This window comes from Ensifer adhaerens (assembly GCF_001270265.1).
Taxonomy (GTDB): Bacteria; Pseudomonadota; Alphaproteobacteria; order Rhizobiales; family Rhizobiaceae; genus Ensifer; species Ensifer adhaerens_B.
On record NZ_LGAP01000019.1, the window covers coordinates 1 to 115,343 of the forward strand.

At 62.1% G+C, this 115,343-nt stretch carries 101 protein-coding genes (1 of these 101 running past the window's edge); 51 read left to right on the forward strand and 50 right to left on the reverse strand.

Annotation, left to right across the window (positions count from 1 at the left end):
- The coding region (locus AC244_RS22885; protein WP_234717008.1) for an isocitrate/isopropylmalate family dehydrogenase at positions 1–281 on the forward strand (281 nt) is incomplete at its 5' end.
- A gap of 188 nt (positions 282–469) precedes the next feature.
- On the forward strand, positions 470–1,144 hold the full coding sequence (locus AC244_RS22890) for a phosphatase PAP2 family protein (protein ID WP_053251128.1): 675 nt from the start codon (positions 470–472) through the stop codon (positions 1,142–1,144).
- A 77-nt stretch (positions 1,145–1,221) separates the two neighbouring features.
- Here AC244_RS22890 and AC244_RS22895 read toward each other — a convergent pair whose 3' ends face one another.
- The 5 genes from AC244_RS22895 to AC244_RS22915 form a co-directional block, all read right to left on the reverse strand.
- Positions 1,222–3,111 (reverse strand): MFS transporter, encoded by a 1,890-nt coding sequence (locus tag AC244_RS22895; RefSeq protein WP_053251129.1) that lies wholly within the window; start codon positions 3,109–3,111, stop codon positions 1,222–1,224.
- Between the two features lie 171 nt (positions 3,112–3,282).
- A complete protein-coding gene (locus tag AC244_RS22900; protein WP_053251130.1) occupies positions 3,283–4,545 on the reverse strand; it encodes an ABC transporter permease in 1,263 nt (420 codons plus the stop codon).
- Entirely contained in the window at positions 4,542–5,231 is a 690-nt protein-coding gene (locus AC244_RS22905) for an ABC transporter ATP-binding protein (protein WP_053251131.1), read from the reverse strand. Before AC244_RS22905 ends, AC244_RS22900 begins: the two co-directional genes overlap by 4 nt.
- A gap of 3 nt (positions 5,232–5,234) precedes the next feature.
- Positions 5,235–5,699, reverse strand: a complete 465-nt coding sequence (locus tag AC244_RS22910; protein WP_053251132.1) for a hypothetical protein — start codon at positions 5,697–5,699, stop codon at positions 5,235–5,237.
- A 110-nt stretch (positions 5,700–5,809) separates the two neighbouring features.
- Positions 5,810–7,561: an alkaline phosphatase gene (locus AC244_RS22915; protein WP_053251223.1), complete on the reverse strand. Its 1,752-nt coding sequence runs from the start codon at positions 7,559–7,561 to the stop codon at positions 5,810–5,812.
- Positions 7,562–7,950: 389 nt separating this feature from the next.
- Here AC244_RS22915 and AC244_RS22920 point away from each other — a divergent pair, with 389 nt between their 5' ends.
- Together AC244_RS22920 and AC244_RS22925 are read left to right on the forward strand one after the other, a co-directional pair.
- Positions 7,951–8,985 carry an aspartate-semialdehyde dehydrogenase gene (locus AC244_RS22920; protein ID WP_053251133.1) on the forward strand — a complete coding sequence of 345 codons (1,035 nt, stop codon included), beginning with the start codon at positions 7,951–7,953 and terminating at the stop codon, positions 8,983–8,985.
- Positions 8,986–9,193: 208 nt separating this feature from the next.
- The gene (locus tag AC244_RS22925) at positions 9,194–10,015 is read left to right on the forward strand and encodes a lytic transglycosylase domain-containing protein (RefSeq protein WP_053251224.1); all 822 of its coding nucleotides are present in this window, start codon (positions 9,194–9,196) and stop codon (positions 10,013–10,015) included.
- A 70-nt stretch (positions 10,016–10,085) separates the two neighbouring features.
- Here the strand turns inward: AC244_RS22925 and AC244_RS22930 are convergent, their stop codons facing one another.
- Both AC244_RS22930 and pdxY read right to left on the reverse strand, forming a co-directional pair.
- On the reverse strand, positions 10,086–10,733 hold the full coding sequence (locus tag AC244_RS22930) for a carbonic anhydrase (RefSeq protein ID WP_152976064.1): 648 nt from the start codon (positions 10,731–10,733) through the stop codon (positions 10,086–10,088).
- A gap of 69 nt (positions 10,734–10,802) precedes the next feature.
- Complete coding sequence (gene pdxY, locus AC244_RS22935) at positions 10,803–11,684, reverse strand: pyridoxal kinase PdxY (RefSeq protein WP_053251134.1); 882 nt, start codon at positions 11,682–11,684, stop codon at positions 10,803–10,805.
- Between the two features lie 282 nt (positions 11,685–11,966).
- Here pdxY and AC244_RS22940 point away from each other — a divergent pair, with 282 nt between their 5' ends.
- Positions 11,967–16,760 (forward strand): NAD-glutamate dehydrogenase, encoded by a 4,794-nt coding sequence (locus tag AC244_RS22940; protein WP_053251135.1) that lies wholly within the window; start codon positions 11,967–11,969, stop codon positions 16,758–16,760.
- Between the two features lie 193 nt (positions 16,761–16,953).
- Positions 16,954–18,315 (forward strand): MFS transporter, encoded by a 1,362-nt coding sequence (locus tag AC244_RS22945; RefSeq protein WP_082367072.1) that lies wholly within the window; start codon positions 16,954–16,956, stop codon positions 18,313–18,315.
- A 61-nt stretch (positions 18,316–18,376) separates the two neighbouring features.
- Here the strand turns inward: AC244_RS22945 and purH are convergent, their stop codons facing one another.
- The 4 genes from purH to htpX all read right to left on the reverse strand — a co-directional run bounded on the left by purH (position 18,377) and on the right by htpX (position 24,520).
- Entirely contained in the window at positions 18,377–19,987 is a 1,611-nt protein-coding gene (purH, locus tag AC244_RS22950; protein WP_053251137.1) for a bifunctional phosphoribosylaminoimidazolecarboxamide formyltransferase/IMP cyclohydrolase, read from the reverse strand.
- A gap of 140 nt (positions 19,988–20,127) precedes the next feature.
- Positions 20,128–21,813, reverse strand: coding sequence for a heparinase II/III domain-containing protein (locus tag AC244_RS22955; RefSeq protein WP_053251138.1), 1,686 nt, complete (start codon positions 21,811–21,813; stop codon positions 20,128–20,130).
- 332 nt (positions 21,814–22,145) lie between these two features.
- The gene (locus tag AC244_RS22960) at positions 22,146–23,558 is read right to left on the reverse strand and encodes an RsmB/NOP family class I SAM-dependent RNA methyltransferase (RefSeq protein WP_053251139.1); all 1,413 of its coding nucleotides are present in this window, start codon (positions 23,556–23,558) and stop codon (positions 22,146–22,148) included.
- The gene (htpX, locus tag AC244_RS22965; RefSeq protein ID WP_053251140.1) at positions 23,558–24,520 is read right to left on the reverse strand and encodes a zinc metalloprotease HtpX; all 963 of its coding nucleotides are present in this window, start codon (positions 24,518–24,520) and stop codon (positions 23,558–23,560) included. The genes AC244_RS22960 and htpX overlap by 1 nt, the downstream gene beginning before the upstream one ends.
- Positions 24,521–24,645: 125 nt before the next feature.
- Between htpX and AC244_RS22970 the strand changes: the two genes are divergently transcribed.
- Positions 24,646–24,846, forward strand: coding sequence for a DUF1674 domain-containing protein (locus tag AC244_RS22970; protein ID WP_053251141.1), 201 nt, complete (start codon positions 24,646–24,648; stop codon positions 24,844–24,846).
- A gap of 360 nt (positions 24,847–25,206) precedes the next feature.
- On the opposite strand, the gene acs is transcribed toward AC244_RS22970, so the two are convergent.
- A complete protein-coding gene (gene acs / locus AC244_RS22975; RefSeq protein WP_053251142.1) occupies positions 25,207–27,156 on the reverse strand; it encodes an acetate--CoA ligase in 1,950 nt (649 codons plus the stop codon).
- 226 nt (positions 27,157–27,382) lie between these two features.
- On the opposite strand from acs, the gene AC244_RS22980 reads away from it, so the two are divergent.
- Complete coding sequence (locus tag AC244_RS22980; protein WP_053251143.1) at positions 27,383–28,084, forward strand: DUF1013 domain-containing protein; 702 nt, start codon at positions 27,383–27,385, stop codon at positions 28,082–28,084.
- A gap of 65 nt (positions 28,085–28,149) precedes the next feature.
- Here AC244_RS22980 and AC244_RS22985 read toward each other — a convergent pair whose 3' ends face one another.
- Positions 28,150–28,536 carry an ectoine synthase gene (locus tag AC244_RS22985; protein WP_053251144.1) on the reverse strand — a complete coding sequence of 129 codons (387 nt, stop codon included), beginning with the start codon at positions 28,534–28,536 and terminating at the stop codon, positions 28,150–28,152.
- Between the two features lie 137 nt (positions 28,537–28,673).
- Between AC244_RS22985 and AC244_RS22990 the strand changes: the two genes are divergently transcribed.
- Entirely contained in the window at positions 28,674–29,552 is an 879-nt protein-coding gene (locus tag AC244_RS22990) for a LysR substrate-binding domain-containing protein (RefSeq protein ID WP_053251145.1), read from the forward strand.
- 9 nt (positions 29,553–29,561) lie between these two features.
- Here the strand turns inward: AC244_RS22990 and AC244_RS22995 are convergent, their stop codons facing one another.
- On the reverse strand, positions 29,562–31,469 hold the full coding sequence (locus AC244_RS22995; protein ID WP_053251146.1) for an AMP-binding protein: 1,908 nt from the start codon (positions 31,467–31,469) through the stop codon (positions 29,562–29,564).
- 134 nt (positions 31,470–31,603) lie between these two features.
- The gene (locus AC244_RS23000; RefSeq protein ID WP_053251147.1) at positions 31,604–32,263 is read right to left on the reverse strand and encodes a YggS family pyridoxal phosphate-dependent enzyme; all 660 of its coding nucleotides are present in this window, start codon (positions 32,261–32,263) and stop codon (positions 31,604–31,606) included.
- A gap of 224 nt (positions 32,264–32,487) precedes the next feature.
- Here AC244_RS23000 and leuS point away from each other — a divergent pair, with 224 nt between their 5' ends.
- The 3 genes from leuS to holA are packed head-to-tail and all read left to right on the forward strand — an operon-like array spanning position 32,488 to position 36,676.
- Entirely contained in the window at positions 32,488–35,118 is a 2,631-nt protein-coding gene (gene leuS / locus AC244_RS23005) for a leucine--tRNA ligase (protein WP_053251148.1), read from the forward strand.
- Positions 35,105–35,629, forward strand: coding sequence for an LPS assembly lipoprotein LptE (locus AC244_RS23010; RefSeq protein WP_053251149.1), 525 nt, complete (start codon positions 35,105–35,107; stop codon positions 35,627–35,629). Before leuS ends, AC244_RS23010 begins: the two co-directional genes overlap by 14 nt.
- Positions 35,630–35,641: 12 nt before the next feature.
- Positions 35,642–36,676 carry a DNA polymerase III subunit delta gene (gene holA / locus AC244_RS23015; RefSeq protein ID WP_053251150.1) on the forward strand — a complete coding sequence of 345 codons (1,035 nt, stop codon included), beginning with the start codon at positions 35,642–35,644 and terminating at the stop codon, positions 36,674–36,676.
- A 167-nt stretch (positions 36,677–36,843) separates the two neighbouring features.
- On the opposite strand, the gene AC244_RS23020 is transcribed toward holA, so the two are convergent.
- The 8 genes from AC244_RS23020 to hemE form a co-directional block, all read right to left on the reverse strand.
- Positions 36,844–37,731, reverse strand: coding sequence for a ParB/RepB/Spo0J family partition protein (locus tag AC244_RS23020; protein WP_053251151.1), 888 nt, complete (start codon positions 37,729–37,731; stop codon positions 36,844–36,846).
- Between the two features lie 35 nt (positions 37,732–37,766).
- Positions 37,767–38,561 carry a ParA family protein gene (locus tag AC244_RS23025; RefSeq protein WP_053251152.1) on the reverse strand — a complete coding sequence of 265 codons (795 nt, stop codon included), beginning with the start codon at positions 38,559–38,561 and terminating at the stop codon, positions 37,767–37,769.
- Positions 38,562–38,576: 15 nt separating this feature from the next.
- Positions 38,577–39,218, reverse strand: coding sequence for a 16S rRNA (guanine(527)-N(7))-methyltransferase RsmG (gene rsmG / locus AC244_RS23030; protein ID WP_053251153.1), 642 nt, complete (start codon positions 39,216–39,218; stop codon positions 38,577–38,579).
- Positions 39,215–41,098 (reverse strand): tRNA uridine-5-carboxymethylaminomethyl(34) synthesis enzyme MnmG, encoded by a 1,884-nt coding sequence (gene mnmG / locus AC244_RS23035; RefSeq protein WP_053251154.1) that lies wholly within the window; start codon positions 41,096–41,098, stop codon positions 39,215–39,217. Before mnmG ends, rsmG begins: the two co-directional genes overlap by 4 nt.
- A 95-nt stretch (positions 41,099–41,193) precedes the next feature.
- Positions 41,194–42,519, reverse strand: a complete 1,326-nt coding sequence (gene mnmE / locus AC244_RS23040; RefSeq protein WP_053251155.1) for a tRNA uridine-5-carboxymethylaminomethyl(34) synthesis GTPase MnmE — start codon at positions 42,517–42,519, stop codon at positions 41,194–41,196.
- Positions 42,520–42,936: 417 nt separating this feature from the next.
- Positions 42,937–44,202, reverse strand: coding sequence for a transcription termination factor Rho (rho, locus tag AC244_RS23045; protein WP_152976066.1), 1,266 nt, complete (start codon positions 44,200–44,202; stop codon positions 42,937–42,939).
- 192 nt (positions 44,203–44,394) lie between these two features.
- A complete protein-coding gene (gene hemJ, locus AC244_RS23050) occupies positions 44,395–44,937 on the reverse strand; it encodes a protoporphyrinogen oxidase HemJ (protein WP_152976067.1) in 543 nt (180 codons plus the stop codon).
- Entirely contained in the window at positions 44,934–45,965 is a 1,032-nt protein-coding gene (hemE, locus tag AC244_RS23055) for a uroporphyrinogen decarboxylase (RefSeq protein WP_053251157.1), read from the reverse strand. The genes hemJ and hemE overlap by 4 nt, the downstream gene beginning before the upstream one ends.
- Positions 45,966–46,371: 406 nt before the next feature.
- On the opposite strand from hemE, the gene AC244_RS23060 reads away from it, so the two are divergent.
- From AC244_RS23060 to dnaQ, 5 genes are read left to right on the forward strand one after another with little or no spacing between them, the layout of a single operon-like run.
- Complete coding sequence (locus AC244_RS23060) at positions 46,372–47,193, forward strand: pyruvate, water dikinase regulatory protein (RefSeq protein WP_053251158.1); 822 nt, start codon at positions 46,372–46,374, stop codon at positions 47,191–47,193.
- A 31-nt stretch (positions 47,194–47,224) separates the two neighbouring features.
- Positions 47,225–47,824, forward strand: coding sequence for a Maf-like protein (locus tag AC244_RS23065; RefSeq protein WP_053251227.1), 600 nt, complete (start codon positions 47,225–47,227; stop codon positions 47,822–47,824).
- Positions 47,817–48,677, forward strand: coding sequence for a shikimate dehydrogenase (locus tag AC244_RS23070; protein ID WP_053251159.1), 861 nt, complete (start codon positions 47,817–47,819; stop codon positions 48,675–48,677). Before AC244_RS23065 ends, AC244_RS23070 begins: the two co-directional genes overlap by 8 nt.
- Entirely contained in the window at positions 48,674–49,273 is a 600-nt protein-coding gene (gene coaE / locus AC244_RS23075; RefSeq protein ID WP_053251160.1) for a dephospho-CoA kinase, read from the forward strand. The genes AC244_RS23070 and coaE overlap by 4 nt, the downstream gene beginning before the upstream one ends.
- Positions 49,266–49,973 carry a DNA polymerase III subunit epsilon gene (gene dnaQ, locus AC244_RS23080; protein ID WP_053251228.1) on the forward strand — a complete coding sequence of 236 codons (708 nt, stop codon included), beginning with the start codon at positions 49,266–49,268 and terminating at the stop codon, positions 49,971–49,973. The genes coaE and dnaQ overlap by 8 nt, the downstream gene beginning before the upstream one ends.
- Before the next feature lie 55 nt (positions 49,974–50,028).
- Here dnaQ and secB read toward each other — a convergent pair whose 3' ends face one another.
- Both secB and AC244_RS23090 read right to left on the reverse strand, forming a co-directional pair.
- Positions 50,029–50,532 (reverse strand): protein-export chaperone SecB, encoded by a 504-nt coding sequence (gene secB, locus AC244_RS23085; RefSeq protein ID WP_053251161.1) that lies wholly within the window; start codon positions 50,530–50,532, stop codon positions 50,029–50,031.
- Positions 50,533–50,612: 80 nt separating this feature from the next.
- Positions 50,613–51,119, reverse strand: coding sequence for an FxsA family protein (locus tag AC244_RS23090; RefSeq protein WP_053251162.1), 507 nt, complete (start codon positions 51,117–51,119; stop codon positions 50,613–50,615).
- Positions 51,120–51,249: 130 nt separating this feature from the next.
- Here AC244_RS23090 and AC244_RS23095 point away from each other — a divergent pair, with 130 nt between their 5' ends.
- The 5 genes from AC244_RS23095 to gyrB all read left to right on the forward strand — a co-directional run bounded on the left by AC244_RS23095 (position 51,250) and on the right by gyrB (position 56,583).
- A complete protein-coding gene (locus tag AC244_RS23095; RefSeq protein ID WP_053251163.1) occupies positions 51,250–51,954 on the forward strand; it encodes a Tim44/TimA family putative adaptor protein in 705 nt (234 codons plus the stop codon).
- Positions 51,955–51,969: 15 nt separating this feature from the next.
- Positions 51,970–53,076, forward strand: a complete 1,107-nt coding sequence (locus tag AC244_RS23100; RefSeq protein ID WP_053251164.1) for a murein transglycosylase A — start codon at positions 51,970–51,972, stop codon at positions 53,074–53,076.
- Positions 53,069–53,638, forward strand: a complete 570-nt coding sequence (locus AC244_RS23105; RefSeq protein WP_053251165.1) for a Smr/MutS family protein — start codon at positions 53,069–53,071, stop codon at positions 53,636–53,638. Before AC244_RS23100 ends, AC244_RS23105 begins: the two co-directional genes overlap by 8 nt.
- Positions 53,635–54,012 carry a helix-turn-helix domain-containing protein gene (locus AC244_RS23110; RefSeq protein ID WP_053251166.1) on the forward strand — a complete coding sequence of 126 codons (378 nt, stop codon included), beginning with the start codon at positions 53,635–53,637 and terminating at the stop codon, positions 54,010–54,012. Before AC244_RS23105 ends, AC244_RS23110 begins: the two co-directional genes overlap by 4 nt.
- A 135-nt stretch (positions 54,013–54,147) precedes the next feature.
- Positions 54,148–56,583 carry a DNA topoisomerase (ATP-hydrolyzing) subunit B gene (gene gyrB, locus AC244_RS23115; protein ID WP_053251167.1) on the forward strand — a complete coding sequence of 812 codons (2,436 nt, stop codon included), beginning with the start codon at positions 54,148–54,150 and terminating at the stop codon, positions 56,581–56,583.
- A gap of 60 nt (positions 56,584–56,643) precedes the next feature.
- Here gyrB and AC244_RS23120 read toward each other — a convergent pair whose 3' ends face one another.
- Positions 56,644–57,240 (reverse strand): nitroreductase family protein, encoded by a 597-nt coding sequence (locus AC244_RS23120; protein ID WP_053251229.1) that lies wholly within the window; start codon positions 57,238–57,240, stop codon positions 56,644–56,646.
- A gap of 83 nt (positions 57,241–57,323) precedes the next feature.
- Between AC244_RS23120 and AC244_RS37225 the strand changes: the two genes are divergently transcribed.
- From AC244_RS37225 to hpaI, 3 genes are all read left to right on the forward strand, one after another.
- Positions 57,324–57,485, forward strand: coding sequence for a hypothetical protein (locus AC244_RS37225; protein WP_161807892.1), 162 nt, complete (start codon positions 57,324–57,326; stop codon positions 57,483–57,485).
- 33 nt (positions 57,486–57,518) lie between these two features.
- Positions 57,519–58,973, forward strand: a complete 1,455-nt coding sequence (gene gabD, locus AC244_RS23125) for an NADP-dependent succinate-semialdehyde dehydrogenase (RefSeq protein ID WP_053251168.1) — start codon at positions 57,519–57,521, stop codon at positions 58,971–58,973.
- A gap of 109 nt (positions 58,974–59,082) precedes the next feature.
- A complete protein-coding gene (hpaI, locus tag AC244_RS23130) occupies positions 59,083–59,889 on the forward strand; it encodes a 4-hydroxy-2-oxoheptanedioate aldolase (protein ID WP_053251169.1) in 807 nt (268 codons plus the stop codon).
- On the opposite strand, the gene AC244_RS23135 is transcribed toward hpaI, so the two are convergent.
- The gene (locus AC244_RS23135) at positions 59,883–60,971 is read right to left on the reverse strand and encodes a D-mannonate oxidoreductase (RefSeq protein WP_053251170.1); all 1,089 of its coding nucleotides are present in this window, start codon (positions 60,969–60,971) and stop codon (positions 59,883–59,885) included. The two genes, hpaI and AC244_RS23135, sit on opposite strands and share 7 nt — an antisense overlap.
- A 20-nt stretch (positions 60,972–60,991) precedes the next feature.
- Entirely contained in the window at positions 60,992–61,870 is an 879-nt protein-coding gene (locus tag AC244_RS23140) for a GntR family transcriptional regulator (protein ID WP_053251171.1), read from the reverse strand.
- 280 nt (positions 61,871–62,150) lie between these two features.
- Here AC244_RS23140 and AC244_RS23145 point away from each other — a divergent pair, with 280 nt between their 5' ends.
- The 9 genes from AC244_RS23145 to AC244_RS23185 all read left to right on the forward strand — a co-directional run bounded on the left by AC244_RS23145 (position 62,151) and on the right by AC244_RS23185 (position 72,797).
- Positions 62,151–63,656 (forward strand): UxaA family hydrolase, encoded by a 1,506-nt coding sequence (locus tag AC244_RS23145; protein ID WP_053251172.1) that lies wholly within the window; start codon positions 62,151–62,153, stop codon positions 63,654–63,656.
- A gap of 39 nt (positions 63,657–63,695) precedes the next feature.
- The gene (locus AC244_RS23150; RefSeq protein WP_053251173.1) at positions 63,696–64,715 is read left to right on the forward strand and encodes an aldo/keto reductase; all 1,020 of its coding nucleotides are present in this window, start codon (positions 63,696–63,698) and stop codon (positions 64,713–64,715) included.
- A 218-nt stretch (positions 64,716–64,933) separates the two neighbouring features.
- A complete protein-coding gene (locus AC244_RS23155; RefSeq protein ID WP_053251174.1) occupies positions 64,934–65,923 on the forward strand; it encodes an ABC transporter substrate-binding protein in 990 nt (329 codons plus the stop codon).
- 112 nt (positions 65,924–66,035) lie between these two features.
- Positions 66,036–67,589, forward strand: a complete 1,554-nt coding sequence (locus tag AC244_RS23160; RefSeq protein WP_053251175.1) for a sugar ABC transporter ATP-binding protein — start codon at positions 66,036–66,038, stop codon at positions 67,587–67,589.
- Positions 67,590–67,629: 40 nt separating this feature from the next.
- The gene (locus AC244_RS23165; RefSeq protein WP_053251176.1) at positions 67,630–68,607 is read left to right on the forward strand and encodes an ABC transporter permease; all 978 of its coding nucleotides are present in this window, start codon (positions 67,630–67,632) and stop codon (positions 68,605–68,607) included.
- Between the two features lie 33 nt (positions 68,608–68,640).
- Complete coding sequence (locus tag AC244_RS23170) at positions 68,641–69,663, forward strand: zinc-binding alcohol dehydrogenase family protein (RefSeq protein ID WP_053251177.1); 1,023 nt, start codon at positions 68,641–68,643, stop codon at positions 69,661–69,663.
- Positions 69,664–69,996: 333 nt separating this feature from the next.
- Positions 69,997–71,271: a polyhydroxyalkanoate depolymerase gene (gene phaZ / locus AC244_RS23175; RefSeq protein ID WP_053251178.1), complete on the forward strand. Its 1,275-nt coding sequence runs from the start codon at positions 69,997–69,999 to the stop codon at positions 71,269–71,271.
- A 148-nt stretch (positions 71,272–71,419) separates the two neighbouring features.
- The gene (locus tag AC244_RS23180; protein WP_053251179.1) at positions 71,420–71,848 is read left to right on the forward strand and encodes a DUF2852 domain-containing protein; all 429 of its coding nucleotides are present in this window, start codon (positions 71,420–71,422) and stop codon (positions 71,846–71,848) included.
- Between the two features lie 193 nt (positions 71,849–72,041).
- A complete protein-coding gene (locus tag AC244_RS23185) occupies positions 72,042–72,797 on the forward strand; it encodes a M48 family metallopeptidase (protein WP_053251180.1) in 756 nt (251 codons plus the stop codon).
- Between the two features lie 15 nt (positions 72,798–72,812).
- Here AC244_RS23185 and AC244_RS35620 read toward each other — a convergent pair whose 3' ends face one another.
- Positions 72,813–72,953, reverse strand: coding sequence for a hypothetical protein (locus AC244_RS35620; protein WP_234717009.1), 141 nt, complete (start codon positions 72,951–72,953; stop codon positions 72,813–72,815).
- 131 nt (positions 72,954–73,084) lie between these two features.
- On the opposite strand from AC244_RS35620, the gene AC244_RS23190 reads away from it, so the two are divergent.
- Genes AC244_RS23190 through AC244_RS23210 form a run of 5 tightly spaced genes read left to right on the forward strand, consistent with a single transcriptional unit; the run spans position 73,085 to position 78,160 of the window.
- Positions 73,085–73,759 carry a phosphoribosylanthranilate isomerase gene (locus AC244_RS23190; RefSeq protein WP_053251181.1) on the forward strand — a complete coding sequence of 225 codons (675 nt, stop codon included), beginning with the start codon at positions 73,085–73,087 and terminating at the stop codon, positions 73,757–73,759.
- Positions 73,756–74,976: a tryptophan synthase subunit beta gene (gene trpB / locus AC244_RS23195; RefSeq protein WP_053251182.1), complete on the forward strand. Its 1,221-nt coding sequence runs from the start codon at positions 73,756–73,758 to the stop codon at positions 74,974–74,976. Before AC244_RS23190 ends, trpB begins: the two co-directional genes overlap by 4 nt.
- 5 nt (positions 74,977–74,981) lie before the next feature.
- Positions 74,982–75,821, forward strand: coding sequence for a tryptophan synthase subunit alpha (gene trpA / locus AC244_RS23200; RefSeq protein WP_053251183.1), 840 nt, complete (start codon positions 74,982–74,984; stop codon positions 75,819–75,821).
- Between the two features lie 50 nt (positions 75,822–75,871).
- Positions 75,872–76,789: an acetyl-CoA carboxylase, carboxyltransferase subunit beta gene (accD, locus tag AC244_RS23205; protein ID WP_053251184.1), complete on the forward strand. Its 918-nt coding sequence runs from the start codon at positions 75,872–75,874 to the stop codon at positions 76,787–76,789.
- A gap of 27 nt (positions 76,790–76,816) precedes the next feature.
- Positions 76,817–78,160, forward strand: a complete 1,344-nt coding sequence (locus AC244_RS23210) for a bifunctional folylpolyglutamate synthase/dihydrofolate synthase (RefSeq protein ID WP_053251185.1) — start codon at positions 76,817–76,819, stop codon at positions 78,158–78,160.
- A 127-nt stretch (positions 78,161–78,287) separates the two neighbouring features.
- On the opposite strand, the gene trxA is transcribed toward AC244_RS23210, so the two are convergent.
- The 12 genes from trxA to chvI form a co-directional block, all read right to left on the reverse strand.
- Entirely contained in the window at positions 78,288–78,611 is a 324-nt protein-coding gene (trxA, locus tag AC244_RS23215; RefSeq protein ID WP_053251186.1) for a thioredoxin, read from the reverse strand.
- 86 nt (positions 78,612–78,697) lie between these two features.
- Positions 78,698–82,267: a double-strand break repair helicase AddA gene (gene addA / locus AC244_RS23220; protein WP_053251187.1), complete on the reverse strand. Its 3,570-nt coding sequence runs from the start codon at positions 82,265–82,267 to the stop codon at positions 78,698–78,700.
- On the reverse strand, positions 82,257–85,436 hold the full coding sequence (gene addB / locus AC244_RS23225) for a double-strand break repair protein AddB (RefSeq protein WP_082367070.1): 3,180 nt from the start codon (positions 85,434–85,436) through the stop codon (positions 82,257–82,259). Before addB ends, addA begins: the two co-directional genes overlap by 11 nt.
- A gap of 2 nt (positions 85,437–85,438) precedes the next feature.
- Entirely contained in the window at positions 85,439–86,170 is a 732-nt protein-coding gene (locus AC244_RS23230) for a nucleotidyltransferase family protein (RefSeq protein WP_053251189.1), read from the reverse strand.
- A gap of 10 nt (positions 86,171–86,180) precedes the next feature.
- A complete protein-coding gene (gene tsaE, locus AC244_RS23235) occupies positions 86,181–87,692 on the reverse strand; it encodes a tRNA (adenosine(37)-N6)-threonylcarbamoyltransferase complex ATPase subunit type 1 TsaE (protein ID WP_053251190.1) in 1,512 nt (503 codons plus the stop codon).
- Positions 87,692–90,172, reverse strand: coding sequence for a PAS domain-containing sensor histidine kinase (locus tag AC244_RS23240; RefSeq protein WP_053251191.1), 2,481 nt, complete (start codon positions 90,170–90,172; stop codon positions 87,692–87,694). Before AC244_RS23240 ends, tsaE begins: the two co-directional genes overlap by 1 nt.
- Before the next feature lie 303 nt (positions 90,173–90,475).
- Positions 90,476–91,876, reverse strand: a complete 1,401-nt coding sequence (gene ahcY, locus AC244_RS23245) for an adenosylhomocysteinase (protein WP_053251192.1) — start codon at positions 91,874–91,876, stop codon at positions 90,476–90,478.
- Between the two features lie 167 nt (positions 91,877–92,043).
- Positions 92,044–92,334 carry an HPr family phosphocarrier protein gene (locus AC244_RS23250; protein ID WP_053251193.1) on the reverse strand — a complete coding sequence of 97 codons (291 nt, stop codon included), beginning with the start codon at positions 92,332–92,334 and terminating at the stop codon, positions 92,044–92,046.
- Positions 92,334–92,735: a PTS sugar transporter subunit IIA gene (locus AC244_RS23255; protein WP_025425343.1), complete on the reverse strand. Its 402-nt coding sequence runs from the start codon at positions 92,733–92,735 to the stop codon at positions 92,334–92,336. Before AC244_RS23255 ends, AC244_RS23250 begins: the two co-directional genes overlap by 1 nt.
- Before the next feature lie 156 nt (positions 92,736–92,891).
- On the reverse strand, positions 92,892–93,350 hold the full coding sequence (locus AC244_RS23260) for an HPr kinase/phosphorylase (RefSeq protein WP_082367071.1): 459 nt from the start codon (positions 93,348–93,350) through the stop codon (positions 92,892–92,894).
- Entirely contained in the window at positions 93,347–95,134 is a 1,788-nt protein-coding gene (locus AC244_RS23265; RefSeq protein WP_053251195.1) for a sensor histidine kinase, read from the reverse strand. Before AC244_RS23265 ends, AC244_RS23260 begins: the two co-directional genes overlap by 4 nt.
- 335 nt (positions 95,135–95,469) lie before the next feature.
- Positions 95,470–96,198: a two-component system response regulator ChvI gene (chvI, locus tag AC244_RS23270; protein WP_152976070.1), complete on the reverse strand. Its 729-nt coding sequence runs from the start codon at positions 96,196–96,198 to the stop codon at positions 95,470–95,472.
- A 329-nt stretch (positions 96,199–96,527) separates the two neighbouring features.
- On the opposite strand from chvI, the gene AC244_RS23275 reads away from it, so the two are divergent.
- The 5 genes from AC244_RS23275 (at position 96,528) to AC244_RS23295 (ending at position 100,322) form a co-directional block, all read left to right on the forward strand.
- Positions 96,528–98,138 (forward strand): phosphoenolpyruvate carboxykinase, encoded by a 1,611-nt coding sequence (locus AC244_RS23275; protein WP_053251197.1) that lies wholly within the window; start codon positions 96,528–96,530, stop codon positions 98,136–98,138.
- Positions 98,139–98,252: 114 nt separating this feature from the next.
- On the forward strand, positions 98,253–98,687 hold the full coding sequence (arfB, locus tag AC244_RS23280) for an alternative ribosome rescue aminoacyl-tRNA hydrolase ArfB (protein WP_053251198.1): 435 nt from the start codon (positions 98,253–98,255) through the stop codon (positions 98,685–98,687).
- A 93-nt stretch (positions 98,688–98,780) separates the two neighbouring features.
- Positions 98,781–99,254: a peptidoglycan-binding protein LysM gene (gene lysM / locus AC244_RS23285; RefSeq protein ID WP_053251199.1), complete on the forward strand. Its 474-nt coding sequence runs from the start codon at positions 98,781–98,783 to the stop codon at positions 99,252–99,254.
- A complete protein-coding gene (locus AC244_RS23290; RefSeq protein WP_234717010.1) occupies positions 99,251–99,700 on the forward strand; it encodes a hypothetical protein in 450 nt (149 codons plus the stop codon). The genes lysM and AC244_RS23290 overlap by 4 nt, the downstream gene beginning before the upstream one ends.
- Positions 99,701–99,710: 10 nt before the next feature.
- Complete coding sequence (locus AC244_RS23295; protein ID WP_053251201.1) at positions 99,711–100,322, forward strand: alpha-ketoglutarate-dependent dioxygenase AlkB family protein; 612 nt, start codon at positions 99,711–99,713, stop codon at positions 100,320–100,322.
- 81 nt (positions 100,323–100,403) lie between these two features.
- Here AC244_RS23295 and coaA read toward each other — a convergent pair whose 3' ends face one another.
- Genes coaA through hisB form a run of 7 tightly spaced genes read right to left on the reverse strand, consistent with a single transcriptional unit; the run spans position 100,404 to position 105,040 of the window.
- Positions 100,404–101,399 carry a type I pantothenate kinase gene (gene coaA, locus AC244_RS23300; RefSeq protein ID WP_053251202.1) on the reverse strand — a complete coding sequence of 332 codons (996 nt, stop codon included), beginning with the start codon at positions 101,397–101,399 and terminating at the stop codon, positions 100,404–100,406.
- Entirely contained in the window at positions 101,396–101,719 is a 324-nt protein-coding gene (locus tag AC244_RS23305; RefSeq protein ID WP_053251203.1) for a phosphoribosyl-ATP diphosphatase, read from the reverse strand. The genes coaA and AC244_RS23305 overlap by 4 nt, the downstream gene beginning before the upstream one ends.
- Positions 101,720–101,736: 17 nt before the next feature.
- Positions 101,737–102,513, reverse strand: coding sequence for an imidazole glycerol phosphate synthase subunit HisF (hisF, locus tag AC244_RS23310; protein WP_053251204.1), 777 nt, complete (start codon positions 102,511–102,513; stop codon positions 101,737–101,739).
- A 4-nt stretch (positions 102,514–102,517) separates the two neighbouring features.
- Entirely contained in the window at positions 102,518–103,255 is a 738-nt protein-coding gene (gene hisA, locus AC244_RS23315; RefSeq protein ID WP_053251205.1) for a 1-(5-phosphoribosyl)-5-[(5-phosphoribosylamino)methylideneamino]imidazole-4-carboxamide isomerase, read from the reverse strand.
- Between the two features lie 31 nt (positions 103,256–103,286).
- Positions 103,287–103,937 (reverse strand): imidazole glycerol phosphate synthase subunit HisH, encoded by a 651-nt coding sequence (gene hisH, locus AC244_RS23320; RefSeq protein WP_053251206.1) that lies wholly within the window; start codon positions 103,935–103,937, stop codon positions 103,287–103,289.
- The gene (locus AC244_RS23325) at positions 103,937–104,407 is read right to left on the reverse strand and encodes a DUF2628 domain-containing protein (protein WP_053251230.1); all 471 of its coding nucleotides are present in this window, start codon (positions 104,405–104,407) and stop codon (positions 103,937–103,939) included. Before AC244_RS23325 ends, hisH begins: the two co-directional genes overlap by 1 nt.
- Before the next feature lie 24 nt (positions 104,408–104,431).
- A complete protein-coding gene (gene hisB / locus AC244_RS23330) occupies positions 104,432–105,040 on the reverse strand; it encodes an imidazoleglycerol-phosphate dehydratase HisB (RefSeq protein WP_053251207.1) in 609 nt (202 codons plus the stop codon).
- Positions 105,041–105,264: 224 nt separating this feature from the next.
- On the opposite strand from hisB, the gene hslV reads away from it, so the two are divergent.
- The 5 genes from hslV to AC244_RS23355 all read left to right on the forward strand — a co-directional run bounded on the left by hslV (position 105,265) and on the right by AC244_RS23355 (position 110,267).
- On the forward strand, positions 105,265–105,822 hold the full coding sequence (gene hslV, locus AC244_RS23335) for an ATP-dependent protease subunit HslV (protein WP_053251208.1): 558 nt from the start codon (positions 105,265–105,267) through the stop codon (positions 105,820–105,822).
- The gene (locus AC244_RS23340; RefSeq protein WP_053251209.1) at positions 105,812–106,333 is read left to right on the forward strand and encodes a GNAT family N-acetyltransferase; all 522 of its coding nucleotides are present in this window, start codon (positions 105,812–105,814) and stop codon (positions 106,331–106,333) included. Before hslV ends, AC244_RS23340 begins: the two co-directional genes overlap by 11 nt.
- A complete protein-coding gene (hslU, locus tag AC244_RS23345; protein ID WP_053251210.1) occupies positions 106,330–107,634 on the forward strand; it encodes an ATP-dependent protease ATPase subunit HslU in 1,305 nt (434 codons plus the stop codon). Before AC244_RS23340 ends, hslU begins: the two co-directional genes overlap by 4 nt.
- 220 nt (positions 107,635–107,854) lie before the next feature.
- The gene (locus AC244_RS23350) at positions 107,855–108,799 is read left to right on the forward strand and encodes a DUF1402 family protein (protein WP_152976068.1); all 945 of its coding nucleotides are present in this window, start codon (positions 107,855–107,857) and stop codon (positions 108,797–108,799) included.
- Positions 108,800–108,872: 73 nt separating this feature from the next.
- Positions 108,873–110,267, forward strand: a complete 1,395-nt coding sequence (locus AC244_RS23355) for a cytochrome P450 (protein ID WP_053251212.1) — start codon at positions 108,873–108,875, stop codon at positions 110,265–110,267.
- Here AC244_RS23355 and AC244_RS23360 read toward each other — a convergent pair.
- On the reverse strand, positions 110,221–110,841 hold the full coding sequence (locus AC244_RS23360; RefSeq protein WP_053251213.1) for a hypothetical protein: 621 nt from the start codon (positions 110,839–110,841) through the stop codon (positions 110,221–110,223). The genes AC244_RS23355 and AC244_RS23360 overlap by 47 nt on opposite strands.
- Before the next feature lie 143 nt (positions 110,842–110,984).
- Between AC244_RS23360 and AC244_RS23365 the strand changes: the two genes are divergently transcribed.
- Entirely contained in the window at positions 110,985–112,988 is a 2,004-nt protein-coding gene (locus AC244_RS23365; protein WP_053251214.1) for a hydantoinase/oxoprolinase N-terminal domain-containing protein, read from the forward strand.
- A 115-nt stretch (positions 112,989–113,103) separates the two neighbouring features.
- On the forward strand, positions 113,104–115,275 hold the full coding sequence (locus tag AC244_RS23370; RefSeq protein ID WP_053251215.1) for a malate synthase G: 2,172 nt from the start codon (positions 113,104–113,106) through the stop codon (positions 115,273–115,275).
- 32 nt (positions 115,276–115,307) lie between these two features.
- Here AC244_RS23370 and AC244_RS23375 read toward each other — a convergent pair whose 3' ends face one another.
- Positions 115,308–115,343, reverse strand: partial view of a methyl-accepting chemotaxis protein gene (locus AC244_RS23375; RefSeq protein ID WP_053251216.1) — the 3' portion only. Its footprint extends 1,902 nt past the window's final position; 36 of the gene's 1,938 nt are visible here — the last part of the coding sequence; its start codon lies beyond the right edge, outside the window; the stop codon is at positions 115,308–115,310.

Genomic DNA, 115,343 nt, shown 5'->3' on the forward strand with positions numbered 1-115,343 from the left:
CCGGCAAGCGCAAGGCGCTCTATGAGCCGGTGCACGGCTCGGCGCCGGACATTGCCGGCAAGGGCATCGCCAACCCGATCGCCATGATCGCCTCGTTTGCCATGTGCCTGCGCTACTCCTTCAACCTTACGAAGGAAGCCGACAATCTGGAGAAGGCGATCGCCAATGTGCTCGACCAGGGCATCCGCACCGGCGACATCATGGCCGAAGGCGCCCGGCAGGTCGGTACCGTCGAGATGGGCGAAGCCATCCTCGCCGAGTTCAAGAGCCTGTCGGCCTGACTACTGCATAATTCCCGTCATCTTTTCAAAACACCTCCGGAGCGATCCGGAGGTGTTTGCGTTCGGTGGTCTTGAATTTGGCGGCCAAACCGACACATGCAGGCAAATGCCGCGAGCAATAGGTGCGAAGAGGGGCAGCTCGGCATCTAAGCGCATTTTTTGCATGCAGATCGTTTGGAAAGGCAATCATGAACCGACCGCTCGCATCAACCGGATGGATCCTCTTGACGACGCTGATCCTCGTGCTCGCTTTCATCCCGCTCGATCCGTTTCTCTCGGAGCGGGCGCAGGCCCTGCCCGAGAGCATCATCGCCTTCAACCGCCTGATCACCGACTTCGGCACCTTCGGCTGGATGATCTATCTCTCGGGTCTGGCCCTTGCCGTCGCCTTCATCCTCAGGCGTGTGGTCCGACGCGAGCCGCTTCAACGCAAGGCCCGCACCGTGCGCAATCTTGCTGCCTATTTTTTCCTGACCATCGGCACCGCCAGCGTGCTGGTTCACGCGCTGAAGGTCCTGATCGGTCGCGCAAGGCCGGAACTTCTGGTCGATCTGGGCGCCTACAGCCTGACGCCATTTACCGGCGACACCCTGTTCGAGAGCTTTCCATCGGGCCATTCGACCGCGGCGGGCGCCTTCTTCGGGGTCTTTGCCATGCTGCTGCCGAAGCTGCGGCCGCTCTTTTTCACACTGGCACTGGTGATCGGGGCCTCGCGCGTCATCGTCGGCGCCCACTATCCGAGCGACGTTGCCGCCGGGTTGCTGCTCGGCCTCTGGACCTCGCTGATGGTGGCGTTTCTCTTTGCCAAGCGCGGCTGGCTTTTCCGCCCCGACGAGGCGGGCTGGCCGATCCCCAAGGGCTGAGACACCCGCCCATAAAAAAGCCGGCGCGGAAGACCGCGCCGGAGTCAGGAGAGCCGTGATGCCTCTCGGGGAAGTCTTTAGTCCATCGCGTGGATGTCGCGATCCTTGGTTTCCGGCAGGAACAGCATGCCGATTACCAGGGTGATGCCCGCAAACACGATCGGGTACCAGAGACCGTAGTAGATATCGCCCTGGGCCGCGCTCATCGCGAAGGCCGTTGCCGGCAGCAGGCCACCGAACCAACCGTTGCCGATATGGTAGGGCAGGGACATGCCGGTGTAGCGGATGCGGGTCGGGAACAGTTCGACCAGCAGGGCGGCGATCGGGCCGTAGACCATCGTCACATAGATGACGAGAACGGTCAGAACGGCGATGATCATCGTCCAGTTGACGTTGGCGGGATCCGCCACCATCGCGAAGCTGCCAGCCTTGGCAATCGTGTAGACGGCCATTTCGGTAGCAGCACCAACCTCGTCCTTCGTCAAGAGCTTGTCGGCGATCAGCTTGTCGGCCGGAACCATGGTCTTTTCGCCGCCGCGAACGGCAGCGGCATCAAGGACCAGTTCCGGGTTGGCGGCAACAAAACCGTCGAGCTTGGATTCCGGAACCTTTGCCGCGCCACGAACAAGCGGATAGCCGGCATCGTGCAGAGCCATGTTGACCTGCTTTTCGAAGGCACCGTTTGCAGCCTTGGCGCCATCGCCTGCGGCGACCGCGTCGTAGCTGTTGATCGTGGTTTCTCCGACCTTGACCGTTGCTGCGGTCCCGGCGGCTGCCGTCGTTACGACGTCGTAGGGGACCGAGTTCTTGGTCAGGAACGCCGTTGCGATGTCGCACGAGGTCGTGAACTTGGCCGTACCGGTCGGGTTGAACTGGAACTTGCAGTCGCCCGGTGCGGCGGTCACGGTTGCCCGTACCGTTGCCTGGGCCTGAGCGAGCGCCGGGTTACCGGCCCAGGTCAATGCCTTGAACAGCGGGAAGTAGGTGAGCATGGCAAGCAGCAGGCCGGCCATGATGATCGGCTTGCGGCCGATCTTGTCGGAGAGCCAACCGAAGAGCACGAAGAAGCCCGTACCGATCAGCAGCGAGGCGGCGACCATGATGTTGGCCGACTGACCGTCCACCTTGAGCACGCCCGTCAGGAAGAACAGCGCGTAGAACTGACCGGAGTACCAGACGACGGCCTGGCCGACGACGGCGCCGAACAGTGCCAGAAGCGCGATCTTCGCGTTCTTCCACTGGCCGAAGGCTTCCGACAGCGGTGCCTTGGAACCCTTGCCCTCTTCCTTCATCTTCTTGAAGGCCGGCGACTCGTTCATCTTCAGGCGGATCCAGACGGAAACGCCGAGAAGCGCGACCGAGACGAGGAACGGAATGCGCCAGCCCCAGGCAGCAAAGGCTTCCTTGCCGACCAGGAACTGGACGAGCAGGATCACCACCAGCGACAGGAACAGACCGAGCGTCGCCGTCGTCTGGATCCAGGATGTGAAGTAACCGCGGCGTCCGTGCGGCGCATGCTCGGCCACATAAGTGGCAGCACCGCCATATTCGCCACCGAGCGCCAGGCCCTGAAGCATACGCAGGACGATGAGCAGGATCGGCGCGGCGATGCCGATGGAGGCAGCGCCAGGCAGGATGCCGACCAGGAAGGTCGACAGACCCATGATCAGGATCGTCACCAGGAATGTGTACTTGCGGCCGACGAGGTCACCGAGACGACCGAAGACCAGAGCACCGAACGGGCGAACCAGGAAGCCCGCGGCGAACGCCAGAAGCGCGAAGATGTTTCGCGTCGTTTCCGGATAGGAGCTGAAGAAGGTCGCACCGATGTAAACGGCAAGCGAACCGTAGAGATAGAAATCGTACCATTCGAACACGGTACCAAGCGATGAGGCGAAGATGACCTTCTTCTCCTCGCCGGTCATTGGACGCGCTTTTACGTCGTCCGCTGTCGCGACATTTGCCATTTTGTTTATCCTCCACTCCAAAACAGCCCATTGGAGCGCCCATTGGCTGGCTCGGACATTCCTCCCTTGAACGTCCGAACGTGGTGCGCATGATCACAGGATGTCAGAAAAGAGGCCCCCTAGGCAGGGATGCTTTCGGCTTATGACTTTGGTCTAAGAAGCCTCAGGACCTCAGGCCCTAAGGGCTGCCGCCGGCGATTGCCGGTAGGCGAGCACGGCCGGCAGCATGGCGAGACAGGCGGCGAAGGCGAGAATGGCGGAGACAAGAAATCCGTCGCCGGCGGTGAACATGACAGGCATGGCAACGCCGCTCTCGCCGGAAAGATATCCGGCTATCAACTTGGCGGCGCCGAAGCCGAGCGCGAAACCGATGAGCACGCCGGCTGCGGTCAGCGCAAACAGTTCGCTCCAGACAATGACAAGTACCGCCGTGCGCGGCGCGCCGAATGCCCTAAGCGCCCCGATCTGCCGTCGGCGCTGGCCGACATGCAGGATCGTGACGAGCAGGATCGCGGCTGCGACCAGAACCTGGGCGCCCGTCGTTACCCCTACGAGCACCCGCTTGGCGTCGCCGAGCGTGGCATAGAGGTTCGTCAGCACTTCGCCGGGAAAGACCGCCAGCGTCATGTTACTGCGGTAGTCCTGCCGGAGCTTGTAGGCATCGGCGATCGATTTGGGTTTGACGAGGATTGCCGGCAGGCCGGGCGTCGCCTTGCTCCAATCTTCGTCGAGCACCGCGTCCGCATCGATATGCGGGTGGTCCACCTCTGCACCGGGCGCGGTCTCGTCATGCGGGTGGTCGTCGTGGCCATCGGCATCTTGGTGTTCGGCCGCCGCCATTCCATGCAGCGCCCAGACGGCCTGCATCGGCACAAGAATGGCTCGGTCCCAGGCGGTATCAGTGGGTTTGAGCCGTCCGACGATGCGATAGGCGAGTTCCGTGTGGGCGTGACCGCCGAGTTCGGCAAATCCGTGGGTGGGCTTGACCGCATAGCCGATCGGCAGATCGACGGCAGCACCTGCAACCGCCTCGCCGAGGGCGGCAAAGACACGGCCCTCGGCAAGCTGTTCGAGTTCGCCGACCAGCCCGGTGGAGGTACCGACGACGGCATAACCACCAAAACTGTCGCCGAAACCGACCGGCGCTGCGGAGGCAACGCGCGGATCGGCGAGAAGACGGGGCAGGACCGTGCCCTCCATCAGCGGCAGCGGCGAGGGCTGCAGGAAGATCGATGAAAGCACGAGCTGCGTCTCGCTGCCAGGCGCGCCGATCACGAGGTCGAACTTGTCGGCGGCGCGCGCGCTGCCGAGACGAAGGGCGCGCTCCTGCAAGGTGACGGCAACGCCGAGCGCTGTTGCCAGCGCGACCAACAACACGACCACGAGGGAACCGGCCCAGAGACGACGCAGATCCGCAAGGATGAAGCCGATCATGCTGCGCGCTCCTCGATCACGCCGTCCTCGACGATACGCCCGGCGGCAAGCCGGATGCGGCGATCCATGCGTCGCGACAGCGCCAACTCGTGCGTCGCGACGATCAGGGTGCAGCCGCTTTCGGTGGAAAGCTCAAGCAGCAGATCGCCGACGGCATCGCCGGCGTCGCTATCGAGGCTGGCGGTGGGCTCGTCGGCAATAACCACCCCCGGCTTGCGTAACAGGGCGCGGGCAATCGCCACGCGCTGCATCTCGCCGCGCGACATGGTCTCGATCATCTGCGTCGGCCGGGCGAGGCCGACGCGCAGCAGCAAATGTTCTGCACGCGCGCCGACATCACGGGTCATGGCGCCGGAGAGCCTTGCCGGCAGCAGAACGTTTTCCAGCGCGCTGAGGCCGGGGAAAAGGTGAAAATCCTGCAGGACGAGGCCGATATTGGCACCGCGCCAGCGATCGCGGCCACCTTCGGAGAGCGCGCAAATATCCACACCGCCCCAGAGGACACGGCCTTGCCCGGCGCGCTCGAGCCCGGTCAGGATGCTGATCAGGGTACTTTTTCCGGACCCGGACGCACCGGTGAGCGCCACACGGCTGCCGGCGGTGACGCTGAGGCTGTCGATCGCCAGAGCCGGCGCCGCAAGTCCGGGAAAGCTGACATCGACCCCTGCGAGCTGAAGACCAAGCATGCGCTAGACCGCGTAGAACTGGGATGAGCGCAGGCGCAGCAGGCTGACAAAACCCGTCTCCGGGTCCGTCCAGGAGCCGACCTCCAGCGTCCCGCGAACCTCGATCGTCTGGCCGGGCGGCACGAAGGTCTGCTTCTCCCCGAGATAGACGACGACGATGTTGTCCGGCCAGTCGGAATCCGACGAACAGAACGGACAAAGGGCCATCGGGATCTCTGTCAGCACGAAGAACGCCGCCTCGGCCTTGAGCGGCGGCGCCATGAAGCCGCGCATGCGGACTTCCTGGCCGGCAAGGCTCTTTACCTTTTGCGAGAATTCCAGACCGAGCACGCTCACCTTGCCGTAAAGCTCATCGAAGGTGAGGCTGTCGTCGGCCAGGGCAGGGCGCCCGTCGATCGCAACAGCCACGCCGGCGATCAGGCCGAGCACGGCTCGACGGCTCAAGGAGATGGAAGTCGGTAGGGTCATCGTCTCATCGCCAATGGTGCCCCCGGCGGCACCTGAGCACCCCGCCGGCAGGAATGAACGTCAAGTGAAGCCTCCTCCCCGGTCTGAGGGAGGAGGCAGGTTTCAAACGATCAGTTGGTCTGCTTCACGCCGAGAGCAAGCGCGTCGACGAGAACGCGATAGACGTCGCTCTGCTCCATGTAACCCCTGAAGCCTTCGCTCCCCGGGCCTTCCGACTGCAACACGACGTCATCGACCGTGTGCTGGCCGGTGCTTTCGTCCTTCGGCAGGATGCCGACGCGCAGGACCGCGCCGGGCATGTCCTTATAGGCTTCGTTGGCGACATACTCGTCCTTCTCGTTCTTCACCGCCGGCTCGAACGGGCCATCCAGCTTGGGGCTGAAGGTTTCGTAGTAGTCGGGGAAGTTGGAGACGAACATCGCCAGGCGGCGGCTCGCATCGATCTTGTCGGGGTAGCCGTCCTTGTTCTCGTCGGTGTAGTTCGGGAAGCCTGCCGAAGCGCCTGTTTTGACCTTGTCGCGGCCTTCCTTGCCCTCGACGGTGTCATCGATGATGCCGAGCAGCGAGACGCCATGGGTATGGTCGCCGGTAACGACGACCAGGGTATCCGGGTTGTTCTTTGCAAACTCGCGGGCAACGCCGACAGCCTGGTCGAACTCGATGGTCTCGACGACCGCGCGTTCCATGTCGAGCGGATGGCTCATCTTGTCGATCGAAGCGCCCTCAACCATCAGGAAGAAGCCGTCTTCATTCTTCGACAGCCGGTCGAGCGCCGTCTTCGTCATGTCGACCAGACCTGGCTGGCCCGGAAACTTTTCGGCCGTACCCTTCTTCAGGAATTCGCGATCAAGCGTCACGTCCATGTTGCCCGTGTGGAACAAGCCGAGAAGCTTGCCGTCGGCAGGCGCATTGGCGAGTTCGGTCTTGTCGGTGGCGAGCGCATAGCCGGCCTCCTGGAACAGCTTGATGTAGTCCTGGTTGTCCTTGCGCTTGGAGCCGGGCGTCTCCTTGCCAAGGAAATAGGCCGAGCCGCCGCCAAGGATGACCTCCGGCTTGACGTCGTAGATCATGCCGACGATTTCGGCCTTGTCGTTGCGGTTGCGCGTATGGGAGACGACGGCTGCCGGGGTGGCATCCTCGATTTCCGAGGTGGTGACGAGGCCGATCGACTTCTGCGTCTGGCGGCGCAGCGCCTCCGCGATGGTTTCGACGCGCGGATCGTCGAGGCTGTCGGGCGTGCGGTCGCCATAGACGCCGACGGCGTTGATCACGGTCTTGTGGCCGGTCATGTAGGCCGACATGGTGTTGGCACTGTCGGTGTCGATCGAATTGGTGGCCGACGTGCCGATGAAGGCCATGCGCTCGAGGTCGTCCATGTTGAGGCGGCCATTGGCCTTACCCTCGGTCATGCCCTTCGACATGATGCGGGCGGCGGTGCGGTGCGCGACCGAAAGGCCGTCGCCCAAAAGGAAGATCACGTTCTTGACCTTCGGCTGTTCGGCCGTGGCAAAGACGTCCCAGGTCACGGTCTTCGTCTCTCCGCCGGCCGTCACTTCGACCTTGTAGCTGCCCGGTACGCCGATGATTGCATTGCGCAGCAGCAGCGCCGAACCGAGTTCCTTGTCTTCCTTGCCCTTTTCCATCGCGACATAGGCGGCTTCGGCACCGAGCGCTGCCTTGTAGTCCTGGCCGTTGACGGTCACCTTGATGTCTTCGGCCTTGACCGCACCCTTGAGCTCGACCTTGAAATCGAACGGCGAACCGGCAAGTATCGTCGCGCGATCAATGGGATAGACGTCCGCGGCCTGGGCGGCGTGGGCCAGAACCGTCGTGGCAAAGAGGGTGGCTAGAAGCGTGCGCATGGCAATCGTCCCTTTGAGGTGTCGGATTGCGCGGTCGTAACGCCCGGCCATGACAGCGCCATGACATTTGCGATCACGTTTGCGGGCGCCAAGCATCGCACGCTTGACTCGCCGATAGAAACAATTATTAGGAGCCTCGGAAAGGAAGGCATTCCATGCTTCGCCGCGAACACAACTTCGCTGACAGCAACGTCCTGGCAGAAATCGCCGGGCAGGATATGCATTTTCCAGCTTCCTTCAAAACAACGGCCAAAACGACGACGAAAACCGTCTGACGTCTCTGGCCCTCCGCTCTCTCCCCGGTTTGGCCGGGGACAGGAACCCTCGCGGCGGATCGCGCGGTTTCCCCCTCCACCCGACGAGGAGAGACAGAAAAGAGAGCTTAGATCATGGGTTTCAAGATTGCAGTCGCAGGCGCCACCGGCAATGTCGGCCGGGAGATGCTGAACATCCTTTCGGAACGCGGCTTTCCCGCCGATGAAGTGGTCGCCCTGGCTTCCGCTCGTTCCCAGGGCACGGAAGTTTCCTTCGGCGACAAGACGCTCAAGGTCAAGAACCTCGAAAACTACGATTTCTCCGATACCGATATCTGCCTGATGTCGGCCGGCGGCGCGGTATCGCTGAAGTATTCGCCGAAGATCGGCCAGCAGGGTTGCGTCGTCATCGACAACTCCTCGGCCTGGCGCTACGACGCCGAAGTGCCGCTGATCGTGCCGGAAGTGAACCCGGACGCGATCTCGCTCTTCACCAAGAAGAACATCATCGCCAACCCGAATTGCTCGACCGCTCAGCTCGTCGTCGCGCTGAAGCCGCTGCACGACCACGCCAAGATCAAGCGCGTCGTGGTTTCGACCTACCAGTCGGTTTCCGGCGCGGGCAAGGACGGCATGGATGAACTCTTCAACCAGACCCGTGCGGTCTTTGTTGCCGACCCGATCGAATCGAAGAAGTTCACCAAGCGCATCGCCTTCAACGTCATTCCGCACATCGACGTCTTCATGGAAGACGGCTACACCAAGGAAGAGTGGAAGGTTCTGGCCGAAACCAAGAAGATGCTGGATCCGAAGATCAAGGTGACCTGCACTGCCGTGCGCGTTCCTGTTTTCATCGGCCATTCGGAATCGGTCAACATCGAGTTCGAAAACGAGATCACCGCTGACGAGGCGCGCGACATCCTGCGCGAAGCACCGGGTTGCCTGGTCGTCGACAAGCACGAGAACGGCGGCTACGTCACGCCTTACGAGTGCGCCGGCGAAGACGCGACCTACATCTCGCGCATCCGCGAAGACGCAACCGTCGAAAACGGCCTCAACATCTGGGTCGTTTCCGACAACCTGCGCAAGGGTGCTGCACTCAACGCGATTCAGATCGCCGAGTTGCTGATCAACCGCGGTCTGATCCGCGCCAAGAAGCAGGCCGCCTGAACGAACAGGCGGTAAAGCGCAAATAAGAACCCCGCCTGGCCCGTTATCGGCCTGCGGGGTTTCCTGTTTCACGGGTCCGTGTGAAAAATTGATCGGATTCACGTGAAACCATTAGGGAATTTCCGCCCATGAGGGGCGGGTGACAGAGCCGGCGACGGCTGGCATCTTTCGTAACGGCAACCAGATTCGGGCAATGACGGGGTATTTCATGCACACGGCAAAGTGCGTAGCGATTGGGCTTGCGGCCCTGATTTCAACGGCGATCCTTCCGGCGACCGCTTCGGCGGCACAGTGCGGCAACGACGGCAGCGGTTTTGCAGCCTGGATGACGCAGTTCAAGCAGGAAGCCGCCGGCAACGGCATCAGCCCTGCAGTGCTCGACAAGGCGCTCTCCGGCGTTTCGTACAACAAGGCGACGATCCGCGCCGACCGTGGCCAGAAGAGCTTCAAGCTCTCGCTCAGCCAGTTCATGCAGAAGCGCGGCGGCCAGACGATCATTTCGCGCGGCAAGAAGATGAAGGCCCAAAACGCGGCGCTCTTTAACAGCATCGAGCAGCGCTACGGCGTGCCGGCCGGCCCGCTGATCGCCATCTGGGGCATGGAAACCGGCTTCGGCGGCTTCATGGGCAAGGAGCATACGCTCTCTGCCGTTTCGACGCTCGCCTATGACTGCCGCCGCTCCGACTACTTCACCAACCAGCTCTACGCGGCACTGCAACTCGTCCAGCGCGGCGATCTCAGCCCGGCTGCACGGGGTGCTGCCCATGGTGAAATCGGACAGACCCAGTTCCTTCCGGCCAACGTGCTGAAATTCGGCGTCGACGGCGACGGCAACGGCCATATCGACATGGTTCGTTCGAAGGCGGACGCGCTTGCTTCGACCGCCAACTTCCTGCGTGGACACGGCTGGCAGCCGGGCGCTGGATATCAGCCGGGACAGGCGAATTTCGGCGCGATCCAGGGTTGGAACGCCGCCAGCGTCTACCAGCAGGCCATCGCCATCATCGGCACGGAAATCGACGGCGACTGATCGCCACGATCAGAGATTTGCAGATGACGAAGCCCGGTTCGAAAGGACCGGGCTTTTTCGTTGATGTCGATCACATGCCGGGACGGGCAAAATCGCCGGTCTTCGGATCCATCACCCAGAGCTCGCCGGTTGAGATGTCGAACCAGGCACCGTGAAGCTGGAGCTTGCCCTTCGATTCGAGAATTTGAACGCAGGGGAAGGTGCGCAGATTGGCGATCGAGTTTCGGATCGAGACCCGTTCCAGCGCCCGCTGCCGCTCGGCCTGGGTCATCACGTCGTTGCTCTGGATCTGCTCGGCGGACGGCTTCAAGAGGTTCATCCAGCGGCCGATGAAATCACCCGGCGACAAGGGCTCGGCATCCAGGTCGAGTGCAGCCTTGATGCCGCCGCAGCGGCCATGGCCCATGACGACGATGTCGCTGACGCGCAACGACTGGACCGCAAATTCCAGAGCTGCCGACGTCGAATGGTAGTGACCGTCGGGCTCGTAGGGCGGCATGAGATTGGCGACGTTGCGCACGACGAAGAGCTCGCCCGGACCGCTGTCGAAGATCGTCTCGGGCGCTGCCCGGGAGTCACAACAGGCGATGACCATGGTCTTGGGTTTCTGCCCGCTGTCCGCCAATGTCTTGTAACGCTGCTGCTGTTCACTGAAACGACCGCTCATAAAGTTGCGATAGCCGTTCAGAAGGTGGTCCGGAAAACGCTGCATATCCATCGGTTACCCCGCTGCTGTCGAGAGTTCAATCCACCAAGCCGTCCGACGGCGTGCCGTGAACAGCTTCTTCTATTTCCGGCGCATCTGGCTCGGATGCAGCAGGCGCCGCATCTGCACCATCGCCATCGGCGTCGAGAGGCTCGACGCATCCTGTTCGAGCGTCAGTTCATCGGCGCCGCGCTTGACCGTGCGCGCGATAATTTCGAAAACGCTGGCCGTGGCCATCTGGAGCGCGCGCTCCTCGGACAGTCCTTCCAGCAGACGCGCCAGGAACACCGCCGTCAGCAGGTCGCCCGTGCCGTTCGGCGGGTTCTCGATCAGCCGATGCTCGGCAAGGAGCGCGTGGTTGCCGGAGAGATAGAGGTTTCCCGTGCCGCCGTTCATCATCGGGATCGCCGAGGTGACGAGCATCCGCGAAGGACCGAGCGCCAGCGCCGCATCAAGAATTGCCGCGTTGGTCTCAAGCGTCGCGCCGGCCAGCCAGGCCAGTTCGAAGCGGTTGGGCGTGGCGAGGCTTGCAAGCGGCAACAGCCGGTCGCGGATGGCGGTCGCCGTCGCCTCGGGCACGTAGAGCCCTTCGGCGTCGCCGATCACCGGGTCGCAGGCGTAGACGAGATCCGGATTGCGGGCGCGCAGGGCGGTGACCAGCCGGGCAACGCCGTCTGCCTGCCCTGCCGAGCCAAGATAGCCGGAGAGCACCGCCCGAACCTCGCCGGCCCAGGGCGCCTGAGCCAGATCGTCGATCACCGACTGGAACTCCGCGTCGGGTATCGTGATGCGCGTCGAACGGCCATGGCCAGGATGCCAGGGCAGAATGACGGTCGGCAGAGCCCAGACGGGATGGCCAAGTGTCTCCAGGGCGAAGACAACCGCCCGATTGCCGACGGTACCGCGAACCACATGACTAGAAATGACGATGACGGCACCAGGCAAGGAGGGCATTTCGGGCATCGGCCAGTCCAATCCTTCGATTTGAACTCTGATCACCGACTGTCACCGCCATGTCAACAGGCGATGGCAGACAGGTTCCGCACAAGCCGCTGGCGTTTTCGTGCTTTTTCATCGAAATTCGAGCAATTTTCGCCAATTTGCCTTCGATTTAAATGGATTTAAGCTGTTTTCGCGTGAGATTCTCCGACTTTTGGCTCGTTTTTGCCGAAATCGTCATAAAAAGCGGTCGCCATTAGCCATGGTTCTGATAGGGTCTAGCCTATCATGAATGGGAGAAACTTCATGGGCGTGAAATACAATCCGAAGCGGGACAGACACATCGACGCAGCGAAGGCGGCCGCCACCAAACTGGGCTCCGACGCGCTGGCGCCGGAGATCCTCTTCGGCGGGGCCAGCAACGACGACCTCGATCTCTATTCGGCGGACATGCTGGCACTGACGGCGGCCCATGCGAGAAGCGAACTCGCACGCTGGGACGGCGGCAAACCTCAGGTTTCGGTTGAAACAGTGGCCGGCGTCGCGCCTGGCGGCACCGAAGTTTCGATCATTGCGGTCACCGAACACAACATGCCGTTCCTCTATGATTCGGTCATGGGCGAGGTGACGAGCACCCACCGCGACATCCATCTCGCGATCCATCCCATTCTGGTCCAGGAGCCGGGCAAGCCCATCAAGCTGTTCGATCCGGATGAACCGAGCGATCCTGCGCATCGGATCAGCCATATCCAGATCCACCTGAGCAAGTTGACGCCGGCGGAGGCGCAATCGCTGAGCAACCGCATCCGCGACGTGCTCGATCAGGTTCACCAGGCCGTGCACGACTGGCCGGCAATGACGACACTGCTCGATCAGGCGATGCAGGAGCTCGAGGACTACAACGCCTCGCGCAAGAAGAGCGACCGCGACGAAGCGCTGGCGTTCCTCCGCTGGCTCAGGGACAACAACTTCACCTTCCTCGGCATGCGCGAATACACCTATTCCGGCAAGGGCGGGAAGGCGACGGTCGAGCGCGGCAAGGGCAGGGGCCTCGGCATCCTTTCCAATCCCGATGTGCGCGTGCTGCGCCAGGGCCAGGACGCGGTTCTGACCACCCCTGAAATTCTGGCCTTCCTCGAAAGCCCGGATTTCCTGATCGTCACCAAGGCCAATGTGAAGTCGGTCGTGCACCGCCGCGCCTATATGGATTACATCGGCGTCAAGCGTTTCGATGCCGACGGCAATGTCGCCGGCGAACTGCGCATCGTCGGCCTGTTCACCTCCTCGGCCTATACCCGCCAGGCTGCGGAAATCCCGCTCTTGCGCCACAAGATCGAGAAGATCGTCGATCATTTCGGCTACGATCCGCAGAGCCACTCCGGCAAGATGCTGGACAACACGCTGGAATCCTACCCGCGTGACGACCTCTTCCAGATCGACGTCGGTCTGCTGGCCGCGTTCTGCGAACAGATCAACGAGCTGGGAGACCGTCCGCGCATCCGCGTTCTGCCGCGCATCGACCATTTCGACCGCTTCGTTTCGGTCATCGTCTTCGTGCCGCGCGAACAATATGATTCCGATGTTCGCGAGAAGATCGGGGACTATCTGAAGACCGCCTATGACGGCCGCGTTTCGGCCTATTACCCGGCCTTCCCCGAAGGCGGCCTGGCGCGCGTGCACTTCATCATCGGCCGCTCCGCTGGCAAGACCCCGCGCATTCCGCAGGCCAAGCTCGAGGAGGCCGTACGCGGCATCGTCACGCGCTGGATCGATCGCTTCGACCTGCTTGCCCGCAAGGACGGTATAGAGCTCAGCGTTGGCGGAGCCTACCAGGCGGCCTTCGCACCGGCCGAAGCCTATGCCGATCTCGCCGATATCGCCGCCTGCAAGGCGGAAGATCCGATCCGGATCTCGTTCTACCACTACAACCGTCCGGTCAACCGTCCGGACACGGCGGAGCTGAAGATCTTCCACGCCGGCGAGCCCGTATCGCTTTCGCGCCGCGTGCCGCTGCTCGAAAACCTCGGCTTCCGGGTCATAAGCGAGCAGACCTACGACCTCAACGTCGGCAAGCATGGTGAAGACCAGCGTCTCGTCGTCCTGCACGACATGGAACTGATCCATCGCGACGGCCATGCGCTCAATCTCGACAAATCGGGCGCAGCGCTCGAGGAAGCCTTCCTCGCCGCCTGGAACGGCACCATCGAGGACGACAACTTCAACAGGCTGATCCTGCTCGCCGGTCTGAACGCCCGCGAAGTGACGGTGTTGCGCGCCTATGCCCGCTACCTGCGCCAGGCCGGCATCACCTATTCGCAAGGCTATATCGCCGACACGCTGAACAAATATCCTGATATTGCCGCCGATATCTTCAAGCTGTTCGTGACCCGTATGGACCCGGCGATCGAGGAAAAGCCGCGCGCCAAGAAATGCAACGCCCTTTTCGCGTCGATCGAGACCGCACTGTCGGCGGTACCGAGCCTCGACGAGGACCGGATCCTGCGCCGCTACGTCAACGCGATCGAGGCGACGCTCCGGACCAACTACTTCCAGAAGGACGCTGACGGAAAGCCGCGCGCGGTGCTTGCCTTCAAGCTCGACCCCAAGCAGCTCGAGGGCCTGCCGGAGCCGCGTCCGTTCCGCGAGATCTTCGTCTACGGCACCGAAGTCGAAGGTGTGCACTTACGCTTCGGCAAGGTCGCCCGTGGCGGTCTTCGCTGGTCCGACCGGGCACAGGACTACCGGACTGAAGTGCTGGGCCTGGTGAAGGCGCAGCAGGTCAAGAACGCCGTCATCGTGCCCGTCGGCGCCAAGGGTGGCTTCTATCCGAAGCAGCTGCCGGTCGGCGGCAGCCGCGACGAGGTGTTCAAGGCCGGTACCGAGGCCTACAAAACCTTTATCCGCACCATGCTGTCGGTCACCGACAACATCGTCGGCCAGGATGTCGTGCCGCCGGCCGACACCCTGCGCCGCGACGGTGACGATCCCTATTTCGTCGTCGCCGCCGACAAGGGCACCGCCACCTTCTCCGACACCGCCAACGGCCTCGCCCAGGAAGCGGGATTCTGGCTGGACGACGCGTTCGCTTCGGGCGGATCGGCCGGCTACGACCACAAGAAGATGGGCATCACCGCGCGGGGCGCCTGGGAAACCGTCAAGCGGCACTTCCGCGAGATGGACATCGACATCCAGACGACGCCCTTCACCGTCGCCGGCGTCGGCGACATGTCGGGCGACGTGTTCGGCAACGGCATGCTGCTTTCCGAAAAGATCCGTCTGCTTGCGGCCTTCGACCACCGCGACATCTTCATCGATCCGGCAGCGGATACCGATGTTTCCTTCGCCGAGCGCAAGCGCATGTTCGCCCTGCCGCGCTCGAGCTGGCAGGACTATGATCGCAAGACGCTTTCCGAAGGCGGCATGATCATTTCCCGCGCCGAAAAATCGGTGACGCTGACACCGGAAGCCATGGCTGCGATCGGCATCGACAAGCAAAAGGCCACGCCGTTCGAGATCATGAACGCGATCCTGAAGAGCCAGGTGGATCTCCTCTGGTTCGGCGGTATCGGTACCTATGTGCGCGGCAGCAACGAGACGGATGCAGAAGTCGGCGACCGCGCCAATGACGCGATCCGCGTGACCGCCGAAGAGGTTCGTTCCCGTGTCATCGGCGAGGGCGCAAATCTCGGTGTCACGCAGAAGGGCCGTATCGGCTTCGGCCTGAACGGCGGCCGCTGCAACTCCGACGCCATCGACAACTCGGCGGGCGTCAACTCGTCCGACGTCGAGGTCAATATCAAGATCGCACTGGCCTCCGCGATGCGCGACGGTCGCCTGACACGCCAGAAGCGCAACACGCTGCTGGCGTCGATGACCGAGGAAGTCGGCCATCTCGTGCTGCGCAACAACTATGAGCAGTCTCTGGCGATCTCGCTCACCGAGCTGCAGGGTGCCGGCAACCGGACGACCCTCGGCCGCCTGATGACGCGGCTCGAGGCCGACGGCCATCTCAACCGCAAGGTCGAGACGCTACCGACCGACCAGGCCATGACCGAGCGCTATCAGGCGGGCAAGCCACTGACGCGCGCGGAGATTGGCGTGCTGCTCTCCTACTCGAAGCTGGTGCTGTTCGACGAGCTGATCGCCAGCGCGCTTCCCGACGACCCGTATTTCACGACGACGCTGGAACGCTACTTTCCGGGCAAGATGCGCAAGGCCTATGCCGGCGACATCCACGGCCACCGGCTGCGCCGCGAGATCATCGCGACGGTGCTGGCCAACGAAACCATCAATCGCGGCGGCCCCGCCTTCGTTTCGACCTTGACGGACGCGACCGGCTTCCTCTCGGCAGACGTCGTCAAGGCGGCGGTTCTGGCACTTGACGGCTTCGATCTGCCGCGGATCTATGACGAGATCGACGCTCTGGACAACCGCATCAGCGGCGTCCTCCAGAACGCGCTCTATCAGGAAGTTGGGCGCATCTTCGCGCTTGTCACGGAGCGGGTATTGCGCACCCACGCGGCAACGGGCTCGGTCTCCGAGGCCGTGACGCGTCTGCGCGACGGGCTGCAGAAGCTCCGCGGTACCATGCGCACCGCGATTTCGGGCGAAACCGCCGACGAGGCTCGGACAAAGACCGCCGCCTTCGTCGAGGGTGGCGTGCCGGAAAAACTGGCGGACGAGATCTCGGAACTCGCGCTGATGACTCTCGTGCCGGAAATCATGCAGATCGCCGCTGAAACCGGCGAAACGCTGAGCCGCACGGCGCAGGGCTATTTTGCCGTCACGGAAACGCTGCGGGTCAACCGCCTTCTGGCGGCGGCCGATCGTGTACCGGCGAGCGAGCAGTTCGAGGCAATGGCGCTGTCGCGCGCGGTCTCCGATATTGCCGGCGCCCGACGCGACATCACGGCAGCGGCCTTGCGCGAGCAGAAGAGCGAGCGCAATCCGGTCCAGGCCTGGCAGGAAAACGACCGCGAACGCGTTTCACGCGCCGGCGGCCAACTGACGCTCCTGACCGAGAAGGGCGAGACCACGCTTGCCAAGATTACCGTTGCGGCGGGTCTGCTCAACGACCTTGCACGCGGCAGGGCGAAATGACACAGTCCGCCCCGGGCTAGCCCGTTTGGACCGGAGGACCCTCCGGTCTCGATGAGCGAGAAATCACGATCTTTCTGCGCCGCGCGTTCACTTGAACGCACGGCGCAGTCATTTCCGGGAGGGGCAATTGGCGATTTCGGCGGACAGAACTGCAGACAAACCTGCAACGACGCGTCGCGGCATTGTCGGATGGATGCTGTTCGACTGGGCGGCACAGCCCTTCTTCACCGTGATCACCACCTTCATCTTCGGCCCTTATTTCGTCTCCCGGCTGACGGAGGATCATGCTGTCGGCCAGGCTATGTGGGGCTATACGCTCACCGTTTCCGGCATCATCATCGCCATTCTCTCCCCGGTTCTCGGCTCGATCGCCGACGCCACCGGGCCGCGGAAACCCTGGATCGGCTTTTTCGCCGTCATCAAGATCGTATCGCTGGCGATGCTTTGGTTTGCCGCACCCGGATCGCCGATCATCTACGCCGCCATCTTCATGGTGCTGGCCACCGTCGCCGCCGAATTCTCGATCGTCTTCAACGATTCGATGATGACGCGACTGGTGGACGAGAAGGACGTCGGCCGCATTTCCAACATCGCCTGGGGGCTCGGCTATCTCGGCGGCATGATCGTGCTCATCGCCGTCGTCGCGCTCTTGGCTGGCAGCCCGGAAGACGGCAAGACGGCGGCCGGTATCGATCCGCTGTTCGGGCTCGACCCGGCAAAGGGCGAGGACGCGCGTATCACCGGACCGATATCGGCGCTCTGGTACCTCGTCTTCATCATCCCGATGTTCCTCTTCACCCCGGATGCGACCAAGGCGACCATGTCGCTCCGCAAGGCGACCGTCACTGGCCTGCGAGAACTGAAGGGCACACTTGGCGAACTCAAGGAAAGATCGGGCATTTTCCGTTTCCTGATCGCACGCATGATCTTCCAGGATGGCGTCAATGGGCTCCTGGCGCTCGGCGGCACTTTTGCCGCAGCAATGTTCGGCTGGCGAACCCTGGAACTCGGCATTTACGGCATCATCTTGAACGTCGTCGCGATCGGCGGCTGTCTCTATGCGAGCAGGCTCGATACGCGGCTCGGCTCCAAGGTCATCGTTACCGCAAGCCTCGTGTGTCTCATCATCGCGACACTCGGCATCGTCTCGACCGGACCCGGCTTCACCGCCTTCGGCCTTTTGCCTTTGCCGACGGAGGATTCCGGGGGCCTGTTCGGCACCGCTGCCGAGAAGGCCTATATCCTCTACGGTCTGCTGGTCGGCATCGCCTTCGGTCCGGTTCAGGCCTCGTCGCGCTCTTATCTCGCCCGCAGCGTCAGCCTGGACGAGGCGGGGCGTTACTTTGGCCTCTATGCACTTTCCGGCCGCGCGACATCGTTCCTCGCCCCAGCATCCGTCGCCACGATCACGCTTGCGACCGGCTCGGCCCGCATCGGCATGATGGCGCTCATCGCCTTCCTTGTCGTCGGCCTCCTGATCCTCCTGCGCACGCCCTATCCGGCGAATGCCGAGCACAAGAAAGCCGCCGCATCCTGGGGACGCGACGGCCTGTAACTGTCAGTGAAAGACTTGGGGGCAATTCCGGGAGCCGTGAAAACGGCCTTCCGGAAGAGCCTTAATGGCGGAAGTGGCGCATGCCGGTGAAGACCATGGTAACGCCATGCTCATCGGCGGCGGCAATCACCTCTTCGTCGCGCATCGAACCGCCCGGCTGGATCACCGCCGTAGCACCGGCAGCGATCGCCGAGAGCAGACCGTCCGCGAACGGCAGGAATGCCTCGGAGGCCACGGCGGAGCCCTTGGTGAGCGGCGTTGCAAGGCCCAGCGCCTTGGCGGCTTCCTCGGCCTTGATCGCGGCGATGCGGGCGGAATCGACGCGGCTCATCTGGCCGGCGCCGATGCCTGCGGTCTGGCCGTCCTTGGCATAGACGACGGCGTTCGACTTCACATGCTTTGCCACCTTGAAGGCAAACTTCATGTCTTCCAATTCCTGCGCTGTCGGTGCCCGCTTGGTCACCACCTTCAGCTCCAGGTCCTCGACCATGCCGTTGTCGCGGGTCTGGACGAGAAGGCCGCCGGATACGGTTTTGGCAGAAAGGCCGGGGATGCGCGGATCCGGCAGGGCGCCCGTGGTCAAGAGCCGCAGGTTCGGCTTGCGGGCGATGACGGCCTTGGCTTCGTCGCTGACCTCAGGCGCGATGATCACTTCGGTGAAGAGCTTGACGATCTCTTCGGCCGTTTCCGCATCGAGCATCTGGTTGAGCGCGATGATGCCACCGAAGGCGGACGTGGAATCGCAGGCAAGCGCCCGTCGGTAGGCCTCGACCAGCGTCGGAGCCGTTGCCACGCCGCAAGGGTTGGCATGCTTGATGATCGCAACCGCCGGGGCCTTTTCCGGCAGGAACTCGGCGACGAGTTCAAAGGCGGCATCGGTATCGTTGATGTTGTTGTAGGAAAGCTGCTTGCCCTGCAGCAGCTTAGCTGTGGCGACGCCCGGGCGGTTCTCGCCGGTGACGTAGAAGCCCGCCTTCTGGTGCGGATTTTCGCCGTAGCGCATCTCTTCCTTCAAGACGCCGCCGAGAACGCGGTGGCGCGGCATCGGCGTATCGAGCGCCTCGGCAAACCAGTTGGAGATGGCCGCGTCATAGGCCGCCGTGCGGGCATAGGCCTTGGCCGCCATCTTCTGGCGGAACGCATAGGTCGTTGCGCCCGATGCAAGCTCTTCGAGCAGGACCGGATAGTCGGTCGGATCGGTGACGATGGTGACATAGGCGTGGTTCTTGGCGGATGCGCGGATCATTGCCGGGCCACCGATATCGATGTTTTCGACCGTCGTCGGATAATCGCCGCCCTGTGCGCGAACCTCCTCGAAGGGATAGAGATTGATCACCGCCAGATCGATCGCGGTGATGCCGTGCGCCGACATGGCCGCCTGGTGCTCGGCATCGTCGCGGATCGCCAGCAGACCGCCGTGGACGCCCGGGTGAAGGGTCTTTACCCGACCGTCCATGACCTCGGGAAAACCCGTCAGTTCCGAGACGTCGCTGACCGGAAGGCCGGCCTGCGACAACGCCTTGTGCGTGCCGCCGGTCGAAACCAGACGCACGCCTTTTTCGTGGAGCGCACGGGCAAGCTCGACGACACCGGTCTTGTCCGACACGGAGAGAAGAGCGGTCCGGACTGGAAGCTCGTTCGGGGCGGGAATTTTCTTGGAGGCGACAGCCATCAACCATGCTCCTTTGGCGGCGCCGGACGCCCGGGAGGATGCTCCGGCCATTGGGATGGCTGCCCGTTAGCATAGCTTGCCGGCCGAAGGAACCTCGGGAAGCGCACATCCTAAAATAAGGAGCTCGATTGGCTCGCGAGTCAGTTCGTGCGCGAGAAGGTCCATTGGATCTCGGGCTGCCTGGCAACGGCGAAGGTGACCGTCAGCTGCGACGAGGCGCGAATGCCGGAGGGATCGGCAAAGAAGATGTCTTCCTCGACTGCCAGCTCGCCATCCTGGCAGGCGAACAGCCAGACTTCGCCATCGGGCGCCGTCAGGTAGATTTCGCGGCCGTTGTTCTGGCGAATGGTGACGGCCGGGTGGATATGGAAGCGGGCGACAGCGACGGCCGCGTTCGTTTCTTCAGGGTCGCTGCCATCGGCACGCGAAAGCCGGTCGCGCCCGCGGATCATCCGACCGCCGTTCAGCACGCCGATGTCGCGCTCATGCAGGAGCCCGAAGGACGAGAGGTAGCCGTCATGGTTTGCCGTGACGGATTCGAGACGGCCCGGTTCGTCCTTGCGCTCCACGACGACGCGCGAGACGCCGCTGGTCATGATCGGCCCGAGAAACCGTGACTGCGAGAAGCGTGAGGACGACGTGTCGTTGACCGTCACGGTGGAATGCGCGGCGGTCATCCGTGCCATCTGGCGGAATCGCTCGCCGGCAAACTTCGGCGCACCCGAATTGATCACGAACCGCGTCTTGCCGGAGGACATTTCGAACGAGAGGCATCCGGCATGGGCGCTGCGCGAAAGATCGACGGAAAGCGGCCGGCCGGTATCGACGATGACGACGGTGTTGTCGATCGACAGCCGCTCGTAATGGGCGTGCGGCAGCGAGTGAAACGGTTCGCCGGCGGTTTCGTCGTAGCGCAGCACCGAGGCAAGCTCATGCGCCAGCACCGAGGTCGCACCGTTGAAGAGCGCCAGTTCGCCACCCTGGTGGCGGAAGAAGCGCAATGCCGGATACATCCGGTCGATGCAGGAAATGAGACGCGACGGCACATCATGCCCAAGATTGACATAGGTCTGGCGCAGCGGCAGCAGGTCGAGCAGCAGCTCCAGCCCGGCACGTGGACTGCGCGAGAAGTGGCTGCCATCGGCGAGGATCTGACGGTCGAGCTCAAAGTCGAGGTGACGCGACGCCTTGCGGATGGCCGAAGGCGTCGATGGCATCGAGACTGAGGCCATGGCAAGCGCCATCCGCACGCGAAGGCGAGCCTCGCCATCACCGACCGTTTCGGCGATGTGGCGGAGATAGCGGACCTGAAAGGCAAGGCTTTTCAGGAACCGGCGATAGAAGCCGTGCTCGGCATTGCGCAGGACCACCGGCGAGTGCGACAGCCACGCGATGATGCGCTGGGCGATGACGTCAGCATCCCAGGCAATGTCACCGAAGTTGCGGCCGTGAGTAGCGATCCAGTCGTCGACGATCTGCCGTAGGCGCACGAAACCGGCATCCTCCCGGATTGCCCGCAAATGCCTGAGCCAGCCGAACGAATGCAGGCGGACGGCAAATTCCAGCGACGGCAGATCGATCTCGAAGGGCGATTCGCCTTCGGTGTCGAGCACCCGGCCCGCCAGTGGAAAGCGGCCCTCGAGGATCTCCTCGGCGACGAACGGATCGACGGCCCGCAGATCCGTCGGCGCGACGATCAGGCGGCTGGGCGTCGAACCGGTAAAACGCAGCGACGAGACACGGCCGACCGAAAGACGGCGCGACACGCGGCGCCAGCCTTCACGCGCATACAGATAGGAAAGCCTTCGCCTGCCGGAAAACACCATCAACGCCCGCTGGTTTCCTCATTCCTGAAGCAAGCCGCTCGAGACGTCCGAACGGATGCATCGGCTTCGCGCCAGTATCGCTAGCGCATGCCTGCCCGAAAATCCCTATTCGATTTTCGGAAGGCACGATGCGCGGTTTCAAGTGCCAGAGCGTCCTTGCCTGTCCGAACGGACGCGCGGCGCTCCGCGTGACTCCGGATGGTGCCGGAAAGATCATTAAACTTTTATCAATTGTATCGTCTTTGATAGGCCCGTGGCCTTAAAGCGTCAATTGACACGATAAAACAGCCCGTGTCCGAGGCCTTCCGGACGGCAACTCGACTTTTCCAGACTTATTTACGACGAATCACTGCGGCGTAGAATCCGTCGAGTCCACCGGCGAACGGCGGATCGAGCGGGAACATCGACGGCGTGGTGCGCACTTCACCGAGCGGGGTGATCGCATCTTCAAGGCCCTGCCAATCCTTGGCCAGAACCGGCACGCGCTCATAGGCGTCGCCCGCCGCGACCACCCGGGCGACCACTTCCTCGCCTTCGCGCGGGTCGAGCGAGCAATTGGAGAAGACGACGATCCCGCCCGGCTTGACCACCGTCAGCGCATGACGCAGCAAACGCTCCTGCAGCAGCGCGAGCTTTTCGATGTCTTCCGGCCCCTTGGTCCAAAGCACATCCGGGTGACGCCTCGTCGTTCCGGTCGACGAACAGGGGGCGTCGAGCAAGGCGGCGTCGAAGAGGTCGTCCGGCCGAAAATCGGCCATGTTGGTTTCCTTCATCGACGCCTCAAGGCGCAACCGCTCAAGATTGCCCTTCAACCGCCGCAGCCGGCTTGACGATTGGTCAAGCGCTGTCACCTCGGCACCGGCGAGGATCAGCTGTGCCGTCTTGCCGCCGGGTGCTGCACAGAGATCGACCACGCTCTTGCCGGCGAGCGATCCAAAGAGGCGGGCAGGAATGGATGCCGCCGCATCCTGGACCCACCATTCGCCATCGGTGAATCCGGCTAAGGAAGGGATCGAGCCGGAGAATTCGGCAAGGCGGACTGAGCCTGTCGGCAGCACCGTACCGCCAAGCCGGTCGGCCCAGGCATCGGGGTCGGACTTTACCGTCACATCGATCGCCGCCGGCGTCAGCTGGGCCTCGGCGATCAGATCGGCCTGCTCGCGTCCATAACGCTCGACGAGCCTGTCGAAGAACCAGTCCGGCATCGCCGGAACGGTCCGCAAGCTCTCCAGAATCGCTTCCTTTTCGCGCGACAGGCGACGAAGAACGGCATTGACCAGATTGGCAAACCGACGGTTCCGCGGGTCGGCCTGCGCCTGCTCGACGGCCAAATCGACGGCGGAATGATCAGGAACGTCGAGATAGAGGATCTGTGCTGCCGCCACTGCGAGAACGTGATCGAGGGCTCGGGCGCCTTCCGGAAGCGGCGTCTGCAGCATCGAACCGATTGCCGACTGGATGCGCGGCAGGTGGCGCAATGCCGAATTGAGAATGGCGCGCACCAGCGCCCGGTCGGCCTCGTTCAGTTCGCGGTAGGCCGGATTTCCATGCTCGTGATCGAGCATGCCATCGAGCGACGTCTTGCGATCGACGACCGCCGCCAGGATCTTGGCGGCCGCCTGTCGCGTCCGCAAGCCCGGCTTTTCCGGGCCGCGCGGCTGTTGCGCCGGTTTCGTCGATCTCGCCGGCTCCTTGCGCGAGCGGTTTTGTTTCGGACGTGAATCGTTGTTGTTTTCGGCAGACATCAGGACCAGGGACCTTTCGGCGGTTCGGAACCACCGCGACCCCAACCGGTAGAGGGAACAGAGCGCGATTTGCGCACCGGATTATCAGCACGAACCGGCGGCGTCGACCCCATGGACATGTCCTGCGCCATCTGTTGCAGGGCGGCAATCCGGTTTTCGGTGTTCGGATGGGTCGAAAACAGGTTATCCATGCGCTCGCCGGAGAGCGGATTGATGATGAACATATGCGCGGTCGCCGGATTGCGCTCGGCATCGTCATTGTGAATCCGGTGGGCGGCGCCGGCGATCTTCTGCAGCGCCGAGGCCAGAGCCAACGGCTTGCCGCAGATCTCGGCACCACGGCGGTCGGCGGAGTATTCGCGCGTGCGGCTGATCGCCATCTGCACCAGCATGGCCGCGAGCGGCGCGACGATCATTGCAACCAGCACCCCGATGAAACCGAGCGGATTGTTGTTGCTCTCACGGTTGCCGCCAAAGAAGAAGGCGAAGTTGCCCAGCATCGAGATCGCCCCGGCAAGCGTCGCCGTCAACGTCATCGTCAGGGTATCGCGATATTGGACGTGGGCAAGTTCATGCGCCATGACGCCGGCGACCTCGTCATAGGAAAGCGCCTTGAGCAGGCCGGTCGAAGCGGCAACAGCGGCATTCTCAGGGTTGCGCCCGGTGGCAAAAGCATTCGGCTGCGGGCTGTCGATGACATAGACCCGCGGCATCGGCAGGCCGGCATTCTTCGCGAGATCGCGCACGATGCCGTAATATTCCGGTGCGCTGCGTTCATCGACCTCCTGCGCACGGTACATGCGCAGCACCATGCGGTCGGAATTCCAGTAGGAGAAAAAATTCATACCAGCTGCCATGACGAAGGCGATCATCATGCCGCCACGTCCACCGATGGCGAAGCCGACCGCCATGAACAGGGCGGTCATCACTGCGAGCAGCATGGCGGTGCGAACGAGGTTCATGAACAGGCTCCGGGTGGTCGACGTTTCACGTGAATCAGGGTTTCCGTTCAGGCAACGGCGTCTTATATGATGGGTGCAAATGCCCCGTTCTTCAATACAGATGCACGAATCCGGATACTGGCGAGATGCAGAACGACAACGACAATGCCCCCGACCGCCCGAAAAAGCCGCTGCCTGCCGCTGCCTTGCGCGCGCTGAAGGAAGCAGAGGAACGGCGACAGGCGGAAGCGGAGAAGCTTATGCCGACGGAGATCGGCGGCCGCGGCGGCGCCGACCCGGCACGCTTCGGTGATTGGGAAATCAAGGGCCGGGCGATCGATTTCTGAAAAAGCTCTCCCGCCGCGCGAATTGACGTGAAGGAATATTTTCCGTCTTTTCAGATCGTTCGCGCTTGAATCCTCACATTTGGCGGTCGTAGACGTCGAGGCCCCTCACGGAGCGTGCCGACAAATCCGTCGCGCATGCTCGTCCCGAGTTTGACAGGGGTCGATCGAAAAACGGCCCTTGGTCATATCAATGTGCCCCGTTCGCCTGGGAAACGCCGCTTAACTTCAATTGGAATCCGGCTCATCAACGCCTGTCGGGCAATCCTGTCTTCGGTACGGCTCGCCCCAGCGATCGACCATCAAAGCACGTGAAACAAAAAAGGGCGGCCCGAAGCCGCCCTTTTCACTGTCTTTTGTTGCTTAAGCCTTGTTCTGCCGGTTGGCGATCAGGTCTTCCACTACCGCCGGATCGGCGAGCGTCGAGGTGTCGCCGAGCGCGCCGAAATCATCCTCGGCGATCTTGCGCAGGATGCGGCGCATGATCTTGCCCGAGCGGGTCTTCGGCAGGCCGGGGGCAAACTGGATCTTGTCCGGCGTGGCGATCGGGCCGATTTCCGAGCGGACATGCTTCACCAGCGCCTGACGCAGATCGTCATTGCCGACTTCGCCGGCCATCAGCGAGACGTAGCAATAGATGCCCTGTCCCTTGATCGGGTGCGGATAGCCGACGACGGCAGCCTCGGACACAAGATGGTGCGAGACGAGCGCCGATTCGACCTCCGCCGTGCCCAGACGGTGACCCGAGACGTTGAGTACGTCGTCAACGCGGCCGGTGATCCAATAATATCCGTCCTCGTCGCGGCGGCAGCCGTCGCCGGTGAAGTACTTGCCCTTGTAGGTGGCGAAGTAGGTCTGGCCGAAGCGCGCATGGTCGCCGTAGATCGTGCGCATCTGGCCGGGCCAGCTGTCGGTGATGCAGAGGTTGCCGTCGGCCGGTCCCTCGAGCACGTTGCCTTCGTTGTCGACCAGCTGCGGCTGGACGCCGAAGAAAGGCCGCGTTGCCGAACCGGGCTTGAGATCCGTCGCACCGGGCAGCGGCGTGATCAGGATGCCGCCGGTTTCCGTCTGCCACCAGGTGTCGACGATCGGCGACTTCTGATCGCCAACGACGTTGTAGTACCATTCCCAGGCTTCGGGATTGATCGGTTCGCCGACCGAACCGAGCAGGCGGAGCGACGAGCGCGAGGCGCGCTTGACGAAATCGTCACCGGCGCCCATCAGCGAGCGGATCGCCGTCGGCGCGGTGTAGAAGACGTTGACCTTGTGCTTGTCGATGACTTCCCAGAAGCGGCCGGCATCGGGGAAGTTCGGAACGCCCTCGAACATCACCGTGGTCGCGGCATTGGCGAGCGGTCCGTAGACGATGTAGGAATGCCCCGTCACCCAGCCGACATCGGCGGTGCACCAGTAGATATCGCCGTCGCGATAATCGAAGACATATTCGTGGGTCATCGAGGCGTAGACGAGGTAACCGCCGGTGGTGTGCAGCACGCCCTTCGGTTTGCCGGTCGAGCCCGAGGTGTAGAGGATGAACAGCGGGTCTTCCGCCTTCATCTTCGCCGGCTCGCAATGCGGCTTCACCGTGGCGATTTCCTGGTGGTACCAGAGGTCGCGGCCCGGCGCCCAACCGATCTTGCCGCCGGTGCGGCGCACGACCAGCACCTTGTTGACGATCACATGCTGCTTGGCGGCGATATCGATCGCGGTGTCGGTGTTTTCCTTCAGCGGCACCGGCTTGCCGCCGCGCACGCCCTCGTCACAGGTGATGACGAAGGTGCTCTCGCAATCGACGATGCGGCCGGCAAGCGCGTCCGGCGAGAAGCCGCCGAAGACGACCGAATGAATGGCACCGATGCGGGCGCAGGCAAGCATCGCATAGGATGCTTCCGGGATCATCGGCATGTAGATGGTGACGCGGTCACCCTTCTTGACGCCGTGTTTCTTCAAGACGTTGGCAAGACGACAAACCTGCTCGTAGAGCTGGTTGTAGGTGATCTTCTTGTCGATATAGGGGTTGTCGCCTTCCCAGATGATCGCGGTCTTTTCGCCGTGCGTCTTCAGATGGCGGTCGATGCAGTTATAGGAGACGTTGGTAAGGCCGTCCTCATACCACTTGATCGAGACTTTACCCTTGAAAGAGGTGTTCTTGACCTTGGTATAGGGCTTGAACCAGTCGATCCGTTTGCCGTGTTTGCCCCAGAACTTGGCTGGGTCCGAGACACTTTCCTCATACCACTTCAGATAGGTCGCGTTATCGAGCAGCGTCCGGCTCTTGGCAGACTTCAACACCGGATAGAGTTTGGCGGACATTCTTTCCTCCCTGCGCATTCCTGTCTGGGGTTCCCTCTCCCGGGGACCCCGCCTCGGCGACGAGTCATAGCAGGTCAAAGCCGCGCCGCAATTAGACAAAAGGACATTTGGAACTGGAGAATTGCAATTTTGCGACAACGACGTTATAGAGGCGCTCAATTCCCGGAAATCAGTGGTAGACTCCACGGCCCGCGACACCGGCGCGGCGGACAAAAGGACTATATCCATGGCTCAGCAACTGCTTATGCCCAAGGCAACAGCCGTCTGGCTCGTCGACAATACAGCATTGTCGTTCGAACAGATTGCCACATTCTGCAAGCTGCATCCGCTCGAAGTGAAGGCTATCGCAGATGGTGAATCGGCGCAGGGCATCAAGGGTCTAGATCCAATCGCAACCGGACAGCTGTCACGCGACGAGATCGCCCGCGCCGAGGCAAATCCGAACCACAAGCTGAAGCTTTCGGAGCCGAAAGTCCGCGTTCCCGATTCCAAGCGCAAGGGCCCGCGCTACACGCCGGTCTCCAAGCGCCAGGATCGACCGAACGCCATTCTCTGGCTGGTTCGCAACCATCCCGAGCTGAAGGACGCCCAGATTTCCCGCCTCGTCGGCACCACCAAGTCGACGATCGAGCAGATCCGCGAGCGCACTCACTGGAACTCGACGAACCTGACGCCGATGGATCCGGTCACACTCGGCCTGTGCTCGCAGATCGATCTCGACCTCGAGGTCGAACGCGCCGCCAAGGGCCGTCCGCTGCCGACCGCCGCCGAGCTCGGCGCAACGCTCGAAGCAGCGCAGGAAACCGAAAAGCTCAACTTCAGCTACGAGCGCGAAGAAGAGAAGGAAATCGATGCCGATGCCGTCTTCGCCAAGCTCAAGTCGCTGAAGTCGGATCGCAAGGACGAGGACGAAGACGATCACTATTGATCGACTTGTCATGACCTGACGAAAAAGCCCGGATCACTCGATCCGGGCTTTTTTGTTCGCAGGTTTCAATAGGCCGAACCGGATTGATCCCTGAGATTATGCCGCTCGGTCCCCTTGAGCGGCGGATTGAAGACGCTGACGAGGATCAGATCCTCGTCCTTTCCTCCCCGCAGAAAATGCTTGTCGTGCTGATCGAGCACATAGATGTCGCCCTGACGAATGGGAAAGACATTGCCCTGCATATCCCCCACCTCACCCTGGCCGGCGATGCAGTAGCAGGCCTCGAGATGATTGCGGTATTCCAGCAGCGAAACGGTGTTGGCGCGAACGATGGTGTGGCAGACCGTAAAGCCCATGCCATCCTTTTCCGTCAGCAGGCGGTGACTGGTGCCGCTCCCCCATTCGACGAAGTGATCGGTGGCCTCGATATCCTGCAGGCTGCGCACGAACATGTGCTATATCCTCCTATGAGAAATTCTTACATGACGAAGACCGGAATGCGTTCTCGTGATGTTGAAATCCTTATCCCACGGGACTTCTCGATAGAAAAACGACGATTTCTCAAGAGATAGTTGAGGAGAATTTGCAGATGCTTCCGCCACTCGGCATGCTTCGCGCCTTCGAGGCCGCCGCCCGATTGGCCAGTTTCTCACGCGCGGCCGACGAATTGAATGTGACGCACGCCGCGGTCAGCCACCAGATCCGACTGCTGGAGGAATGGTTCGGCCGGCCGCTGTTCCTGAGGGAAAAACGCGGCGTGCGGCTCCTAGAGGATGCCGAGCGGCTGGCGGATATCTTGACGTCGTGTTTCGACCGCATCGCGATCGAGACGGAGATATTGCGAGCCAATGCCAAGTCGTCGATCACCGTCGCCTGCATCCCGTCGATCGCCACGCGCTGGCTCATACCAGCGCTCAGCGATTTCCTCGAACGGCACCCGGACATCGATGTAAAGGTAATCTACGCGATGGCCGAGCAGAGGCTGCGGGAGACGGGTTGCGACGTGCTCATCACCCTCGGTGCCGACCTATCCGTCGGGACTCAATGCGACCGGCTGTTTTCACGCGTGAACCGCCCGGTCGCCAGCCCTCGTTACATCGAGCGCAAAGGCGCGCTCGACACACCAGAGGCAATCACCACCGCGGACCTGCTTCACGACGAGACGACCGCGCGGTGGCAAGAGTGGTTTGCGACAGCCGGCCTGCCCATGGCCCGACCGCCGCAGCGCGGTCCGGTCTTCCAGGACTTCAACCTGCTGGCGACGGCCGTGATCGCCGGCCATGGCGTGGCGCTCTGCCCGGTCGAAGTCTTTCGCCGCGAGATCGAGCGTGGCGATCTCCTCATCCTCTCGCAGATAGCCACGCTTGAAGACGAGAGCTACTTTCTCATCACCAAAAGCACGCGCAGCAAACCGGTGGCAGCCTTCAGCGCGTGGTTCAGTTCTGTCGTTCGACCGGGGGCACCTTAGGAAGGACGATCAGATGCCAATGCCCTTCGCGTGCAGCACCGCCGCGATCTCGTCGAGGATCGCCGGATCGTCGATGGTCGCCGGCATTTTCCACGGTTGGCGATCGGCAATCTTCTGGATCGTCGCGCGCAGGATCTTGCCGGATCGGGTTTTCGGCAGGCGCTTGACGCACATCGCCGTCCGGAAGGCGGCAACCGGCCCGATGCGATCGCGCACCAGGCTGATGACCTCTCGCTCGATCTCGGATGTTTCACGGGAAACATTGGAGTTGATGACCAGAAAACCGGCAGGGATCTGCCCCTTCAGATCGTCGGCAATGCCGATGACCGCGCATTCCGCGACATCCGGGTGGCTGGCGCACACTTCCTCCATGGCGCCCGTCGACAGTCGGTGGCCGGCGACATTGATGATGTCGTCCGTGCGCGCCATGATGAAGACATAACCATCATCGTCGAGGTAGCCGGCATCGGCCGTCTTGTAGTAGCCGGGGAACTCCTCGAGATAGGCTGCGCGGAACCGATGGTCGGCATTCCAGAGCGTCGGCAGACAACCCGGCGGTAGGGGCAGCTTGACCACGACATTGCCCAATGTGCCCGCTTCGACCGGATGACCGGCATCGTCGAGAATCTGAACATCGTAGCCGGGCAGCGGTACGGCCGGCGATCCGTATTTGACGGGTAGAAGTCCGAGCCCAAGCGGGTTCCCGGCAACCGGCCAGCCCGTTTCCGTCTGCCACCAATGGTCGATGATCGGTACGCCCAAGGCCCTTTCGGCCCAACGGATGGTGTCGGGATCGGCCCGTTCGCCAGCCAGAAACAACGCGCGAAACTGCTGGAGATCATAGTTCGCGACCAGCGCGGCATCAGGATCTTCCTTGCGGATGGCGCGCAGCGCTGTCGGGGCGGTGAACATGACGACCACGCCGTGTTCCGCAATGATCCGCCAGTAGGTGCCGGGATCCGGCGTGCCGACGGGCTTGCCTTCGAACAGGATCGAGGTGTTGCCGTTCAGAAGCGGGCCATAGACGATGAACGAATGCCCGACGACCCAGCCGATGTCGGACGCGGCCCAGAAGACTTCGCCCGGCTGAACGCCGAAGAAATTCTGCATCGACCATTTCAACGCAACCATATGGCCGCCATTATCGCGCACGACTCCCTTCGGCTGGCCGGTGGTGCCGGAGGTATAGAGAACGTAAAGCGGATCGGTGGACGCCACCGGCGTGCAGCCGGCTTCGTCGCCGGCCTCCTTTGCCGCCGCGAGTGCTGAGGCATAGTCGATATCGCGCACCGGCGTCATGTCGGCCTCAAGCATGTCGCGCTGGTAGACGAGGCAATGTGCCGGCTTGTGTTCGGCGATCGTCAGCGCCGCATCAAGCAGCGGCTTGTAGGCGACGGTGCGGCCGGGCTCGATGCCGCAGCTGGCAGAAACGATCAGTTTGGCCTGGCAATCGTCGATGCGAACGGCAAGCTCGTTGGCGGCGAAGCCGCCAAACACCACCGAGTGCACGGCGCCGACGCGGGCGGCGGCAAGCATCGCCACCGCGGCCTGCGGGATCATCGGCATATAGATGATGATGCGATCGCCTTTGTCGACGCCGAGCTTGCGATAGACGGCCGCCAGCGCTTTGACGTCGTCGAGCAGCGCGCCATAGGAGATGCGCTCGATGCTGGACGTGACCGGGCTGTCGTAGATGAAGGCGATCTGCTCGCCGCGTCCCGCCTCGACATGCCGGTCCAGGCAATTGTAGCAGCTGTTGGTCACCCCATCGGGAAACCAGTGGCCGTAGATGCCAGCTTCAGCCTCGAAGGCACGCTCCGGTCTTTCGAACCAGTCGATCGCCTCTGCGGCCTCTGACCAGAACCCCTCCGGATCCGTCTTCCACGCGCCATACACTTCGGAATAGCGGCTCGCCATATCCGTTCTCCTCCCAATGCATGCCGGGCAATGCCCGGCCTCCTCTTGCACAAGGATAGGCTAATGAGAACGAAGGTGAACCCCGACGAAAGCGTAATACCAACCTGCGCTGATATCATGCGACGTTTTGGCTTTCAGCGCGATCCGAAGATCGCCGAACCGACGCGCACGCTGGTGGCGCCGAACTGCACTGCCGTTTCGAAATCCCCGGACATGCCCATCGACAGCCTGTCGAGCTGGCATTCGCGGCCAAGCTTCGCCAGCAGCGCAAAGTGCGGGCCGGGGTTCTCGTCGACCGGCGGAATGCACATCAGCCCCTCGATCGCGATATCGAGCTCCTCACGGCAGAAGGTCACGAAGGCGACGGTTTCCGCGGGCGCAATGCCGGCCTTCTGCGGTTCCAGCCCGGTATTGACCTGGATGTAGAGACGAAGCTTCCTGTCCTGGCGCTTCATTTCCGCCGAGATCGCCCGCGCAATCTTCTCGCGATCAACAGTTTCGATGACGTCGAAGAGCGCAACGGCTTCGGCCGCCTTGTTGGATTGCAACGGCCCGATCAGATGCAGCACCAGATCCGGTGTTTCGCCCTTCAGCAGCGGCCATTTGCCCTGTGCTTCCTGCACGCGGTTTTCGCCGAACACGCGCTGGCCAGCCTCGATCACCGGACGGATCGCGTCAGTGTCGAATGTCTTGGAAACGGCAACGAGGCTGACGGCATTTTTCGGGCGCTTTGCCGCCTTCTCCGCCGTGTGAATCCGGCTCACGACATCGTGCAACCGTTCTTGAACTTCCATGGACTTATTCTCCGACATAACGACTTCCGGACGATGACCTAGCGGATTAGGCAAACTTGCGCGCCTTGCCAAGGCCATCGCCGTAGAACCCGGCCCAAATCCGCCAAAGTGTCGAGCCAAACCCTTCGAAAACTTGACCACCAAGCGGTTTCATGATGAAGGTCACCCCAACTATCATGAGGGCGCTCCCTTGCCCCGCAGAACTTCCGGAACACCTAAAAGACATGTCTACAGAACGATATAATCCGCGTGATGCCGAGCCGCGTTGGCAGCAGGAATGGGAAAACGGCCAGGTCTTCCAGACCGAGAACGATGATCCGCGCGAAAAATATTACGTGCTCGAGATGTTTCCCTATCCGTCCGGGCGCATCCACATGGGCCACGTGCGCAACTACACGATGGGTGACGTTGTCGCCCGCTACAAGCGCGCCCGCGGTTTCAACGTGCTTCACCCCATGGGTTGGGATGCATTCGGCATGCCGGCCGAAAACGCCGCCATGGAGCGCGGCGTGCACCCGGCCAGCTGGACCTACCAGAACATTGCCTCAATGAAGGCGCAGCTGAAGGTCATGGGGCTCTCGCTCGACTGGAACCGCGAGTTCGCGACCTGCGACCCGGCCTACTATCAGCGCCAGCAGCACCTGTTCGTCGATTTTCTCGAAAAGGGCTTGGTCTACCGCAAGCAGTCCAAGGTCAACTGGGACCCGGTCGACAATACCGTTCTCGCCAACGAGCAGGTCATTGACGGCCGCGGCTGGCGTTCCGGCGCGCTCGTCGAGCAGCGCGAGCTGACGCAGTGGTTCTTCCGCATCACCGACTTCAGCCAGGAGCTGCTGGACGCTCTGGACACGCTGGACCAGTGGCCGGAAAAAGTGCGCCTGATGCAGAAGAACTGGATCGGCCGCTCCGAAGGTCTGTCCATTCGCTGGCAGATCGTCGAGGGAACCGCTGCCCCGGAAACCACGGAACTGACCGTTTACACCACCCGTCCGGACACGCTGTTCGGCGCATCCTTCCTGGCGATCTCGGCCGATCACCCGCTTGCCCAGCAGGCGGCCGCAAAGGATCCGGCAATCGCGGCCTTCTGCGACGAGTTCCGGCGCGCCGGAACCTCGCTGGCAGCGCTCGAGACCGCTGAAAAGAAGGGCATGGACACCGGTATCCGCGCCAGGCACCCGCTCGACGAAAGCTGGGAGCTGCCGGTTTACGTCGCCAATTTTGTCCTGATGGACTACGGCACGGGCGCGATCTTCGGTTGCCCGTCCGGTGACCAGCGCGACCTCGACTTCGCCCGCAAGTACGACCTTCCGGTCGTTCCGGTGGTCATGCCGCGGGATGCCGATGCCGCCAGCTTCACGATCGGCGACGAAGCCTATATCGGCGACGGCGTGATGATCAATTCGCGCTTCCTCGACGGCCTGTCGACGGAACACGCCTTCGAAACCGTGGCGGCGAAGCTGGAAAAGGACATGCTGGCCGGATCACCACGCGCCGAACGCAAGGTCAATTTCCGCCTGCGCGACTGGGGCATTTCCCGTCAGCGCTATTGGGGCTGCCCGATCCCGGTCATCCATTGCGATGACTGTGGCGTCGTACCGGTTCCCAAGGCCGACCTGCCTGTCATCCTGCCGCCGGATGTCACCTTCGACAAGCCGGGCAACCCCCTCGACCGTCACCCAACCTGGCGGCATGTGGCCTGCCCGCATTGCGGCAAGGACGCGCGTCGCGAGACCGACACGATGGACACCTTCGTCGATTCGTCCTGGTACTTCACGCGCTTTACAGCACCTTGGGAGGACAATCCGACCGATCCGAAGGCGGCCAACCACTGGCTGCCCGTCGATCAGTATATCGGCGGCATCGAGCACGCGATCCTGCACCTGCTCTACTCACGCTTCTTTACCCGCGCGATGAAGGCCACCGGCCACGTCGCCCTCGACGAACCGTTCAAGGGCCTGTTCACCCAGGGCATGGTCGTGCACGAGACCTACAGCCGCGGCGAAGGCGCCCAGCGCGAATGGATCACGCCTGCGGAAATCCGCATTGACGAGGTCGACGGACAGCGCCGCGCCGTTCTGCTCGAGACCGGTGAAGACATCACGATCGGTTCGATCGAGAAGATGTCGAAGTCGAAGAAGAACGTTGTCGATCCAGACGATATCATTGCCTCCTACGGCGCCGACACCGCACGCTTCTTCGTGCTCTCCGACTCGCCGCCCGACCGTGACGTCATCTGGTCCGAGGCAGGTGTTGAAGGCGCCCACCGCTTCGTTCAACGCGTCTGGCGCCTGATCGGCGAGGCGGCGGAAACGCTTCGCGCCACAGAAGCGGCGCCAGCACACGACGGCGCCGGGCTTGCTGTTTCGCAAGCCGCCCACAGGACGCTGCGCGCCGTTGAAGCCGATTACGACAAGCTGGCCTTCAACAAGGCCGTGGCGCGCATCTATGAGCTCGTGAACGTGCTTGCAGCGCCGTTGACCCAGCTTGCTGCCGGCAAGGCCGATCCGGCGCTGACGGCCGCGGCAAAGGATGCAACGTCGATCCTGGTCAACCTGATCGCCCCGATGATGCCGCACCTTGCCGAAGAATGCTGGCAGGCGATCGGCGGCAAGGGTCTGATTGCCGAAAGCGGTTGGCCGAAGTTTGATGCAGCGCTTGTCGTCGAGAATGAAGTCACGCTGCCGGTCCAGATCAACGGCAAGAAGCGCGCCGATTTGACAATCGCGCGCGATGCAGATCAGACTACGATCGAAAATGCAGTTCTCGCTCTCGATGCCGTCAGATCCGTTCTCAACGGCAGCAGCCCCAAGAAAATCATCGTCGTGCCTCAGAGGATCGTCAATGTCGTTGTCTGATAGAGCTGGCTCCCGCATCCGGTCGATCCCGATGCTGGCTGGTGTTCTTATGTTGACCGCGCTCGCCGGCTGCCAGGTCAAGCCGCTTTATTCCGACGCCGTCGGCACATCGGCGGCGCTTGCGTCGATCGAAATCTCCGATGCCGACGACCGCGTCGAGCAGGAAGTGCGCAACGCATTGATCTTCCTGGCCGCTGGCGGCCAGGGCGAACCCGTGAACCCGCAATATCACCTCGCGCTGAACGTCACGACACGTGCCATGGGCGTGCTCTATGATCAGGCGAGGGACCGGGCAGGGGCAGGGCGTATCGTCGTCAAGGCCGACTACAATCTGTCCAAGACCGGCACGGGCGAAACCATCAAATCGGGCAACCGGACCGCTGTCGCGCTTGTCGACTTCCCGGTGCAGGAGTTTGCCAAGGTCCGCGCCGTCCGCGATGGTGAGAACCGCGCTGCAAAGGAACTGGCAGAGCTGATCCGGGCTGACATCGCCGCGGCCCTCAGCCGCTAGGCCGGTGGTGGAATGAGCGAAGTCAAGTCGCACGAATTCGACTCTTTCCTTCAGAAGTCAGCGGGACTCTATCGCCTGTTTGTCCTCTACGGGCCAGACCGCGGTCTGGTCTCGGAGCGGGCAGGGGCGATCGCCTCGCGCAGCGGCGTTCCGCTCGACGATCCTTTTTCCATCACGAAACTCGACGCCGGGGATCTGCAACAGAGCCCCGGCCGCTTGCTCGACGAGGTCAACTCGATCGGACTCTTCGGCGGCGAAAAACTCGTCTGGGTGCGAGGCGCCGCCAACGAGAAGGCGCTCGTCGATGCCCTGCAGATTCTGGCCGGCGAGCCGCCCACCGGCAGCTATGTTCTCGTCGAAGCGGGCGATCTCAAGAAGGGATCGGCGCTACGCAAGGTCGCCGAGACGGCGCGTTCGATCGCGACCATCGCCTGCTATAGCGACGATGCCCGCAGCCTGCAGGCCTTGATCGACAAGGAACTCGGCGAGGAAAAGCTCGGCATTACCCCGGCTGCACGCGAGCGGCTGATGGAGGCGCTTGGTGGTGACCGCCTGGCCTCGCGCAACGAAGTGCGCAAGCTGGCGCTCTATTGCCGCGGCAAGGCGACGGTCGACGAATCGGATGTGACCGACATTGTCGGTGATGCCAGCGCCATCTCTGTCGATGATGCGGTGGATGCAGTCCTGAAAGGTGATCTTGACGGTCTGATGCACGCAATGCAGAAGATAACCACGTCAAAAACGCCCGCCTTCCTCGTTTTGCAGGGGTGCCTCAGGCAGTTTCAGCAGCTTGATTTGATGCGTGCCGAAATGGACGCCAGCCGTCAGCAGGCCGGCCAGGTTATCGCCACCATGGGCCGGCACCTGCATTTTCGCCGCAAGCCCATCATCGAAGCCGCTCTCAGGCATTGGTCTTCGCCGGCGATCCGCCGCGAACTGACACGGCTGCAGAATACGATCTACCAGAGCCGTACGCGCCAGAGCCTCGAAGAGAGCATGGTGCTGCAGAACCTGATGGCGATTGCCGTACAATCAGGCAGGCGCTAGCGCATTTTCAGGAAAAGTGCGAAGCGGTTTTCCGTCAGGAAATGCTTGGAAACAAAGAGATAGGGCGTTTCTGCGACTCCGTTTAAACCGGAAACGCACTAAGCACCCGCTTTCGCGGGCGCAGGTCAACATGTAACGATAGTCGGGAAAACCGGAGAGCTTCGCTCTCAACGGCGCTCGAGCAGACGGCAGATCTCTTCGAGCTGATCAAGCGTCTTGTAGGAAATCCTGAGGTGCCCGCCTGAGGCCTTATGGCTGACGGTCACTTCGAGCCCGAGGCTGTCGGACAATGTCCGCTCCAGTGCCAGCGTATCGGCGTCTTTCTCGTCACGACGTGCGGTCTTTGCATAGTTGGGGTCGTTCTGCGCCCGAATATCGTTCTGCGCCAGCCGTTCGGCGTCGCGAACCGAAAGACCCTTGGCGACGATGCTACGCGCCAGCGTCGCCGGGTCCGACGTCGGGATCAGCGCACGCGCATGGCCGGCCGACAGGCTCCCATCCGACAACATATCCCGCACCGGCTCGGGCAGCTTCAAGAGTCGCAGACTGTTGGCGACATGACTGCGGCTCTTGCCGATGATCTCGCCGAGGTCGTTCTGCGTATAGCCGTGCTCGGCAATCAGCTGCTCGTAACCAAGTGCTTCGTCGAGCGGGTTGAGGTCTGAGCGCTGCACGTTCTCGACGATCGCTATTTCGAGCGCCGTGCGATCATCGACGTCGCGGATAATAACGGGAATCTCGGTAAATCCGGCAAGCTGCGCCGCGCGCCAGCGGCGTTCCCCAGCGATGATCTCGTAGCGGTCAGCGCCGATCGTGCGGGCAACGACCGGCTGGACGATGCCGTGCTGTCGAATGGAGCTGGCGAGGTCCTGCAGTTCACCTTCGTCGAACTGCCGACGCGGGTTTCTCGGGTTTCGTGCTACGAACTCTATCGGTACACGCCGATCGGGGTTGACCGGGGCAGGGGCAGCGCCGGCCTGTATCGGCTGGTCCATCTCGCCGATCAAAGCAGCCAGACCGCGACCAAGCCTTCTCTTCGAGCTGTCGTCGTTCATAGTATCACCCGATTTAAATTCCGGAACCGAAACAATTATGCGGCCTTGCGCTGCCGCTCGCGCTGGATAACTTCCGATGCGAGCTGAAGATAGGCTTGGCTGCCCGCGCATTTCAGATCGTAAAGGATCGCTGGCTTACCATAGGAAGGCGCTTCCGATACACGCACGTTCCGCGGAATGAGCGTGTGGTAGACCTTATCGCCAAGATGGGTGCGCACATCGCTCACCACCTGCTGTGCCAGATTGTTGCGCGAATCGAACATCGTCAGCACGATGCCCTGAATATCCAGGCTCGGGTTGACGGTTCTGCGCACCTGATCGACAGTCTCCAGCAACTGGCTCAAACCTTCCAGCGCGAAGAATTCACACTGCAGCGGCACCAGCACCGAATGCGCGGCGGCCATGGCGTTCATCGTCAGCAGGTTGAAGGATGGCGGGCAGTCAACGAGAACGTAGGAATACTCCAATGCCTCCGGGCTCGCCAACGCCTTGCGCAACCGAAAGGCGCGGTCGGCTTCGCGCGAGATTTCCATCTCGACGCCGAGCAGATCCATCGTCGACGGGACGATGGCGAGATTCGGCACCGCCGTCTGCTGAACGATCTCACCGATCGAATGCGATCCAACCATCAACTCGTAGGACGAGAGGTGGCGATCGCGACGCTGAATGCCGAGACCCGTGCTGGCGTTGCCCTGCGGATCCAGGTCGACGATCAGTACTTTCTCGCCAATGGCGGCAAGTGCCGTTGCCAGATTGATCGCAGTCGTCGTTTTACCGACGCCGCCCTTCTGGTTTGCTATCGTGATGATCCGATTTTTTGCGCCAAACATGTTTCCGCTCGCCAATCACTGAGTTCTTCGCGAAAGATTTGCGATCTCGAGCACAACAGAATCTGGCTCGACAATGCTTGGATGTTTTACCAGATCAAATTCATAGCGGCCAACGGCTTTGTCGATCTCGCGCTGGTAATCCCGCCCTTTATGGAAGTAGGCGACGGTTTTACCACCTTCTGCCATCATCCACGGCGACGAATAGTCGAGCAACAGGCTCAGATCAGCCAGCGCACGGGCGGATATCGCGTCACATTTCGGTGCGACGGAGCTCGCATCCTCGATTCGAATCGGATGAACCGATCCTCGCGCACCGGTTTCCATCAGAGCGACACGCAGGAAGGCGGCTTTCTTATTGTTGCTTTCGATCAAATGCACCCATCCGTCGGAGAACTCCTGGAGATAGATGGCGGTAATCACGCCGGGAAATCCACCACCGCTGCCGAGGTCGACCCAGGTCTTTGGATCCGGCGCCAGTTGCGCCAGCTGCAGGCTGTCGACGATATGCCGACGCCATAAGTCCTCAAGAGTGGAGGGCGCAATCAGATTGATAGACTTCGCCCATTTCTGAAACAGCGCGGCGAAGTGTTCTAGCCGTTCATTCGTTTCACGTGAAACACGCAGTCCGTTCAAGCCAGCGAAAGGACTCGTCTTCATTGCGCATCCACCTTTTCTTCCCGTTCAACGGAGCGGTTCATTCGTTTCAACCAGGCCAGGATCAACGAGGCCGCAGCCGGTGTCATCCCATCCACCTTCAATGCCTGGGCCAGATTCCGCGGTGCTTGCACCGTCAGCTTCTGCTTCAGCTCGTTCGATAGACCAGCCAGAGCCGAAAAGTCAAAATCAGCCGGAATGACCATTCTCTCCTCGCGGCGTATGCCGGCAATGTCGGACGCCTGGCGGTCCATATAAACGGCATAGGCTGCGTCGATTTCGAGCGCTTCCACCACCGTCGACGGAATGTCCTTCAACTCGGGCCACAGCGGTATCAATGCGCTGACGGTCTGTTCGGGATAGGACAGGAGCTCAAACGCCGTCCGCCGCTGGCCATCCTGGTTCAGCTTGAGGCCATGTCGGTTGCCTTCGGCCGGCGTCACCGACAACTGCTTGAGCAGTGCGCGACCGCTGTCAAACTGCGACTTCCACTCATAAAAACGCGCCTGCCGTGCTTCAGACACGCAACCGATCTCGATTGCTTTTGGCGTAAGGCGCATGTCCGCATTGTCGGCGCGAAGAGACAATCGATATTCGGCGCGCGATGTAAACATGCGATAGGGCTCGGTAATGCCCCGCGAGGTGAGATCGTCGACCATCACGCCAATGTAGGAGTCGGTACGGCTGAAGATAACGGTCTCGCGTCCCGTTGCAGCTTTCGCGGCATTCAAGCCGGCGACGAGGCCCTGCGCGCCAGCCTCCTCGTAGCCGGTGGTGCCGTTGATCTGGCCGGCCAGGAACAGCCCGGGCATCTTGCGCACAGTGAGAGTCGCATCCAGCTCGCGCGGATCGACGTGGTCATACTCGATCGCGTAACCCGGCTGCAGGATGGAGACGTCCTCGAGGCCAGGGATGGTTCGGATAAACGCGTCCTGGACGTCCGCCGGCAAGGACGTCGAGATGCCGTTGGGATAGACGGTATCGTCATCAAGGCCCTCCGGCTCCAGAAAGATCTGATGGCCATCGCGCTCGCCAAAGCGGACGATCTTGTCTTCGATCGAAGGGCAATAGCGTGGGCCGACACCCTCAATCTGCCCGGAATACATCGCCGACTTGCCAATGTTATCCGCAATGATCTTATGCGTCGCTTCGGTCGTTCGCGTCACACCGCAGTCGATCTGTCGGTTGACGATCCGATCCGTCATGAAGGAGAAGGGGACCGGTTCCTCATCCGGACCTTGGCGGCCGACGCGGTCCCAGTCGATTGTCCTGCCGTCCAGCCGCGCCGGCGTCCCGGTCTTCAGCCGCCCCAAGCGAAGCCCGTAGCGAGCCAGTGTCGCAGACAGTCCAAGGGACGGCTCTTCGCCGACCCGGCCGGCGGGTATCTTCTGGTCGCCGATATGGATCAAACCCTTCAGGAAGGTCCCGGTGGTAAGCACAACCGCTGCGGCGCCAAAGGACCTACCGTCCTTCATCACCACTCCAGCAATCTTGCCATCCTGTTCGATGAGATCGAAAGCATCGCCCTCGACCACAGTCAGATTTTTGGTGGCAGCAATCTCGCTCTGCATGGCTTCACGATAGAGCTTACGGTCCGCTTGCGTGCGCGGGCCGCGAACGGCCGGCCCCTTGCGCCGATTGAGCAGCCGAAATTGGATACCAGCCGCATCGGCGATGCGTCCCATCAGGCCGTCAAGCGCATCGATTTCGCGGACGAGATGGCCTTTGCCAAGACCACCAATGGCCGGGTTGCAGGACATCACGCCAATCGTCGACGCCTTGTGGGTGATCAGAGCGGTTCGCGCACCGAGGCGCGCCGAGGCGGCCGCAGCTTCGCAGCCGGCGTGACCTCCACCAATGACGATGACGTCAAAATGGACCATTTCTCTATCTCCGATCACAACGCATTCCGGCTTCGAATCGTTTCACGTGAAACACTTCGCATGACTCGCTGGCGTTGTATTGTTTTAGTCGAACATCATTTGCCGATACAGAATTCGGAAAATATCACATCCAGCAGGTTTTCAACATCCACGCGTCCGGTGATGCGCCCGATAGCATCGCCCGCGACGCGAAGCAGCTCGGCTTGTATGTCCAGCCCGTTCTGATGCAGGCTCAGACTTTGCGATAGCGCGGCACTCGCTTGGCGCAAACAATCCACGTGTCTGCGCCTCGAGGGAATGGAAAGCGCAGTAACACCAGATAAATCAGGGAGATAGCCCGCTATCGCGTTCAAGAGCAGATCCATGCCGGCGCCGGTCGTTGTCGAAATCGCCACGTCAGCGACGGCATGGGTATCGCCATTATTGCGGTCGATCTTGGTTGCAACCTTCAAGACGGGCACCTCCTTCAAACCGAGGTCGTCGAGAGTGCCGAAGCCCATCGTCGTCTCCGACAGAAGCAGAACCAAATCGGCGCTGGCAATCACATCGCGCGCGCGGCGAATGCCTTCCCGTTCCACCGTCTCATCCGTCTCCCGCAGCCCGGCGGTATCGAAGAGCTTCACCGTGAATCCGGCTAAGGAAAGGTCGACAGACAGGACGTCGCGGGTCGTGCCAGCAATCTCGGTCACGATCGCGATATCTCGCTTTGCCAGAGCATTGAGCAGACTGGACTTGCCGGCGTTGGGTTCGCCGGCGATGACGATCTTGAGACCATCCCGAATGATTTCACCAATCGGCGCCTGCGCGATATGCGCGTCGATCTCCTGGCGCAGCAGTTCCATGTCTTTCCAGATCCGATCGCTGACCGAGCCTGGAACGTCGTCCTCATCGGCGAAGTCGAGCTCCGCCTCGATCATTGCACGGGCGTGCGTGAGACGTTTGGCCCAATCGTCGTAGACCTTTGACTGGCCGCCGGCGGAATGCTCCAGCGCCAGACGACGCTGCATCTCTGTCTCGGCGACGATCAGGTCCGACAGTCCCTCTATCTCAACGAGATCCATCTTGCCGTTCTGAAACGCCCGCCGTGAAAACTCTCCGGCCTCGGCATGGCGCAGGCCTTCAAAGCCTGACAGTTCGTGCAACAGCGTTTGAACGACAGCGCGGCCGCCATGTACCTGCAGTTCGGCGCAGTCTTCGCCGGTAAACGAGGCAGGGCCGCGGAAGTAGATGACGAGGCCGCTGTCAATCGTGAAACCGTTGCGGGAACGAATCGGTTTCAACGACGCGATGCGTTGTTCGGGAACAGCGCCGCACAATGCGGCGAGCACAGCGGTGGTTTCTGATCCGCTGATGCGGATCACCGCCACGCCCGCCGGCAATGCCCCGCTGGATAGCGCATATATAGTATCCGCCGATGGCATCGTTTCACCTGAGATCCAATGAGGTTGTCCGCTCTACGCGCCCGGAACAAGGTTCAAGCGGGCTTGTCGCTCCTCATTTGGACTACAGGATGAAACGCGGTGGTCAGCGTCCCCGGCAGTCCAGAGGTGTCGAACGGTTGGGAGCTTATGACGAATAGTCGGGAAAAGATCAAGCCTGGCCGTCGGTCACCGCTCGTGTTTCACGTGAATCACCGTCCTGGCTCTCGCGGCTTGGACTTGAAACGCTCAAAACTCGTTGCGATAGCGAATCGAAAGGCGATCTGACCGGGTCTATCGGATGTGAATCCGGCTAAGCGACTGGGCTTGAAAAGGCCAAAATAGTCGCGCGTCAAGGAACAAAGAGACCGGGCAAGAAAACTTGCCCGGTCTCAATCACGATATCGGCGGTCGGCCGTATCAGGTGTTCATCGAGTCGAAGAAGTCGCCGTTGTTCTTCGTCTGCTTCAGCTTGTCGATCAGGAACTCGATCGCATCGGTGGTGCCCATCGGCGCCAGTATCCGGCGAAGGACGAAGATCTTCTGGAGATCCTGCCGCGGAACGAGCAGGTCTTCCTTACGCGTACCGGACTTGAGAATGTCCATCGCCGGGAAGATGCGCTTGTCGGCGACCTTGCGGTCGAGCACGATTTCGGAGTTGCCGGTACCCTTGAACTCTTCGAAGATGACTTCGTCCATGCGGCTGCCGGTATCGATCAGCGCCGTGGCGATGATGGTCAAGGAACCGCCTTCTTCGATGTTACGGGCAGCACCGAAGAAGCGCTTCGGCCTCTGCAGGGCGTTGGCATCGACACCGCCGGTCAGGACCTTGCCGGATGACGGAACAACGGTGTTGTAGGCGCGACCGAGGCGGGTGATGCTGTCGAGAAGGATAACGACGTCGCGGCCGTGTTCGACCAGGCGCTTTGCCTTTTCGATCACCATTTCGGCGACCTGGACGTGGCGCGTTGCCGGCTCGTCGAAGGTGGAGGAAACCACTTCGCCCTTCACGGAGCGCTGCATGTCGGTGACTTCTTCCGGCCGTTCGTCGATCAGCAGAACGATCAGGTAACATTCCGGATGGTTTGCGGTGATCGAGTGGGCGATGTTCTGCAGGAGAACCGTCTTACCGGTGCGCGGCGGAGCGACGATCAGACCACGCTGGCCCTTGCCGAGCGGAGCGACCAGGTCGATCACGCGGGCAGAAAGGTCCTTCGACGTCGGGACGTCGAGTTCCATCTTGAAGCGCTCGTTCGGATAGAGCGGCGTCAGGTTGTCGAAGTGAACCTTGTGACGGATCTTTTCCGGATCGTCGAAATTGATGGTGTTGACCTTCAGAAGCGCGAAGTAGCGTTCGCCTTCCTTCGGCCCGCGGATCGGTCCCTCGACCGTGTCGCCGGTCTTCAGCGAGAAGCGGCGGATCTGGGAGGGCGAGATGTAGATATCGTCCGGACCGGGAAGGTAGTTGGCATTGGCAGAGCGCAGAAAGCCGAATCCGTCCTGCAGAACCTCAACGACGCCTTCACCGATGATTTCGATATCCTGGGCCGCGAGCATCTTGAGGATTGCGAACATCAACTCCTGCTTGCGCATGGTGCTCGCATTTTCCACCTCGAGCTCTTCGGCAACGGCCAGAAGATCGGTTGGCGTCTTGTTCTTAAGTTCTTGTAGCTTCATTTCAGCCATGAAGAATCCATGTTTCGTATGGGAATGGAAAGACGGCGTGTTTTCTGAAGGGAGCTGCGGCAGGAGGGGGCAGGCTCTGGTCTTTGTCACAAGCCATGAAGAGGAGATGGCAGAAAATAGCGATTCACGTGAAACGCCGCAAGGGGCTGTCGAAAATTAGCGACAACTATCGCAATTCGCAACCGATAAAATTCAGAACGGCTTCACCACCACCATGATGACGATCAGGATCATCAGCAGCGTCGGGGCCTCGTTCATCAGCCGCCAGTAGCGCGCGGTGCGACGATTTTCGTCCCGCTGGAACGCCCGCACCGCCCGACTGAAGCGCATGTGTACCACAGTCAGCATCACCACGAACAGGAGCTTGGCGTGAAGCCAGCCGCCCTGGAAACCATAAACGCTCCAGGCGAGGTAAAGCCCGAGCACCCAGGAAATCATCATTGCCGGATTCATGATGACCTTCAGCAACCGCTGTTCCATCATCTTGAAGGTTTCCGACTGTTCGGAGCCCGGGGATGCGTCGGTGTGGTAGATGAACAGCCGCGGCATGTAGAGCAGCGCCGCCATCCACGACATCACCGCGATCACGTGAAGCGCCTTGATCCAGAGGTAGAGGCTCTCCGGCTGCCAGACGAAAAGCCCGACGAGCAGTGCGGCAAAACCGCCAATCGCAACCATCGCTCTGAGCCGCGCCCGGTTACCCGGCCCGCTATCCGTCTGGCGTTCACTCATCAGCGTGCTCCGCGAACTCGTGCGACCAAGGCCGAGACGTTCGCCGGATCGGCCTGCGGCGTGATCCCGTGTCCGAGATTGAAGATCAGCGGCCCGTTGCCGAGCGCATCAAGAATACGATCGATGCCCTGTTCCAGGGCGACGCCACCCGCGACGACCCGCATCGGATCGAGGTTGCCCTGAACCGGGCCGTCTTTCTGCAAATCGACTGCAAAGGACAGTGGGACGGTCCAATCGAGGCCGATAGCGTCCGCACCCGTCTTCCGGCGATAATGCTTCAGGAGGAGCCCTGCGCCCTTGGCAAATGCAATGATCTTCGCCTGCGGACGTCGCGCCCGCACCGAAGCGATCATTCGGGCGACCGGCCTGACCGCAAATCGTTCGAATTCCTCTTCGCCGAGAACACCGGCCCAGGAATCGAAAATCTGCACGGCGTCGGCGCCGGCATCGATCTGCTCGACCAGATAGTCGGCCGACACATCCGCAAGAAACGTCAAAAGCCGTTCGAAGGCTTCAGGGTTTTTGTAGGCGAACAGTCGGGCAGGAGCCTGATCCGGTGTTCCCTGGCCGGCGATCATGTAGGTGGCAACCGTCCAGGGCGCACCGCAAAATCCAAGCAGCGTCGTTTCCGTCGGAAGCTCTCCACGCAAACGCGACACCGTCTCGAAGACCGGTTTCAGATGATTGGAGATAGCGTCCGCTTTCAAAGCATTGATGCCGTCGACGTCGATCGGATCCATTCTCGGCCCATGGCCTTCCTCGAAACGAACGTTGCGCTTCAGCGCGTCCGGGATCACCAGGATATCGGAAAACAGAATGGCTGCGTCAAAAGCATAACGACGGATCGGTTGCAGCGTCACTTCGACGGCAAGATCGGGCGTGTAACAGAGATCGAGGAAGCTCCCGGCGACAGCCCGCGTCGCTCGATATTCCGGAAGGTACCGGCCGGCTTGGCGCATCAGCCAGACGGGAGGCGGATTGACCGTCTTCCCGTCCAAAACCTCCAGAACTTTCCTTCGTGTCTCGGCCACGGATGGTCTCTCCCAATATAAAATCAAAGATATTTAGACTCTTTCTATTTCTTAGAGTCGGTGGGTATCAAGGATTAAAAGATCACCACACTTCATCCACGGCTGCCCGATCGGATCGATCCGGGCGGGAGGCAAAGCGGGGCCCTTGGCGGCATTTCGTGGATAAGTGCAAAATTTCAATTTAAATCAGAGGATTGCCAGCCCCGGAAGAAAGCGAATTGCTGTGGACAATGAGTCGAAACACGTGACACTTTGTCATCGCCGTGAGTCTTGTCCACATCCTCTGCGAAGCTTTCTTCGGCGTTGCACCAATTGTGAATAAGTCGGCGGTTTTCCCGTTGCCTGGCGCGCCGCGGCGCCGTCAGCCATTTTTATCCCGGTTTATCAACAGCACCCGGAGAATTGCGTGGAGAACAAGAAAAACTACTTCCACCTGCATCTGATCTCCGATTCGACGGGGGAGACCTTGATCGCGGCGGGGCGTGCGGCGGCGGCGCAATTCCAGGCGTCGCATGCGCTTGAACATGTCTATCCGCTGATCAGGAATCGCCGGCAGTTGCTGCAGGTTCTCGACGCCATCGATGGAGCGCCCGGCATCGTGCTCTACACGATCGTCGATCGCGAACTGGCCGACATCATCGACCAGCGCTGCCGGGAGATGGGTGTGCCCTGCGTCTCGGTTCTCGATCCGATCATCGAACTGTTCCAGTCCTATCTCGGTTCGCCGTCGCGGCGCCGCTCCGGCGCGCAGCACGTGATGGACGCCGACTATTTCGCCCGCATCGACGCGTTGAATTTCACCATGGACCATGACGACGGTCAGCTGCCGGCCGATTTCGATGACGCCGATGTCGTGCTGATCGGCATCAGCCGTACATCGAAGACGCCGACATCGATCTATCTCGCCAACCGAGGCATCAAGACGGCCAATATTCCGATCGTCCCCGGCGTGCCGCTGCCCGACCGGCTGATGACGGCAACCAAGCCTTTGGTCGTCGGCCTGATTGCGACTGCCGATCGCATTTCCCAGGTTCGCCAGCATCGGGTGCTCGGCACCACGCAGGGCTTTCACGGTGATCAATATACGGATAGGGCGGCGATCGCCGAGGAGCTGAAATATGCCCGCGCGCTCTGCGCGCGCAACAACTGGCCGATCATCGACGTCACTCGCCGCTCGATCGAGGAAACCGCTGCCGCAATTGTTGCCCTGCGCCCGCGGCTGCGATAGAGCGAATCCGAACAATTCGGGAACTTCGATGATGACACCTTCACTCGTCCTGGCTTCAGCAAGCCCGTTCCGTCGTGCGCTGCTGGAAAATGCCGGGTTGGTGTTTACAGCGCGCGCCGCCGAGATCGACGAGCGCGCGCTTGAAAAGCCGCTCGAAGAAGAAGGTGCCGCTCCTGAAGACGTGGCGGTGAGGCTTGCCGAAGCCAAGGCAAGAGATGTCGCCAGGCACTTTCCTGAGGCTCTGGTGATCGGCTCCGACCAGACCATGTCGCTCGGACAGCGGGTCTATCACAAGCCGAAGGACATGGCGGAAGCCGGACAACATCTCTTGTCACTCGCCGGCAGGACCCATCGCCTGAACAGCGCGATCGTTCTCGTGCGCGGCGAGCAGATCATCTGGCGCCACGTCTCGTCGGCACATATGTCTGTGCGTATGCTGACGCCGGAATTTGTCGACCGCCATTTGCAGCGCGTCGGAAGCAAGGCCTTGTCCAGCGTCGGCGCCTACCAGCTGGAGGGCGAGGGCATCCAGCTGTTCGAAAAGATCGAGGGTGACTATTTCACCATCCTCGGTCTTCCGATGCTGCCGCTGCTCGCAAAACTTCGGGAATTGGGAACGATCGATGCGTGATTCACGTGAAACATTTGTTAACCACGCCTTCGTCACCGGCTATCCGATCAAGCATTCCAGGTCGCCGTTGATCCATGGCTATTGGCTGAAACAGCTCGGGATAGAGGGCAGCTACCGCGCGCACGAGGTAAGGCCGGAAGACTTTTCCGCCTTCGTCGCAGAGTTGAAACAAGGCACGGCCGGCTTTTGCGGCGGCAACGTCACCATCCCGCACAAGGAAGTTGCCCATCGGCTGGCAGATCGCCCGGATGATCTCTGTCTGGAACTCGGCGCTGCCAATACGCTTTGGATCGAAGCCGGCGACGTTCACGCCACGAACACCGATGGCCGAGGGTTCGTCGCCAATCTTGACGAGCAGTCAGCCGGTTGGGACCAATGTTCGACCGCGGTCGTGCTCGGCGCCGGCGGCGCCAGCCGCGCCGTCATCCAGGCCGTGCGCGACCGGGGCATCAAGACGATCCATGTCGTCAACCGCACAGTGGCAAGGGCTGAGGAATTGTCCGACCGTTTTGGATCTGCCGTGCACGCACATCCGATGGAGGCATTGAGCGAAGTGATGACGGGCGCCGGCCTCTTCATCAACACCACGTCTCTCGGCATGGATGGCCAGGACGCGCCGCAGATCGATTTCACCGTCATGGCTGGCGATGCCGTGGTGACCGATATCGTCTACGTCCCGTTGAAGACACCTTTGCTTCGCCAGGCGGAGGAGCAAGGTTTTACCATTGTCGACGGTCTCGGCATGTTGCTGCACCAGGCCGTACCCGGTTTCGAGCTCTGGTTCGGTCGCCGGCCCGTCGTCGACGCCACACTTCGACAACTCGTCATCGATGACATGGGATCGCACGCATGATGATTGTCGGCCTGACCGGATCGATCGCCATGGGCAAGTCGACGACCGCGCAGATGTTCCGCGAGTTCGGCGTGCCGGTCAACGATGCCGATGAAGTGGTGCACGCGCTTTATCGCGGCGAAGCCGTCGCGCCTGTTGAGGCCGTTTTCCCTGGGACTGTCAGGGAAGGGGCGATCGATCGGGCCGAACTGTCCCGGCAGTTGTTGGCAGCACCCGAAAGGCTGCGCGAACTCGAGAGCATCGTGCATCCGCTCGTTCGCCGGAAAGAGCGCGAGTTCCTCGACAGGAATGCCGCGGCCAACGCGGCCTTTGTCGTGCTCGATATTCCGCTGCTGTTTGAAACGGGAGCCGAGGCGCGTGTCGATCGGGTGGTTGTCGTTAGCTGCGCACCCGACATTCAAAGAGAACGGGCGATGAAGCGCCCCGGCATGACCGAAGCGAAATTTGCCATGATCCTGGCGCGTCAGGTGCCGGACAGTCAGAAGCGCGAACGCGCCGACTACATCGTCGATACCAGCGACAGCTTCGATAACACACGCCAACAGGTGAGGGCGATCGTCGACGATCTCACCCAAAATGGAGCGCCCGATGCGTGAGATCATTTTCGATACGGAAACGACCGGCCTCGACAATCGCGAGGACCGGGTGATCGAAATCGGTGGCGTCGAGCTGGAAAACCAGTTTCCGACCGGTCGTACGCTGCATATCTTCATCAATCCCGGCAATCGCAAGGTTCATCCGGATGCGCTTGCCATTCACGGCATCACCGACGAGTTCCTGAAGGACAAGCCGGCCTTTGCCGATGTGGCCCAGCAGATTGTCGACTTCTTCGGCGACGCCCGCTGGGTGGCGCACAATGCCACCTTCGACATGGGCTTCATCAATACGGAGTTCGGCCGCATCGGGCTTCCGGCCATTGCCGGCGAACGGGTGACGGATACGCTTGCTCTCGCCCGCCGCAAGCATCCGATGGGCCCGAACTCGCTCGACGCGCTCTGCCGTCGCTACGGCATCGACAATTCCCATCGCGCCAAGCACGGCGCACTGCTCGACTCCGAGCTTCTTGCTGAAGTTTATATCGAGATGCTCGGCGGTCGTCAGGCCGCGCTCGGCCTGGTGTCGAGCAACAAGGTCGCGGGACAAACCGTCGAACACGACGATGCGCCGATCGCCATCGCGCAGCGCCCACGGCCGTTGCCGAACCGCTTGTCGGAAGCGGATGAGGCAGCTCATGCCGCGCTGGTCGCCAAGATGGGGGCCAAGGCGATCTGGGCCAAATACGACCTGCAGAAATGAAAAAAGCCCGGCTCGACCGGGCTTTTTCCTGATTACAATCCAGACTGAGCAGATATCAGTTGGCGGTCTCGCTGGAGTTTGCGACCTGGGCGCGGACCTTTTCTTCGGCCATGCGCGGGGCGAACATCTGAGCGAAATCGATCGGGTCGATCATCAGCGGCGGGAAACCGCCGTTGCGGGTCGCGTCGGCAACGATCTGGCGAGCGAACGGGAACAGCAGGCGCGGGCACTCGATGAAGAGCAGTGGCAGCATGTGTTCCTGCGGGAAGCCGGCAACACGGAAAACGCCGCCATAGGAGAGCTCGACATTGAACAGGACGCGCTCGCCGTCTTTCGCTTCCGCGTTCAGCGAGAGTACGACGTCGAAATCGGACTCCGCGAGCGGGTTCGCGTTGACGTTGACATTGATGTTGATCGACGGGGCATTGTCACGGGCCTGCAGCGAACGCGGTGCGCCCGGGTTCTCGAAGGAGAGATCCTTGACATACTGGGCGAGGATGTTGAGCGACGGGCTCTGCTGCGCGCTGCCGTTGCCGTTGGATGCGGTATCAGTCGTCATTAGGGTTTCCTCGACTTCAATTCGGTGAGGCCATCTAGCATTTCGTCATAGGGCTTACAACCCTGCGCCACAGGCCCTTGCTATTGCCGACGACGCTCTTCGGACGGGTTGGGTTCGTCGTCATCGGTCCTCGAGAACTCGCCTTCGCCAAGGTCGATGACGCGCGGTTGCGCGCGCTCCTCCGGCGTTTGGCCCGGTCCGCGCCAGGACTGGCTCGACGCGGCCGTCACAACAGTCATTTTCGATCTCAAATAGCCGGCCACGGCATGCCTGACAGGCGGCACAAACAGAAGCAGACCAAAGATGTCGCTGATGAAGCCGGGCACCATCAACAAAAGGGCTGCGACGAACATCAAGGCGCCGCCGAGGACCTCGCGGCCGGGATCACTGCCGCTGCGTGTTGCTTCCTGCACGCGCTTGATGACGGCGAAACCCTGAAGGCGAAGCAGCACGACCCCGGCAATCGCGCTCAACAGAACGAGCAGCAGCGTCATGGCCAAGCCGATCTCGCGGCCGACGATAACGAAGCCGGCAATCTCGGCAAGGGGCAGTCCAAGAATGACCAGGGGAATTAACATTGAGCGCATTGGCGGTGCCTGAAAGGGTCGTCGCATCGTCGCCTCCGATCTAAGGGTGCGACAACGCGGTTTGAATGATCTATCCTTGCGGACTATATGGAATAGCTACGAGAAATTCTAACAGCGGTTTCGGGTGGAAATGGGCTCTTTCGACTTCATCACGTTTTTTTTCTTGATCGCCGCAGTGGTCATCTTCCTGCAGTTGCGCAGCGTTCTCGGTCGCCGGACCGGCAGCGAACGGCCGCCGTTTGATCCTTATTCGCCGAGGGACATGAGCCAGGGGCCCGAAAAGGCCGACAATGGCAAGGTCGTCCAACTGCCGCGCCGCGACAATGCCGAGGACGATTCGGCCCGCTATGCCGCGATCGACGACTTCGCAAAGGCGGGGACGCCGCTCAACGATCAGCTCCGCTCGCTGACCGACGCCGACGCAGGCTTCGACCCGAAGGAGTTCGTCAACGGCGCGAAAATGGCCTACGAGATGATCGTCATGGCGTTTGCCGATGGCGACCGCAAGACGTTGAAGAACCTGCTGTCGCGGGAAGTCTTCGAAGGCTTCGATGCCGCGATTGCCGAGCGCGAACGCAAGGGCGAAGTGGTGAAATCCACCTTCGTCGGTATCGAGAAGGCCGATATCGTCCACGCCGAAGTCAAGGACAGCGAAGAGAACATCACGGTCCGGATCGTCAGCCAGTTGATCTCGGCGACCTACGACAAGCAGGGCGCCATCATCGATGGAGACGCGGAGTCGGTGGCCGAAGTCAACGATCTCTGGACGTTCTCGCGCGACATTCGCTCGCGTGATCCGAACTGGAAGCTGATCGCTACCGAATCCGAAAACTGATCGGAAGGGGCGACCATGACGCTTCGACTTGAGCCTGTCACCTTCTCAGACTTGCCGGGGTGGCAGGACGACGATCCGACCGCGGTGATTGAAGCGCTGCGCCGCTGTCATCACCATGTCTCGACCGCAAAGCCTTATCGCACCGGTTCGCTTGGCATTTCGGTCAATGACTTGATGCCGGCGTTTTCGGCTGCAAGCGCAGACGTCGCCGACGCAGCTGCGGCGCGTGCGTTTTTCGAGCAACAGTTCGTCGCCTTCAGAATCCGGCCCGAAACTGGCAAGACCGGTTTCGTGACGGCGTTCTATGAACCCGAGATCGAAGTCCAGGCGAAACCGGACGAGATCTTCCGATACCCGATCTACCGGCGCCCGATCGATCTCGTCGATGTCGACGACACCAACCGGCCGACAGATATGGATCCTTATTTTGCCTTTGGCCGGCTGCATGATGGCGTGGTCGGCGAGTATCCGGACCGCCGCGCGATCGAGCAGGGCTTTCTGGCGGGGCGGGGTCTGGAGATCGCCTATGCCAGATCGAAGGTCGACGTGTTCTTCGTCCACGTCCAGGGCGCTGCCCGGCTCGTCTATCCCGATGGTTCGCGCCGGCGTATCACCTATGCCGCCAAGACCGGCCACTATTTTTCCCCGATCGGAAAGCTGCTGATCGATCGCGGCGAGATCGATGCCTCGACCGTCTCGATGATGAGCATCCGGGGCTGGCTCGCGGCCAATCCGGATCAGGTCGACGAGGTCCTTTGGCACAATCGCTCCTTCATCTTCTTCCGCGAGGCGGAAGTCGAAGACGAGCGGCTGGGCCCGGTCGCCGCCGCCAAGGTTTCGCTGGAGCCGGGCCGGTCGCTTGCCGTCGATCGGCTGATCCATACCTTCGGCGTGCCCTTCTTCATCTCGAGCGAGAGCCTGACGCGACTTGATGCCGGACGGCCGTTTCGACGCCTGATGCTGGCGCTCGACACGGGGTCGGCCATCGTCGGCCCGGCCCGTGGCGACATCTTCACCGGGTCCGGCGATAGGGCCGGCGAGCTTGCGGGTGCGGTTCGCAACGAAGCCGATTTCTACATCTTCGTTCCTCGCGCGGCTGCGGCAAGATACGGCAATGGCTAGGGGCAAGAAGCTTTCGGCGGAAGAGCGGATTCTATGGGGAAAGGTTGCGCGCACGACCAGGCCCATGCCCGGCCGCCTCGACGATCTCAGGGAATTTCTTGGCGAGGATGTTCCAGCCGAGCCCAAGGATGAGCCGCAAAAGGCGCAAGCCGCCACTCCGGCCGGTGGTACCGACGAACTGCAGGGAATTGCCCTCAGCAAGACCTCGAACGGCCGGCACCACTATCCGCTTGAAAAACCCGTCAAGCGCAAGCTGTCGAAGGGGCACCTGGCGCTGGAGGCGCGGATCGATCTGCACGGAATGGTCCAGAGTGAAGCCCACGGCTTCCTTCTGCATTTTCTTTTGAGAGCGCACGAGCGCGGGCTGCGCCACGTTCTTGTTATCACCGGCAAGGGAACGTCGATCGGCAGCGATGGCGCGTTGAAGCGCGCCGTGCCGCTCTGGTTCTCGCTGCCGGAGTTCCGGCCATTGATCTCAAGCTACGAGCCCGCAGCGCGTAATCATGGTGGCGATGGCGCGCTTTATGTCCGATTGGCGCGCAGCAAGGGGAGCGCCACGTGACCCCCTTCGGTGCGGCGGTGCGCGAGTTGCGGCGCAAGAAGGGCGTGTCGCAGAAACAGATGGCCGCAGCGATCGGCGTGTCGGCCGCCTATCTCTCGGCGCTTGAACATGGAAAGCGTGGCGCGCCGAGTTTCGATTTTCTGCAAAGGGTGGCCGGCTATTTCAACGTCATCTGGGACGAGGCCGAGGAATTGTTCCAGATCGCCCATGTCTCGGCGCCGAAAGTCGTGCTGGATACGTCCGGGCTGGCGCCGGAACACACGGCCTTCGCCAACCGCTTGAGCGGGCAAATCCGCGATTTGTCCGTCGACACCATCCGTGCCCTGGAAGATGTTTTGGAAAAAGCCACATTTCCTGCTAATGACAGGGGATGAACAGCTGTTTTCCGGCCGCTGCGCGCGGTCCGGGATTTGGAACCGTGGACAAATTTTCTATAGTCCGCGAGGCGTCCGAGACGTGATTCGCAACGAATCACCACGTCCGAAGAACCTGGAAAGACCCGAAGCCGAATGACCGATATTCCTGAAACCGATACCGGCGCCGCCGCCGAATATGGTGCCGACTCCATCAAGGTGTTGAAGGGCCTGGATGCCGTACGCAAGCGGCCGGGCATGTATATCGGCGACACCGATGACGGCTCCGGTCTGCATCACATGGTGTATGAGGTGGTCGACAACGCGATCGACGAGGCGCTCGCGGGCCACGCCGATATCGTCACGGTGACGCTGAATGCCGATGGTTCGGTCACGGTAACCGACAACGGCCGCGGCATCCCGACCGACATCCACAAGGAAGAAGGCGTCTCGGCGGCTGAGGTCATCATGACGCAGCTCCATGCCGGCGGTAAGTTCGACCAGAATTCCTACAAGGTTTCGGGCGGTCTGCACGGCGTTGGCGTCTCGGTGGTCAACGCGCTTTCCGTCATGCTGCGGTTGAAGATCCGCCGTGCGGGCAAGATCCATGAGATGAGCTTCACCCATGGCGTGGCTGACAGTCCGCTAAAGGTGATCGGCGACGCCGGCACCGATACCGGCACCGAAGTGACGTTCCTGCCAAGCACCGACACCTTTACCAAGACGGACTTCGACTATGGCACGCTCGAACACCGCCTGCGCGAACTCGCCTTCCTGAATTCCGGCGTGCGCATCGTCTTGACCGACAAGCGCCATTCGGACGTACGTCAGGACGAGATGATGTATGACGGTGGTCTCGAAGCCTTCGTCGCCTACCTCGACCGCGCAAAGAAGCCGCTCGTGCAGAAGCCGGTATCGATCCGCGGCGAAAAGGACGGCATCACCGTCGAAGTCGCGATGTGGTGGAACGACAGCTACCACGAGAACGTGCTCTGCTTCACCAACAACATTCCGCAGCGCGACGGCGGCACGCACATGGCCGGTTTCCGCGGCGCGCTGACCCGGCAGATCACCTCCTACGGCGAAACGTCAGGCATCACCAAGAAGGAAAAGGTGACGCTGACCGGCGACGACTGCCGCGAAGGCCTGACCGCCGTTCTCTCCGTCAAGGTGCCGGATCCGAAGTTCTCGTCGCAGACCAAGGACAAGCTGGTTTCCTCGGAAGTCCGTCCGGTTGTCGAAAGTCTCGTCAACGAAGCTTTGAGCACCTGGCTGGAGGAGCATCCCTCCGACGCCAAGATCCTTGTCGGCAAGGTCGTCGAAGCGGCGGCCGCCCGCGAGGCGGCGCGCAAGGCGCGCGAACTGACGCGCCGCAAGGGTGCGCTCGACATCTCTTCGCTGCCGGGCAAGCTCGCCGACTGCTCCGAACGCGATCCGGCAAAGTCCGAAGTCTTCCTGGTGGAGGGCGATTCGGCAGGCGGTTCGGCCAAGCAGGGACGCTCGCGCGAAAACCAGGCGATCCTGCCGCTGCGCGGCAAGATCCTGAACGTCGAACGCGCGCGTTTCGACAAGATGCTGTCGAGCCAGGAAATCGGCACGCTGATCACGGCGCTCGGCACATCGATCGGCAAGGACGAGTTCAACGCCGACAAGCTGCGTTACCACAAGATCATCATTATGACGGACGCCGACGTCGATGGCGCCCACATCCGCACCCTGCTGCTCACCTTCTTCTTCCGGCAGATGCCGGAACTGATCGAGCGTGGCCACCTCTACATCGCCCAGCCGCCGCTCTATAAGGTGACGCGCGGCAAGTCCGCCCAGTACCTGAAAAACGAGCAGGCGCTGGAAGACTACCTGATCTCCATGGGTCTCGAGGAAGCGACGCTCCAGCTTGCTTCCGGCGAGGTTCGCGCCGGCCAGGACCTGCGCGAGGTCATCAACGACGCGTTGCGCGTGCGTAATCTGATGGATGGTCTTCACTCGCGCTACAATCGTTCGATTGTCGAACAGGCAGCGATTGCCGGCGCCTTGAATGTCGAGCTGAACGGCCAGCGCGAACAGTACGAGCAGGTCGCCATCGAAGTGGCTCGCAGGCTCGACGTGATTGCCGAAGAGACCGAACGCGGCTGGACCGGAGCGGTCACGACCGAAGGCGGCCTCAAGCTTGAACGCATGGTTCGTGGCGTCAAGGAAGTCGCTATCCTCGACATGGCGCTGATTGGCTCGTCCGACGCCCGCCATATCGACCAGCTGACATCGAAGCTCAAGGAAGTTTACTCCGCACCTCCGGTGCTCCGCCGCCGCGATGGTGCACAAGATATCAGCGGCCCGCGCGCGCTTCTGGATGCGATCTTCGCGGCAGGCCGCAAGGGTCTGTCGATGCAGCGCTACAAGGGTCTGGGCGAGATGAATGCCGAGCAGCTCTGGGAAACGACGCTCGATCCGAACGTGCGCTCGCTGCTCCAGGTTCGGGTGAACGATGCGACCGACGCGGACGGATTGTTCTCGCGCCTGATGGGCGACGAGGTCGAGCCGCGCCGCGACTTTATCCAGGAAAACGCGCTGAGCGTCGCCAACCTCGATATCTGATCGCGACCAGATCCCCGCTTATTGAGATCCCGGTGCCGCAAGGCTCCGGGATCTTTTTGTCTATTCCGCCTTGAAACGGCCTTCGAAGGCCAGTTCGGCAAGCGGCTTGCGCTGGCTCGGCTTCTCCCGTTCGCGCAGATCGTCCGGAAGCGTCGAAGGATCGGCAAGCCGGCCGATCGCCACCGCCGCCTCGACCCGGTAATAATCGGGGACGCCAAGGGTGGTCATCGCCTTGTCGCGATCGATGCCGGCCATCGCGTGTGCGTGCCAGCAGGCAACGGTTGTCTGAAGCGCAAGGCTGAACCAGGCCGCGCCGGGGTCGAAGGCATGGGTATAGGTCGCCCGCATCTCGCCGCTGGCTGCCTGCGTGTGGGTCTTCGAGATGACGATCACCAGCGCGGCGGCGTGCTTCGCCCAGCGCTGATTGCTCTCGTTCAGAATATCCAGCACGGCCGCGAAATGCTCGGTGCCGCGGCGGGCGTAGACGAACCGCCAGGGCTGGTTGTTGCTCGCCGACGGCGCCCAGCGGGCGGCTTCAAGCAGCGAGAGCAACTCCTCCTCGCCGATCTCTTCTTGTGTGAACGCGCGCGGCGACCAGCGCTTCAGAAACATGGTGTCGATCGGATGGTCGGCGGTCCTGTGGTTGCTTTCCGTCATGAACATACCTCTGTTATCGTATCGGGAATCCCGTGGGAGGAGCGCCGCCATCGACGACAGTTGCCGCCGGGGAGCGAGGCCGTGTGGGCGAGATTCGCCGCGGACGCTACATGGGATCGCGGAGCTATGAAACCGGCTTTGCGCTCGAACCACCGATCGCTTCGCCGGCTCGATCCGGCATCACACCGGAATATGCAGAAACGGTGTTTCGGGTGATTGTCGAGAGCGATAAAAAAGTTGTATAAGTTCTGTAGATTTTTTCTGAGAGAGGACGCGCGATGACTTTTAAGGACCCGTCACTGTTTCGCCAGGCTGCCTTGATTGGTGGCGAATGGATCGAAGCGGATGCCGCCAATGCGATCGATGTGAACAATCCCGCAACCGGCGAGCTCATCGGCCGTGTGCCGAAGCTTGGAGGCAAGGAGACGAAGGCGGCGATCGAAGCGGCGCGTCTGGCGCAGAAGGGTTGGGCTGCCCGCACCGCCAAGGACCGCGCCGGCGTGCTTCGCCGCTGGTTCGAGCTGATGATCGAGAACAAGGACGATCTCGGCCGCATCCTCACGCTCGAACAGGGCAAGCCGCTGGCCGAGGCCACCGGCGAAATCGTCTATGGCGCCAGCTTCGTCGAATGGTTCGCCGAAGAAGGGCGTCGCATCTATGGCGACCTGATCCCCGGCCACCAGCCGGACAAGCGCATCATGGTGATGAAGCAGCCGATCGGCGTCGTCGCCGCGATCACGCCCTGGAACTTCCCGAATGCGATGATCACCCGTAAGGCCGGCCCGGCCTTTGCCGCCGGCTGCGCCATGGTGCTGAAGCCGGCGTCGCAGACGCCGTTCTCGGCCATTGCGATCGCGGTTCTTGCCGAGCGCGCCGGCCTGCCCAAGGGACTGTTCAGTGTCGTCACCGGTTCGGCCCGCGAGATCGGCGCTGAGATGACCGCCAACCCGGTGGTGCGCAAGCTGACCTTTACCGGTTCGACCGAGGTTGGCGCGGAGCTCTATCGCCAGAGCGCCGGCACGATCAAGAAGCTCGGCCTGGAACTCGGCGGCAACGCACCCTTTATCGTCTTCGACGATGCCGATCTCGACGCGGCTGTCGAAGGTGCGCTGATCGCCAAGTTCCGCAACAACGGCCAGACCTGCGTCTGCGCCAACCGCATCTATGTGCAGGACAAGGTCTATGATGCCTTCTCCGAAAAGCTGGCGGCGGCCGTTGCCAAGCTCAAGATCGGCAATGGTCTCGACCAGGGTGTCATCCTCGGCCCGCTGATCGACACGGCGGCGCTGGAGAAGGTGGAAGAGCATATCGCCGATGCCACTGCCAAGGGGGCTCGCGTGATCCAGGGCGGCAAACGCCATGCGCTCGGCGGCACCTTCTTCGAGGCGACGGTCCTGGCCGATGTCACCCAGGCGATGGCAGTCGCCCGCGAGGAAACCTTCGGTCCGGTCGCGCCGCTGTTCCGCTTCAAGGACGAGAACGACGTTATCGAGTTGGCCAACGACACCGAGTTCGGGTTGGCCTCCTATTTCTACGCCAAGGACCTGGCGCGGGTGTTCCGTGTGGCCGAGGCGCTGGAATACGGCATGGTCGGGGTCAACACCGGGTTGATCTCCACCGCGGAAGCGCCGTTCGGCGGCGTCAAGCTCTCGGGTCTCGGTCGCGAAGGCTCGAAGTACGGGATCGAGGAATTCACCGAGATCAAATATGTCTGCCTCGGCGGCATCGCCTGACGCATTTGCGCGTTGATACGATCTAATCGCGAAACCGGCCGGAAAGCTCTGGCCGGTTTTTTTGTTTGCCGGTACAGAGGTTGCAGTCGTGAAAAGAGGAGATGACGCGATGCCGGCACCGACCAATCCCTTCAAATCAGCCCTTCGCGAGCAGCGCTTTCAGCTCGGTCTCTGGGTCGCACTGGCGAGCCCCTATGCGGCCGAGGTCGTCTCCGGCAGCGGTTATGACTGGCTGTTGATCGACGGCGAGCATGCGCCCAACGACCTGCCGTTGTTGTCGGCCCAGTTCCGGGCAGTGGCGGCATCGGCCAGCCATCCGATCGTCCGCCTTCCCGTCGGCGATACCGCGCTGATCAAGCAGATCCTCGATGTCGGCGTGCAGACGCTGCTCATTCCGATGGTCGAAAGCGTCGAGCAGGCGAAAGAGCTGGTGCGCGCAACCCGTTATCCCCCGCATGGCATTCGCGGCGTCGGCGCGGCACTGGCGCGCGCGTCGCAATTCGGCCGGATATCCGACTATCTTCACACCGCAAACGACCAGATCTGCCTACTCCTGCAGATCGAGAGCCGTGCAGGCCTGGCGGCGATCGACGAGATTGCCGCCCTCGAAGGCGTCGACGGTCTGTTCATCGGACCATCGGATTTGGCCGCGGACATGGGCTACCTCGGCAGCCCGGGGCACCCGGAGGTGCGGGCAGCGATTATCGACGCTTTCACGCGCATCGAGAAGGCCGGAAAGGCGCGCGGAATCATGACGCTCGATCTCGCGCAGGCACGCGACTACCGCGATCTCGGTGCCGATTTCATGGCGATCGGCACCGACGTGACATCGCTGGTTCGGGCGACGCAGGCGCTGCGTCAAGAATTTGCCGGCGAGGAAAGCTATAAGACGAACAAGCTGGAATCCGGCTACTGATCGCAGATCGCGCCGAGCATCGGCATCGCAATGGTCGGGCTCCAGCGGCGGAGATCGGCGATCCGTCGCACGATCTTCTCAGTGTGATGGTTGGCGATATCGGCGAGCCGATGGTCAAGGAACGGATTTCGGAAGCGGTCGAGCGTCGTCGCGACATAGCTGCTTGCCTGTTGTCCGAGACCGTTGGCGGCAAAGGCAGGTACGACTTCTTGGCCGTAGATATCTTCGAGCCGCCCGGCAATCTCCGTATCGGCAAGGATCTGCCGGACGGTTTCGCCGGGGTCGCGCGCCTGCCTGAGCCAGATGTCCGCGAGCACCGTGTGGCCGAGATTGAGGATATGAAGCTTCAGTTTTTCGTAAGGTGCGAGGTCGTCGACCATCAGCACGCATTCGTGCTCGCAAGGCTTCCTTAGGCCCGGTTGTCTCTCGATCGCCCATAAAGCGTAGGGCTCGGCCACAGCACCGGCCGGCTGGATCGGTTCCGAGACGATCCGGTCGACCAGCGTATTGGCCCAGACTATCTCGTTTGCCAGCCACTCGGAAAATCGGGGTTCGCCCAGCCGCTCGCCGGCGAGCTCCAGCACGATGGCTTTCAGCACGTCGCCATTGCGCGACACCAGCTCGCAGGGAAGGATGGTGAGCGGTTTGCCGCCGGCATCGAAGCGGGCTTTCAGAAGCAGCAGAAGTTTACCGGGAAACGACAATGGTACCCGCGCCGACAGGTCGTCTCCGAAGATGTCGTAGCCGGTATCGCCGGTATTCGAGATCAGGAACTCGGCCTCGTCCGCCACGATATTGCAAACGGCGTCCCAACTATCATCAGTCGACAGCGCACGGGCGACGCTTGTGACCCGCTCGACCCTGTCCACTGGCTTGCCGTCGGCAAGCCCGCGGATCGCAACCGGATAGCCCCCGGGCTGCGTCAATGCGGCCAGACGTCCTGTCCGCTCGGTCGAGCCTGTAGTTTGGACCACCGTGATGTGCCCAGGGGCCGCCTGCCGGTCCAGCGCCTCGCTGATGAAGAGATCGGCATGCGCCTGGAGAAAGCGGCTCGTTCCAAACTGCACAAACGGTGTCTTCATGTCGCGGTCCAGTTAGCTGGCTATGGAATAGATTGCAGCAAGGTCTCGCGTGCCGAGCGCAGATGTCGTCGGCAGGCTTCCTCGGCGCGTTTGGGATCGTGCGACCGGAGCGCTTCGATATAGGCAAGGTGCTCTTCCAGCGCCCTTGCGTTTCGCTGCCGGGCGTTGGTCTTGTTCCATTGGTAGTGATAGTGGAACACGATCGCGATGATGTCGTAAAAATCGATGATGAAACGATTGCTCGACGACTTGTGCACCAAGAGGTGGAAGCGCTCGTCGAGCTCGGAGAATTCCTTGTAGCGGTTGTCGATGTCGGCCAGGATCTCGCGGTGCAGCGTCTCGATCTTGCTCAACTCCTGCCAGGCCGGATGGCTGTCCGGCAGCGCAACGAAGCTTGCGGCCGAGCGAAGCTCGAACATCTCGCGGACCTCGGTCAGCTCCAGCGCAAACTCGCGGGTGAAACCCTTGAGGATCCAGTGGCTGTTCGGTCGCTTCTCGATGAGCCCGAACCGGCTGAAGCGGATCAAAAACTCCCGCACGCTTGTGGTGCCGGTGCCGATCTCGCGCGCCAGTTCCAATTCGTTGATCTGCATGCCCGGCTCGGCTCCACCGGCCAGAATCCGGCGCATGAAGCTGCGCTCGATGATTTCGGCGAGCGAATCCGTTTCCTCCGCCGGGAAATAATCCTCCGGCTGCGGCTGGCGCAGCACGATCTTCTTGCGCTTGTCCCAAGTGATCAGCTTCGCCTCTTCGAAGCGGCCGAGAATGGCGCGCACCGTCGTCCGGCTGACGCCAAGCACCTGACCCAGCTCCGGTTCGGAGGGCAGCGAGGATGTCTCCGCCAGCACCTTCAGGCAGCGGTTATAGGCATCCTTGAAGACGGTGTTTTGCTTTGCCATTGCCAGGGTCCGGCCGGTTCGGGTTGCACGGGCGACGAGCCGCTGATCGTAAGATCAGCTTTCGTCGGCCGCCGATCTAACCTGCCGGCGGGCGCTTGTCTTCGCCTCTCGTACGAAAATCATGACGTTTCTCCTGTGTTGCCACCGTGGCCGCGGTGCGCTTCGTTCGCCCGATACTTGCCTCGATGCATAATACCCATTGACGGCAATCTGTCTATTGTGGATAAAAGACAAATAGACCCATCTCGAAATCGCAGAAGCTTTCACGGAGAAATTCAGAGTGTCTGTGCCGTCTTCAATCCTTCTGGCGCCTGAGGACAATGTGGTCGTAGCGACGCTGGCAATCGCTGCCGGCGAGGCTCTGCCTGGCGGCGTTCGGGCTGCGACGAAGATCGATCCCGGGCACAAAGTTGCGATACGGCCGATCCATGCGGGCGATCCCGTGGTCAAATATGCCCAGGCGATCGGACGCGCGACCAGCGACATAGAAGCCGGCGAGCATGTCCATTCCCACAACCTCTCCTTTGATCAGGACCGGCTGGCGATCAGCCCACAAGGTGCGCCGGAAGAGGCGAGTGCCGCCGACAGGGCGCGCACGTTCATGGGCTATCGGCGCGGAGACGGACGGGCGGCGACGCGCAACTACATCGGCATCATTGCCAGCGTGAACTGTTCCACCACGGTCTGTCGGGCAATCGCCGAGGAGGCCAACAGGCGCATCCTGCCGAAATATGATGGCATCGACGGCTTCGTACCGATCGTCCACGACCAGGGCTGCGGCATGTCTTCGACTGGCGACGGCATGATGAACCTGCACAGGACCCTGGCCGGCTATGCGCGGCACGTCAACTTCGGCGGCGCGCTGATGGTCGGGCTCGGTTGCGAGGTCAATCAGTTGACGCTCTACGGCCAGAGCGGGGCCGGGCAGGAAAAGCGCCATTTCAATATCCAGGAGGCCGGCGGCTCGCGGCGTTCGGTGGAGCGTGCGCTCGGCATTCTCGATGAAATCGCCGAGGAGGTCGGCAGGCAACGTCGCGTCGCCATCCCAGTGAGCGAGATCATCGTTGGCCTGCAGTGCGGCGGCTCGGACGGTCTGTCGGGTATTACCGCCAACCCCGCGCTTGGTGCGGCGGTGGATATTCTGGCTGCTGCCGGCGGCACAGCCATCCTGTCGGAAACCTCGGAAATCTACGGTGCGGAACATCTGTTGCGCAGCCGCGCCGCCAACGGCGCGGTTGCCGCAAAGCTCGACGGACTGCTCGCCTGGTGGGAAAACTACGTCGCGCTGCATGGCGCCTCGCTCGACAACAATCCTTCGCCGGGCAACAAGCGCGGCGGCCTCACCACCATTCTGGAGAAGTCGCTGGGCGCGGTCGCCAAGGGCGGGCGCTCGCCGCTCAATGCGGTTTACGGCTATGCCGAACGCGTCACCGAACACGGGCTCGTCTTCATGGATACGCCGGGCTACGACCCCGTGTCGGCGACCGGCCAGGTGGCCGGCGGTGCCAACGTGATCGCCTTTACCACCGGCCGCGGCAGCTGTTTCGGCTGTCGGCCCGCACCGTCGATCAAGCTGACCAGCAACACCGCGCTGTTCCGGGCGATGGAAGAAGACATGGACATCGATTGCGGCGTGATCGCATCCGGGGAGGCGACGATCGCCGGGCTCGGCCGCGAGATCTTCGATCTCATCATCGATACCGCTTCGGGAAAGAAGACCAAGAGCGAGCTTTTCGGCTACGGCGACAACGAATTCGTGCCCTGGCATCTCGGGGCGACACTCTGACGGTGTGATTTGCGCATCCTTGGAGGGAGGAGACAGGGAATGCAGACGAGAAAGATCGGTGGCACCGACCTGTCGGTGACCGAATACAGTTTTGGCGCCGCCGGCCTTGGCGGGCTCTACCGCGAATGCACGCGCGAAGCGGCAATGGAAACGCTGGAGGCTGCCTGGGCCGCCGGTTTGCGCTATTTCGACGTCGCGCCTTACTACGGCCTCGGGCTTGCCGAGCGGCGGGTCGGCGACTTCCTGCGCGACAAGCCGCGCGATGAGTTTGTGCTGTCCACCAAGGTCGGACGGCTGCTGCACCCCGTGCCGGAAGGTGAGGTGCCGGACTATTCCTACGTCAAGCCGCTGAACTTCGACGTGCGTTATGACTACAGCTACGATGCGATCATGCGCTCGGTGGAATTCAGTTATGCGCGCCTCGGTCTCAACCGCATCGATATTCTCTATGTCCATGACATCGGCGTCTACACCCATGGCGCCGCCCGCAACGCCGTCTATCTCAGACAACTCTTGGATTCCGGCCTCAAGGCGCTGGAGGAACTGAAGGCCGGCGGCGTGATCGCCGCCTATGGGCTCGGCGTCAACGAGGTTCCGGTTTGCCTGGAGGTGATGCGCCGCGCCGAGATCGACTGCATCCTGCTCGCGGGGCGCTATACGCTGCTCGATCGTTCCGCCGTTGCCGAACTCCTGCCGCTCTGCGAGACAAAGAAGGCGTCGCTCATCGTCGGTGGTGTGTTCAATTCCGGCATCCTGGCGACCGGCCCGGTCGACGGCGCGCATTTCGACTACATGCCCGCCAGCGCGGAGGTGCGCGGCAAGGTCGGCGCGATGGAGCGCATTGCCCGAGAGCGTGGTGTGCCGCTGGCCGCTGCCGCCATGCAGTTTCCGCTCGACAATGCAATGGTTGCCTCGGTCCTGCTCGGGACGGCGAAACCGGAGAGCCTGAAGCGCAACATGGACGCGCTGCGGCACCGACTGTCGGCGGACGATTTCTCGGCTTTTGAGCCTTACACGCTTGTGGCGCCGGAGCTTGGATTGGAGGCGGTCCGGGCCTGAGGCTCGGGTGCCGGGCCGGCGGTCTTCGCAGGTACGGCGCAAACGCAATCTCGGAGGAGACAGTGCAGTCACGCAAATCGCAGCAGCGACTGCTTGCAAAGCGGAGAATGTTGTATTAGCGTTTCAATATGTTTTTTATCGATAAAAGATCGATCCGCGAGCACCCGGTGAATCGATCTCCATAAGGTGGAACGAGGTGCACTGAGAGGAGAAACCCAATGAGCATAACCAAGCACATTCTTTCCCGTCGTGCCTTCACCGCCTTGGCCGGCGCGGCGATGATCGCCACGATGGCGCCTGTCGCGTCCTTCGCGCAGGATGTAACCATTCCGATCATCGTCAAGGATACCACGTCCTTTTACTGGCAGATCGTGCTGGCGGGCGCACGCGCGGCCGGGAAGGACCTTGGTGTCAATGTCCCTGAACTTGGTGCGCAAGCCGAATCCGACATCAACGGTCAGATCACTATTCTTGAGAACGCCGTTGCCGGTTCGCCGGTGGCCGTCGTGATCTCGCCGACCGAGTTCAAGGCGCTTGGCAAGCCGATCGACGAAGCCGCAAAATCGGTTCCGATCATCGGCATCGATTCTGCTGCCGACTCCAAGGCCTTCTCCTCCTTCCTGACGACCGACAACGTCCAGGGCGGCAGGATCGCCGCCGATGGTCTTGCCGCTGCTGTCAAGGGAATGACCGGCAAGGAAGAGGGTGAGATTGTAATCATCACCAACCTGCCGGGCGTCGGTTCGCTCGATCAGCGCCGTGAAGGCTTCCTCGATCAGATCAAGACGAAATATCCGGGCTTCAAGGTCGTGGCCGACAAATATGCCGACGGCCAGGCGACCACCGGCCTCAACATGATGACCGACCTGATCACCGCCAATCCGAACCTCGTCGGCGTCTTTGCCTCCAACCTGATCATGGCGCAGGGCGTCGGCCAGGCGATTGCCGAAAACAAGCTCGGCGACAAGATCAAGGTAATCGGCTTCGACAGCGACGAGAAGACCGTCGGCTTCCTCAAGGAAGGCGTGCTCGCCGGCCTGGTCGTCCAGGACCCCTATCGCATGGGCTATGATGGCGTGAAGACGGCGCTGGCGGTCTCGAAGAAGGAGAAGGTCGAGGCCAACGTCGATACCGGCGCCAATCTGGTGACCAAGGCCAACATGGCTGAGCCGAAGATCGATGCTCTGCTCAACCCGAAAGTGAATTAACGGCAATCGGCGGCAGGCGCGCGAACTTCGCCTGCCGCCGAGAATACGGTTGCCAGCGGCCGGGTACGAGGACCGGCCGCTGGCAGTCTGTGCGATTGGGAGGAATGCGCAGATGCCAGGTCTCGATGAGGTCAGTGATATCAAGAGCGACGGTTTGAAGACGGCTGCCCGCCACCCGGTGCCGAAGGGCGAGCCGATCCTGGAAATGCGCGCGCTGCAGAAGAAGTACGGCGCCGTCGAAGCGCTGAAGCCTGCCTCCATCACATTCCTGTCCGGGGAGATTCACGCGATCGTCGGCGAAAATGGTGCCGGAAAATCGACGCTGATCAAGCTTCTGACCGGCGTCATCCGGCGCACCTCCGGCGAAGTCTATTGGTGCGGCAAGCCGGTCCAGCTCGACAATCCGCATGAGGCGATCGCCCGCGGCATCAACGCCGTGCATCAGGAGGTGGTGCTTTGCCCGCACTTGAGCGTGGCCGCCAACATGTTCCTCGGCGACGAGATGAAAAGCGCCGGGCTGATGCGCAAGCGAGCCATGACCGAGGCGGCCCAGAGCGTCCTTGACGATCTCGGCTTCAACCTGCCGGCCGCGGCAACGCTCGGCAGCCTGACGATCGGCCAGCAGCAATTGGTCGCGACCGCCCGCGCCGCCATGCGCGGTACCCAGTTTCTGATCTTCGACGAGCCGACCGCCTATCTGACCCGACAGGAATCCGCGCAACTGTTCCGGCTCATTCGCCGGCTGCAGGGCGAGGGTGTGACGATCGTCTATATCAGCCACCGCATGGAGGAAGTCTTCGAACTGGCCGATCGTGTCTCGGTGCTGCGCGACGGCACCCATGTCGGCACGCGAAGGATCGGCGAGACCAATGACGCCGAGCTGATCACCCTGATGATCAATCGCACCATCGAGCAGATCTATCACAAGGAACATTTTCCGGCCGGTGAAGTGATCGTCGAAACCCGAGGCTTGAGCGGCCCCGGCTTCGAGGATGTGTCGCTGACCGTTCGCGCCGGCGAGATCGTCGGCCTCTATGGTTTGATCGGTGCCGGCCGCAGCGAATTCGCGCTAGGCCTCTATGGCCGCCATGCCTCGACCGCGGGCGAGGTCTACTGGCAGGGACGCAAGGTCAAGATCGCCAACGAGCGGACCGCGATGGACCTTGGCATTGCGCTGGCGCCGGAAAGTCGGCGCGACCAGGGCCTCTGCCTCAACCTGCCGATCGGTCTCAACATCAATCTGCCGGTTTTCAGTCGGCTGACGCGCGGGCTGACGATCAACCGTCAGAAGGAAATCGAGAATGCCGATCGGCAGATCAGGGATCTGAAGATCAAGACGCCATCGCGCCGCGTTCTTGCCTCGGCGATGTCCGGCGGCAACCAGCAGAAGATCGTCATCGGCAAGTGGCTGAGCCACGGCGCCAAGCTCTTCATCTTCGACGAGCCGACGGTCGGTGTCGATGTCGGCACCAAGGCGGAAATCTACCGGCTGTTCGCTCGGCTTCTGGAGAACGGAGCGGGGATCATCCTGATCTCCTCTTACCTGCCTGAAGTCTACGAACTGTCCGATCGCCTGCACGTGTTCCGGCGGGGACGGCTGGTCGCCAGCCACGACTATCGAGCGGCGAGCCACGAGGAAGTGCTGACGCAGGCGATCGGTGTCTGATCGCCACAATGACAATCAAGGGGAAGCAGGGAGGACGACGATGAGTGCTGAAACGGTCGACAGCGGAGCAGGCCCGGCGCCGCGGAAAGGCGTGAGCATCCTGTTCGGCCTGACGCTTCTCGGGCTCCTGCTTTTCCTCTGGCTGCTGCTGGGGCTCGCCACCAACAGTTTCTGGACGCCCAACAACATCAGCAACCTGCTGCGTCAGGGCGCCATGACGGCAATCCTTGCCGTCGGCCAGACCTTCGTCATTATCACCGCCGGCATCGATCTTTCCGTCGGTGCCGTCGTCGGCTTCACCAGCGTGATCGTCGCCTGGTTGCTCGCCGCCGGCGTGCCGCTGTGGATCGCCATCATCCTGACGCTCGCCTTCGGCGTGCTGATCGGCGCCTTCCACGCCTTCGGCATCGTCCGCATGGGGCTGCCGCCGTTCATCATCACGCTGGCGACCCTGACCTCGCTGCGCGGCATTGGGCTGTTGATCACCAACGGCTCGACGATTTCGATCACCAACGAGGCCTTCACCAATTTCTCCCGCGCCGACTTCCTCGGCGTGCCCAGCCTGTTCTGGATGGTGATCGTGGTGGCGATCCCGGCCTATGTCTTCCTGCACTTGAGCCGCTTCGGCCGCTATCTCTTTGCCGTCGGTTCCAACAGCGAGGCGGCACGCCTTTCCGGCGTCAACGTGCATCGCACCATCTACCTCGCCTATATCCTGTCCTCGACCTGCGCGGCCTTCGTCGGCCTGCTGCTGGCGTCCCGTATCGGCATCGGCAATGCCACACAGGCCGAAGGCTGGGAACTGCAGGCGATCGCCTCCTCGGTCATCGGCGGCACGAGCCTGTTCGGCGCCGTCGGCTCCGTACATGGCCCGCTGCTCGGCGCCTTCATCCTCGCCACGATCAACAACGGCGCCAACCTGCTCAACGTCAATTCGTTCTGGCAGCGCATCATTACCGGCGTCCTGATCATCGTGATCGTCTATTTTGATCAGCTCAGGCGGCGCGGCGCGCGCTAGGCGTGAGGCCTCTGACAACATACGGAAAATGACATGAAAGCCGTCCTCTGTCCGCAACCCGGTCGCCTGGAGATTGTTGAACGTGCGCCTGTGTCGGCCCCACCTTCGGGATGGGTCAGCGTGGCCGTCAGCCATGTCGGCATCTGCGGCACCGACTATCACATCTTCGCCGGCAAGCACCCGTTCCTGGAATATCCCAGGGTCATGGGGCACGAGATCTCGGCGACCGTGGTTGCCAATGGACCGGGGACGACAATCGCCCCGGGGACGCCGGTGGTCGTCAACCCCTATCTCTCCTGCGGCGACTGTGTCGCCTGCCGCCGGGGCAAACCGAATTGCTGCACCGCCATCAGGGTCCTCGGCGTCCACACAGACGGTGCTTTCTGCGAGGAAATTCTTGTTCCCGAGGGCAATCTTTACCCGGCAATCGATCTATCGCCCGAGGCGGCAGCGACGGTCGAGTTCCTCGCCATCGGCGCCCACGCCGTGCGCCGGGTTGCCGCACCTGCCGGCGTTCGCGCCCTTGTCATCGGCGCCGGGCCGATCGGGCTTGGAACGGCCATCTTCTCGCGCATCGCCGGCCACGAGGTGACGCTGATGGATACCAGCAGTGAAAGGCTGGCCTTTGCGACCGAGCGGCTTGGTTTCGGTTCTGGCATCGTTGCCGACGAAACGTCCGGCCGGCGCGTCGCCGAGGCCACGGGCGGCGACGGTTTCGATGTCGTCTTCGACGCCACCGGCCATGGCGGCTCGATGGAAGCGGCCTTCGGCTATGTGGCTCACGGAGGAACACTGGTGTTCGTCAGCGTGGTCAAGGACGACATCCGCTTCTCCGATCCGGAGTTTCATAAGCGCGAAATGACGCTGATCGGCAGCCGCAATGCGACGCGCGAGGATTTCGATCATGTCGTGAACTCGATACGTGAGGGGTTGGTGCCGGTGGAGAGATTGATCACCCATCGAACGACGATGGATGCGGTGGTTGAGGATCTGCCACGCTGGGCGAACGAGAAGTCGGGCCTGGTCAAGGCGATCGTCCGGATCGCGGCGGCGTGACGGCCCGTTCTGCTGCGATGCGGAAGATCGGGCGGAAGACTGACCACCGTGGGGTCGCTTCAGAAAAGGCTGCTGCTCGCGCCCTAAGACCGCGATTTCTGACGAAAACGCGCTCTTTCGGCCAGCCTCGAGCAAGTCCGTTTGTTAATTATCAGTAATCCGGCGGCATTCTCGCAGAAGTCGCTTGTATCGAACCGAAACGGGTATACTTGTTGCAGTGCACAAGAAACATGGTAGTCTGGCAGGGATTGCGGACACCAAGACAAACAATCGCAAGCTTGCGTCCGACTGGGAGCGGCGTTGTCGTTGATTGAACCAAGGGGTACGCTTCCTATGTTCTACCAGCTCTACGAACTGAACCATGCCATGATGGCGCCGTGGCGAACGGCGGCGGATGCCATGCGGCTTGCTTTCAGCAATCCGATGAACCCGATCTCGCACACCTATTTCGGCCGCGCGACAGCCGCTGGCCTCGAGGTTTTCGAACGATCGACGCGCCGCTACGGCAAGCCGGAATTCGGCCTGCCTGAAACCCTGATCGACGGCCAGCCCGTTGGCGTTCATGAGCGCATCGTCTGGCGCGAGCCGTTCTGCAATCTGCTCCATTTCGAGCGGGCTCTTCCCAAGGGCAGGGCGGCCGACCCGAAGGTGCTGATCGTTGCGCCGATGTCGGGTCACTATGCCACGTTGCTGCGCGGAACCGTCGAGGCCCTGCTTCCGCACTCCGATATCTACATCACCGACTGGATCGATGCGCGCATGGTTCCCTTGAGCGAGGGGACCTTCGATCTCGACGATTACATCGACTACGTCATCCAGATGCTGCATTTCCTCGGACCCGACACCCATGTCATCGGCGTCTGTCAGCCGGCCGTTCCGGTGCTTGCGGCTGCAGCCCTGATGGAAGCAGCAGACGATCCGCTGTCGCCTGCGTCTATGACGCTGATGGGCGGGCCGATCGATACGCGCATCAATCCGACAGCCGTCAATCAGCTGGCTGAAGAGCGCCCGATCGAATGGTTCCGCGACAATGTCGTCATGCCGGTGCCGTGGCCGCAGCCGGGCTTCATGCGCATGGTCTATCCGGGTTTCCTTCAGCTCTCGGGTTTCATGTCGATGAACCTCGACCGGCACCTGATCGCCCATAAGGAATTCTTCGCTCATCTCGTGAAGAACGACGGCGACGCTGCCGAGAAGCATCGCGATTTCTACGATGAATACCTTGCAGTGATGGATCTGACGGCAGAGTTCTATCTGCAGACCGTTCAGGTCGTCTTCATGCAGCATGCCTTGCCCAAGGGTGAGATGATGCATCGCGGTCGCCGCGTCGATACCACGGCCATCAAGAAGGTCGCGTTGCTGACGGTCGAGGGTGAGAACGACGACATTTCGGGCCTCGGTCAGACGAAGGCGGCGCAGACGATCTGCACCAACATCCCCGAGCATATGCGGATGCACTACATGCAGCCGGATGTCGGACACTATGGTGTGTTCAACGGCTCGCGCTTCCGCCGCGAAATCGCGCCGCGTATCGTCGCCTTCCAGCGCGAGCATGCCCGCCACGCAAAGCCGGTGACGCAGGTGATCAAGGGCGGAAAAACCGCCTGATCCCAGCAAAAAGCGGGCTTTTGCCGGCGCAGAGTCAAGGGTTTGTCCGATTCCGGGCAAGGGCGTCTTGTAGTCGAAAGCGCGCCTTCCCACATCGTTTTCACCGGGCCGCGATGGGCGGCCCGGGTGATTGCGAGGAATCCTGAAGATGAACCAATCTGCATTGATCCGTCCGGATTGGACGCCCGCGACCATTGCATTGATGGTGCTCGGTTTCGTGGTCTTCTGGCCGCTCGGCCTGGCCATGCTCGCCTACATTCTCTTCGGCGAGAAACTGAAAACGTTCAAGAAAGACGCCAACAGCTCGGTCGATAGCATGTGCTCCGCCTTCAAGCGCGGCAATCGCGCCAACTGGACGCAGCATCATCGCACCGGCAACGTCGCCTTCGATGACTGGCGCGAAGCCGAGCTTGCCCGTCTCGACGAAGAGCGCCGCAAGCTCGATGAAATGCGCGAGGAATTCGATTCCTACGTGCGCGAGCTTCGCCGCGCCAAGGACCAGGAAGAGTTCGACCGCTTCATGCGTGAACGCCGCAACGGCGGTTCCGGACCGGTTGCCCCGTTCGAGGCAAACTGAGTGACGAAATGGACATCCGGTGTTTCACATGAAACACCGGATGTCGCGATCGGCCGTGCGGGGGCAGGTGTCTCTTGAGATGCGGAAACGCCGTAGCACATCGATCACGAGTATCGGCAACTCCCTGGACCGCGGCGCGCTTTAGGGAATTATGCATTAGCCGAAAAGGCCGCGAATCGGATAGAAAGCCGTCATGTTCCCTTCTTTCACGCGGCGGCGCATTCCCCCGGCTCCTGTCGACACGACCCGAGAAATCGAGGTCGCGGGCAAGATGCTTCCACTGACCATCCGGCAGAATTCGCGCGCCACACGGATGACGCTGCGCATCGAGCCCGGCGGCCGGGCACTGAAGCTGACGATCCCGCAAGGGTTGGCCGATCGGGAGGTAACTGCCTTCCTCAACCGCCATCAGGGCTGGTTGATGACCAAGCTGGCGCGGTTCTCCGGCGAAAGCCAGCTGGAAGAGGGCGGCTCGATCCTGATCCGCGGCGTCGCGCATCGGATCGAGAGAACCGGAAAAATCAGAGGTTTGACCGAGACAGTCATCGTCGGCGACGACGCGATATTGCGTGTCAGCGGCGGCGAAGAACATCTGCGCCGGCGTATCGTCGATTTTCTCAAGAAGGAAGCGCGGCACGACCTCGACCGCCTCGTCGCGGTCTATGCCGGCCGGATCGGCCGGCGTCCAAAGTCGCTTAGCCTGAAGGACACGCGCAGCCGCTGGGGCTCCTGTTCGGCCGATGGCGCCCTGAGTTTCTCATGGCGCATCGTCATGGCGCCGCCAAAGGTCATTGCCTATCTCGCTGCGCACGAAGTCGCGCATCTCCAGGAAATGAACCACGGGCCGGATTTCTGGGCGCTCTGCGAGAAGCTTTGTCCTGATACCAATGATGCCAAGCGTTGGCTGAGGCGCAACGGCACGATGCTGCACGCCATCGATTTCGATTGAATTGTCCGTTTGAGATCAGCCGCGGTTGCGGCCGGCCAGTGCCGCCTGAATCTTCTCGTCGGTCTTGTACTGGCTGAGCGCATAGACCGACCAGATCGCCGCCGGCACCCAGCCGATCAAGGTGATCTGCAGAATGAGGGCAAGCAGCAGACGCATTCGTCTCTCCGTTGTGATAGAATACATATGGTAAGCGCACGCGGGCACCGCAATGTCGCACCCTCGGGACGACGGTGCGCAGGGTGGTTTTTGGCTCGACTCCAGCGACATTTCATGCAAGGTCGCTTCTCATGAAAACCGAAGTGAAGATATGCGGGCTGAAGACCGCGGAAGCGGTGGATCGGGCTGTGGCGCTGGGCGCATCGCACACGGGCTTCATCTTTTTCCCGAAGAGTCCGCGCAATCTGGAACCCGATGATGCCGGCCGTCTGGCCGACCGGATACGCGGCCAGGCAAAGATCGTCGCCGTGACCGTCAATGCCGACAACGACGATCTCGACGAGATCGTCGCCGCGCTCAATCCCGACATTCTGCAGCTGCATGGCAGCGAGACGCCCGACAGGGTACTCAACGTCAAGGCGGTCTATGGCCTTCCTGTGATGAAGGCGCTGTCGATCCGCGATGCCGGCGATCTGGAAAAGGTCGAGCCCTATGTCGGGATTGCCGACCGGTTTCTGTTTGATGCCAAGCCCCCGGCGGGATCGGAATTGCCCGGCGGCAACGGCGTCTCCTTCGACTGGAAGCTGCTCGATGCGCTTGACGGCAGCGTCGATTACATGCTTTCCGGTGGTTTGAACGTGAACAACATCGGTGAGGCCCTGGCGCAGACGCGCGCCCGCGCCATCGATATTTCCTCCGGCGTCGAGAGCGCGCCGGGCGTCAAGGATCTCAAGCTCATGGAATCGTTTTTCGATGCTGTTCGCCAGGCGGAGGCGGTTACGGCACGGTCAGGGAGCAACACGTGAACGAGGCGCCAAAACTGAACTCCTACCGGGCAGGCCCTGACGAAGACGGCCGTTTCGGCATTTTCGGTGGCCGCTTCGTTGCCGAAACCCTGATGCCTTTGATCCTCGACCTGCAGGATGAGTGGGACAAGGCAAAGAACGATCCGGCCTTCAAGGCGGAACTCGACAATCTCGGCGCGCATTATATCGGCCGCCCGAGCCCGCTCTATTTCGCCGAGCGGCTGACTGAAGAACTTGGCGGCGCCAAGATCTATTTCAAGCGCGAGGAGCTGAACCACACCGGTTCGCACAAGATCAACAATTGCATCGGCCAGATCCTGCTTGCCAAGCGCATGGGCAAGACGCGCATCATCGCCGAAACCGGTGCCGGCCAGCACGGCGTGGCCTCGGCCACCGTTGCCGCGCGCTTCGGCCTGCCTTGCGTCGTCTACATGGGCGCGACCGACGTCGAGCGCCAGGCGCCGAACGTCTTCCGCATGAAGCTTCTCGGCGCCGAGGTGAAGCCGGTGACCGCCGGCAACGGCACGCTCAAGGACGCGATGAATGAAGCGCTGCGCGACTGGGTCACCAATGTCGACAACACCTACTACCTGATCGGCACAGCCGCCGGTCCGCATCCCTATCCAGAAATGGTCCGCGATTTTCAGGCCGTCATCGGCCAGGAGGCGAAGGAGCAGATGCTTGCAGCCGAAGGCCGGCTTCCCGATCTCGTCGTTGCTGCCGTCGGCGGCGGTTCCAATGCGATCGGCATCTTCCATTCGTTCCTTGACGACGAAGGCGTGAAGATCGTCGGCGTCGAGGCTGGCGGCAAGGGGCTCGAAGGCGACGAGCATTGCGCGTCGATCACCGCCGGCTCGCCGGGCGTGCTCCACGGTAACCGCACCTATCTGCTGCAGGACGGCGACGGGCAGATCAAGGAAGGCCACTCGATTTCGGCCGGCCTCGACTATCCCGGCATCGGCCCGGAACACTCCTGGCTCAACGATGTCGGCCGTGTCGAATATGTGCCGATCATGGACCACGAGGCGCTGGAGGCATTCCAGATGCTGACCCGTCTTGAAGGCATCATCCCGGCACTCGAGCCCTCGCACGCCTTGGCCGAGGTCATCAAGCGCGCACCGAAGATGGGCAAGGACGAGATCATCCTGATGAATCTCTCCGGTCGCGGCGACAAGGACATCTTCACCGTCGGCAAGATTCTGGGTATGGGGCTATAACGATCATGACCGCACGCATGGACAGAAAGTTCGCCGATGTGGCGTCGGAAGGACGCCCGGTCCTTGTCACCTATTTCATGGGTGGCGACCCCGATTTCGAAACGTCCCTTTCCATCATGAAGGCGCTGCCGAAGGCCGGTGCCGACGTCATCGAACTCGGCATGCCGTTTTCGGACCCGATGGCCGACGGACCGGCGATCCAGCTTGCCGGCCAGCGTTCGCTGAAGGGCGGCCAGACGCTGGCAAAGACGCTCGAGATCGCCCGCCGTTTTCGCGAGGAAGACCAGCGCACCCCGATCGTGCTGATGGGCTATTACAATCCGATCTACATCTATGGCGTCGATCGCTTCCTGACGGATGCACTGGACGCGGGCATCGACGGGTTGATCGTTGTCGATCTGCCGCCCGAGATGGACGATGAGCTCTGCATCCCCGCGCTTGAGAAGGGCATCAGCTTCATTCGCCTGGCGACGCCGACGACGGATGACCGTCGTCTGCCGAAGGTTCTCGAAAATACCTCGGGCTTCGTGTATTACGTCTCGATGAACGGCATCACGGGCTCGGCGCTGCCGGATCCGTCGTTGATTGCCGGCGCCGTTCAGCGCATCAAGACCCATACGAAACTGCCGGTCTGCGTCGGTTTCGGCGTCAAGACGGCGGAACATGCAAGAGCCATCGGTGCATCCGCCGATGGCGTCGTCGTCGGTACGGCGATCGTCAATCAGATCGCGTCGAGCCTGACCGAAGAGGGCAAGGCAACGGACGCGACGGTACCGGGTGTCGAAGCGCTGGTAAGGGGCCTTTCGGCTGGCGTGCGGTCCGCACGGCTCGCAGCAGCCGAATAATTGCCTATATTAGCGCGCACAACCCGAAGAAAATCTTCAGGAGTCTATAAGTGAACTGGATCACAAACTACGTTCGGCCGAAAATCAATTCGATGCTGGGCCGCAGGGAAGTTCCGGAAAATCTCTGGATCAAGTGCCCCGAAACCGGCGAGATGGTGTACCACCGCGATCTCGAGGAAAACAAATGGGTCATCCCGCAGTCCGGCTTCCATATGAAGATGCCGGCCAAGGCGCGGCTGAAGGATCTGTTCGACGGTGGTATCTACGAGGCCCTGCCGCAGCCCAAGGTGGCGCAGGACCCGTTGAAGTTCCGCGATTCCAAGAAATATGCCGACCGGCTTCGTGACAGCCGCGTCAAGACCGAGCTGGAAGACACGATCGTGGCCGGTGTCGGTCGCGTCCAGGGCGTCAAGCTCGTTGGCGTCGTGCATGAGTTCAACTTCATCGGCGGTTCGCTCGGCATGGCCGCAGGCGAGGCGATCGTGAAGGCCTTCGAGAAGGCGATTGCGGAGAAGTGCCCGCTCGTCATCTTCCCGGCCTCCGGTGGCGCCCGCATGCAGGAAGGCATCCTGTCGCTGATGCAGCTGCCGCGCACGACTGTTGCGGTCAACATGCTCAAGGAAGCCGGCCTTCCCTATATCGTCGTGCTGACGAACCCGACCACCGGTGGTGTGACCGCCTCCTACGCCATGCTCGGCGACATTCATCTGGCCGAACCCGGCGCCGAAATCGGCTTTGCCGGCAAGCGCGTCATCGAACAGACCTTGCGCGAAAAGCTGCCGGAAGGCTTCCAGACGTCGGAATACCTTCTGGAACACGGCATGGTCGACATGGTCGTCAAGCGCCATGACATTCCCTCGACGCTGGCCCGTGTGCTGAAGATCCTGATGAAGAAGCCGGCCGATGCGGTCAAGCTCAACGGCGGCGGTGCGGAACCGGCGGCTCTGCCGGTTGCGGCAAGCGCATAGCATACGATTCTATCGGGGCAGGGCGAGATGACAGCGGTGGAAGCCAGCGAAGCAGGCTACGAGATCGAAAAACTCCTTGCCTTGCATCCGAAAGGCTTCGACCTGTCGTTGGACAGGATAACCCGGCTTTTGGCGGCGCTCGGCAATCCGCAGGACCGCCTGCCGCCGATCATCCACGTGGCCGGTACCAACGGCAAGGGCTCGGTCACCGCCTTCTCGCGAGCGGTGCTTGAAGCGGCGGGCTTGAGCGTCCACGTCCACACCTCTCCCCATCTGGTCAACTGGCACGAGCGCTATCGGCTCGGCGTCAAGGGTGGCAAGGGCAGGCTCGTCAGCGATCCGGTGCTTGCCGACGCGGTTCGACGCGTCGCGGAAGCCAATGGCGGCGAAAAAATCACCGTCTTTGAAATCCTGACAGCCGTCACCTTCGTTCTCTTTGCCGAACACCCGGCAGATGTCGCAATCATCGAGGTCGGTCTCGGCGGCCGCTTCGACGCGACCAACATCATAGCCCGGCCGGCCGTCTCGGTGATCATGCCGATCTCGCTCGACCACCAGGCCTATCTCGGCGACCGGGTCGAGTTGATCGCGGCGGAAAAGGCGGGGATCATGAAGCGCGGATGCCCCGTCGTCATCGGCCAGCAGGAAGAAGAGGGTGTCCGCGACGTCCTGACCTCGACTGCCGAGCGTCTCGGCTGTCCGACGTCCGTCTACGGTCAGGACTTCATGGCGCATGAGGAATTCGGCCGCCTTGTCTACCAGGACGAGCAGGGTCTGTCTGACCTTCCGCTCCCGAAGCTGCCCGGTCGGCACCAGTATGCCAATGCTGCCGCCGCCATTCGCGCCGTCAGGGCGGCCGGTTTCGATGTGCCGGATGCGGCCATCGAGCGCGGCGTTGCCGGGGTCGAGTGGCCCGGGCGCCTGCAGCGTCTTGGCAGCGGCAAACTTGCCCATTACGGCCCGCAGGATGCGGAGATCTGGGTCGATGGCGGGCACAATCCCGGCGCCGGCCAGGTGATTGCCGAAGCGATGGCGAACTTCGAAGAGCGGGAATCCCGCGCGCTGTTCCTGATCATCGGCATGATCAACACCAAGGATCCGCTCGGTTACTTCCGTGCTTTCCTCGATCTTGCCGAACAGGTCTTCACGGTTCCGATCCGTGGCTCCGATGCCGGGCTCGATCCCGTGGCCCTGGCGCAGGATGCGGCCTCGGTCGGCTTCGAGGCGTCCGCCGCGTCATCGGTAGCCGAGGCGTTGACGGTCATTGCCAACCTTGTCGATGAAGACCCGGTGCCACCACGCATCCTGATCGGCGGCTCTCTCTATCTCGTCGGCGACGTGCTTGCCGACAATGGCACGCCACCGAAGTGATCGGGCGCTCGCGCCAAGGATCGCAGTGATCTTTGTCGGGCGACATTCGCGCTGAACCTCCCGCAGTATTCAAAGCAAGAAAAAAGCCCGGCAAGCCGGGCTTTGAAGTCGCTTTGATTTGGTGGCCTTAAGCGGACGCAGTCGAAATCCAGGACGTCAGAGCCGTCTTCGGAGCAGCGCCAACCTTGATGTCGGCAACTTCACCAGCCTTGAACATCGCAAGCGTCGGGATCGAGCGCACGCCGTATTGGGCGGCCAGCTCCGGGTTCTCGTCGATGTTCAGCTTCACAACCTTGACCTTGCCGGCGAGCTCGTTGGAGATTTCCTCAAGGCTCGGCGCGATCATCTTGCACGGGCCGCACCATTCAGCCCAGAAATCGACAACCACCGGCTCGGCGGCGTTCAGCACTTCCTGCTGAAAATTGGATGTATCGACTTTTACAGTAGCCATCGGCTGCTCCTTGCGTTCGAAATGTCGGTGTCCAGATGTTGTGTCTCATGTGAGGCCGTCCCACTGGATTTTCAATATCGGGTATCTCATTTTGTCGCGAGGTCTTCAAGGCTCCTGTCCAATACCACATCCTCAAGCACGTGGATGATCGGGCCTTCGGTGAAGATCAACGCACACTGGAAGCGGTGCGCCGGGTAGAGCGGCCGCAGCAGCTCGCGATAGATCGCAAGCTGGGTTTTATAGGCGGCAGGAACGTCGTCGGCTGAAGCCGGCACACTGCGATTGGTCTTGAAGTCGGCGATGGTGACGACACCGTCCGCCACCGATAGCCGGTCGATCCGTCCGGAAACGGCAAATTCCCGTTCTGCGAGCTTCAATGTGCCCATCACCGAGACTTCGGCACGGCTGGCGTCGGAAAAGAGCGATCGCAGGTCGCCATGATCGAGCACCTGCAGCACCGCATCGCGTAGGCGTCTGCGCTGCGTTTCAGGCCAGCGCGGTACCGAGCGGGCGAGGTATCGGTCCGCCGCCGCCTGGCGTTCGGAAGGGTCGATGGACGGCAGGACCTGCAGCAGCCGGTGCAGGATGGCGCCGCGCAACATCGAGACATTGGCGGGCGTCTTCTCGGAAAATAGCGCGGATCCGACGATCATGTCGCCGTCGTCCTCGTCGACCGCAATGCCGACGCCCGATGGGCTGAGCGGCCGCGGCAACCGTCGCGGCGGCGGCAAGGGCGTGGAAAGGGCAACAGGCAAGCCGGTTTCCGGGGAAGCCGTGAGGTCGAAGGTCTCATCGCCTGACGGCACCGCGCGTGGCACATGCACTTCTCGCCAGGAGTGCCCCGCCCATTCCTCATCACCCGCCTTGAAGGTGACGGGGGTGCTGCGTCCATTGTCGTCCTGGGACAGGCTTGCCTGCACCATGGCGTGCCAGGTGTCGGCGCTTGCCCGTTGCCCTCGATAGCCGCAGACCACCAGCCGGTCGGCAGCGCGCGTCATGCCCACATAAAGCAGGCGGCGGTATTCTTCCTCGGCAAGCGTCTTCAGCCGTTCGCTGTCGGCGGCGATGAGCGAGTTCGACGCCGAGCCGGGGGCCCGCCAGACGGGCAGGGGATAGCTCGAGCCATCGGCGAGCGGCATCTCCAGGAAGCGAAGATCGGGCACGTGCTGGGAGTTGAACGGCTTGCCGCCGCCGTCGACCAGAAACACGACCGGCGCCTCCAGCCCCTTGGCCGCGTGCACCGTCATGATCCGGACTTCGTCGCGCTCCTTGTCCTGCTCGCGCTTGACGGTCGGCGCCTCGATTTCGAGCGTCGAGATAAAGGCCTGCAATCCGGGAAGGCCGCTTCTTTCGTGTTCGAGTGCGAAGGTCAGGAATTCGTCGAGAATGTCGCTCACTTCACTGCCGAGCCGGGCGAGAAACGCCGCGCGCCCGCCATGAACGCCAAGCACGCGTGCATAGAAATCATGCGGAGCCAGTTGCTGCGAGAGGGCAGCATAGCGAACAAGCGTCCTGACCGGTCCCTCGTGCGGAGAGCCTTCCTCGGCACCGGATTGTTGCAACCTCTGCCAGAGGCTCATGCCCTCGTCCCGTCGGGCCGCCAGTTCGAACAGCGTGTCCTCGTCGAGGTCGAACAGGGGACTCTTCAACAGCGCTGCCAGCGACAGGTCGTCCTCCGGCAGCAGCATGAAGCGTCCGAGCGCCAGCAGGTCCTGGATGGCGATATGGCTCGTTAGAACCAGCCGGTCGGCACCGGCGACGGGAATGTCGCTGCGTCGCTTCAGGGCACGCGTCAGCGCATTGACGAAGGCGTCGCGCTTTCGAACGAGCACGATGACGTCGCCTGGGCGCATGGCGCGCCGCACGCCCTTCTCGATGATCGTTTCTCGCCCGATCCAGCTATCGAGCACGGCGGCAATGCGCCGGGCGAGAATGTTGACCGGTGCCGTTTCCGGCGTGGCATCGAAGGGTGCCGTCCATTCGTCGTCGGTCGCCGTCGGCTCGGCTGCGATCACATCCCAGATATCGACGGCACCGGGATGGCCGATGCGGTTCGAGGCGTGCACCACCGCCTCGTTCTGAGCACTGAGCCCGCGCGCATGGGCCGGGTTGGAAAAGACGGTATCGACAGCAGAGAGCACGTCGACGGTGGAGCGGAAGGAGAGCTGCAGACGGATCGGACTGAACGCCTTGCCGCCGTCGCGAACGCGCCTCTCGGTCTCGATGCTTTCGCGCGAGAAGCGCTCCGGGCGCGCGCCCTGGAAGGAATAGATCGACTGCTTCTCGTCGCCGACGGCAAACATCGTGCGATCGGTGCCGCGGGCGCTGTCGCCGGAGAAGAAATCCGCCGCCAGCGCCTGGATGATCGTCCATTGCGTCGGGCTGGTATCCTGGGCCTCGTCGACGAGAATGTGGTCGATGCCCTGGTCGAGCTTGTAGTGAACCCAGGCGCTGACGTCGCCGCGTGCAAACAGGCTCGCGGTCCGATTGATCAGATCCTCGAAATCGAGCTGGCTGCGGGTGCGCTTGAGCGCTTCATAGTCGTTGCTGAGCCGATCGGCGAGCGTGAGCGCCGAGAGCGTCGCCTCGTACATCTGAACGATGCTCAGCCGGTCGGCACAGGCGACGACATGGTCGCGGGCGGCTTCGACCAGCTGGATCAGATCCGGTGCCGCTTGAAGCATCGCCTTGTTGACGAAGGCGGACTCGGCGCGCGGTTTGCCGGTGCCGGTGAAAAACAGCTCCTGCAGCCCCTCGTAGCGGGCCATCGGATCGACAAGCTTCGCCGTCGCCCGGAGCCCCTCGGCGAAATCGAGTACCTTGGCGCCACCGGCGCTGGCGGCAAGCCCAAGGTAACGTTCGAGGGATGGCCCGTTCAGGCCGGCAAGCGGCCAGACGCTTTCCAGGATGTGCTCGACACTATCCTCGGGCTCAAGCTTGAGTGCCGCGCGCAATTGCACGGCGATGCCGCCATGGGCGTCGGCATGGTCGAGAAAGGCTTGGATCGCGGTACGGTTGGAAACGATCGCCGCCAGCAGCTTTTCAAGCCCGGTGTCGTCGGCAAGCTCGAGCACAGTGGCAAAGGCATCGGCAAGCGCCGCATCGCCGTCGGCCGTTGTTGCCGTCAGCAGGGCGCGGCGCGCGTCCGCCAGCAGCACTGCGGCTGCGCGGTCGTCGAGAACCGAGAAATGCCCGGCAACGTTCGCCTCCAGCGGAAACTGGTGCAGCAGCGCCTCGCAGAAGGCGTGGATGGTCTGGATCTTCAGTCCGCCCGGTGTTTCGAGCGCGCGCGCAAACAGCCGCCGTGCCTCCTGGAGCTTCAGGCGCGAGGGCCGCTCGCCTTCGATTGCCTCGATCCGCTTTTCCAGCGCCTCATCGTCGAGCGTCACCCATTCGGCAAGGCGTTCGAAGACACGGTTGGACATTTCGGAAGCTGCCGCCTTGGTATAGGTCAGGCAGAGGATGGCAGAGGGCCTGCAGCCGGCGAGCAGCAAGCGGATGACGCGCTGCGTCAGGACATGGGTCTTGCCTGATCCGGCATTGGCGGAAACCCAGGCGGAGCGGGCAGGGTCGGAGGCGAGCGATTGCCGGCGCGACGTCCAGTCGAGCCAGGCTTCGGGCGTCCTTTCGTCGGGGCCGGCGCTTTCATCCCTCATCGCTGTCATCCTCGCTGTCGGCGGTCGACCATTCCGCAACACGGGCCAGATGGTCGTATTCGCCGCCGTAGTCGCGCTCCTTCTGGACGATCAGGCGTGAAGCAAAGCCGTGTCTGCCCGACATCAGGGCGGTCAGCAGCTTCCTCAGCTCACTCAGGGCTTCGTCGGCCAGTTGGTCGGCCGATTTCGTTTCCTTCGCCCGGTTGTTCTCGTTGTTGACGGCTTCCACCTTGAAGCGGGATCCGGGTTTCAGCCGGACGTAAAGCAGTGATTGCGGATGGCCGGGACCCATGCCCTTGAACGCACCGGCTTTCAGCGCTGCGGCTTCCAGCGCAAGCTGCGGATCGAGCAGCACGCGCGCTTCCTTGATCGAAGGACTTGAGCCGGTCTTGTAGTCGATGATTTCCACCGTGCCGTCGGTCAGCGTGTCGAGCCGGTCGGCGATGCCGGTCAGGCGAATATCCGCCACCCCGATGTCCATCGATGCCGCAACTTCGGTCAATGGCTTGCGGATAAACCGCGCCCGCTCTCGTTCCCAGGCGAGGAACGCCTTGCCGACGGCGGCGAAGCGCGGCCGCCATATGGTGTCGATATGGGCTGGCAGCCGCTCTTCATCGAAGGCTTCGTTGAGCAGGCGAACCATCGCCTCGTCGGCGGCCGGAGCCAGAATGTCGAAGCCGCCGCGCACGAAGCGATCGACGATGCGATGATAGAGCGTGCCGCGCTCGGCCGCACCCGGATCGCGATTGAACGGATCGAGCGGATGCAGCCGCAGGATCCGGCGCGCATAGATCGAATAGGGGTCGCGGCGAAGCCGCGAAACTTCGCTGAACGAATATTTGCGCGGCTGCAGGTCGACTGGCGGCTTGGGTGCCGGGCGCTCGGCCAGCGCCTGGCGGCCGCCCTTGTCGAGCATCCGCGCCCATAGGAGATAGTCGCTGCCGTTCGATCGCAGGGTCTCCGCCAGCCGTTTGCCGCCCAGCGCCAAGAGCCGCTGCAGCCAGCGCGATGCCACGGTGGGCGCCGATCCCTGCCGCATCGAGCGGCTGAAGATCAGCTTGCGCGTGCCGCAGGCCATCTGGAAGTCGTGAGCGAGCTGGCCGATGCGGCGTTCGGGCGGCTCAAGGCCGATGCCGGTTTTCATCGTGCGGGAAAGGAAGGGATCATTGGCGGTCTGTCCAGGCCAGTTGCCTTCGTTCATGCCGCCGAGCACCACGAGATCCATGCTCTGCAGGCGGGATTCCAGCGCGCCGAAGATGAAGACGCGGGGATGGCGCATCGAGCGCGGCTTGACCGCCTCGCTGGCGGCAAGCGCCTCCATGATATCGCACCATTGTGGCCCGTCGGCATCCATCTGACCCTCGGTTTCGATGATGCCGCGCAGCAATGTCGCCAAGGCTTCGCCTGCCTCGCCGGACCAGAGGCCGCTCAGGTCGGCGCGCTCGTCGCCGCAGACGGCTTCCAGCGCCTGGCCGGTTCGTGTTGCCCATTCGGCAAAAGTGAACGTCTCGGAGAAAGGGCGGCGACCGTCGCTGCGCCGAACCAGCGCACCGGCAAGCGGCTCAGCCGCCGCTTTTACCCGCGCTGCCAGGTCTCGCGCTGCGAGAATGTCGTCTTCGGTGATGCCGATCCGCCACTCCGGCGGATGGCGATCCTCCTTGTGGTGGACGGCAGCCTGTTCGAGCAGCGGCTCCAGTAGCGAAATGTCGGCGATCTGCGTGCCGCTGCGCAGCGCCAGCCGCTCCAGCACATCGGCGCCGCGGCGCATCTCCACCTTCGGCAGGCCGAAGCGCGCGAGCGGATGTTTGAACAGTGCCACCAGCGGCACCGGATCGCCGGGGCGCAGGCTCGCCTCCAGCAAAAGTCGCATCAGCGTGCCGGCGGCCGTGGAGGCGAGCGGCGTTCCGGCGGAATCGTCGGCCTCGATATCGAAACGTGCCAGTTCCGCACCGACGCGGCGCGCGAGATTGCGGTCGGGGGTGATCAGGGCCGCCTGGCTGTCGTCGCTTTCCTCAAGCGCCAGCCGCAGCGCGATCGCGATCGCCGTCGCCTCCTCGCGCTCGTTGGCGGTCTCGATCAGGGCGACCTCGCCAAAGGCCCGCTGCAATGTTTCGGGCTTGAGTTCATTGCGGGTCTCGGTCCAGCCGTTCGTCGCCTTGGCGGGCAACAGCGCATGCGACAGGATCTCACTGCGATCGGTCAGTCCGGCGTCGGCCGCGTCAAGCGTCGGCACATCGCGGCGCTCGACATGCATGCGTTGCAGCAGCCGGTGAAAGCCATATTGCGGGTGGCTGCGGCTTGCCGGATCGGGGCGGCCGCCGATGACGGTCTCGCCGACGATCATGCCCCATTCGGCGTCGGTCATCGTCTGGTCGAGCCCGGGCAGCACGATTGTGCCGTTGGGCAGCTTCTGGACCGCGGCAATCAGGGCGGCGGTCGCCGGGATGGAGCCGGTCGAGCCGGCGATGATGATCGGCCCTTGGAGCGCGCCGGCGGCGATGCGCTGAGTCTCGGCCTGCAGGATGGCGTTGCGATGCCGCGCCGGCGAGGATTGCTTGAGTTCTTCCAGTCGTTCCGGCCAGTAGGTGCGGGCGATCTTGAGGAATTCGAGCGTCAGCTGCCACCACAGCGCATGTTCGCCGGCGTCGAGACTGTCGAGCTCTTCCCAGTCGAGTTCCTCCGTCTCCATCGCGTCGATGAGTTCGGCGAGATTGCGCGCCAGCCAGATGGCATCCGCGGGGCTTGCGGGGGCGATCAGCGGACTTTCCGCGTGAATGTCGAGCACCACCTTTGGCAGCCGGTTGCGCCAGGCAAGGATAAGCCGGCCGAGCTCGATGAGGCGCGCGGTGCCGGGAAGGGGCGGCGCCAGGTCAAGGATCGCCGGCACTTCGGCATCGAAAAAGCCGCTGTCGTCGTCGGTTTCGCCGAGCGCCCGGATCGTCGGCAGGATTGCCGAACGACCGCCGAGCAGATCGACGAATTCGGAGCGCAGCACGCGGGCGGAGCGGCGGGTGGGAACGAAGATCGTCACGCCGGCAAGCGGCAACGGATCGGCGGGGTCGTAGCGAAAATCCGGTGTCAGCGTGCCGTCGCAGAGTTTGCGCGCCAGTGTCTTCAGGAAGGGCAGGCCCGGCGGGATCGTGAAGACGTTGGGCTCGCGATAAGGCACGCTCATCCTCCCGGCTGGTAGCGGCGGATCGCGGCTTCAGCATCTTCGATTGCCTCAGGCGTGCCCACTGTCATCCAGTGGCCGTTAAGCACAATGCCGAACAGTCGCCCTTCGGCAATCGCCCGATCGAAAAAGATGTTGAGGTTGAACGCATCGTCCGGAGCATCGGCAAACAGTTTCTTGTCGAGCGCGATCGCGCCGGCATAGACCACGGGATTGTCCATGCCTTCGGCATAGCGGACCAGACGGCCATCGGTGCCGAGCGAAAAGTCCTTCTTACCGTTGTGTCCGGTCGTATCCTCGTCGCGCACGCAAAGCAGCGCCATGTCCATACGCTCCGGGTCGAAGAAGCCGGCGAGCCGCTGGAGATTGCTGGGTTCACCCGCATCCTCGCCGACCCAGAAGAGGTCGGCGTTCATCACCAGAGCGGGCCCATCCGGAAGCAGCTTCAAGCCCTTGACCAGGCCGCCGCCCGAATTCATCAGCGTGTTGCGTTCGTCGGAAATCACGATCTCGGGCGCTGCGCGCTGCGCCAGATGCGCCTCCATCTGGTCGGCGAAGTGGTGGACGTTGACGGCTGCCCTGGTGACGCCGGCATTCACCAGCAGGTCGAGAACATAATCGATCATCGGCTTGCCGGCGATCTTCACCAATGGCTTCGGGATAGTGTTGGTGATCGGGCGTAGGCGGGTACCGAGGCCCGCCGCGAGCACCATCGCGTTGCTGATCGACATTGCTTCTCTGTCAGTTCGCTGATTCGGGAACGATGATTCCCGTCTTCATACACCAGTCGCGCAAGGGTTTCAGCGCTTCGTGCAGGAGGGCGACTTCGAGATAGGCGAAAGTGCGCGGCATGTGCTTCATGTAGCCGGGTTTGCCGTCCCGCTGCATCAGCCGCACCCAGATGCCGACAAGCTTGCAGTTGCGCTGCGCCGACATCAGATGCCAGTCGCGAAGGAATAGGGCTTCGTCGAACGGTCCGGCGGCGCGGCGATCTGCGAGATAAACGTCCATCATTCGGCTTGCCAGCACCGGCTCGATCGTCACCCGGGCGTCCTGGACCAGCGACGCCACGTCATAGGCCGTCGGGCCGATCATCGCATCCTGGAAGTCGATCAGGCCGACCCGTTGGATACCTCTGTGTTTGGGACGCCAGATGATGTTCGGCGAATGAAAGTCGCGCAGCAGCAGGTTCTTCTCCGACGTCTCGATGAGGTCGATGAGATCGTCCCAGATCGCGGCGTATTCCTGCTTCTCCTGTTCCGTCGCCGGCTCGCCGCGTTTCCATGGCAGGTACCAGTCGGTGAGCAGCCGTGTCTCGATCTTCATCGCCGTCCGGTCGAAATCAGGGATATGGTGCTCGACGCCGCCAGAAAGAGCGATATCGCGCCTTGCCGGTGTGGCATGAAGCCTGGCGAGCAACCGCGCGCCTTCGACGTAGCGTGCCTCGATCGGCCTTCCGGTATCGTCAAGGACGCCCTCGGAACCGAGGTCTTCGATCAGCAAAATTCCCTGGTCGAGATCGCGTGCATAGATCGTTGGCGCTGCGAAGCCCCGTTCTCTCAGGAGCTCGTCGATGGCAACGAAGGGGACGACATCCTCGGCGAGATGCGCGAGTTGCTGGTAGTACTTGCCGTCCTGGAGGATCGGACCGGGCTTATGCCGCGCCGCATCCATCAGGATCTTGGTTGGAAGACCGTCTCGGCCGTCGACGCGCTCGTATGCCCGCACCGAGGCATCGCCGCTCAGGTGACGTCGCCGCGCGTCTGCAAAGCCGTTGTGTGCGAGGAAGTCACGGATCGCCAGCGAGCGGGCAATGCGCTGCAGGGCATCTTCGGGGCCGGCGATGCTGACGGTCCGCCCAGTCGCCTCATGGGTGATCGACAGCACGATCCTGCCTGCGGGCAACGCCTCGTCGGCTCTCTCCGGCCATTCGACCAGGCAGACGCCGAGAGACAACGCTTCGTCGAAGCCGAGCTCGTCGAGTTCGCTGGCGTCGGCGAGGCGATAGAGATCGAAATGCGCCACGGGAATGCGCAGGTCGTAGCTCTGCACAAGCGTAAACGTCGGGCTCGGGACTTCCAGGCCGTCATCATCGGCAACGGCGCGCAGGAAGGCGCGTGCGAGTGTCGACTTTCCTGCGCCGAGATCGCCGGACAGGGCCAGGCAATCGCCCACCTTCAGCGCCAGAGCTAGGTCTTCGCCGAGCTGGATCGTGGCTGCCTCGTCCTTCAGGAAGCGTTCGATCGGCTGCATTATTCCGCCGCGACGATCTTCTGGACCTCTGCCGAAGGAATGCGGCAGCTGACTTCTGTGCCTTCGCCCTCGCGGCTGCGGATCGATACGGTGCCGTGGTGGAGGCTGACGAAGCTTTCGACGATCGAAAGGCCAAGGCCGGCGCCGCCGCGTTGGCCGTGGCTTTCGAAGCGGTTGAACACCGTATCGAGCACATCCTGGGGAATGCCCGGTCCACTGTCCGAAACGGAGAAGACGAAGTCTCCACCGTCGCGACGGCAGGTAAGCTCGATGACGCTACCGTCAGGAGCAAAGTTGGCGGCGTTGGTCAGAAGCTTGATGAAGATCTGCTTCAGCCGCTGCTGGTCGGCGACCATGCGTCCGAGGTTGTCCGGTGCCGCGACGCGCAGCGTGACACCGCCTTCAACCAGCCGGTCGGCCATCTGATGGGCGATGTCGTCGAGGAAATCGGTAAGATTGATCTCCGACATATCGAGCTCGACGATGCCGGCATCGACGGTCGCAAGGTCAAGAATGTCGTTGACGATGGTCAGAAGCAGCGACGAGGACGTGGCGATGTGGTCGACATATTCCGCCTGGCGGTCATTGAGGTCGCCGAAGGCAGGCGTCTTCAGAAGATCGGCAAAGCCGATGATGTTGGTGAGCGGCGAGCGCAGCTCATAGGATACGTGGTGGACGAAATCGTTCTTCAGCGCATCCGCCTTGCGCAGTGCATCGTTCTTCTCGGTCAGGGCCCGTTCGACCCGCACGCTGTCGGTGATGTTGACGAAGGTCAGCATCGTCTGGGCGTTCGGCAGCGGAATGACGGCGAAGTCGAGGATCAGGCCGGTTCTGAGTTCGAGAATGCCACGGCTCGAGGGCCGCTCGTCGTCGAAACTGGTGATGATATGGGCGAACCGTTTCCAGCCGTCCGGCTGGTCGTAGGACATGAGGCACGCCTGTTCGATCGCGCGGATATGGGTGCCCGGCTTCGCCTCGGTCTCGTTGATGCCCCAGATCGCGCGGAAGGCCGGATTGGAAAGCCGGATGCGACCATCAGGACCGAACACCGCAACGCCTTCGGCCAGATGGTCGATGGTCTCGCCCTGGACCTGAACCAGCGTGTTGTAGCGGGTTTCGAGATCGACTTTCTCGGTCAGGTTCTCGAACACCCAGGTGACGCCGCCCTGCGGCCGGGCCGTTGCGAACACCCGCAAGGTCTGGCCGTTCGGCAGGTGCCAGAGGTCGGATTGCGTATCGAGCGCCTGGTAGACGGAGAGCGCATTCGCCTTCCACTGTTTCCAGTTGAGCTGTTCGGGCAGCTGTCCGCCGGAGCGCAGGCGGTCGAGCACTTCGCCATTGTCAGGCTTGCGCTCGAGGAAGCCCATGTCCAGGTTCCAGAGGCGCTGGAAAGCCTGGTTGTAGAATTGCAGGCGCTGATTGCCGTCGAAGATGGCGACCGGCGTTGCGAGATGATCAAGCGTTTCCGCGTGGCTCTTGAGCGTGCGGTTAAGCTCTTCCCGCACCGCCTCGACGCCGGAGACGTCGATGGCAATGCCGGTCGTTCCGGCTGGCGTGCGGGCGTCGACGACATCGAGGAATGTGCGGTTGCCCCTGACGACGGTCGAAAGCTTGTCGCGGAACGGCGTGTCGAAGGTCGAGACGGCGCGGATCTTTTCGCGCGCAACCGTCGCCAACAATTCACGCCCCTCGGCGATGGCCGCAGCGACGTTGGGTGCTTCCACCGCATCGGCATAGGCCTCATTGACCCATGTCAGCACGCCGTCGGTGCCGCGTTGCCAGACCGGCAGGTCGATCGCGTCGAGCAGGGTGCGGAAGGACATCAGCGAGTTGTTGAGTCGATCGCGCTCGAGTTTCAGCTCGGCGAGTTCAGCCCGCATGTTGTTGAGCGCGATGAAGCGCACGAAGGCGCGCCCGCCGGAGACGCGGCCCTGGGCCTCAAGAACCTCGTTGCGTTGCGTTTCGAGCACTAGATCGAAGCTGCGCGCTTGGGTGCGCAGGGCGTCGATCGCCTTTTCGAGTTCGCTGGCGGAATTTCCCTTGATCCAGCGTCCGAACGCCAGGAATTCGCGATCGTCCGCCGGCGCCCCGGTTTCGACCGGCAACTGGCCGAGCAGTTCGGCCCGCTCGGCCAACCCGTCCCAGATGACGATGCGGCGGTTCTTGTCGGCAATGAGCGCCTGGAAGCGCGAGAGGCGTTGATTGGCGTCGGACAGGTCGGTCCGCAGCTCGCGGTTTTCGGCCTCGATATTGCCGCGCTGGCGGATCAGCCAGATTGCCGAGATCATCGCTGCGGAAACGACGCCGATGAGGACGGAGAAGGTGATGACTTCCGACGAGCCGAAGATGTTCGCCTTCTGCGCCGAGACCTGGGCGACCGCATCCGTTGCGGCGAAAAGCGCCGTGCAGGCCATCAGGCGGCGCAGGAGTACCGGGCCCCTGCGGCGAGCGCCCGATGAGGTTTCTTGTGCTGTCGTCATGGCGCTGCCGTCCCCATCTGCCCGAAGGGTGCTGCCGGCCCTGTAGTGCCATGCGCAGTTCCGGCGATCCCCTGAAGGGTTCGCGTCAGTTCTGATTGCATCCCCGGTCTGTCTCCGTCTGTTTGCCGCTTGCCGACAAGACATCCCACTCGCAATGCCCGAAGGTCCGCACCGGCATCACGAATCAATGGGTTAGAGCATACTTCGTTGACGAATCGCCGGGAAGGGAGCCGCCCAAAAAAGAGGCCGCGCTCTCTTGTCAAGAACGCGGCCACAACATGTTGTGGATTGCCCGGGTAACGATTAGTACCGGTAGTGTTCCGCCTTGAACGGACCCTGCTGGCCGACGCCGATATAGTCCGCCTGTTCCTGCGACAGTTCGGAGAGCTTGGCGCCGAGCTTGTTCAGGTGCAGGCGAGCGACCTTCTCGTCGAGCGCCTTCGGCAGAACGTAGACTTCGTTCTTGTAGTTCTCACCCTTGGTGAAGAGCTCGATCTGGGCCAGCACCTGGTTGGAGAACGAAGCGGACATCACGAAGGACGGGTGACCGGTGGCGTTGCCGAGGTTGAGCAGACGGCCTTCCGACAGCAGGATCATGCGGTTGCCCTTCGGGAACTCGATCATGTCGACCTGCGGCTTGATGTTCGTCCACTTCAGGTTACGCAGCGCGGAAACCTGAATTTCGTTGTCGAAGTGGCCGATATTGCCGACGATCGCCATGTCCTTCATCTCGCGCATGTGGTCCATGCGGATGACGTCCTTGTTGCCGGTCGTGGTGATGAAGATGTCGGCAGACGAAACAACGTCTTCGAGCTGGACGACTTCGAAACCGTCCATGGCGGCCTGCAGGGCGCAGATCGGGTCGACTTCCGTGACCTTGACGCGGGCGCCAGCGCCGCTGAGCGAGGCGGCCGAACCCTTGCCGACGTCGCCGTAACCGCAGACGACGGCAACCTTGCCGGCCATCATCACGTCGGTGCCGCGGCGGATGCCGTCAACCAGCGATTCCTTGCAGCCGTACTTGTTGTCGAACTTCGACTTGGTGACGGAATCATTGACGTTGATTGCCGGGAAGGGCAGCAGACCCTTGGCCTGGAGCTGGTACAGGCGGTTGACGCCTGTCGTGGTCTCTTCGGTCACGCCCTTTATCGCGTCGCGCTGCTTGGTGAACCAGCCCGGCGAAGCCTGGAGGCGCTTCTTGATCTGCGCGAACAGGATCTCTTCTTCTTCCGAACCCGGATTGGAGAGAACGTCTTCGCCAGCTTCGGCACGGGCGCCGAGCAGGATGTACATGGTCGCGTCGCCACCATCGTCCAGGATCATGTTCGAGACGCCGCCGTCGGCCCACTGGAAGATCTTGTCGGTGTAGGTCCAGTATTCTTCAAGCGTTTCGCCCTTGACGGCGAAGACCGGGATGCCGCTGGCAGCGATGGCCGCAGCTGCATGGTCCTGGGTCGAGAAGATGTTGCACGAGGCCCAACGGATGTCGGCGCCCAGAACTGCCAGCGTCTCGATCAGCACGGCGGTCTGGATGGTCATGTGCAGCGAACCGGTGATCCGGGCGCCCTTCAGCGGCTTGGATGCGCCAAACTCTTCGCGGCAGGCCATCAGACCCGGCATTTCCGTTTCGGCGATCGTAATTTCCTTGCGTCCGAAATCGGCAAGACCGATGTCGGCGACGATGTAATCCAGAGTGGTGGTCATGAAATTCTCCAGGCTAATCTCTTCAAGCCGCTCTGGCCTCTGGCCATCTGGCGGCACGACAATGCCTCCCGCGCATACCATCGCGGTGAGAGTGCGATCGATCTATCAGGATTTCTGGGGCAGAGCAACCTCGATATAAAGAAGTCTTTATATCTTTATATTGTCGGTTACATTTCTTCGCCGAACTTGTCGCGCACCAGTGCGTCGAGCGCATTCAGCGCTTCTTCGGCCTGCGCACCGCTGGCGGTGACGCAAACGCTGGAGCCGGTGCTGGCGGCCAGCATCATCAGGCCCATGATCGAGGTTCCCCCGACAGTGCTGCCGTCCTTCGACACCGTGATTTCGGCGTCATAGGCCTCGACCGTTTGGACGAACTTCGCCGAAGCACGGGCATGGAGCCCGCGTTTGTTGACGATGAGAAGTTCGCGCGTCAGGGACATGTCGGGGCGATGGTCCATTATTTTCCACTCAGGACGCGGCTGGCGACGTTGATGTATTTGCGTCCCGCCTCGGAAGCCTCGAGCAGAGCCTTGTCCATATCGCTTTCGCCACGCACGCCGGCGAGCTTGATCAACATCGGCAGGTTGACGCCGGCGATGACTTCGACGGTGCCGCTGCGCATGACCGAGATCGCGAGATTGGAGGGCGTGCCGCCGAACATGTCGGTGAGAATAATGACGCCGTGGCCCTCGTCGACATTGGTCACGGCGTCGAGGATATCCTGCCGACGCTGATCCATGTCGTCCTCGGGGCCGATGCAAACGGTCTCGATAGCTTTTTGCGGACCGACAACATGCTCGAGCGCATGTCGAAATTCCTCAGCCAGCTTGCCATGGGTGACAAGCACAAGTCCGATCATGGGTATCTTTTCTCCGACTGCACGCGCAATTCACTGATGGTCAGATATCGCAATGCAGCAATTTCGTCCACCTGTTGGGGCGGCCATCTTGGCAAGGAAAAGGCGAAGTGCAAGCCAAAAATGCCGAAAAACCAGCCCCGTTGCCTGCAACTATAGCTAAAATCCTAATTTTTCGGGTAGCAGTGCACGCAGAGCAGCAAGCATATGCACACCGTTTTCAATGGGAACGCGAACAATTGGCAGGCCACCACCGAAGGGTAGGGGAAGTTCCTCGTTTTCCGGCGGCATGCGCGGGTCGTATGGCGCGCCGACGGGCAGGACTGCCCAATCCATAACCGCCGCCGGTACGGTCTCGAGCTTGGCAATGCCGGCGCCGCGGATCTCGATCAGGCCCTCGATCGATGCGGGGCAACGGGCGATGATCCGGCCTTGCTCCATGGAAAGGTCGACGCGATCGTCGGCGATCAGTGCCGCAAAGTGCCCCATCTGGCGTGCCGCCGAAATGCAGGCGAGCGCGAGCCTCGATTTGCCGATGCCGGAAGGCCCGATTACCAGGAAGCCGGTCGTCCCGAGGACCATTGCCGTGCCGTGAATGTTGTGCGTGGGCGGCGTCACGCGTGCGGCTCGGCGGGCAGGGACAGGACGAAGCGGGCGCCGACGATCTGCCGATCCGGCCCCATGATGTTCTCGGCCTTCAGCGTACCGCCATGCGCTTCGGCAATCTGCCGGGAGATCGACAGGCCGAGGCCGGAGTTCTGGCCGAAGTCTTCGCCTTCCGGCCTGTCCGTGTAGAAGCGCTCGAAGATCCGGTCGATGTCTTCCGCCTGGATGCCGGGACCGTTGTCCTCGACATAGACGAGGCAGCGCGACCGGGAGCGGGTGAGGCGCACGACGATGCGGCCGCCCTGTTCGGGCACGAAGGAGCGGGCGTTTTCGATCAGGTTGGTGATGATCTGACCGATGCGCAGTTCGTAACCGTTGATGGCGAAACGCGCCTTGGGGCTGTCCTTGCGGTCGATGACGAAATCGAGCAGCACCGGCTTCTTCTTGCTGCGGATCTGGCGCGAGATATCGACGAGATCGCCGAGCAGCCTTTCGAGGTCGACCACCTTGGCATCGCTGCGCGCCAGTTCCGCGTCGAGGCGCGAGGCGTCGGAGATGTCGCTGATCAGGCGGTCGAGACGGCGGACGTCGTGCTGGATGACGTCCATCAGCCGCTTTTTCGATTCGTCGGTGCGGGCAAGCGGCAGGGTTTCGACCGCGCTGCGCAGCGAGGTCAGCGGATTCTTCAGCTCATGGCTGACGTCGGCGGCAAAATTCTCGATCGCCGCGATCCGGTCGTAGAGTGCGGTCGTCATCTCGCGCAGCGCGACCGACAGATTGCCGATTTCGTCCTGACGCGACGAGAAGTCCGGGATTTCTTCTCGCTCCTTGGCGCCGCCACGGCGCACCCGGATGGCGGCGGCCGAGAGGCGCCGCAGTGGGTTGGCGATCGTCGACGACAGGAGCAGTGACAGAATGACGTTGACGAGCGCGGCCACCCCGAACACGCGGATAATGGCGAGGCGCTCGGCATGCACGATCTTGTCGATGTCGCCGGCCTGGGTGGACAAGAGCAATACGCCGAGAACGGCGCGGGACCGCTGAACCGGCACGGCGACCGAGACGATGAGCTCGCCTTTCTCGGTCACGCGGCGCACCGCACCGCGCACCCCGGTCAGCGCGTTCATTACTTCCGGATAGATCGAGCCGTTGCCGCCCGGCGGTTCCTTGTAGAGCGGCAGGTCGCCCGACTGCAGCAAGCGGTTGATCCAGCTGCCGAACTTTTCCTCGATACCGGAGGCTTCGGGATCGACGGGCGGCAGGTCGAAGCGCAGCACCTGGCCGCCGCTGTAGAGGTGGCGTGAATCGAGCAGCAGATCCGCATCGGCGTCGAACAGGCGGGCGCGGGTGCGGGTCGGCGAGATCAGCCGCCTGAGGACCGGGGCAACCCGTTCCTGGATGATCGGAAAATCAAGGTCTTCGTCGCTCGGCAGCGGCGTGATGCTCTGGCCGGCCTGCAGCTCCAGCAATTTTTCAGGATCGATGGTGATCGAATTGGTGTCGACGGAGGCAGAAGCCGAAATGGCGCCGGCGATGATTTCGCCCTGGGTCAGCAGGCTTTCGACACGCGCGTCGATCAGGCCTTCGCGGAACTGGTTGAGATACATGATCCCGCCGACCAGGACCACGAGCGCGACGAGGTTGAAGAAGACGATTCGTCGCGTCAGGCTCGAAAAGACGGCGTTGCCGAACAGGCGGCGAATCAGCGTGAAGGAATAGGCCCAGCGCCGCTGGCCGTTGCGGGCCGATGCCCGTCCGTCAAGTTCATCGACATCGCCTTGCAAGACTTCCACCAAGTCTTTCCGCTCCTGCAGCGGATCACCCCCGCCGTATCTTCTGTTTGCGAACACGCGTTACCCGTATGCCGGGTTTCGCAGGTCCGCCGATGTTCATTTTTCTGGTCTTCGGTCGCGTGGATCGGGTGCCACCGGCCAAGCCAAGAGGCGGGTCGAAGCCTGCCCGCCATCGCATCGGTTCTGAATGCTCCACAAACGACGCGATGGCAAGTCCTACAGCGCCGCGCGTCAAATATGACGCGCAAAGGACGCTGTAGCACTTTGAAACTGCTGCATGATTTTCTCCTTAAATCGAATCCGATTTAAGGAATTATGCAGTAGAGGCCCCGATCGCCTCAGGCCATCTCGCGAAAGCGGTAGCCGACGCCGTAGAGCGTCTCGATCATGTCGAAGTCGTTGTCGACCATCTTGAACTTCTTGCGCAGCCGCTTGATGTGGCTGTCGATGGTGCGATCGTCGACGTAGACCTGCTCGTCATAGGCCGCGTCCATCAGGGCATCGCGGCTCTTCACCACGCCAGGGCGCTGGGCGAGGGAGTGAAGAATGAGAAACTCGGTGACCGTCAGGGTTACCGGCTCGTTCTTCCAGGTGCAGGTGTGGCGCTCCTGGTCCATGATCAGCTGCCCGCGCTCCAGCGAGCGCGAGGGCGTGTCGGAGGTCTTGGGTGTTCCGGCGGTGCCGCCGGCTGCCGCCGCCTCGCGGTTGGCCGCCCGGCGCAGGATCGCCTTGACGCGCTCGACCAGCAGGCGCTGGGAGAACGGCTTGGTGATGAAATCGTCGGCCCCCATCTTCAGCCCGAAGAGCTCGTCGATCTCCTCGTCCTTCGACGTCAGGAAGATCACCGGCAGATCCGACTTCTGACGCAGGCGCCGCAACAGCTCCATGCCGTCCATGCGCGGCATCTTGATGTCGAAGATCGCAAGCTGCGGCGGCCGGGCCAACAGGCCTTCGAGCGCGGAGGCGCCGTCCGTATAGGTCTCGACCTTATAGCCTTCAGCTTCAAGGGCGATGGATACGGACGTCAGGATATTCCGGTCATCATCGACAAGCGCGATGGTCTGCATCGTGTTCAACTCCGTCATTTGAGGCCGATCGCCGGTTTCGTCTGCGAATCCGCGGCAACCGCGAGTCACGGGTGCGTTACTTGAGTATAAAGGTGGAACAAATTGTGGCGAAGCCCAAAAAGCGCTCGAGCGTACACTCCGTCGCTCAGAGGCAGATATGGCGCAGGGAACTCGGATTCAACCGATTAAAAAAACGATAATTTTCTTTAAATCGATTAATATACTGAAATCATTATTCTTTTTTTGACGTCGCCTTGTTTTTGAGCGAGCATGCAAGTATGTTCCGGCCAAATTCAACGCCAATGGCCAAACACGAAGGAAGCTTGACCATGGAGCAACTCGGCACTCGCAATGCAGCGAACGGCTTGGAAAAACTCGGCTTTACCGACCTGGAAGTGGTTCGGTACAACTTTGAAGCCGCAGAACTTTATGAGGAAGCCATCCGCCGTGGCGAGGCTCAGCTGACGGCGCATGGTGCGATCGTTGCGCGCACCGGCCAGCACACCGGCCGCTCTCCGAAGGACAAGTTTGTCGTCCGCGATGCGTCCACCGACGATCAGATCTGGTGGGACAACAACAAGCCGCTGTCGCCGGAGCATTTCGCCGTGCTGCGCCAGGATATGCTTGATCATGCCAAGGGCATGTCGCTCTATGTCCAGGACCTCGTCGGCGGCGCCGACAAGGACAATGCTCTGCCGACCCGTGTCGTCACCGAATTTGCCTGGCACTCGCTGTTCATTCGCAACCTGTTGATCCGTCCGGAGCGTGGGGCGCTGGCTTCCTTCCTGCCGAAGCTGACGATCATCGACCTGCCGAGCTTCAAGGCCGATCCCGAGCGCCACGGCTGCCGTACGGAAACGGTTATTGCCTGCGATCTCGCCAACGGCCTCATCCTCATCGGCGGCACGTCCTATGCCGGCGAAATGAAGAAGTCGGTGTTCACCGTTCTGAACTACCTGCTGCCGAAGAAGGGCGTCATGCCGATGCACTGCTCGGCCAATGTCGGCCCGGAAGGCGATACCGCCATCTTCTTCGGCCTGTCGGGCACCGGCAAGACGACGCTCTCGGCCGACCCGACCCGCACGCTGATCGGCGATGATGAGCACGGCTGGGGAGATCAGGGCGTCTTCAACTTCGAAGGCGGCTGCTATGCCAAGGCCATCCGTCTTTCGGAAGCCGCCGAGCCGGAAATCTTCGCGACGACCCGCCGCTTCGGCACGGTCATGGAGAATGTCGTTCTCGACGAACGCCGGGTTCCCGATTTCGACGACGGCTCGCTGACCGAGAACACCCGCTGCGCCTACCCGCTGGATTTCATTCCGAATGCCAGCGAAACCGGTACCGCGCCGCAGCCGCGCACGATCATCATGCTGACCGCCGATGCCTTCGGTGTGATGCCGCCGATCGCCAAGCTGACGCCGGAACAGGCGATGTACCACTTCCTGTCCGGCTACACCGCCAAGGTTGCCGGCACCGAGAAGGGTGTCACCGAGCCGGAAGCAACCTTCTCGACCTGCTTCGGCGCACCGTTCATGCCGCGCCATCCGTCGGAATACGGCAACCTGTTGAAGGACCTGATCGCCAAGAACGGCGTCACCTGCTGGCTGGTCAATACCGGCTGGACCGGCGGTGCCTATGGCGCCGGCAGCCGCATGCCGATCAAGGGGACCCGCGCTCTGCTCGCCGCCGCACTTGACGGATCGCTGAATGCAGCCGAACTGCGCACCGACGCCAACTTCGGCTTCGCAGTGCCCGTCTCGGTACCCGGCGTCGATGACGGTATTCTCGATCCGCGCTCGACCTGGGCGGACGGCAATGCCTATGACGCCCAGGCACGCCGCCTCGTCGACATGTTCATCGCCAACTTCGCCAAATTCGAAGAGCATGTCGATGGCAGCGTTCGTGATGCAGCTCCCGGCACGAAGATCGCCGCCGAGTAAACATCGCTGGCTATGATTCACGTGAAACCCGGTCTTGATGGCCGGGTTTTGCTTTTTGTCGTTGATTGTTTTCAAGCGGTTCGCGCTGTGCGATAGAACGCTCAAGGAGCGATCATGGCCAGCGACCCTTTATACATCAACGAGCAGATCGTTATCGCCGGGTGGGAACTCAGCGAGCAATTCGTGCTGGCCGGCGGCCCGGGCGGACAGAACGTCAACAAGGTGTCGACGGCAGTTCAACTGTTCTTCAACGTCCAGGCGTCGCCCGCACTGACTGATCGCATCAAGGCCAATACCCTGAAGCTTGCCGGACGGCGGGCATCGAAAGACGGCGTGCTGATGATCGAGGCGAGCCGCTTTCGCAGCCAGGAGCGCAACCGCGAGGATGCACGCGAAAGGCTCAAGGAACTGATCCTCAAGGCTGCCGAACCGCCGCCACCGCCGCGCAAGAAGACCAAGCCGACACGCGGTTCGGTCGAGCGTCGGCTGAAGGAAAAAACCGGTCGCGGCGAGACCAAGAAGTTGCGCGGACGCCCGACCGGCGACTGATCTGCGGTTGCGAAATCTTTTCGTCCTTCTCTTGTCTTTTGCCGCCATGCGCCCTCTCTTATGCCAAAGCGACTTTTGCAGAAGGAGGGATCCATGGGCCTTTTCAGTTTTATCAAGAACGCCGGCAAGAAGTTGGGCATTGGCGGCGACGACGATGCGCCTGATACCGAAAGCGTCCAGAAGGAACTCGCTTCGCACGATCTCGGCACCAAGGACGTCCAGGTCGAAGTCGTCAATGACAAGGTGGTGCTGAAGGGTGTCGTCAAGGATCAGACGGCGTTCGAAAAGGCCGTCGTCGCCGTCGGCAACACGCTTGGCGTTTCCGCTGTCGAAGCGTCGGAGCTGAAGGTGGCGGATGCCGGTGCAGCACCCGCGCCCGCCAAGGCCCCCGTCTTCTATACCGTCAAGAAGGGCGACAACCTCTGGAAGATCGCCGAGGCGCAGTACGGCAAGGGCAAGGGCGCCAAGCACACGGTCATCTTCGAGGCCAACAAGCCGATGCTGACCCATCCCGACAAGATCTATCCCGGCCAGGTTCTGCGCATCCCGGATCTGGATGCCGCGTGACAGTCTTGTCGATGCGTGCATTTTCGAGCGTCGTTCTGGTGGTGGCAAGTCTTGGACTTGCTTCCGCCGGCACCGCGCAAACGCTGCGTGAGCCGGCTAAGGGCAGTTCGGAGCGTGCGGCGATCCTCGATGCCTTGCGGCCTGCCGTCGAGGCAGAGATGCGCGGTTCGGTCGAATTCGTCGTCTCCACCATGCGGGCCACGCCGAATTGGGCCTTCGTACAGGTCGAACCGCAGCGTCCCGGTGGTGGCGCCATCGATCTGGCGCAAACGGGCTTTCGCGATGAAGCCGACATGATGGATGGGTTGACGGTGTTCGCGCTCGTCAGCTTCCAGGGCGGTCGATGGAATCTCGTCGATCATGTCGTTGGCCCGACAGACGTCGCCTATGCCGGATGGTCTGAGCGCTACGGCGTCCCGGCAAAGCTGCTCGGGTTTGAGGAGTGAGGGCAACCTCATGCAGGTTCTCCCGAAAGGGATAAAACACATCCCCGGCTTTCTGGACCGGGCCCGTCAGGAGCAGATCGTGGAAGCGATCCGCGGCGTGGTTGCCGAAGCGCCGCTGTTCGTGCCGGAAATGCCCAAGACCGGCAAGCCGATGTCGGTGCGCATGACCAATTGCGGACCGCTCGGCTGGGTGACCGACCGCGAGAAAGGCTATCGCTATCAGCCGCAGCATCCCGCAACGGGCAGGCCGTGGCCGCCGATGCCGGAGGTTCTCCTTGATATCTGGAATGCGGTGTCGGCCAGCGACAAGCAGCCAGAAGCCTGCCTGGTGAACTTCTATTCCGAAGAGGCGCGCATGGGCCTGCACCAGGACAGGGACGAGCGCGATCTCGAAACGGCGGTTGTTTCTATTTCTCTTGGGGACAGCTGTTTGTTTCGTGTGGGCGGCAGAGAGCGCGGCAGCCAGACCGTATCCTTCAGGCTCGAAAGCGGCGATATCGTCGTGCTCGGCGGCGAGGGGCGCCTGGCCTTCCACGGCGTCGACCGGATCTATCCGAATACGTCGACTCTTTTGAAGAACGGCGGGCGGCTCAATCTGACACTGCGCCGGGTGAACCCCTGAACGGCGACGGAAAGACGCCCTCGGTGAAGCGCCTGACGTAACTGCCCTAAACCCGCAGCATGAGCGAGTTGCGAAGAGCGCTCAAAGCTTGCGCAGCGCCACCTTCTCGGTGAGGTGGTTGGGACCTTTCTGCAGGATCAGGTCGGCGCGCGGCCGCGTCGGCAGAATGTTCTGGTGCAGGTTCTTCAGGTTGATGTTGTGCCACAGCCCTTCGGCGATCGCCCGCGCCGCATCCTCGCTGATGGTCGCGTAGCGGTGGAAGTAGGATTCCGGATTCTTGAACGCGGTTTCCCTGAGGCGCATGAAGCGGCTGACGTACCAGCTGTGGATCAGGCTCTCCTCGGCATCGATATAGATCGAGAAGTCGAAGAAGTCCGAGACCATCGGCACGATCTTGCCGTCGGCGGGCAGGTTGCGCGATTGCAGGACGTTGATGCCTTCGAAGATCAGAATGTCAGGCCGGTCGATGACCGTGAACTGATCCGGCAGCACGTCATAGGTCATGTGCGAATAGCTCGGCGCCTTGACGTTCGGCTGGCCGGCCTTGATCGCCGACAGGAACCGCAGCAGCGCGCCAAGGTCGTAGCTCTCCGGGAAGCCCTTGCGATCCATCATGTTTTCGCGCTGCAGGACCGCGTTCGGATAGAGGAAGCCGTCCGTCGTGACGAGATCGACCTTCGGGCTCGACGGCCAGCGCGACAAAAGCTGCGCAAGGATACGGGCGGCGGTTGACTTGCCGACGGCGACCGACCCGGCAATGCCGATAACGAAGGGCGTCTTCGTCTCGCCGGACATGCTGAGAAAGCGCTTGCGCTGCTCGAACAGAAGCTGGGACGATTCCACATGTGCGGAAAGAAGCCGCGACAGCGACAGGTAGATCTGTCTGACTTCGCCGAGGTCCACCGGGTCGTTCAGCGAGCGCAGCCGCTGCACTTCGTCTGCCGTCAGCGTCAGGGGCGTGTCCGCGCGAAAGCGGGACCACTCTTCGGCAGAAAACAGATGATAGGGCGAATAATCCCGCTTCTGGAGATTGTCCGGGAGATCGGCCGCTTCGATGTCTTGCGCAGCTAGGGTCATGGATCCTGCCGATTAGCCTTTTCCTGCAGACCGGATTGGCTTGTCCGCCGTGCAAGTTCGTCGAGCACATCCTGCAACGGAATGTCTGCAATTTTCAATACGACCATGAGATGATAGAGCAGATCGGCGCTCTCATCGACGAGATTCTGGCGGTCGTTCCGGATCGCCGCGATCACGGTTTCGACCGCTTCCTCACCCAGTTTCTTGGCCGCTTTCTGCTGGCCGTTTGCGACCAGTTTCGCCGTCCAGGATTCGTCCGGCGACGCCTTGGCGCGCGCGGCGACGATGGTCTCGAGGTCGGAAAGGGAAAAATCACTCATCAACGAAACCCTGAAACTCAATCGAGACGCATGGCGATGCCATGTTCGGCCATATAGCGCTTGGTTTCGCCAATACTATAGGTGCCGAAGTGGAAGATCGACGCGGCCAGAACCGCCGTGGCATGGCCGTCGCGGATGCCGGCGACCATGTGGTCGAGTGTGCCGACGCCACCCGAGGCGATGACGGGCGCGCGCACGGCATCGGCAACCGCCCGGGTCAGCGCGATATCGTAGCCGCTCTTCGTTCCGTCACGATCCATCGAGGTCAAAAGGATTTCGCCGGCGCCGAGATCGACGACGCGCCGGGCAAATTCGACGGCGTCGATGCCCGTCGTCTGTCGACCGCCATGGGTGAAGATCTCCCAGCGGTTCTCTTCGCCTTCCTTCGAGACTTTCTTGGCATCGATCGCCACGACAATGCACTGGTTGCCGAATTTGTCGGCGGCTTCGGCGACGAACTCCGGGTTCGTCACCGCCGCCGTGTTGATCGAAACCTTGTCGGCGCCTGCCAAAAGCAACTTGCGGATATCCGCCACCTGGCGCACGCCACCGCCGACGGTCAGCGGCATGAAGCATTGTTCCGCCGTGCGGGCCACCACATCGAAGATGGTTTCGCGGTTGTCGGACGAGGCAGTGATGTCGAGGAAGCAGAGTTCGTCCGCTCCGGCCGCATCATAGGCGCGGGCGGCCTCGACCGGATCACCGGCATCGATCAGATCGACGAAGTTGACCCCTTTGACGACCCGACCGTCCTTGACGTCGAGGCAGGGGATGACGCGGGCTTTGAGGGTCATCGGCTCATGCCTTTCTCGTAGCGCGGATCAGCGCCAGTGCTTCCTGCGGGTCGATGCGGCCATCATAGAGCGCACGGCCGGAGATGGCGCCTTCGAGCTTTGCCGCATCCGGGGCGATCATTCGCCGGATATCGTCCATCGAGGCGAGGCCGCCCGAAGCGATCACCGGGATCGAAACGGCATCGGCAAGCTCCAGCGTCGAATCCCAATTGATCCCCGTGAGAATACCGTCGCGATCGATGTCGGTATAGATGATCGCCGAAACCCCGGCGCCCTCGAATTTCTTCGCAAGCTCGATCACCCTGAGCTCCGACGCCTCGGCCCAGCCCTCGACGGCGACCTTGCCGCCCTTGGCGTCGATGCCGACGGCGACCTTGCCCGGAAACGTACGGCAGGCTTCGATCACCAGCGCCGGATCGCGCACAGCGACAGTGCCGAGGATGACGCGGGCAAGTCCGCGCGACAGCCAGTTCTCGATATGCTCAAGCGTGCGAATGCCGCCACCGAGCTGGACCGGGTTCTTGGTCGACTTGAGGATGGCATCGACGGCAGCGCCGTTGACGGTCTCGCCGGCAAAGGCACCGTTGAGGTCGACCACATGCAGCCACTCGAAGCCCTGCTCCTCGAAGGCACGCGCCTGGGCGCCGGGTTCCGGGTTGTAGACCGTCGCCTGCTCCATGTCGCCGAGCTTCAGGCGCACGCATTGCCCGTCTTTCAGGTCGATAGCGGGAAAAAGGATCATGTAACTATCCGATCAGAGATCGCCGAAGCCTTCAGGGCTTCCAACGCAGGAAATTCGAGATGAGGGCAAGGCCGAGTGCCTGGCTCTTTTCCGGGTGGAACTGCGAGCCGGCCTTGTTGCCGTTGGCGACGAAGGCCGTGACGGCGCCGCCGTAGTCCGCCTCCGCGACGACATCGCCGGCATTTTCCGCTGCCAGATGGTAGGAGTGCACGAAATAGGCGTGCAGGCCGTCGTCACCCGTGTGGATGCCGTCAAACAACGGATGCGCGCGTGCCAGTCGCAGCGTGTTCCAGCCGATCTGCGGGATTTTCAGCGACGTATCCGCAGGCTTCATTTCGACGACGTCGCCGGGGATCCAGCCGAATCCATGCGTCGTGGTCTTCTCGAGGCCGCGCGACGACATCAGTTGCATGCCGACGCAGATGCCGAGAAACGGTCGGCCTGCCTGCTCGACAACCTCGGTCAGTGCCTGCTCCATGCCGTCGACGGCAGCAAGGCCGCGACGACAATCGGCATAGGCGCCGACGCCCGGCAGCACGATGCGGTCGGCAGTGGCCACCCGTTCGGGCTTGTCGGTCAGGTCGATTTCAGCGGCGATGCCGACTTCCCGTGCCGCCCTTTCGAAGGCCTTCGTTGCCGAGCGCAGATTGCCCGATCCGTAGTCGATAATGGCGACGCGCATCAGCGTTCTCCGTAGGATTCAAAAAGCCCAAGTCCCGCGCCGGCTTTTGCCGGCGCCTGTCTTGGCCAGTCGACAGATGGCCGCTCCGCTGACTTTCGGTCGACTGAGGGCACGTTTGCGAAGTAGATTTCCTCGGCTGTCTCGAGGTCGCGTGCCGGCACGATGGAACGCAGCGTCCAGTCGCGGGCGATCAGCCGGCGGGCGATGAAGATAGGGCCTTCCAGCGAAACCAATAGTCCGAGCGCCAGATGCAACAGAAGCGCTGCCAGCAGGCCGCCGGCAATCGCCGACAGAGAGATTAACAGAATTTGCAGAACAGCAACTGCGATTCCGAAGAGCCACATGCGCTTGGCAAAAAGCCAGAGCGCCGGAAACAGGAAGGCGCCCCAGGAGAAGCCGTCGGCGACGAAACGTGCCCGGTCATCGTCGGCGCGGGCGCCCGGCGGGGTCAGGATCATGTAAGAGGCCATGGTCATCAGCCAGATAATGACCGCTCAGGCAAGCGTGCCCTTGGTCGAGGGAACGCGGCCGGCCTGGCGCGGATCGATTTCGGTTGCCGTGCGAAGCACGCGGGCGACGGACTTGAAGCAGGTCTCGGCGATATGATGGTTGTTGGCGCCGTAGATGTTCTGGATATGCAGCGTGATCCCGGCATTCTGGGCGAGCGCCTGGAAGAATTCGCGCACCAATTCGGTGTCGAACGTGCCGATCTTCGGCGACGTGAAGGTCACGTTCCAGACGAGGAACGGCCGTCCGGACACATCCACCGCCGCACGGGTCATCGTCTCATCCATGGCAAGATCGAGCGAGGCGTAGCGGGTAATGCCGCGCCGGTCGCCAAGCGCCTTGGCGATGGCCTGGCCGATGGCAATGCCGGTGTCTTCGACGGTGTGGTGATCGTCGACGTAGAGGTCGCCGTCGGTCTTGATCTCCATGTCGATCAGCGAATGTCGGGAGAGCTGGTCCAGCATGTGGTCGAAGAAGCCGACTCCGGTCGCAATCTTCGACGTTCCGGTTCCATCGATGTTGACGGATACGGACACGGCAGTTTCATTGGTCTTTCGCGAAACTTGGCCGGTGCGGCTGGACGTGGCTTCTGCCATCAGGCTCTCCTGTATGCGCTGGAGCCGCTCCTTATCAGGGGAGGCGGAAAATATCCAGAACCGCGGCCGAGATTCGAACGATTCGGGGAGGCGCCCGATTTACGGTGAACGGCGTGGCTGGTCGGCATTTGCAATCGCGTAAGCCGCACTTACATAGGCTTCAAGTAACCAGGCTCGTTCGAGCCCCCCAACGCCCCTGGTTCTGGGGCCGACAGGTATCTTTAATGAGTGAACACAATCCCTACGGAACGATGCATGCGACTACCATCATCACGGTGCGCAAGGACGGCAAGGTGGTCATGGCCGGCGACGGCCAGGTCAGCCTTGGCCAGACGGTCATGAAGAGCAATGCCCGCAAGGTGCGCCGCCTCTCCAAGGGTGACGTTATCGCCGGCTTTGCGGGGGCGACGGCCGACGCCTTCACGCTTCTGGAGCGGCTCGAAGCCAAGCTCGAGCAGTACCCGGATCAGCTGATGCGCGCGGCGGTGGAGCTCGCCAAGGATTGGCGCACCAACAAGTATCTCCGCAATCTGGAAGCCATGATGCTGGTCGCCGACAAGTCGATCACGCTGGCGATTACCGGCAACGGCGACGTGCTGGAGCCGGAACATGGAACGATCGCCATCGGCTCGGGCGGCAATTACGCCTTTGCCGCGGCCCGCGCTCTGATGGACAGCGACAAGTCAGCCGAGGACATCGCCCGCCGGGCACTCGAAATCGCAGGCGACATCTGCGTCTATACCAACCACAATGTCGTGGTGGAGACGCTGGATGCCAACTGACCAGGGTCATGTCAGCTTCGAACGGGTGGCCGATAACCACCTGCCGATGCTGCATGCCTGGCTGAGCGAGCCGCATGTGCGGCAATGGTGGGGTGATCCGGACAAGGAAGTCGAGCTGATCCGCGACGGCTGCGCCACGGGCGAGGTGGATGGCTTCATCTTCCACGTCGCCGGCGTGCCGGCAGGCTACATCCAGTCCTGGACACCGTCCGAATATGATGAAGAGCCGTGGGCGAAGGAGCTGCCGGCCGATGTCCCCGGCGTCGATATCTTCATCGGCCCGCCGGAGATGACCGGAAAAGGCGTGGCGTCGCTGGCTTTGCGAGCCTTCGCGCAAATGCTTTTTGCCGCCGGCGCATCACGGATCGTGATCGACCCCGATGCGGGTAACAGAAGGGCCGTCAGGGCCTATGCGAAAGCGGGCTTCGTGCCCTTTGGCGAATGGATAGATGCATCCGGCCGCACACTCCTGATGGAGCTGACGCGGACCGAGTTTGAGAGGAATTCATGAGTACTTTTTCACCCAGAGAAATCGTGTCGGAACTCGACCGTTTCATCATCGGCCAGAACGACGCCAAGCGCGCGGTCGCGATTGCGTTGCGCAATCGCTGGCGGCGCCAGCAGCTCGGCGACGAGCTGCGCGACGAGGTCATGCCGAAGAACATCCTGATGATCGGGCCGACCGGTGTCGGCAAGACGGAAATCTCCCGCCGCCTGGCGAAACTTGCCGGTGCGCCCTTCGTCAAGGTCGAGGCGACCAAGTTCACCGAAGTCGGCTATGTCGGCCGCGACGTCGAACAGATCATCCGCGATCTCGTCGAGGTCGGCATCGGTCTCGTGCGCGAGAAGCGCCGGGCGGAGGTCAAGGCAAATGCCCATCAGAATGCCGAAGAGCGCGTGCTCGACGCGCTGGTCGGCGCCACGGCCTCACCGGCGACGCGCGATTCCTTCCGCAAGAAGCTGCGCGCCAACGAGCTGGACGACAAGGAGATCGAGGTCGATATCGCTGAGACAGGTACGCCGGGCGGCTTCGAAATCCCGGGCATGCCGGGCGCCAATATCGGCGTCCTGAACCTGTCGGAAATGTTCGGCAAGGCGCTTGGCGCACGCACCAAGAAGGTCAAGACGACGGTCAAGGCTTCCTACGAGGTGCTTGTCAACGACGAGTCCGACAAGCTGCTCGACAATGAGCAGATCCAGCGCGAGGCGATGCGGGCGGTCGAGGACGACGGCATCGTCTTCCTCGACGAGATCGACAAGATCGCGTCGCGCGAAGGCGGCATGGGCGCCGGCGTATCGCGCGAAGGCGTGCAGCGGGATCTGTTGCCGCTGGTCGAAGGTACGACAGTGGCGACCAAATACGGGCCGGTGAAGACCGACCACATTCTCTTCATCGCTTCGGGCGCGTTCCATGTGTCGAAGCCTTCCGACCTTTTGCCCGAGCTGCAGGGCCGCCTGCCGATCCGCGTCGAGCTGCGCGCGCTGACGAAGGAAGACTTCCGCCGCATCCTGACGGAGACCGAGGCGAGCCTCATCCGCCAGTACAAGGCGCTGCTTGAGACGGAAGAGGTGAAGCTCGATTTTACCGACGACGCCATCGATGCGCTCGCCGACGTGGCAGTCCAGCTCAACTCGAGCGTCGAGAACATCGGCGCCCGGCGCCTGCAGACGGTGATGGAGCGCGTGCTGGACGAAATCTCGTTCAACGCGCCGGATCGGGCCGGCCAGGGCGTGACGATCGATGCCGAATATGTCCGCAAGCATGTCGGCGATCTCGCCGCCAACACCGACCTGTCGCGTTACATCCTGTAACGCCGGCGTTACAGGATGTAACGACCAGGGGTCGCGGCAATACTTTGCGTGTCGGCAACTGTGAAGATGCAAGGCGCCTGTCTCTCGACAGGCGCCTTCATTTTTTCTAACACGGAAACCGCAATCGATTGTGGGCGGAGGCATCTTTCCGACATGATCTTGTCGTAGGAGCCGCGCCGCCGGATGTGGCAATCTCCACCGTTCATAGGAAGAAGAGATCGTGCGTTTTACCGCCTGCATGCTCGCTATCGCCACGTTTTGCCTGACCGCAGGCCAGACGATGGCGGCCAACGTTGTTCCACCGGGCAACCGGAGTGTCGAACAACCCGGCATCCCGGGCGCATCCGTTCGCCGCACCAAGGCCGGCCGCACATCCTTTGACGCCAAATTCGAGAAGGTGCGGGACCTGCTGGCCAACGACCGACAGCTGATCAGCAAGATCAAGTCGACGTCACGCGCCTATGGCATCGCGCCGATCCATATGATCGGCGCCATCGTCGGCGAACACACCTACAATGTCGATGCCTACGACCGGCTGCAGTCCTACTACGTCAAGGCCGCGGCCTATGCCGGCAACAGTTTCCAGTTCGGCTATGACGGCGAGACGGTGGCTGATTTCGTCGCCCGTCCGCAGTTTGCCGACTGCACGGGAAAGAAGAGCTCCTATTCGCTTTGGAACTGCCGCGAGCGGGTTTGGGACAGCGAATTCCGCGGCAAGTCCGTCGGCGGCAAATCCTTCCCGGACAACCGTTTCAGTGCGGTCTTCTTCCAGCCTTTCTTTGCCGGCCAGACCTTCGGCCTCGGCCAGATCAATCCGCTGACCGCGCTGATGTTGACCGACATCGTATCGAAGACGTCGGGCTATGAGCGGCTCGACGAGAACAATGCTGCCGGCGTCTATGAGGCGATCATGGATCCGGACGTGTCGCTCGCCTACATGGCCGCATCGATCCGCCATTCGATCGACGTCTACAAGTCCATCGCCGGCGTCGACATTTCAGGCAATCCCGGCATCACCGCCACGCTCTACAATATCGGCAATCCCGATGGCCGCGCGGCAGCCCTTGCCGCCAGGAACCAGGGCGGCGAGACCCAGTGGCCGGAGGAAAACTATTACGGCTGGCTGGTGAACGACAAGCTGGCGGAGCTCGAAAGCCTGTTGTGATTCACGTGAAGCACTTTCCTTGATTGCGCCGTAAAAACCTGAAATCCTGGCGTAATCGAGAAAGGCAATCACCATGGACATGCGTCCGGAGCCCTTCGAACCGCCGGCTCCCATTCCTCGGGTCGGCGTGCCGTCCTACCTGAAGATCATCAGGACCGTCCTGCGCAATCCGCTCGAACTCTGGGGCGAACCGTCCTACACGCTGCCGTGGATCGAGACCAGGTTCATCACGCAGCGCACCCTGATCGTCAACGATCCCGGCCTGATCCGCTACATTCTCGTCGAAAACGTCAGCAACTATGAGATGTCAAAGGTCCGGCGACTGATCCTGCGCCCGATCCTGCGCGATGGCCTGCTGACTGCCGAAGGCGAGATCTGGAAACGATCGCGCAAGGCCATTGCGCCGGTGTTCACCCCCCGCCACGCCAAAGGATTTGCCGGGCAGATGCTGCGCCGATCGGAAGAGTTCGTCGAGCGTTACGCGCAAGCGAGCGTGAAGCCGTTCACCACCAATATCGCCAGCGACATGACCGAACTGACCTTCGATATATTGGCGGAAACGTTGTTTTCCGGCGAGGTCGCGGTCGAAAGGGAGGGCTTCGTCCAGAGTGTCGAAGAACTTCTCCACCGCATGGGGCGCGTCGACCCGATGGACATTCTGCTGGCACCGGAATGGCTACCGCGCCTGACCCGTATCGGCGGCAAGAAGGTCATGAACCGGTTCCGCACGATCGTTTCGGAAACGATGGCGCTGAGACGCCGGCGCATGGCGACGGACCCCGCCGGCACGCCCAACGATTTCCTCACCCTGCTGCTGCAGACGGAGGGCGCAAACGGTCTTTCGACCGCCGAGATCGAGGACAATATCCTCACCTTCATCGGCGCGGGGCATGAGACCACCGCCCGGGCGCTTGCCTGGACGCTCTATTGCGTCGCCAACACGCCAGCTTTCCGCGAGACCATGGAGACGGAGATCGAGGAGGTGCTGAAGGGCGGTGCCGACCGGGTCGAAGGGCTGACCCTGAGGCCGCATGTGTGGGCCGCCTTCGGGGAGGCGAGGCGGCTCTACCCGCCGGCACCGTCGATCAATCGCGCCGCCATCGAGGAGGACGAATGGACGTCGCCGACCGGCGAGCGTGTGAGGATACCCAAGGGGATTGCGGTGCTGGTGATGCCATGGACGTTGCATCGGCACATTCTCTACTGGGACCGCCCACGTGCTTTCATGCCCGAGCGTTTCCTGCCGGAAAACCGCGAGAAGCTGCACCGCTTTCAGTATCTGCCTTTCGGCGCCGGGCCGCGCATCTGCATCGGCGCGACCTTCGCGCTGCAGGAGGCCGTCATCGCGCTGGCCGTCCTGATGCACCGGTTCCGTTTCGACGTCACCGACGAGACGCATCCATGGCCGGTGCAGAGGCTGACTACTCAACCGCGGGGCGGCTTGCCGATGAGGGTTTCGGCTCGCTGAAGGTCTTGCCGGGAATGGGCGATTGTACGCCACGCACCGGTGAGTCGGCCGGCATCGGCTGCGGCAATTGCTTCGATGGCTTCTTGATCGTCTTGATTGCGGCACAGGTCGCGTCCCCGACATTGTCGCAGGGCTTGTAGACGACGATCTCGCTGCCGGCGCCGTCGTCCCAGACCGCCTGGATCGTCAGCGTCTTGGCTTCGTTCGCGGGCAGCGAGATGTAGACATACTCGGCTGTTTCGTCGGCGGGCAGGTTGAAGGGGATCTGCGGATTGCACTTGGCCAGCGGGAAGCGCTTGTCGAGAGCGTCCGAATTGATCGAGTAGCGGATTTCCGATAGCCGGCAATGCATCGTCTGCAATGCGGTAAAATAGATCAGCTGCCGGTCGTCGTAGTTGCGAAACTGGATCCACCCGGTCTGCTTGTTGGCGTCGAGCATGGCCTTATAGATCGAGACGTCGGGCAGTTGCGGCTTGTATTCCTCCTCCTCGGCGTCCTGTGCGCCGCCCGGCTGGGCAAAGAGCAATGCTGCGGCGAGAATGCCTGCGACTGCTGAACCTCTGGAAAATGTCATGCCGCACCCCCGTTCGCATCATGTCGCTCTGCTGACCGCGAATGTCCTGGACACGATGGCCTTCTCTTCCAATATGTCATATCACCGGATCGATCCCCATAGAACCCGGGGCTGCCCCGGCCGAAACACTGGACTGGTTTGAATTGACGTCCCATTTTCTTCTCGGCATCGATACCGGTGGAACCTACACCGACGCCGTTCTCTTCAGCGAAGCAACGGGTGTGGTTGCCAAGGCAAAAGCGCTGACGACGCGTCATGATCTTGCCGTCGGCATCTCTGGTGCCGTCGAGCAGGTGTTGCAGAAGGCAGATGTTCCGGCCTCCGCCATCAGCCTTGTGTCGTTGTCGACCACGCTTGCCACCAACGCCCTTGTCGAGGGTCAGGGCGGACGTGCCGGCCTGGTGATGATCGGCTTCGGGCCCGAGGATCTCAAACGTGACGGGCTGCAGGACGCGCTCGGCTCCGATCCGGTGATCTTCCTGCCCGGTGGTCACAACGTTCACGGCGGCGAGACACCGCTCGACATGACCGCGCTGGATGAGGCCCTGCCGGTTCTGGCCGATCAGGTGTCCTCCTTCGCGATCGCTGGCTATTTCGCCGTGCGCAATCCCGCCCACGAGCAGCGCGTCCGCGACCGCATCCGCGAAGTCTCGCATCTGCCGGTCACCTGCAGCCACGAGCTTTCGTCCAAGCTGGGCGGTCCGCGCCGGGCGCTGACGACATTGCTGAACGCCCGGCTGGTCTCGATGATCGATCGGCTGATCGGTTCCTGCGAAGGGTTTCTGAAGTCGCGCGGCATCGATGCGCCGGTCATGGTGGTGCGCGGCGACGGCGCCCTGATCTCGGCCGAGGAGGCGAAGCTCCGGCCGATCGAGACGATCCTCTCCGGACCCGCCGCCAGCCTTGTCGGCGCGCGGCACCTGACCGGCCTCGACAATGCCGTCGTCTCGGATATCGGCGGCACGACGACCGATGTCGCGGTGCTCGACCGCGGTCGTCCGCGGCTCGACGCCGAAGGCGCTGTTGTCGGCGGCTTCCGCACCATGGTCGAGGCGGTGGCGATGCGGACCTACGGTCTCGGCGGCGATTCTGAGGTTCGCATCAATGATCGCGGGCTGAAAGCGAAGATCGATCTTGGACCGCGGCGGCTGATGCCGCTCAGCCTTGCGGCTGCATTGCATGGCGATGCGGTGTTGTCCGTGCTCGAAAAGCAGCTGCGGGCGCAGCATGTCGGTCGCCACAACGGTCGGCTGGCCGTACGCACCGGCCTGCCCGATCACCTGGCAAGCGGTCTGCAACCACAGGAGCAGGCGCTTTATGAACGCATCGGCGCCGTGCCGATCTCGCTGGAAAACCTGCTGACATCCACCCCGCAGCGGGCAACGCTGGACCGGCTGGTGGCGCGCGGTCTGGTGCATATCTGCGGACTGACGCCCTCCGATGCGATGCATGTGCTCGGCCGACAGTCGCAATGGAGCGCCGAGGCTGCGCGTCTTGGCATCGAACTTGCGGCGCGCACCCGCGACGGCTCAGGCCAGCCGATTGCCTCATCTCCCGAGAAAATGGCCGAGATGATCGTCGACCGCGTCACGCGCCAATCGTCCGAAGTCATCCTGCAGGCCTGTCTCGGCGAAGACGGGGCGGGGGCCATCGACCCGGCGGTCTCGCAGGCGGTCGACCGTGCGCTCACGCGCGCGCCGGGCATCGTGCGGTTTTCGATCGGCCTCGATCGCCCACTCGTCGGTTTGGGGGCCTCGGCTCCGGTCTATTATCCCGCCATCGCCGCCATGCTCGGCACAGAGCCTGCCATTCCTGATGAGGCCGACGTGGCGAATGCGGTGGGTGCGGTCGTCGGCCAGGTGCGGGCATCCGTCACCGTGTTCGTCACCACGCCGGAAGAGGGCATCTTCATTGTCAACGGGGCGGGGGTGAGCGAGCGTTTCCTCGATCAGGAGCAGGCGTTTTCAGCGGCGCGGCGTCGTGCCGAAACGATGGCGCTTGAAACTGCTCGCACCAACGGTGCCGACGAGCCGGCCTCGATGCTGCGGGAAGAGATCGACGCCCCCGAGGTCGAGGGAAGCCGCAAGCTGGTCGAGGCACGCTTCATCGCGTCCGCGAGCGGCAGGCCACGCATCGCCCATGGATGATCTTTTCGATTTTGGAAACAATTCTTCGCATCCTTGCTGAATTGACAGGGAATGAATTGGTGAGAAACTGCCGGCCTTTCACGCGCGCGAGTGGCCTATTTTAAGGAGTTAGACGATGGACCGCATTGAGAAGTACGGATTGAAGATCGATGCTGGTCTGCATGGCTTTCTGGTCGACGAGGCGATGCCGGGCACGGGCGTCGATGCCGAGCGGTTTTTTGCCGCGCTTTCGGAGATCGTTCATGACCTTGCGCCGAAGAACCGCGCCTTGCTCGCCAAGCGCGACGATCTGCAGGCCAGGATCGACGCCTGGTATCGCGAAAATGGTGCGCCGAGCGACCTCGAAGCCTATCAGGGCTTTCTGAAGGAGATCGGTTACCTCCTGCCCGAGGGCCCCGAGTTTTCCGTTTCGACAGGCAATGTCGATCCGGAGATCGCAACGATCGCCGGTCCGCAGCTCGTTGTTCCCGTCATGAACGCCCGCTATGCCCTCAATGCTGCCAACGCACGCTGGGGCTCGCTCTACGACGCGCTCTACGGCACCGACGCCATTTCCGACGAAGACGGTGCGGAAAAGGGACGCGGCTATAACGCCAAGCGCGGCGCCAAGGTCATTGCCTGGGCGCGCGACTTCCTCGACGCGAGCGCACCGCTGCAAAACGGCAGCTGGACGGATGTCGCGTCGCTGACGATCGCTTCCGGCAGCCTTTCGGTCACGCTTGCAGGCGGAGCGAAGACGACGCTTCGCAATTCCGCGCAGTTTGCCGGCTATGCGGGTTCGGCTGACGCGCCGTCGCAGATCGTTCTCCGGCACAACAATCTGCATGCCGTCGTCGTTCTCGATGCGACGACGCCGATCGGCAAGGATGATCCGGCCCATATTTCCGACGTCATTCTCGAATCTGCGATCACCACGATCATGGATTGCGAAGACTCCATTGCTGCCGTCGACGCTGAAGACAAGGTCGTCGTCTACAGGAACTGGCTCGGGCTGATGAAGGGCGACCTCGAGGAAGAAGTCGCCAAGGGCGGCCGCACCTTCACGCGCCGTCTCAACGCCGACCGTGTCTACACGGCGCCGGGCGGCGGAACCCTGACCTTGCCGGGCCGCTCGCTGATGCTCGTGCGCAATGTCGGGCACCTGATGACGAATCCGGCTATCCTTGATCGCGACGGCAACGAGGTGCCGGAAGGCATCATGGATGCGATGGCAACCGCGCTGATCGCGTTGCATGACATTGGTGAGGGCGGCCGCCGCATGAACTCCCGCGAGGGTTCGATGTATGTCGTCAAGCCGAAGATGCACGGTCCGGAAGAGGTGGCCTTCGCCTGCGAGATCTTCTCCCGCGTCGAGGCGGCGCTCGGCATGCCTGAGAACACCATGAAGATGGGCATCATGGACGAGGAACGCCGCACGACGGTCAACCTCAAGGAGTGCATCCGCGCCGCGCGCGAACGCGTCGTCTTCATCAACACCGGCTTCCTCGATCGCACCGGCGACGAGATCCATACCTCGATGGAAGCGGGCCCGATGATCCGCAAGGGCGACATGAAACAGGCTGCCTGGATCGCGGCTTACGAAAACTGGAATGTCGACATCGGTCTCGAATGCGGGCTTTCCGGCCACGCGCAGATCGGCAAGGGCATGTGGGCCATGCCCGACCTGATGGCGGCGATGCTGGAGCAGAAGATCGCGCATCCGAAGGCCGGCGCCAACACCGCCTGGGTGCCGTCGCCGACCGCTGCGACCCTGCACGCCACCCACTATCACCGGGTCAATGTCGCCGATGTTCAGGCAGGCCTGAAGAGCCGGGGCCGGGCCAAGCTCAGCGATATTCTGTCGGTTCCGGTCGCAACCCGTCCGAACTGGACGGCAGAAGAAATTCAGCGCGAGCTCGACAACAATGCCCAGGGCATTCTCGGCTACGTCGTGCGCTGGGTCGACCAGGGCGTCGGCTGCTCCAAGGTGCCCGATATCAACAACATCGGCCTGATGGAGGATCGCGCCACCCTGCGGATTTCCGCGCAGCACATGGCCAACTGGCTGCACCACGGTGTCGTCACCGAGCGCCAAGTGGTCGAGACGATGAAGCGCATGGCCGCCGTCGTCGACGGTCAGAACGCCGACGATCCGCAGTATGTCGCGATGGCCGGCAATTTCGACGGCTCCATTGCCTTCCAGGCGGCACTCGAGCTGGTGCTCAAGGGCCGCGAGCAGCCGAACGGCTACACCGAGCCGGTCCTGCATCGCCGTCGTCGCGAGCTGAAAGCCAAACTGGCAGCCTGATCGGGCCGCCAGCTGGGTTCATCGAGGCTGGGTCAGAACTCGGCCCAGCCCTCGGTCGACAATGCGGT

Excerpts from the sequence above, each read along its gene's own strand:
- AC244_RS23070 (WP_053251159.1), top strand. The coding sequence starts at position 47,817 with ATGCGTGATTCACGTGAAACATTTGTTAACCACGCCTTCGTCACCGGC.
- AC244_RS22890 (WP_053251128.1), top strand. The coding sequence starts at position 470 with ATGAACCGACCGCTCGCATCAACCGGATGGATCCTCTTGACGACGCTG.
- AC244_RS22985 (WP_053251144.1), bottom strand. The coding sequence starts at position 28,536 with ATGTTCGTGCGCAGCCTGCAGGATATCGAGGCCACCGATCACTTCGTC.
- AC244_RS23240 (WP_053251191.1), bottom strand. The coding sequence starts at position 90,172 with ATGACGACAGCACAAGAAACCTCATCGGGCGCTCGCCGCAGGGGCCCG.
- AC244_RS23165 (WP_053251176.1), top strand. The coding sequence starts at position 67,630 with ATGAGTGCTGAAACGGTCGACAGCGGAGCAGGCCCGGCGCCGCGGAAA.
- hslU (WP_053251210.1), top strand. The coding sequence starts at position 106,330 with ATGAGTACTTTTTCACCCAGAGAAATCGTGTCGGAACTCGACCGTTTC.
- AC244_RS23065 (WP_053251227.1), top strand. The coding sequence starts at position 47,225 with ATGACACCTTCACTCGTCCTGGCTTCAGCAAGCCCGTTCCGTCGTGCG.
- addA (WP_053251187.1), bottom strand. The coding sequence starts at position 82,267 with ATGAGGGATGAAAGCGCCGGCCCCGACGAAAGGACGCCCGAAGCCTGG.
- AC244_RS23010 (WP_053251149.1), top strand. The coding sequence starts at position 35,105 with ATGTCGTTGTCTGATAGAGCTGGCTCCCGCATCCGGTCGATCCCGATG.
- trpA (WP_053251183.1), top strand. The coding sequence starts at position 74,982 with ATGACCGCACGCATGGACAGAAAGTTCGCCGATGTGGCGTCGGAAGGA.
- AC244_RS22995 (WP_053251146.1), bottom strand. The coding sequence starts at position 31,469 with ATGGCGAGCCGCTATTCCGAAGTGTATGGCGCGTGGAAGACGGATCCG.
- AC244_RS23020 (WP_053251151.1), bottom strand. The coding sequence starts at position 37,731 with ATGAACGACGACAGCTCGAAGAGAAGGCTTGGTCGCGGTCTGGCTGCT.
- AC244_RS23095 (WP_053251163.1), top strand. The coding sequence starts at position 51,250 with ATGGGCTCTTTCGACTTCATCACGTTTTTTTTCTTGATCGCCGCAGTG.
- AC244_RS23025 (WP_053251152.1), bottom strand. The coding sequence starts at position 38,561 with ATGTTTGGCGCAAAAAATCGGATCATCACGATAGCAAACCAGAAGGGC.
- AC244_RS22925 (WP_053251224.1), top strand. The coding sequence starts at position 9,194 with ATGCACACGGCAAAGTGCGTAGCGATTGGGCTTGCGGCCCTGATTTCA.
- AC244_RS23360 (WP_053251213.1), bottom strand. The coding sequence starts at position 110,841 with ATGACATTTTCCAGAGGTTCAGCAGTCGCAGGCATTCTCGCCGCAGCA.
- AC244_RS23185 (WP_053251180.1), top strand. The coding sequence starts at position 72,042 with ATGTTCCCTTCTTTCACGCGGCGGCGCATTCCCCCGGCTCCTGTCGAC.
- AC244_RS23295 (WP_053251201.1), top strand. The coding sequence starts at position 99,711 with ATGCAGGTTCTCCCGAAAGGGATAAAACACATCCCCGGCTTTCTGGAC.
- leuS (WP_053251148.1), top strand. The coding sequence starts at position 32,488 with ATGTCTACAGAACGATATAATCCGCGTGATGCCGAGCCGCGTTGGCAG.
- rsmG (WP_053251153.1), bottom strand. The coding sequence starts at position 39,218 with ATGAAGACGAGTCCTTTCGCTGGCTTGAACGGACTGCGTGTTTCACGT.
- AC244_RS23250 (WP_053251193.1), bottom strand. The coding sequence starts at position 92,334 with ATGGACCATCGCCCCGACATGTCCCTGACGCGCGAACTTCTCATCGTC.
- AC244_RS22990 (WP_053251145.1), top strand. The coding sequence starts at position 28,674 with ATGCTTCCGCCACTCGGCATGCTTCGCGCCTTCGAGGCCGCCGCCCGA.
- AC244_RS23150 (WP_053251173.1), top strand. The coding sequence starts at position 63,696 with ATGCAGACGAGAAAGATCGGTGGCACCGACCTGTCGGTGACCGAATAC.
- coaA (WP_053251202.1), bottom strand. The coding sequence starts at position 101,399 with ATGACCCTAGCTGCGCAAGACATCGAAGCGGCCGATCTCCCGGACAAT.
- AC244_RS35620 (WP_234717009.1), bottom strand. The coding sequence starts at position 72,953 with ATGCGTCTGCTGCTTGCCCTCATTCTGCAGATCACCTTGATCGGCTGG.
- AC244_RS23255 (WP_025425343.1), bottom strand. The coding sequence starts at position 92,735 with ATGATCGGACTTGTGCTTGTCACCCATGGCAAGCTGGCTGAGGAATTT.
- rho (WP_152976066.1), bottom strand. The coding sequence starts at position 44,202 with ATGGCTGAAATGAAGCTACAAGAACTTAAGAACAAGACGCCAACCGAT.
- AC244_RS23230 (WP_053251189.1), bottom strand. The coding sequence starts at position 86,170 with ATGTCGATCAGCAACGCGATGGTGCTCGCGGCGGGCCTCGGTACCCGC.
- arfB (WP_053251198.1), top strand. The coding sequence starts at position 98,253 with ATGGCCAGCGACCCTTTATACATCAACGAGCAGATCGTTATCGCCGGG.
- purH (WP_053251137.1), bottom strand. The coding sequence starts at position 19,987 with ATGGCTGTCGCCTCCAAGAAAATTCCCGCCCCGAACGAGCTTCCAGTC.
- chvI (WP_152976070.1), bottom strand. The coding sequence starts at position 96,198 with ATGCAGACCATCGCGCTTGTCGATGATGACCGGAATATCCTGACGTCC.
- AC244_RS23325 (WP_053251230.1), bottom strand. The coding sequence starts at position 104,407 with ATGGCCTCTTACATGATCCTGACCCCGCCGGGCGCCCGCGCCGACGAT.
- AC244_RS23180 (WP_053251179.1), top strand. The coding sequence starts at position 71,420 with ATGAACCAATCTGCATTGATCCGTCCGGATTGGACGCCCGCGACCATT.
- tsaE (WP_053251190.1), bottom strand. The coding sequence starts at position 87,692 with ATGCAGCCGATCGAACGCTTCCTGAAGGACGAGGCAGCCACGATCCAG.
- gabD (WP_053251168.1), top strand. The coding sequence starts at position 57,519 with ATGACTTTTAAGGACCCGTCACTGTTTCGCCAGGCTGCCTTGATTGGT.
- AC244_RS23305 (WP_053251203.1), bottom strand. The coding sequence starts at position 101,719 with ATGAGTGATTTTTCCCTTTCCGACCTCGAGACCATCGTCGCCGCGCGC.
- AC244_RS23140 (WP_053251171.1), bottom strand. The coding sequence starts at position 61,870 with ATGGCAAAGCAAAACACCGTCTTCAAGGATGCCTATAACCGCTGCCTG.
- hisB (WP_053251207.1), bottom strand. The coding sequence starts at position 105,040 with ATGGCAGAAGCCACGTCCAGCCGCACCGGCCAAGTTTCGCGAAAGACC.
- AC244_RS22930 (WP_152976064.1), bottom strand. The coding sequence starts at position 10,733 with ATGGATATGCAGCGTTTTCCGGACCACCTTCTGAACGGCTATCGCAAC.
- AC244_RS23105 (WP_053251165.1), top strand. The coding sequence starts at position 53,069 with ATGGCTAGGGGCAAGAAGCTTTCGGCGGAAGAGCGGATTCTATGGGGA.
- AC244_RS23120 (WP_053251229.1), bottom strand. The coding sequence starts at position 57,240 with ATGACGGAAAGCAACCACAGGACCGCCGACCATCCGATCGACACCATG.
- AC244_RS23370 (WP_053251215.1), top strand. The coding sequence starts at position 113,104 with ATGGACCGCATTGAGAAGTACGGATTGAAGATCGATGCTGGTCTGCAT.
- AC244_RS22905 (WP_053251131.1), bottom strand. The coding sequence starts at position 5,231 with ATGCTTGGTCTTCAGCTCGCAGGGGTCGATGTCAGCTTTCCCGGACTT.
- AC244_RS22940 (WP_053251135.1), top strand. The coding sequence starts at position 11,967 with ATGGGCGTGAAATACAATCCGAAGCGGGACAGACACATCGACGCAGCG.
- acs (WP_053251142.1), bottom strand. The coding sequence starts at position 27,156 with ATGTCCGCCAAACTCTATCCGGTGTTGAAGTCTGCCAAGAGCCGGACG.
- AC244_RS23210 (WP_053251185.1), top strand. The coding sequence starts at position 76,817 with ATGACAGCGGTGGAAGCCAGCGAAGCAGGCTACGAGATCGAAAAACTC.
- AC244_RS23340 (WP_053251209.1), top strand. The coding sequence starts at position 105,812 with ATGCCAACTGACCAGGGTCATGTCAGCTTCGAACGGGTGGCCGATAAC.
- hslV (WP_053251208.1), top strand. The coding sequence starts at position 105,265 with ATGAGTGAACACAATCCCTACGGAACGATGCATGCGACTACCATCATC.
- coaE (WP_053251160.1), top strand. The coding sequence starts at position 48,674 with ATGATGATTGTCGGCCTGACCGGATCGATCGCCATGGGCAAGTCGACG.
- AC244_RS22910 (WP_053251132.1), bottom strand. The coding sequence starts at position 5,699 with ATGACCCTACCGACTTCCATCTCCTTGAGCCGTCGAGCCGTGCTCGGC.
- AC244_RS23135 (WP_053251170.1), bottom strand. The coding sequence starts at position 60,971 with ATGAAGACACCGTTTGTGCAGTTTGGAACGAGCCGCTTTCTCCAGGCG.
- lysM (WP_053251199.1), top strand. The coding sequence starts at position 98,781 with ATGGGCCTTTTCAGTTTTATCAAGAACGCCGGCAAGAAGTTGGGCATT.
- phaZ (WP_053251178.1), top strand. The coding sequence starts at position 69,997 with ATGTTCTACCAGCTCTACGAACTGAACCATGCCATGATGGCGCCGTGG.
- AC244_RS22915 (WP_053251223.1), bottom strand. The coding sequence starts at position 7,561 with ATGCGCACGCTTCTAGCCACCCTCTTTGCCACGACGGTTCTGGCCCAC.
- AC244_RS23355 (WP_053251212.1), top strand. The coding sequence starts at position 108,873 with ATGGACATGCGTCCGGAGCCCTTCGAACCGCCGGCTCCCATTCCTCGG.
- AC244_RS23155 (WP_053251174.1), top strand. The coding sequence starts at position 64,934 with ATGAGCATAACCAAGCACATTCTTTCCCGTCGTGCCTTCACCGCCTTG.
- AC244_RS22895 (WP_053251129.1), bottom strand. The coding sequence starts at position 3,111 with ATGGCAAATGTCGCGACAGCGGACGACGTAAAAGCGCGTCCAATGACC.
- trxA (WP_053251186.1), bottom strand. The coding sequence starts at position 78,611 with ATGGCTACTGTAAAAGTCGATACATCCAATTTTCAGCAGGAAGTGCTG.
- AC244_RS23090 (WP_053251162.1), bottom strand. The coding sequence starts at position 51,119 with ATGCGCTCAATGTTAATTCCCCTGGTCATTCTTGGACTGCCCCTTGCC.
- AC244_RS23275 (WP_053251197.1), top strand. The coding sequence starts at position 96,528 with ATGGAGCAACTCGGCACTCGCAATGCAGCGAACGGCTTGGAAAAACTC.
- AC244_RS22970 (WP_053251141.1), top strand. The coding sequence starts at position 24,646 with ATGCAGAACGACAACGACAATGCCCCCGACCGCCCGAAAAAGCCGCTG.
- dnaQ (WP_053251228.1), top strand. The coding sequence starts at position 49,266 with ATGCGTGAGATCATTTTCGATACGGAAACGACCGGCCTCGACAATCGC.
- hisH (WP_053251206.1), bottom strand. The coding sequence starts at position 103,937 with ATGCGCGTCGCCATTATCGACTACGGATCGGGCAATCTGCGCTCGGCA.
- AC244_RS23190 (WP_053251181.1), top strand. The coding sequence starts at position 73,085 with ATGAAAACCGAAGTGAAGATATGCGGGCTGAAGACCGCGGAAGCGGTG.
- AC244_RS23000 (WP_053251147.1), bottom strand. The coding sequence starts at position 32,263 with ATGGAAGTTCAAGAACGGTTGCACGATGTCGTGAGCCGGATTCACACG.
- AC244_RS22955 (WP_053251138.1), bottom strand. The coding sequence starts at position 21,813 with ATGGTGTTTTCCGGCAGGCGAAGGCTTTCCTATCTGTATGCGCGTGAA.
- secB (WP_053251161.1), bottom strand. The coding sequence starts at position 50,532 with ATGACGACTGATACCGCATCCAACGGCAACGGCAGCGCGCAGCAGAGC.
- hpaI (WP_053251169.1), top strand. The coding sequence starts at position 59,083 with ATGCCGGCACCGACCAATCCCTTCAAATCAGCCCTTCGCGAGCAGCGC.
- htpX (WP_053251140.1), bottom strand. The coding sequence starts at position 24,520 with ATGAACCTCGTTCGCACCGCCATGCTGCTCGCAGTGATGACCGCCCTG.
- AC244_RS23160 (WP_053251175.1), top strand. The coding sequence starts at position 66,036 with ATGCCAGGTCTCGATGAGGTCAGTGATATCAAGAGCGACGGTTTGAAG.
- pdxY (WP_053251134.1), bottom strand. The coding sequence starts at position 11,684 with ATGCCCGAAATGCCCTCCTTGCCTGGTGCCGTCATCGTCATTTCTAGT.
- AC244_RS22980 (WP_053251143.1), top strand. The coding sequence starts at position 27,383 with ATGGCTCAGCAACTGCTTATGCCCAAGGCAACAGCCGTCTGGCTCGTC.
- AC244_RS23100 (WP_053251164.1), top strand. The coding sequence starts at position 51,970 with ATGACGCTTCGACTTGAGCCTGTCACCTTCTCAGACTTGCCGGGGTGG.
- mnmG (WP_053251154.1), bottom strand. The coding sequence starts at position 41,098 with ATGGTCCATTTTGACGTCATCGTCATTGGTGGAGGTCACGCCGGCTGC.
- ahcY (WP_053251192.1), bottom strand. The coding sequence starts at position 91,876 with ATGACCACCACTCTGGATTACATCGTCGCCGACATCGGTCTTGCCGAT.
- AC244_RS23170 (WP_053251177.1), top strand. The coding sequence starts at position 68,641 with ATGAAAGCCGTCCTCTGTCCGCAACCCGGTCGCCTGGAGATTGTTGAA.
- AC244_RS22900 (WP_053251130.1), bottom strand. The coding sequence starts at position 4,545 with ATGATCGGCTTCATCCTTGCGGATCTGCGTCGTCTCTGGGCCGGTTCC.
- AC244_RS22945 (WP_082367072.1), top strand. The coding sequence starts at position 16,954 with ATGCTGTTCGACTGGGCGGCACAGCCCTTCTTCACCGTGATCACCACC.
- AC244_RS22920 (WP_053251133.1), top strand. The coding sequence starts at position 7,951 with ATGGGTTTCAAGATTGCAGTCGCAGGCGCCACCGGCAATGTCGGCCGG.
- mnmE (WP_053251155.1), bottom strand. The coding sequence starts at position 42,519 with ATGCCATCGGCGGATACTATATATGCGCTATCCAGCGGGGCATTGCCG.
- hisA (WP_053251205.1), bottom strand. The coding sequence starts at position 103,255 with ATGATCCTTTTTCCCGCTATCGACCTGAAAGACGGGCAATGCGTGCGC.
- AC244_RS22960 (WP_053251139.1), bottom strand. The coding sequence starts at position 23,558 with ATGTCTGCCGAAAACAACAACGATTCACGTCCGAAACAAAACCGCTCG.
- hisF (WP_053251204.1), bottom strand. The coding sequence starts at position 102,513 with ATGACCCTCAAAGCCCGCGTCATCCCCTGCCTCGACGTCAAGGACGGT.
- holA (WP_053251150.1), top strand. The coding sequence starts at position 35,642 with ATGAGCGAAGTCAAGTCGCACGAATTCGACTCTTTCCTTCAGAAGTCA.
- gyrB (WP_053251167.1), top strand. The coding sequence starts at position 54,148 with ATGACCGATATTCCTGAAACCGATACCGGCGCCGCCGCCGAATATGGT.